Origin of the sequence: Salinicoccus albus DSM 19776, from assembly GCF_000385175.1 — a bacterium.
GTDB classification, from domain to species: Bacteria; Bacillota; Bacilli; order Staphylococcales; family Salinicoccaceae; genus Salinicoccus; species Salinicoccus albus.
This window is the reverse complement of sequence record NZ_ARQJ01000028.1, coordinates 57672-167901: the sequence shown is the minus strand read 5'-3', so window position 1 is coordinate 167901 and position 110230 is coordinate 57672. Positions and strand designations below refer to the sequence as shown.

108 protein-coding genes, 2 pseudogenes and 1 riboswitch are annotated in these 110230 nt (G+C 42.1%); of the genes and pseudogenes, 33 read left to right on the top strand and 77 right to left on the bottom strand.

The window, feature by feature from the left end:
- Positions 1–288 precede the first annotated feature (288 nt).
- The 17 genes and pseudogenes from G343_RS0108550 to G343_RS0108475 all read right to left on the bottom strand — a co-directional run bounded on the left by G343_RS0108550 (position 289) and on the right by G343_RS0108475 (position 18708).
- Positions 289–819 carry a helix-turn-helix domain-containing protein gene (locus G343_RS0108550; RefSeq protein WP_020007720.1) on the bottom strand — a complete coding sequence of 177 codons (531 nt, stop codon included), beginning with the start codon at positions 817–819 and terminating at the stop codon, positions 289–291.
- Between the two features lie 19 nt (positions 820–838).
- Positions 839–2323 carry an aldehyde dehydrogenase family protein gene (locus G343_RS0108545; RefSeq protein WP_020007719.1) on the bottom strand — a complete coding sequence of 495 codons (1485 nt, stop codon included), beginning with the start codon at positions 2321–2323 and terminating at the stop codon, positions 839–841.
- Between the two features lie 332 nt (positions 2324–2655).
- Entirely contained in the window at positions 2656–3240 is a 585-nt protein-coding gene (locus G343_RS0108540; protein WP_020007718.1) for a TetR/AcrR family transcriptional regulator, read from the bottom strand.
- Between the two features lie 12 nt (positions 3241–3252).
- Positions 3253–3678: a VOC family protein gene (locus tag G343_RS0108535; protein ID WP_020007717.1), complete on the bottom strand. Its 426-nt coding sequence runs from the start codon at positions 3676–3678 to the stop codon at positions 3253–3255.
- A 467-nt stretch (positions 3679–4145) separates the two neighbouring features.
- The gene (locus G343_RS0108530) at positions 4146–5744 is read right to left on the bottom strand and encodes an OPT/YSL family transporter (RefSeq protein WP_020007716.1); all 1599 of its coding nucleotides are present in this window, start codon (positions 5742–5744) and stop codon (positions 4146–4148) included.
- Between the two features lies 1 nt (position 5745).
- Positions 5746–6399: an aspartate/glutamate racemase family protein gene (locus tag G343_RS0108525; protein WP_020007715.1), complete on the bottom strand. Its 654-nt coding sequence runs from the start codon at positions 6397–6399 to the stop codon at positions 5746–5748.
- A 15-nt stretch (positions 6400–6414) separates the two neighbouring features.
- Positions 6415–7503 carry a M24 family metallopeptidase gene (locus tag G343_RS0108520; RefSeq protein ID WP_026366334.1) on the bottom strand — a complete coding sequence of 363 codons (1089 nt, stop codon included), beginning with the start codon at positions 7501–7503 and terminating at the stop codon, positions 6415–6417.
- A 13-nt stretch (positions 7504–7516) separates the two neighbouring features.
- Positions 7517–8071 carry an AroM family protein gene (locus tag G343_RS0108515; protein WP_020007713.1) on the bottom strand — a complete coding sequence of 185 codons (555 nt, stop codon included), beginning with the start codon at positions 8069–8071 and terminating at the stop codon, positions 7517–7519.
- 105 nt (positions 8072–8176) lie between these two features.
- On the bottom strand, positions 8177–9292 hold the full coding sequence (locus tag G343_RS14490) for an S-methyl thiohydantoin desulfurase domain-containing protein (RefSeq protein ID WP_020007712.1): 1116 nt from the start codon (positions 9290–9292) through the stop codon (positions 8177–8179).
- Positions 9293–9333: 41 nt separating this feature from the next.
- Positions 9334–10269, bottom strand: a complete 936-nt coding sequence (locus tag G343_RS0108505) for a DUF1177 domain-containing protein (RefSeq protein WP_020007711.1) — start codon at positions 10267–10269, stop codon at positions 9334–9336.
- A 272-nt stretch (positions 10270–10541) separates the two neighbouring features.
- On the bottom strand, positions 10542–11369 hold the full coding sequence (locus G343_RS0108500; RefSeq protein WP_169336671.1) for an IclR family transcriptional regulator: 828 nt from the start codon (positions 11367–11369) through the stop codon (positions 10542–10544).
- Positions 11320–12996 (bottom strand): hydantoinase B/oxoprolinase family protein, encoded by a 1677-nt coding sequence (locus tag G343_RS0108495; RefSeq protein WP_020007709.1) that lies wholly within the window; start codon positions 12994–12996, stop codon positions 11320–11322. Before G343_RS0108495 ends, G343_RS0108500 begins: the two co-directional genes overlap by 50 nt.
- 1 nt (position 12997) lies before the next feature.
- Positions 12998–15043: a hydantoinase/oxoprolinase family protein gene (locus tag G343_RS0108490; protein ID WP_020007708.1), complete on the bottom strand. Its 2046-nt coding sequence runs from the start codon at positions 15041–15043 to the stop codon at positions 12998–13000.
- Between the two features lie 138 nt (positions 15044–15181).
- A complete protein-coding gene (locus G343_RS15415) occupies positions 15182–15403 on the bottom strand; it encodes a hypothetical protein (protein ID WP_156823591.1) in 222 nt (73 codons plus the stop codon).
- 637 nt (positions 15404–16040) lie between these two features.
- Positions 16041–16470, bottom strand: a pseudogene (locus G343_RS15190) (transposase); the annotation flags it as partial.
- Between the two features lie 230 nt (positions 16471–16700).
- A complete protein-coding gene (locus G343_RS0108480) occupies positions 16701–17765 on the bottom strand; it encodes a zinc-dependent alcohol dehydrogenase (protein ID WP_020007707.1) in 1065 nt (354 codons plus the stop codon).
- The gene (locus G343_RS0108475) at positions 17743–18708 is read right to left on the bottom strand and encodes a 3-hydroxyacyl-CoA dehydrogenase NAD-binding domain-containing protein (RefSeq protein ID WP_020007706.1); all 966 of its coding nucleotides are present in this window, start codon (positions 18706–18708) and stop codon (positions 17743–17745) included. Before G343_RS0108475 ends, G343_RS0108480 begins: the two co-directional genes overlap by 23 nt.
- Before the next feature lie 99 nt (positions 18709–18807).
- On the opposite strand from G343_RS0108475, the gene G343_RS0108470 reads away from it, so the two are divergent.
- Positions 18808–19137 carry a DUF3870 domain-containing protein gene (locus G343_RS0108470; RefSeq protein WP_020007705.1) on the top strand — a complete coding sequence of 110 codons (330 nt, stop codon included), beginning with the start codon at positions 18808–18810 and terminating at the stop codon, positions 19135–19137.
- Positions 19138–19152: 15 nt separating this feature from the next.
- Here G343_RS0108470 and G343_RS0108465 read toward each other — a convergent pair whose 3' ends face one another.
- From G343_RS0108465 to G343_RS0108450, 4 genes are read right to left on the bottom strand one after another with little or no spacing between them, the layout of a single operon-like run.
- On the bottom strand, positions 19153–20346 hold the full coding sequence (locus G343_RS0108465) for a thiolase family protein (protein ID WP_026366331.1): 1194 nt from the start codon (positions 20344–20346) through the stop codon (positions 19153–19155).
- 17 nt (positions 20347–20363) lie between these two features.
- The gene (locus G343_RS0108460; RefSeq protein ID WP_020007703.1) at positions 20364–21002 is read right to left on the bottom strand and encodes a 3-oxoacid CoA-transferase subunit B; all 639 of its coding nucleotides are present in this window, start codon (positions 21000–21002) and stop codon (positions 20364–20366) included.
- Positions 20995–21681, bottom strand: coding sequence for a CoA transferase subunit A (locus tag G343_RS0108455; protein ID WP_020007702.1), 687 nt, complete (start codon positions 21679–21681; stop codon positions 20995–20997). Before G343_RS0108455 ends, G343_RS0108460 begins: the two co-directional genes overlap by 8 nt.
- Before the next feature lie 31 nt (positions 21682–21712).
- On the bottom strand, positions 21713–23002 hold the full coding sequence (locus tag G343_RS0108450) for an SLC13 family permease (RefSeq protein ID WP_020007701.1): 1290 nt from the start codon (positions 23000–23002) through the stop codon (positions 21713–21715).
- Between the two features lie 448 nt (positions 23003–23450).
- On the opposite strand from G343_RS0108450, the gene G343_RS15950 reads away from it, so the two are divergent.
- On the top strand, positions 23451–23573 hold the full coding sequence (locus G343_RS15950; RefSeq protein ID WP_425413868.1) for an IS3 family transposase: 123 nt from the start codon (positions 23451–23453) through the stop codon (positions 23571–23573).
- 184 nt (positions 23574–23757) lie between these two features.
- On the opposite strand, the gene G343_RS0108445 is transcribed toward G343_RS15950, so the two are convergent.
- The 4 genes from G343_RS0108445 to G343_RS0108430 form a co-directional block, all read right to left on the bottom strand.
- A complete protein-coding gene (locus G343_RS0108445; RefSeq protein ID WP_020007700.1) occupies positions 23758–24051 on the bottom strand; it encodes a hypothetical protein in 294 nt (97 codons plus the stop codon).
- A gap of 24 nt (positions 24052–24075) precedes the next feature.
- Positions 24076–24981, bottom strand: a complete 906-nt coding sequence (locus G343_RS0108440) for an acetamidase/formamidase family protein (RefSeq protein WP_020007699.1) — start codon at positions 24979–24981, stop codon at positions 24076–24078.
- 21 nt (positions 24982–25002) lie between these two features.
- Positions 25003–25713, bottom strand: coding sequence for a YwaF family protein (locus G343_RS14485; RefSeq protein WP_020007698.1), 711 nt, complete (start codon positions 25711–25713; stop codon positions 25003–25005).
- Positions 25714–26025: 312 nt separating this feature from the next.
- Positions 26026–26469 (bottom strand): hypothetical protein, encoded by a 444-nt coding sequence (locus G343_RS0108430; protein WP_020007697.1) that lies wholly within the window; start codon positions 26467–26469, stop codon positions 26026–26028.
- Positions 26470–26930: 461 nt separating this feature from the next.
- Here G343_RS0108430 and G343_RS0108425 point away from each other — a divergent pair, with 461 nt between their 5' ends.
- From G343_RS0108425 to G343_RS0108415, 3 genes are read left to right on the top strand one after another with little or no spacing between them, the layout of a single operon-like run.
- Complete coding sequence (locus tag G343_RS0108425; protein ID WP_020007696.1) at positions 26931–28496, top strand: BCCT family transporter; 1566 nt, start codon at positions 26931–26933, stop codon at positions 28494–28496.
- Positions 28497–28546: 50 nt separating this feature from the next.
- On the top strand, positions 28547–30076 hold the full coding sequence (hutH, locus tag G343_RS0108420) for a histidine ammonia-lyase (protein ID WP_020007695.1): 1530 nt from the start codon (positions 28547–28549) through the stop codon (positions 30074–30076).
- A 23-nt stretch (positions 30077–30099) separates the two neighbouring features.
- Positions 30100–30945 (top strand): hypothetical protein, encoded by an 846-nt coding sequence (locus G343_RS0108415; RefSeq protein ID WP_020007694.1) that lies wholly within the window; start codon positions 30100–30102, stop codon positions 30943–30945.
- Positions 30946–30979: 34 nt separating this feature from the next.
- Here the strand turns inward: G343_RS0108415 and G343_RS0108410 are convergent, their stop codons facing one another.
- Both G343_RS0108410 and G343_RS0108405 read right to left on the bottom strand, forming a co-directional pair.
- A complete protein-coding gene (locus tag G343_RS0108410; protein WP_020007693.1) occupies positions 30980–32467 on the bottom strand; it encodes a bifunctional ADP-dependent NAD(P)H-hydrate dehydratase/NAD(P)H-hydrate epimerase in 1488 nt (495 codons plus the stop codon).
- A 58-nt stretch (positions 32468–32525) separates the two neighbouring features.
- Positions 32526–32966 carry a QueT transporter family protein gene (locus G343_RS0108405; protein ID WP_020007692.1) on the bottom strand — a complete coding sequence of 147 codons (441 nt, stop codon included), beginning with the start codon at positions 32964–32966 and terminating at the stop codon, positions 32526–32528.
- Positions 32967–32988: 22 nt separating this feature from the next.
- Positions 32989–33032, bottom strand: a riboswitch (PreQ1 riboswitch).
- Between the two features lie 276 nt (positions 33033–33308).
- Between G343_RS0108405 and G343_RS0108400 the strand changes: the two genes are divergently transcribed.
- From G343_RS0108400 to G343_RS0108375, 6 genes are all read left to right on the top strand, one after another.
- Positions 33309–34895, top strand: coding sequence for a BCCT family transporter (locus G343_RS0108400; protein WP_020007691.1), 1587 nt, complete (start codon positions 33309–33311; stop codon positions 34893–34895).
- A gap of 230 nt (positions 34896–35125) precedes the next feature.
- Positions 35126–36310 (top strand): M20 family metallopeptidase, encoded by a 1185-nt coding sequence (locus G343_RS0108395; RefSeq protein ID WP_020007690.1) that lies wholly within the window; start codon positions 35126–35128, stop codon positions 36308–36310.
- 18 nt (positions 36311–36328) lie between these two features.
- Positions 36329–37114, top strand: coding sequence for a DUF3100 domain-containing protein (locus G343_RS0108390; RefSeq protein ID WP_020007689.1), 786 nt, complete (start codon positions 36329–36331; stop codon positions 37112–37114).
- A gap of 19 nt (positions 37115–37133) precedes the next feature.
- Positions 37134–37586 (top strand): hypothetical protein, encoded by a 453-nt coding sequence (locus G343_RS0108385; RefSeq protein WP_020007688.1) that lies wholly within the window; start codon positions 37134–37136, stop codon positions 37584–37586.
- Between the two features lie 260 nt (positions 37587–37846).
- Positions 37847–38974, top strand: coding sequence for a zinc-dependent alcohol dehydrogenase family protein (locus G343_RS0108380; RefSeq protein ID WP_020007687.1), 1128 nt, complete (start codon positions 37847–37849; stop codon positions 38972–38974).
- Positions 38975–39076: 102 nt separating this feature from the next.
- A complete protein-coding gene (locus tag G343_RS0108375; protein ID WP_020007686.1) occupies positions 39077–39307 on the top strand; it encodes an AbrB/MazE/SpoVT family DNA-binding domain-containing protein in 231 nt (76 codons plus the stop codon).
- A 175-nt stretch (positions 39308–39482) separates the two neighbouring features.
- Here the strand turns inward: G343_RS0108375 and G343_RS0108370 are convergent, their stop codons facing one another.
- The 12 genes from G343_RS0108370 to G343_RS0108315 all read right to left on the bottom strand — a co-directional run bounded on the left by G343_RS0108370 (position 39483) and on the right by G343_RS0108315 (position 51596).
- Positions 39483–42263 (bottom strand): TOTE conflict system archaeo-eukaryotic primase domain-containing protein, encoded by a 2781-nt coding sequence (locus G343_RS0108370; protein WP_020007685.1) that lies wholly within the window; start codon positions 42261–42263, stop codon positions 39483–39485.
- Positions 42264–42408: 145 nt separating this feature from the next.
- The gene (locus tag G343_RS0108365) at positions 42409–43059 is read right to left on the bottom strand and encodes an HAD-IA family hydrolase (protein WP_020007684.1); all 651 of its coding nucleotides are present in this window, start codon (positions 43057–43059) and stop codon (positions 42409–42411) included.
- 122 nt (positions 43060–43181) lie between these two features.
- Positions 43182–43535, bottom strand: a complete 354-nt coding sequence (locus tag G343_RS0108360) for a PTS glucitol/sorbitol transporter subunit IIA (protein WP_020007683.1) — start codon at positions 43533–43535, stop codon at positions 43182–43184.
- A gap of 22 nt (positions 43536–43557) precedes the next feature.
- On the bottom strand, positions 43558–44556 hold the full coding sequence (srlE, locus tag G343_RS0108355; RefSeq protein WP_020007682.1) for a PTS glucitol/sorbitol transporter subunit IIB: 999 nt from the start codon (positions 44554–44556) through the stop codon (positions 43558–43560).
- Positions 44557–44566: 10 nt separating this feature from the next.
- Positions 44567–45118: a PTS glucitol/sorbitol transporter subunit IIC gene (srlA, locus tag G343_RS0108350; RefSeq protein ID WP_020007681.1), complete on the bottom strand. Its 552-nt coding sequence runs from the start codon at positions 45116–45118 to the stop codon at positions 44567–44569.
- On the bottom strand, positions 45111–45575 hold the full coding sequence (locus G343_RS0108345) for a transcriptional regulator GutM (protein ID WP_020007680.1): 465 nt from the start codon (positions 45573–45575) through the stop codon (positions 45111–45113). Before G343_RS0108345 ends, srlA begins: the two co-directional genes overlap by 8 nt.
- Positions 45575–47458, bottom strand: a complete 1884-nt coding sequence (locus G343_RS0108340) for a BglG family transcription antiterminator (RefSeq protein WP_020007679.1) — start codon at positions 47456–47458, stop codon at positions 45575–45577. The genes G343_RS0108345 and G343_RS0108340 overlap by 1 nt, the downstream gene beginning before the upstream one ends.
- A 35-nt stretch (positions 47459–47493) precedes the next feature.
- Positions 47494–48288, bottom strand: a complete 795-nt coding sequence (locus G343_RS0108335; RefSeq protein WP_020007678.1) for an SDR family oxidoreductase — start codon at positions 48286–48288, stop codon at positions 47494–47496.
- A 289-nt stretch (positions 48289–48577) separates the two neighbouring features.
- Positions 48578–49273, bottom strand: a complete 696-nt coding sequence (locus G343_RS0108330) for an amino acid ABC transporter permease (RefSeq protein ID WP_020007677.1) — start codon at positions 49271–49273, stop codon at positions 48578–48580.
- Entirely contained in the window at positions 49273–49986 is a 714-nt protein-coding gene (locus tag G343_RS0108325) for an amino acid ABC transporter permease (protein ID WP_020007676.1), read from the bottom strand. Before G343_RS0108325 ends, G343_RS0108330 begins: the two co-directional genes overlap by 1 nt.
- A gap of 11 nt (positions 49987–49997) precedes the next feature.
- Complete coding sequence (locus G343_RS0108320) at positions 49998–50834, bottom strand: transporter substrate-binding domain-containing protein (protein ID WP_156823590.1); 837 nt, start codon at positions 50832–50834, stop codon at positions 49998–50000.
- 12 nt (positions 50835–50846) lie between these two features.
- On the bottom strand, positions 50847–51596 hold the full coding sequence (locus G343_RS0108315) for an amino acid ABC transporter ATP-binding protein (protein ID WP_020007674.1): 750 nt from the start codon (positions 51594–51596) through the stop codon (positions 50847–50849).
- A 181-nt stretch (positions 51597–51777) separates the two neighbouring features.
- Here G343_RS0108315 and G343_RS0108310 point away from each other — a divergent pair, with 181 nt between their 5' ends.
- The 4 genes from G343_RS0108310 to G343_RS0108290 all read left to right on the top strand — a co-directional run bounded on the left by G343_RS0108310 (position 51778) and on the right by G343_RS0108290 (position 56943).
- Entirely contained in the window at positions 51778–52938 is a 1161-nt protein-coding gene (locus G343_RS0108310) for an acyl-CoA dehydrogenase family protein (RefSeq protein ID WP_020007673.1), read from the top strand.
- A 90-nt stretch (positions 52939–53028) separates the two neighbouring features.
- Complete coding sequence (locus tag G343_RS0108305) at positions 53029–53925, top strand: DUF5996 family protein (protein ID WP_020007672.1); 897 nt, start codon at positions 53029–53031, stop codon at positions 53923–53925.
- A 125-nt stretch (positions 53926–54050) separates the two neighbouring features.
- Positions 54051–55241 (top strand): cation:proton antiporter, encoded by a 1191-nt coding sequence (locus G343_RS0108300; RefSeq protein WP_020007671.1) that lies wholly within the window; start codon positions 54051–54053, stop codon positions 55239–55241.
- Between the two features lie 322 nt (positions 55242–55563).
- Positions 55564–56943: a DHA2 family efflux MFS transporter permease subunit gene (locus G343_RS0108290; protein WP_020007669.1), complete on the top strand. Its 1380-nt coding sequence runs from the start codon at positions 55564–55566 to the stop codon at positions 56941–56943.
- Positions 56944–57775: 832 nt separating this feature from the next.
- Here the strand turns inward: G343_RS0108290 and G343_RS0108280 are convergent.
- Positions 57776–58069, bottom strand: a complete 294-nt coding sequence (locus G343_RS0108280) for a hypothetical protein (protein WP_020007667.1) — start codon at positions 58067–58069, stop codon at positions 57776–57778.
- 338 nt (positions 58070–58407) lie between these two features.
- Between G343_RS0108280 and G343_RS0108275 the strand changes: the two genes are divergently transcribed.
- Together G343_RS0108275 and G343_RS0108270 are read left to right on the top strand one after the other, a co-directional pair.
- Entirely contained in the window at positions 58408–59493 is a 1086-nt protein-coding gene (locus tag G343_RS0108275) for a hypothetical protein (RefSeq protein WP_020007666.1), read from the top strand.
- A gap of 252 nt (positions 59494–59745) precedes the next feature.
- Positions 59746–60837, top strand: a complete 1092-nt coding sequence (locus G343_RS0108270) for an MFS transporter (RefSeq protein ID WP_020007665.1) — start codon at positions 59746–59748, stop codon at positions 60835–60837.
- Between the two features lie 122 nt (positions 60838–60959).
- Here G343_RS0108270 and G343_RS0108265 read toward each other — a convergent pair whose 3' ends face one another.
- Positions 60960–62144: an NADH-dependent flavin oxidoreductase gene (locus G343_RS0108265; RefSeq protein WP_020007664.1), complete on the bottom strand. Its 1185-nt coding sequence runs from the start codon at positions 62142–62144 to the stop codon at positions 60960–60962.
- 168 nt (positions 62145–62312) lie between these two features.
- On the opposite strand from G343_RS0108265, the gene G343_RS0108260 reads away from it, so the two are divergent.
- Genes G343_RS0108260 through lplA form a run of 4 tightly spaced genes read left to right on the top strand, consistent with a single transcriptional unit; the run spans position 62313 to position 65418 of the window.
- Positions 62313–62660 carry a glycine cleavage system H family protein gene (locus G343_RS0108260; protein ID WP_020007663.1) on the top strand — a complete coding sequence of 116 codons (348 nt, stop codon included), beginning with the start codon at positions 62313–62315 and terminating at the stop codon, positions 62658–62660.
- Positions 62661–62672: 12 nt separating this feature from the next.
- Entirely contained in the window at positions 62673–63467 is a 795-nt protein-coding gene (locus tag G343_RS0108255; protein WP_020007662.1) for a protein-ADP-ribose hydrolase, read from the top strand.
- Between the two features lie 9 nt (positions 63468–63476).
- Positions 63477–64364 carry an SIR2 family NAD-dependent protein deacylase gene (locus G343_RS0108250; RefSeq protein WP_020007661.1) on the top strand — a complete coding sequence of 296 codons (888 nt, stop codon included), beginning with the start codon at positions 63477–63479 and terminating at the stop codon, positions 64362–64364.
- Positions 64365–64377: 13 nt separating this feature from the next.
- Entirely contained in the window at positions 64378–65418 is a 1041-nt protein-coding gene (lplA, locus tag G343_RS0108245; protein ID WP_020007660.1) for a lipoate--protein ligase, read from the top strand.
- A 242-nt stretch (positions 65419–65660) separates the two neighbouring features.
- Here lplA and G343_RS0108240 read toward each other — a convergent pair whose 3' ends face one another.
- The 3 genes from G343_RS0108240 to G343_RS0108230 all read right to left on the bottom strand — a co-directional run bounded on the left by G343_RS0108240 (position 65661) and on the right by G343_RS0108230 (position 69810).
- Positions 65661–66821 (bottom strand): aminotransferase class I/II-fold pyridoxal phosphate-dependent enzyme, encoded by a 1161-nt coding sequence (locus tag G343_RS0108240; RefSeq protein ID WP_020007659.1) that lies wholly within the window; start codon positions 66819–66821, stop codon positions 65661–65663.
- Between the two features lie 409 nt (positions 66822–67230).
- On the bottom strand, positions 67231–68079 hold the full coding sequence (locus G343_RS0108235; RefSeq protein ID WP_169336670.1) for a MurR/RpiR family transcriptional regulator: 849 nt from the start codon (positions 68077–68079) through the stop codon (positions 67231–67233).
- A gap of 201 nt (positions 68080–68280) precedes the next feature.
- Entirely contained in the window at positions 68281–69810 is a 1530-nt protein-coding gene (locus tag G343_RS0108230) for an AbgT family transporter (protein WP_020007657.1), read from the bottom strand.
- Between the two features lie 315 nt (positions 69811–70125).
- Here G343_RS0108230 and G343_RS0108225 point away from each other — a divergent pair, with 315 nt between their 5' ends.
- Positions 70126–71340, top strand: a complete 1215-nt coding sequence (locus tag G343_RS0108225) for a DUF819 family protein (protein WP_020007656.1) — start codon at positions 70126–70128, stop codon at positions 71338–71340.
- Positions 71341–71410: 70 nt separating this feature from the next.
- Here G343_RS0108225 and G343_RS0108220 read toward each other — a convergent pair whose 3' ends face one another.
- Positions 71411–71935, bottom strand: coding sequence for a GNAT family N-acetyltransferase (locus G343_RS0108220; protein ID WP_020007655.1), 525 nt, complete (start codon positions 71933–71935; stop codon positions 71411–71413).
- A 75-nt stretch (positions 71936–72010) separates the two neighbouring features.
- Positions 72011–72667, bottom strand: a complete 657-nt coding sequence (locus G343_RS0108215) for an MOSC domain-containing protein (protein ID WP_020007654.1) — start codon at positions 72665–72667, stop codon at positions 72011–72013.
- 264 nt (positions 72668–72931) lie between these two features.
- Here G343_RS0108215 and G343_RS0108210 point away from each other — a divergent pair, with 264 nt between their 5' ends.
- On the top strand, positions 72932–73189 hold the full coding sequence (locus G343_RS0108210) for a hypothetical protein (protein ID WP_020007653.1): 258 nt from the start codon (positions 72932–72934) through the stop codon (positions 73187–73189).
- A 56-nt stretch (positions 73190–73245) separates the two neighbouring features.
- Here G343_RS0108210 and G343_RS0108205 read toward each other — a convergent pair whose 3' ends face one another.
- From G343_RS0108205 to G343_RS0108155, 11 genes are all read right to left on the bottom strand, one after another.
- The gene (locus G343_RS0108205) at positions 73246–74685 is read right to left on the bottom strand and encodes a plasmid pRiA4b ORF-3 family protein (RefSeq protein WP_425413867.1); all 1440 of its coding nucleotides are present in this window, start codon (positions 74683–74685) and stop codon (positions 73246–73248) included.
- A gap of 14 nt (positions 74686–74699) precedes the next feature.
- Positions 74700–76211, bottom strand: a complete 1512-nt coding sequence (gene gntK / locus G343_RS0108200) for a gluconokinase (RefSeq protein WP_020007651.1) — start codon at positions 76209–76211, stop codon at positions 74700–74702.
- A 104-nt stretch (positions 76212–76315) separates the two neighbouring features.
- Complete coding sequence (locus G343_RS0108195; protein WP_020007650.1) at positions 76316–77806, bottom strand: sodium:solute symporter family protein; 1491 nt, start codon at positions 77804–77806, stop codon at positions 76316–76318.
- A 2-nt stretch (positions 77807–77808) separates the two neighbouring features.
- A complete protein-coding gene (locus G343_RS0108190) occupies positions 77809–78054 on the bottom strand; it encodes a hypothetical protein (protein ID WP_020007649.1) in 246 nt (81 codons plus the stop codon).
- A gap of 167 nt (positions 78055–78221) precedes the next feature.
- Positions 78222–79583: a GntT/GntP/DsdX family permease gene (locus tag G343_RS0108185; protein WP_020007648.1), complete on the bottom strand. Its 1362-nt coding sequence runs from the start codon at positions 79581–79583 to the stop codon at positions 78222–78224.
- A gap of 19 nt (positions 79584–79602) precedes the next feature.
- Positions 79603–80751: a galactonate dehydratase gene (gene dgoD, locus G343_RS0108180; protein ID WP_020007647.1), complete on the bottom strand. Its 1149-nt coding sequence runs from the start codon at positions 80749–80751 to the stop codon at positions 79603–79605.
- Positions 80741–81379, bottom strand: coding sequence for a bifunctional 4-hydroxy-2-oxoglutarate aldolase/2-dehydro-3-deoxy-phosphogluconate aldolase (locus tag G343_RS0108175; RefSeq protein WP_020007646.1), 639 nt, complete (start codon positions 81377–81379; stop codon positions 80741–80743). Before G343_RS0108175 ends, dgoD begins: the two co-directional genes overlap by 11 nt.
- 10 nt (positions 81380–81389) lie before the next feature.
- Positions 81390–82337 (bottom strand): sugar kinase, encoded by a 948-nt coding sequence (locus G343_RS0108170; RefSeq protein WP_020007645.1) that lies wholly within the window; start codon positions 82335–82337, stop codon positions 81390–81392.
- Entirely contained in the window at positions 82328–83095 is a 768-nt protein-coding gene (locus G343_RS0108165) for an IclR family transcriptional regulator (protein WP_020007644.1), read from the bottom strand. The genes G343_RS0108170 and G343_RS0108165 overlap by 10 nt, the downstream gene beginning before the upstream one ends.
- A 163-nt stretch (positions 83096–83258) precedes the next feature.
- Positions 83259–83882: an SDR family oxidoreductase gene (locus G343_RS0108160; RefSeq protein ID WP_020007643.1), complete on the bottom strand. Its 624-nt coding sequence runs from the start codon at positions 83880–83882 to the stop codon at positions 83259–83261.
- 120 nt (positions 83883–84002) lie between these two features.
- Positions 84003–84854: a fumarylacetoacetate hydrolase family protein gene (locus G343_RS0108155; protein ID WP_026366322.1), complete on the bottom strand. Its 852-nt coding sequence runs from the start codon at positions 84852–84854 to the stop codon at positions 84003–84005.
- 158 nt (positions 84855–85012) lie between these two features.
- On the opposite strand from G343_RS0108155, the gene G343_RS0108150 reads away from it, so the two are divergent.
- From G343_RS0108150 to G343_RS0108135, 4 genes are all read left to right on the top strand, one after another.
- The gene (locus tag G343_RS0108150) at positions 85013–85216 is read left to right on the top strand and encodes a helix-turn-helix transcriptional regulator (RefSeq protein ID WP_020007641.1); all 204 of its coding nucleotides are present in this window, start codon (positions 85013–85015) and stop codon (positions 85214–85216) included.
- A 2-nt stretch (positions 85217–85218) separates the two neighbouring features.
- A complete protein-coding gene (locus G343_RS0108145) occupies positions 85219–85902 on the top strand; it encodes a DUF3169 family protein (protein WP_020007640.1) in 684 nt (227 codons plus the stop codon).
- Between the two features lie 283 nt (positions 85903–86185).
- A complete protein-coding gene (locus G343_RS0108140) occupies positions 86186–86830 on the top strand; it encodes a DUF2975 domain-containing protein (RefSeq protein WP_020007639.1) in 645 nt (214 codons plus the stop codon).
- A gap of 14 nt (positions 86831–86844) precedes the next feature.
- Positions 86845–87057 (top strand): helix-turn-helix domain-containing protein, encoded by a 213-nt coding sequence (locus G343_RS0108135; RefSeq protein WP_020007638.1) that lies wholly within the window; start codon positions 86845–86847, stop codon positions 87055–87057.
- Positions 87058–87105: 48 nt separating this feature from the next.
- Here the strand turns inward: G343_RS0108135 and G343_RS0108130 are convergent, their stop codons facing one another.
- From G343_RS0108130 to G343_RS14480, 7 genes are all read right to left on the bottom strand, one after another.
- The gene (locus G343_RS0108130; protein ID WP_020007637.1) at positions 87106–87906 is read right to left on the bottom strand and encodes a hypothetical protein; all 801 of its coding nucleotides are present in this window, start codon (positions 87904–87906) and stop codon (positions 87106–87108) included.
- An 80-nt stretch (positions 87907–87986) separates the two neighbouring features.
- Positions 87987–88523 carry a hypothetical protein gene (locus tag G343_RS0108125; RefSeq protein WP_020007636.1) on the bottom strand — a complete coding sequence of 179 codons (537 nt, stop codon included), beginning with the start codon at positions 88521–88523 and terminating at the stop codon, positions 87987–87989.
- Between the two features lie 193 nt (positions 88524–88716).
- Positions 88717–89313 carry a class I SAM-dependent methyltransferase gene (locus G343_RS0108120; protein ID WP_020007635.1) on the bottom strand — a complete coding sequence of 199 codons (597 nt, stop codon included), beginning with the start codon at positions 89311–89313 and terminating at the stop codon, positions 88717–88719.
- A gap of 46 nt (positions 89314–89359) precedes the next feature.
- Positions 89360–89560, bottom strand: coding sequence for a hypothetical protein (locus G343_RS0108115; RefSeq protein ID WP_020007634.1), 201 nt, complete (start codon positions 89558–89560; stop codon positions 89360–89362).
- The gene (locus tag G343_RS0108110) at positions 89561–90268 is read right to left on the bottom strand and encodes an ABC transporter permease (protein WP_026366320.1); all 708 of its coding nucleotides are present in this window, start codon (positions 90266–90268) and stop codon (positions 89561–89563) included.
- Position 90269: 1 nt separating this feature from the next.
- The gene (locus G343_RS0108105; protein WP_020007632.1) at positions 90270–90983 is read right to left on the bottom strand and encodes an ATP-binding cassette domain-containing protein; all 714 of its coding nucleotides are present in this window, start codon (positions 90981–90983) and stop codon (positions 90270–90272) included.
- Entirely contained in the window at positions 90980–91639 is a 660-nt protein-coding gene (locus G343_RS14480; RefSeq protein ID WP_020007631.1) for a TetR/AcrR family transcriptional regulator, read from the bottom strand. Before G343_RS14480 ends, G343_RS0108105 begins: the two co-directional genes overlap by 4 nt.
- Positions 91640–92198: 559 nt before the next feature.
- On the opposite strand from G343_RS14480, the gene G343_RS0108095 reads away from it, so the two are divergent.
- Entirely contained in the window at positions 92199–92498 is a 300-nt protein-coding gene (locus G343_RS0108095; RefSeq protein ID WP_020007630.1) for a hypothetical protein, read from the top strand.
- A 337-nt stretch (positions 92499–92835) separates the two neighbouring features.
- On the opposite strand, the gene G343_RS14475 is transcribed toward G343_RS0108095, so the two are convergent.
- Positions 92836–93351 carry a hypothetical protein gene (locus G343_RS14475; protein ID WP_020007629.1) on the bottom strand — a complete coding sequence of 172 codons (516 nt, stop codon included), beginning with the start codon at positions 93349–93351 and terminating at the stop codon, positions 92836–92838.
- Between the two features lie 450 nt (positions 93352–93801).
- Here G343_RS14475 and G343_RS15750 point away from each other — a divergent pair, with 450 nt between their 5' ends.
- On the top strand, positions 93802–93975 hold the full coding sequence (locus G343_RS15750; protein ID WP_020007628.1) for a hypothetical protein: 174 nt from the start codon (positions 93802–93804) through the stop codon (positions 93973–93975).
- A 912-nt stretch (positions 93976–94887) separates the two neighbouring features.
- Here G343_RS15750 and G343_RS15410 read toward each other — a convergent pair.
- The 5 genes and pseudogenes from G343_RS15410 to G343_RS0108060 form a co-directional block, all read right to left on the bottom strand.
- Complete coding sequence (locus tag G343_RS15410; protein WP_020007626.1) at positions 94888–94980, bottom strand: type I toxin-antitoxin system Fst family toxin; 93 nt, start codon at positions 94978–94980, stop codon at positions 94888–94890.
- A gap of 104 nt (positions 94981–95084) precedes the next feature.
- Positions 95085–95350, bottom strand: a pseudogene (locus G343_RS15185) (helix-turn-helix domain-containing protein); the annotation flags it as partial.
- 289 nt (positions 95351–95639) lie between these two features.
- Complete coding sequence (locus tag G343_RS0108070; RefSeq protein WP_020007625.1) at positions 95640–96827, bottom strand: MFS transporter; 1188 nt, start codon at positions 96825–96827, stop codon at positions 95640–95642.
- A gap of 15 nt (positions 96828–96842) precedes the next feature.
- Positions 96843–97250 (bottom strand): MarR family winged helix-turn-helix transcriptional regulator, encoded by a 408-nt coding sequence (locus tag G343_RS0108065; protein WP_020007624.1) that lies wholly within the window; start codon positions 97248–97250, stop codon positions 96843–96845.
- Positions 97251–97414: 164 nt separating this feature from the next.
- Positions 97415–98398: a LacI family DNA-binding transcriptional regulator gene (locus G343_RS0108060; RefSeq protein WP_020007623.1), complete on the bottom strand. Its 984-nt coding sequence runs from the start codon at positions 98396–98398 to the stop codon at positions 97415–97417.
- Positions 98399–98495: 97 nt separating this feature from the next.
- Here G343_RS0108060 and eda point away from each other — a divergent pair, with 97 nt between their 5' ends.
- Both eda and G343_RS0108050 read left to right on the top strand, forming a co-directional pair.
- Complete coding sequence (gene eda, locus G343_RS0108055; RefSeq protein WP_020007622.1) at positions 98496–99134, top strand: bifunctional 4-hydroxy-2-oxoglutarate aldolase/2-dehydro-3-deoxy-phosphogluconate aldolase; 639 nt, start codon at positions 98496–98498, stop codon at positions 99132–99134.
- The gene (locus G343_RS0108050; RefSeq protein ID WP_020007621.1) at positions 99134–100141 is read left to right on the top strand and encodes a sugar kinase; all 1008 of its coding nucleotides are present in this window, start codon (positions 99134–99136) and stop codon (positions 100139–100141) included. Before eda ends, G343_RS0108050 begins: the two co-directional genes overlap by 1 nt.
- 82 nt (positions 100142–100223) lie before the next feature.
- Here the strand turns inward: G343_RS0108050 and G343_RS0108045 are convergent, their stop codons facing one another.
- On the bottom strand, positions 100224–101075 hold the full coding sequence (locus tag G343_RS0108045; RefSeq protein ID WP_020007620.1) for an SDR family oxidoreductase: 852 nt from the start codon (positions 101073–101075) through the stop codon (positions 100224–100226).
- Between the two features lie 95 nt (positions 101076–101170).
- Between G343_RS0108045 and G343_RS0108040 the strand changes: the two genes are divergently transcribed.
- A complete protein-coding gene (locus G343_RS0108040; protein WP_020007619.1) occupies positions 101171–102340 on the top strand; it encodes an ROK family transcriptional regulator in 1170 nt (389 codons plus the stop codon).
- Between the two features lie 46 nt (positions 102341–102386).
- Here G343_RS0108040 and uxuA read toward each other — a convergent pair whose 3' ends face one another.
- From uxuA to G343_RS0108010, 6 genes are all read right to left on the bottom strand, one after another.
- A complete protein-coding gene (gene uxuA, locus G343_RS0108035) occupies positions 102387–103418 on the bottom strand; it encodes a mannonate dehydratase (RefSeq protein ID WP_020007618.1) in 1032 nt (343 codons plus the stop codon).
- Positions 103419–103439: 21 nt separating this feature from the next.
- Positions 103440–104831: a glucuronate isomerase gene (gene uxaC / locus G343_RS0108030; RefSeq protein WP_020007617.1), complete on the bottom strand. Its 1392-nt coding sequence runs from the start codon at positions 104829–104831 to the stop codon at positions 103440–103442.
- 27 nt (positions 104832–104858) lie between these two features.
- The gene (locus G343_RS0108025; RefSeq protein ID WP_020007616.1) at positions 104859–106163 is read right to left on the bottom strand and encodes a TRAP transporter large permease; all 1305 of its coding nucleotides are present in this window, start codon (positions 106161–106163) and stop codon (positions 104859–104861) included.
- On the bottom strand, positions 106160–106657 hold the full coding sequence (locus tag G343_RS0108020; RefSeq protein WP_020007615.1) for a TRAP transporter small permease: 498 nt from the start codon (positions 106655–106657) through the stop codon (positions 106160–106162). Before G343_RS0108020 ends, G343_RS0108025 begins: the two co-directional genes overlap by 4 nt.
- The gene (locus G343_RS0108015) at positions 106644–107654 is read right to left on the bottom strand and encodes a TRAP transporter substrate-binding protein (RefSeq protein ID WP_020007614.1); all 1011 of its coding nucleotides are present in this window, start codon (positions 107652–107654) and stop codon (positions 106644–106646) included. Before G343_RS0108015 ends, G343_RS0108020 begins: the two co-directional genes overlap by 14 nt.
- A 162-nt stretch (positions 107655–107816) precedes the next feature.
- The gene (locus G343_RS0108010) at positions 107817–109007 is read right to left on the bottom strand and encodes an MFS transporter (RefSeq protein ID WP_020007613.1); all 1191 of its coding nucleotides are present in this window, start codon (positions 109005–109007) and stop codon (positions 107817–107819) included.
- Positions 109008–109397: 390 nt separating this feature from the next.
- Between G343_RS0108010 and G343_RS0108005 the strand changes: the two genes are divergently transcribed.
- Positions 109398–110018 (top strand): NAD(P)-dependent oxidoreductase, encoded by a 621-nt coding sequence (locus G343_RS0108005; RefSeq protein WP_020007612.1) that lies wholly within the window; start codon positions 109398–109400, stop codon positions 110016–110018.
- The last annotated feature ends 212 nt before the right edge of the window (positions 110019–110230 follow it).

The window sequence follows — 110230 nt, the reverse complement described above, 5'->3', positions numbered from 1 at the left end:
TGCAGGATTTACACCATAGGGTTACGGTTATCTTTAGGGACTTTGTTGTCTTAAGTCAACTCACCCTCCTACAATGCCTCATTATCCTGTTCCTATTCGTCAGGCCACGATTTCGCTATCGCTTCCTCTCCCCCACATCTCACGATGTGAAGCTTGCGAGTCGCTAGCTAGCTTCGTCGATAACTACGCGCTAAGAGGACTTTCACCCCAGATATATGACATGCCCGTCATACTTAAAAACTGCCCCACAGATGGCCATCTGTGGGGCAGGCCAGTTTAGCCGATATATCATTTTGATGATGACACCAGCAATATTGTCGTTAATCCATTCGAATCATTATACCAATGGTGTGCCATGGAAGAATCGATATGGATGGATTCTTCCGCATATAATGTTTCTTTCATACCGTCCAATTCAACTTCCAGCTGCCCTGACAACACATATACAAATTCCTGACCGCGATGTGTATAGGATATCTTTTGTGATTCGCCGGATTTCAACTCCACCAGGGCAGGGATGAAATCGGGGTCTTCCATTTTCCCTTTCAAGCTGGTGTATGAGAATGTTTCCATTTCTGAGGGCCTGTCCCTGACTTTTTTCTTCACGCTGGAATTCCCATTATCGAAGAAGAAGTTTACATTGACGTCCAGGGCTTCTGAGATTTTATTCATCGAAGTGAACGTCAATGTGCGCAGCCCTCTCTCGACCTGCGAAAGGAAACTGATGGACAAACCGCTTCGATCACTCAATTCCTGCAAAGTCATTTTCCTGCTTTTTCTGACTTTCTTCAATTCATTGCCGAATGCATCATCCTTCATATCGCACCTTCTCCAGCGTCTAATTCTGACTTGTATTCACAAATACACTTTTGACTTCTATATAGTTGGAGATGCCATACTCGCCGCCCATTTCTCTGCCGATACCTGATTTCTTGTATCCGCCGAACGGCATTGTCTCCAGTTCCAGCCCAAAATCATTCACCCAGACGGTACCTGCTTCCAGTTTGCCTGCAATGTAATGGCCTTTTCTAATATTCTCCGTCCACACACTTGCAGCCAGACCATACTCGCTGTCATTTGCCCTTTTGATGACTTCTTCCACATCATCGAATACAAATACAGACATGACAGGCCCAAAGATTTCTTCTCTGGCAATGGTCATATCGTCCTCAACTTCAGCGAAGATCGTCGGTTCCACGAAGTAACCATTATTCCCTTTTCTATTGCCGCCGGTAACCAGTCTGGCACCTTCTTCTTTACCTTTTTCGATATATCCAAGCACCCTGTTCAGCTGTCTTTCTGAAACTAACGGTCCCAACTCAGTCTCACTGTCCAAACCGGAACCGACAACGGCCTTTTCCGCTTTTTCCTTAAGTGCCTCGAGCACCTGATCATATATACTACGGTGCACGAAAATACGTGTCGTGGCACTGCAGTTCTGCCCCGAGTTATACATTGTGCCGTCAAAAATGCCGTCCAAGGCAGCATCAAGATCCGCATCATCGAGGACAACTGACGGAGATTTGCCGCCGAGTTCAAGCGTAACGCTTTTAATATCATCCGCCGCTTTTTTCATGATGGCGCTTCCCGTTTGAGTCGAACCGGTAAACGCCACTTTATCCACCTGCGGATGCGTCACTAGTGCCGTGCCGGCCACACCGCCGCCGGGCAGGATGTTCACGACACCATCCGGGAAGCCCGCCTCTTTGAACAATTTTGCAGCGTACAGCATGGACAGCGGCGTTTCAGCGGCCGGTTTGATCACGATGGTACAACCTGCAGCGAGCGCCGCGCCCATTTTCCATGCCGCCATCATCAGCGGATAGTTCCACGGGATGATCTGCCCGACCACACCGATGGGCTCATGCACAGTATAAGTCAGATGTTCCGTCGAGACATTAGGCGTTTTCCCGGCAATATTCGTCGCCCATCCGGCATAATAACGGAATTGATCGATCGTACCGCCTACATCATCTTCCAGCGCCTGGGCATAGGGCTTACCGTTATCGAGAGACTCGAGTTGAGCCAGTTCTTCCCTGTGTTCCTCCAGAATGTCCGCCAATTTATAGATGATGCGGGAGCGCTCAGCCGGTTCCATCTTCGTCCATTCACCGTCATCAAATGCATGTCTCGCAGCCTGCACTGCCTTATCCACATCGTCTTCCCCCGGGTCACTGACACGAGCGATCAACGCTTCAGTCGCCGGGTTCTTCGTCTCAAAAGTCTCACCACTCTGAGCTTTTACGTAGTCACCGTTAATATAGAATCCCATGTCTCCGTCTAAAAATTCCTGTACCCGCTGTTTCAAAACATCATTTGCCATGAATAACTACACCCCTTTTAATTATTGATCATAAATCCGGAAAGTGCCCTTCAGATAAAATTAAAATATTCTGTCAACTATCATTTTAGGGCCTGCATCCGCATAAATCAATTATTTTTCACTGGGAGTGAAATATAATCCTGACAAATTTTTGAATACTAACGCTTGATATTAAACTTATTTAAGGGGTTTTCAAATATCGTCCCCAACGGCTTCAATCAGAACGGCAATCATAACCCCCCATTTCGCATATGTGCCGCCCAATTGTTCGAACGGGCTATAATGACTATGCCCAGCTATGATTCACTGTGTGAGAATGGAGCGCTACAAACTCATAATTTCAACCCGTGCAGCAGCGAGGAAATGACTGTCATTGTTTCATCCAGAATATCTTCCTGCTTTTCACGGTCTGAAATCCACAGAACGGCTTCGTTCATAGCCCCTGAAAGGCAGTGTGTCAATGCATCTGCGGACACTGGAGCTAAAAGATTTTTTTCCTGCATCATTTCCAGCTGCTCCCGCAGTGCATCCATTGAATACCTTCCATCCATTTCCCTGAACGTATTCCATCCTAAGACAGCGGGTCCGTCTATGAGAAGTATCTGTTCGTTCTGCGATTTAAGAGCTGCCGCGAGAAATGCCCGGGATCCATTTAACAATTGATCCCATGCATCATCATGTTTGGCTGCTTCTCCTTCCACATTTTCCCTTATTTCCATTTGCACTTCTTCAAACACTGCAAGAAACAGGCCTTTTTTATTATTGAAATGATGATAGAGTGCCCCGCGCGTCATCCCCGCTTCTGCCACAATACCCTCAAGGGAAACATCTGCATATCCATAGGTGGAAAAATGCTTGCGGGCAATCGTTATCAAACCTTTTATCGTCTGTTCCGTACCTTCTCTGTTTTTTTTCATCAGTCATTCTCCTTAAGCATTCCATACATCCGTGTTATATTGTTCAAGAAATGATGCATCAGGCGGTATCACCTCGATCACATCAATCAATACACCCGCCGGATCCTTCGTCATGAAATGCCGCTGGCCAAAAGCTTCATCCCGCAGTTCCATTACAAGCTCCAGATGATTCTCCTCGATCAGATGAGCATAGGCAGAATTGACATCTTCTACTTCAATATTCAGAATAGTCCCTTGTACAAGTGCAGCATATGTTCCAGGAACCGTTTCATGCGTGAAGTCCAGTATGGCCAGTTCGTCATTTGACGCTTCCCTTTGCAGACTTACATACCAGCCTGCATCAAAAACAACGTTAAACCCGAAATTCTGTTGATAAAAATCACGTGTCGCTGCCACCCTGTCCGTCATCAGCACTGGATAAAAACTATTGAACTGCATTTTCATCACCCCTTTTTGTAATATTTACATTATAACATACATACAGTATGTATGTAAAGTTACAACTTGTCCCACAATAAAATCCTGATAGTAACTCTGACTTTGAAATCGTTGTTATGACTGTATACAAGTCGTCTTGTTGTTATCATAATGTTGTGTCGGTCACTTTCATGTTAACTCAATGATATTATAGATATATGCTCCCGATAAAATTTTCTGATCTGTAACACAGTATATAATGTTGTATTTTCTTGGATTACAGTAAAGAGGCATCAGTTGCAGCTGATGCCTCTTTATAATTCTTCCTAACTTTAACACTTAAAATCTACCCTAAGCCATAGTGTTAAGATTCATTCCTGACATGTTACAAAGAATATTCTTTCATTTTAAAGCGACTCTATAGTATTAGCTTTGTAACATTTAATAACATGTTCGACAATTAAATTCTAAGCAATTGGTTCTCTAACTTACCTCGCTCTAAATACTGAATTAAAGAAGCTATATAATGCATCTCCAGCTATAAATCCAGCAGCTGTAGTATACATTGCATACTGTGACTCTTCTCCTTTAATTTTAAGAATTGTTACTCTGATAGCTAAACCTGTAAGTACTGTCCACCCTGCGATTGGATCTACTAATAACAGACCAGTTGCGAATAGAATCCCCATCTGTCTTTTTGACCCGCCGATTAATTGTAATAAGGCTCCAGGAATTGCCCATAATATAATTGCCCAAGCGACTGAACTATCTACCCCTGCTTCGATTGTAGCTGCGAATACATAGTCAACAGGAGGCACTAAGTCCTGCGCGAAATATCCACCATGGAATAGTGCTACCATAATAATTGCTACACCAAAACCGATTAACGATACGAAGAATTGCATTCTTCTTCCTTCTAGTTCAAAAGCTATCGATTCTTTTGTTCTTAAGACAAAGCCTGCTTTAAAATCGTAACCCATATCTGCAAACGCTGGTCCTGTGGCAGCTGTATACCCAACAAGAAGCGCCAAAGCTGGTATTGGGAACCCAAGTAGTATGCCAATAACTAATGAAATAAGAGAAACTGCAAATGCTGGAAACCAGCCTGAGTGCATGGCAGCCACCCCGACTATGATTTCGGTGATTAATGCTGCAAATGCCGCATATAAGGCAAAAAGGATAATCATAGGTATAGACATATCTGTTAGTATTCCACCAATTGCTGCAAGTAAAAGGGCTCCCAGCACATATGCAATATAACCAAATATTAACGCTTTTCCTACATCTTTCTCACTTCTTGTAACATCTCTTTCTTGGGAAATATTCTCATTTAGCTGTAGTTTCTGTTTTTCCTTTCCTTTACTCCCTTTAACTAACAAATAAATAAATTGTCCAAAAGCCACAACTCCTGCACCTACCATGATACCATGTGGAATATATTGATCGCTCATATTTACTCCGAATAAAAATTCAGAATATCCACTGAGTAATAACCCAAAACCAAACATTGTCAATGCAATTATATTACCAATGAATGCCACTCCAAATGCTGACATTGGAATGCCTGCTATGGCACCTCCAACACCTCCTAAAATACCCAACCCCAGCAACCCTGCTTTTTTACCACCTTCATCTCCTGCTTTGATGGCTTCAGCAGCAGCAATCCCTGGCGGCCATGCTCCCGAGGCAGGAAATGCCTGAGATCCGAATAATCTGTACATCATAGCCCCATCAATAACTAATGCTATCCCAGCGCCAACTAACATTGGGGTTATGAGTTCAGGCATACCTAAAACAAAAGGTACGCCAATTGGGATAAACAGTGTGTTTCCTGCGCCAAAAGTAGCAGAAGATATTGCAGTTTGAATTAAATTCTGAGTATACACTGATCTAAATTTGTGAAGAAAGGCAAATGGTATTCGACCCAAAATCATAGCGAAAAGTGCACCAATGATTGATGTATTTGCTGTGATGCCCAGTGTTGTTATCAACTGCATCCCTATAATTGCACCCATTACAGTCAAAATGAGAATGAGAATAATAAATGTAGGATCCAAAAATATATTCTTTTGATTATTCCCTTTCATGTTACTCACCCCTTAATATAAATGATAAAGCGTTCCCCTCTGTTTCAACTGGATCTATTACTGTAACGCCCAGTTTATTTTTAAGAATGTCACCGAAACCAATAGTCACATAACCTGTACAAGCAAAGACTATCACCTCAGCTCCGTCCCTCATTAGCTCTTTTGCAGTTGCTAAAGAATTTTCTATTGCGTAACCTTTAAGTAAATCTGCTGTGTTGTTTACTGCAGAAGGCTTTCTCCAAGAAATTAAACTATCACCCAAAATTCTTGTCATTGCTTGCGGCACTTCATTTGCAATTGTTAATATTCCAATTTTTTGTGACACGGTTTTGGCCATATGCGCTGCAGAACTACCAGCACCAACAACTGGTACGGATACTTCATTTCTTACTAATTCTAAGCCTGGATCTGCTGCACAACTTATTGCAATACAGCTTACCTTGTGGTGGTTCTCAAATTCTTTTGCAAGCTCTATAATTTTAGGTATCGCTTTAGTCTCACTTTCTTCATCATAAATACCTTTTGGCTGTTGATGGATACATTTATTTATACATCTGATATTATAAGTTTCCTCAATTTTATTACCATGTGAGTTGGTTATCTCTTGGTCTTCTGTAGTAAACACTCTTATTATTCCTACCGACAAATTATCCATCCCTTTGCAGCTCTTTTAATTTTCTATTAAATTGGTACTAAGCTTCATCAAATTTTCAGATCCATCTTCAGTTACTACAATATTATCTTCAATCCTTACGCCAAATTTATCAGGCAGATATATGCCAGGCTCAATGGAAAAAACCATACCAGGTTCTAATACTGTTTTATTATCCTGCATAATATACGGTTTTTCGTGCGAATTGAGACCAAGACCATGTCCAGTCCGATGAGTGAAATACTCCCCATACCCATGAGTATTTATCACTTTCCTAGCTGCTTCGTCTACTTCATGTGCTGTTATCCCAGGCTTAACAAGATTAATTGCGCTTTCCTGTGCTTCCCTAACAATTTCATAAACTTTTTTCTCTTCTTTCCCTGTTTCACCTACCGCTATAGTTCTGCAAATATCTCCTACATAACCATTGACGGTAGACCCAAAATCAATCACTACCAGTTCGCTACCTTTAATCTTTTTGTTACTTGCTCTGCCATGTGGACTCGCTCCCCTGTATCCGGAAGCAACAATAGTTTCGAATGGAGTACCCGTAGACCCCCGCTTTTTCATTTCATATTCAAGTTGTGCTGCAATTTCAATTTCTTTAACTCCAGGTTTGACTATTGGAATTATTGCCTCAAAACTTTCTTCAAGTACTTGCACTGCGCTTCGTAAATCATCGTTTTCTTCTTTGGTTTTGCTAACTCTTAGCTTATTAACCATATCATCAGCGTTTTTTATTTCTTTTCCCAGAGATTCAAAAACTCGATACTCCATAACTCTGCAGTTACTGTATTCAACGCTCACCACAGATGATTTTTCAGATAACCTTTTTCTGAGTTTTTTTAACGCCTCCTCCGGCCCCGATTCATCTTTGTAAGAAAAGATATTTTCAGCAAATATTGTTTCAAATTTATCCAGCTCCACTTCCGGTACCAGTGCAAAGGTCTCTCCATTTTTCAAAATAAGAATAAAAGTCAATCTTTCACTTTGTTTAATTCTAATTCCGGTTAAGTAAAATAAGTTTGTACCTGGGACAATGCCCACAGCGTCTATACTTTTATTTTCCATTAAATTTTGTAATTCCTGCTTTGCTTTCTTATTAATTTAAAACAGCTCCTTATAGAATTTCGGACAATATTTTGGCCATTAGAGTATTGGATAATATAATCGGGATATTCACCTCGTCGAATACCGACTTTCTCATTTCCTCTGTATACCCCATACAATCCATTAATATGAAGTCGCTATCTTCATTTTCCAAATATTTAGCAGCCATTATTATCTCCTCTATATTTGAATAAGGGGAAGCACTAGCTATAAGAGGAAATATTTCATACTTACTCCACTTTTTTGTCATCATCTTCTTTTGACTTTCTTGAGGAATCATTAAACCCATTTTTTGAGATCGACCAAGCTTAGCTATCACAGGAGATACTAATTGTTCAGGTAAGAATAATTTTGAACTTTTTAATTTAATATTTTTGAAGGTGCCTGTACAAAGCAATAAAATATTTTCATAATCAAATGCCTCTGCCTCGGTTATAATTTTCTGGATTTTTTCTTCGGTAATTTCAGCATTTAATATAATTTGTTCTCCATTCGATAACCTGGTGACAAAAGTTTCATCAGACCCTGAATAGGTCAATATATTTTGCAACTCATCTTCATCCATATTATCGAGCCCCCTTTTTGTATCACCTCAATGTTCGTCAGATATTTTTCTAATATCGACCCTATATCTTCCCTTGGGGCCTCTCCAATAGTAATTGCTAATAAGTTACTCACTGTGCAGCACCTCTTTGCTGAAAACATCCTGGATGTATTTTAATATTTCTTTTTCAACGACTTTTTCTACTGCTCCATAATTACTCTCCAGACGCATTCCACTACCAAGAATGAGATTATCTCGGGAAGTGTAAATCACTGTAACCTCTTGCCCCTTCTTAATTTCTGCACTGGTAACCGGGCAGCCAGATTCGTTATCGAATGTCATCAGTAAATCTGGGAAAGTGGCGACTCTATCACCTTTCAAATTCTCACATGTTATATATTCATTCCATATAGTCAATTCAATTGATTCTTTACCGGATTGAATAATCGCCTTTCCTAAATCAAAACCATCAATGGTTTCGAAAACAAGTTCTTTGATTTCTCCACTTAAAATTATTTCACCATTCAAAGCAGTAGCCACATTTTCCATTTTTTCTTTATTATTTTTCCCTGATTGATGTGCAAGGCCAATCTTATATGCATGTGATAATGCGTTTATGGCCCCGTGTGAATTCAGATATGTTTTCTGTACCGGATTTCTTGCTACAGCTATAAGCCCTCCAGCAGAAATAGAAGCTTGTCTGACCATATGTGATGAAGTATTTAAATTTCCTTGTAAAATTTGTCTTAGACGAAAATCAGAATTTGGTTTTCCACCTACAGCAGATTGGATTGAATTATATTTCTCTACTTCATTTAATTGCATAGCTCCCATAACTCCTGTTGGATGGGCCCTTCCATTACATGAGGCATCGAGTACTGGAATACCTGTTACTGCAGATTGAAAAAAACCATTTACTGTAGCAATTCCTCCGTTCTCATTAGTTATCAATGCCATTGGAGAAATTTCTTTTGCTTTTTCAAGCAATTTTACCGCTTCAACATAATCCATTGGCTGTACAAATTGATTTTTAGCAGCTGGAGCTCCTACAGCGGAAACAGTGATAATTATGTCTTCTTCTCTCAGTTCATCAAGAGTAATTAAACTTGGTGTGCCAACTTCAAAGGCCAACTCAGCAATTTTCAATCCTTCATTTATGGCTCCGCCGCCACCACCACCCAATATACACCCACCAATTACCAAAGGTTCAATCATTTCTGAATTCAATTCTTTAATACTCATTAATATCTCCCCATTATAATATTAATTTTGAAAGGCAAACACTATTCAACCCCTAATGTTTGAAAGTGGGATAATGACCCATACAAACTTACTAGCTTTGAGAATTCTTCTGCATCGTAAAATGAAACCTTACTATAGCCAAATAATTTTGCTGCCTCTAAAGAGAATCTGGCAGCTTCCTCTATATCGTTCAACTGTGAGGCCCCGGTTCCGCTGCCTGGGACAGTAACTTCTGAAGTAATGGCAAGGCCAACCACAGGTTTTTCAGTAGCTGTGCATGGTTGTAATATACTGTTTATATGATAGATATCATTCCCATAGGGAGTAATATCTTGTGTTGTAATTGGCAAAACTGAAGCTGGTTTCCCAGTAACATTTTGTAATATATCGATTAGACTTTCGCTTACTCTAAGAATATAACCTTCTTTAACAGTCGGAGTAATGCATATACCCCTGAAATTTGTAATACGGTTCCCCTTTGTTGTATCAATGGTTATGATAGCATCCATCTCATTATCAATTTCATACTCGTTCATCACAGTCATATCTACTGAAGAACCCATAAAAGGAACAGGATCATGAGGAATAGTTGGTGCATTAGGATCTATATGAGTCGCTACAATTACATCGCCTTCTAAATTTTCCCCTTTGTTTTTCATATCAACAATCTTTAATGCCGCACTAAGTGATGCCAATGCTCCGTCACCATCAGAAACAAACCCTTTTTGCTTCGGCCTTGCTCCAACTCCACCCAATCTTCCAATGACACCCAAAGTAGGAGCATTTCCTCCAGTTGCTTTCCCATTTATCCCTGGAATTTTTATCTTGATGAAATCTGTTCCTCCTTGAGTTTCTCTAATTTCAGTGACAGAAATTTCATCATGTCCATAAGAATTATACAAAGCCTTAATCTTTTCACCATTTGCATCAGGTCTATCCAATGCATGAAAAACTTTTAATACTAAATCATGTAGCATAATTCTCCCCCTAATAAATAGTCCTATAATTTTAATATAATCTTCTAACTTCAATTGGTTCTTAATAGGAACCAATTGTTCTTATTATGATTAGATTATACAATGTAAATTTTCTCATTGCAATAGATTACTGAAAAATCATTATATTCTTTAAATTAACTAGGTTTTAAAAATTCTTAATATTTTCCAGACATTAAACTAAGTTGAGTTAAAGAAAATAAAAAAAGCACAACCTGCATTATAATCACAGGTTGTGCTTAATATTCTCTTATTTAGATATATTTATCTTCATCAAAGATGCTGATTAGATCTGTTATTTTTTGTGTGTATTCAATTAATAATGCAAGTATTCTATCTTTGTTCTCATTATTTATCCTATAAATTGGACCGGCAATAGTTAGTGATGCCAGAACTTCTCCTCGTGTGTTGAATATAGGGGTGCTAATCCCAAAAACATCATCAGAGTATTCTCCTTCAGTATATGACCAACCTTTATCTTTTACTTTCTCTAAATCTCTAATAATTTCCGAGGAATCTGTCATAGATTTTGCAGTCATTTTTTTAATACCTTGCCTTATAACCTCGTTTTGTTCCTCTCTACTCAGAAATGCCATTATTGCTTTCGCTGAAGCACCTAAATACAGTGGAGTTCTTGTACCTTTGGAAACAGCAAATCTAATATTATTTGAACTTTCGGCTATTTCGACAGTAACGCCTTCGAGCTTATCTTTCCATGTTAAAAAAACTGATTCATTAGTCTTATCACTTAATTCCTCCATCATAGGTAATAACAAATCTGACAATGTGTTTTTACTTCGATAAGTTGAAAGTATTGATGCTAGACCAGGGCCAAGTTCGTACTTTTTAGAATCAGTATTTTGGACTAAAATGTTTTTACTCTCGTAAGTTTTTAAAATTCTATATATTATTGTATGGTTTACGTCCATCTCTTTTGATAAATCTCTTAACCCCCATGTAGGATTTTCGTTAGTAAACATAGAAAGGACATCTATTGCAAAACTTAAAGATTTTAAAGTCATATAATTACCTCTATTTGTGTCCAAATTGTATTCTAGCTTCCTCCTCAGTATAGAAGCCATTTTTAATATCCCTCTCCACTTTATCATAATTTCTGTCCTTAGGGTTGCCGTATCCGCCACCAGAAGGAGTTACTAATTTAACAGTGTCTCCCTTCTTTAAATTCAATCTTGTTGTCACACCAAATGGGCCAACCACATCCCCATTTTCTCTATAAACTTCAATATAACTTGGCGCTCCTGCTTTACCGCCATTCATCCCCCATGGCGCAAATTTATGTCTCCCATAACTTGCAGAAAGATATTGATCATCACTCAAAATTTTATAAGACCTTACAACACCCTGGCCCCCTATAAATTCTCCGGCACCACCACTATCATTTCTGAAAGCATACTCACTGACCATAACACCATATTTTGCTTCAGCTACTTCAATAGGTACATTGTATGTTTCACCATTTCCCATACAAAACTGGCCTCTTTGACCATCACTTTCATTAGTAGCGCCCCAACCACCTACAGATGGTTCAACAATTAGAAAATCTTCGTGGGTATGAGGATGGACCCCCGACACTGTCACTGAGCAGACAGAAAGTGAATGCCCAGCAGGCAGTCTTTCTGGTATTGTAGGTGCCAAAGCTTTCCAGATTAATTCCGCTCCACCTAACCTTGCTTCAAAATTCATTGAGACAGGAGCGGGTCTTTCGGCAGACAAAATAGACTTTCTATCAGTGATTATCTTAAGGGGTTTAAATAAACCTTCTGTAATATTAAATTGGGGTTGTACTATTGCTAAATACATTACTCTTACACTGGCAAGAAGTCCGTAGTAAGTACAATTCACCGGATGAAAAACTTGTTCATGAGAACCTCTAAAATCACATATAAATTCAGCATCTGTGATAGTAACTTTTACTTTTATCTTATAAGGCCCCCCTTTTTCAGAGTCACCTTCTATAAAATCTTCTGCTTCATAAACACCTTTAGGCAGAGAAGAAATAACTTGTTGTGAATATTCTTCAGAACTTAAAATTAAATCTTCAATCACTTGAACCAGAGTTTCTTTTGAATGAAGATTGCATAATTCTTTAAATCGTTTTTCACCAGTTCTTAGTGCTGATACCTGGGCCCACATATCACCAATTGAAAATTGAGGCAATCTTATATTATCAGTGATAATTGTTTCTAAACTATTATTTAAAATGCCTTCATCAAAAAGCTTTACTCCTGATAGTTGAATTCCCTCCTGAAATATTTCAGTTGAATCACTCGTAAGAGATCCGGGATCTTTACCTCCGACATCAGTCCAATGCCCCTTATTAGCAGAAAAACCAACTAATTGGTTCTCATGAAAAATAGGCATCACCAACCCAACGTCTGAAAGGTGAGACCCTCCGCCAACATAAGGATCATTTATAATAATAATGTCGCCCTTTTTAAGGTCATCACCAAATTTATCCAACACAGACTTTACCATCGGACTGAGCATACCAATAAATGAGGTGACGCCATTTCCCTGACTGATTAAGTTTCCTTTAGCATCTGTCAATCCACAAGCATAATCAAGTACCTCGTAGATAATGGGACTCATTGATGTGCGTGCCAATGCTACAAACATTTCTTCGCCTATAGACATAAGTGTATCTTTTATTATTTCTTTAGCATAGGGGTTAGTGTTAGTCTGGGTCATATTATTTCACCTCTACTATTAAAATGATATTTCCGTATTCATCAATTCTTGCTTGTTGGTTGTCTAAAATTATTGTAGAAGTTGTCCTCTCTTCAATTACAGCGGGCCCTTCTATCATATGACCTTCTTCAAGTAATTCCCGATTGTATATATTAGTTTTACTCCAACCATTGTTTTTAAAATAAACATCTCTAACTTCTTTTATTGTATCTTTTAACTCTATGCCTTTGTTTTCTAATTGTTTCAATTTTGGTCTGTCAATTTTTCCAATTGATGTTAGGTGCATGTTTACAATCTCTACCCCTGTATTCTCTAATCTAAATGAGTAAGTAAATTCATGCATTTCATGAAAACTCGTTTTAATACTTTCTACAAATTCTTCATTCCATATATCATCTGAAATTCGCATTTTAACTGTGTGTTCCTGCCCCTCATACCTTAAGTCAATCGATCTTTCAAATTCTATTGGAAACTTATCAAGATTGTTATTGGAAAAATCATCTAAAGAAGTATGCTCCATTACATTCCACTGGTCGTTAATGTTTTTAAAGTCAAGTTTATCTAACTTTGCTAAATAAGTTTGAATATAATCTTTTCGGGTATCAGACATCAGCATTCCCCAGGCGGAAAAAACTGAAGCAGCATGCGGTATAACAACTTTCTTAATTTTTAACTCTCTTGCTAATTCAGCGGCATGCATCGGTCCTCCTCCGCCAAATGCTACCATGGTAAAATCTTGCGGGTTAAATCCTTTCCTGACTGAAATCAGCTTAAGAGCATTAAGCATATTTGAATTTGCAATATCAATTATTCCCAAAGCACCATCTTCTGTAGGAGTGTTAAAAGCATTAGCTACCTGATTATTAATTGCTTCCCGGAGCTTAACAATATCCACATTGTTATCAAAGTTTTTAGCAGACAATCTTCCAACATAAAGATTTGCATCTGTTGTAGTCGCTTTCTCCCCTCCCTGGCCGTATGATACAGGTCCAGGATTAGATCCGGCGGATTGTGGGCCAACTTTCAATGAACCGAGTTCATCAATCCATGCAATAGATCCACCTCCGTTTCCTATTTCTACAATATCAACTACTGGTACTTTAACGGGGTACCCCGCATACCGATCGTTTTTTTCAATATAATAATCTGTTGAAACTTTTACTTCTTTATTATTAATCAATGAACATTTGGCAGTAGTGCCACCAATATCAAAAGAAATGATGTTAGGTTCTCCTATGATTTCACCTAAAATAGCTGCACCATAAACCCCTGCTACAGGACCAGACTCAATTAAATTAACAGGAAATTCTCTTGAATCATCAAATGAAGTTATTCCTCCGTTAGATTGCATGATATATCTATTATTGTTCGAAATTTTTTCATTTAATTTCGAATCTAAATTATCAATATACCTTTCCATAACAGGCTTTACATAAGAATTCAAAACTGTTGTATTGGTGCGCTCATACTCTCTCCATTCATTAATTAATTCGTGAGAGGCAGTTACAGTGGTTTCCGGCCAATACTTTCTTACTAAATCTACCACTGCCCTCTCATGCAGAGGATTTTTATAAGCATGTAAAAGACAAACTGCTACTGCATCCACATTTTCCTTTTTAAAATAATCAATTGCATCCAAAACATCTTCTTCACTCAATCCTTCTAATATTTCCCCCTTATAATTCATTCTTTCATTTACTTCTAATCTCAAGTATCTTTCAACAAAAGGTGCAGGTTTCTTATATTTGAAATTGTAGAGGTCAGGTCTATTCCCCCGAGCAATTTCCAGTACATCTCGGGCACCTTTTGTAGTAATCAAGCCTACTTTTGCCCCCTTACGTTCAGTTAAGGTATTAATTACAATGGTAGATCCATGTATGAACATATCAATCATTTCGTAATTCAAACTTGATTTTTCCATTACGTTCATGACCCCGTTCTCAAAATTAGGGGGGGTAGTGTGTACCTTATCAAAATAAAATTCTCCATTGTTATCAATATAAAGCAAATCAGTAAACGTACCACCTATATCTGTTGTTACTCTCACATAAATCTCTCCTTTCGGTTCTTTTAAAGAACCATTGGTTCTTATATATTTTAATGATAATATTTTTTCAGAAAATTATCAATGCTTATATTGAGATCAATTATAATTAACTAGGGGCACTGAACATCCTACAGCCAATTACTGAAAGACGAGCCGGACATGCGGTTGATGGATACTGACGATGTGTTCGTCAATACGGGGGCTGTGCGCTTCAAACATTTCCCCTTGCTGGCGATGTGATTTCTGGATGACCAGAAGGTCGCAGTACTGTCTGTGGCTCAGGGATGTCAGTCCCGTATGGCTGGCGAGTGCTGTAACATGCTTCAGATTTGGTTGGTTCCAAAGTAAATGACTGGGCACTTTATTTCGACAAAAACGGGGATAAATCTCGTTAAATCAAAGAAAATTTTATTTTTCAGTAGACTCTAACTAGCATTTTGAAATGTTTTTTCTGTAAAATAAAAGTCATGGTCATTAGGACTACTCAGTCATCTCAACAGTTTGTATCATATCAGGATCAAGTTTATGCTCTTGAAGAGGTTACAGCATTTACCCAAACCAACCAAGCGATAGATTTAATACAAAAAGTCACCCAACAGAAATTTTGGAGTTTGCTGTTATCTCGTAAATGAAACGACACTTTTTATGAGCTTTGTCTTCAAAAACAAGCACGAAAAAGCTGCTCACTAAAAAAATATTTCTTTAGTGAGCAGCCAAATTATTCAATGCAAAAGGTTAAAAACTCGATGAATATTCATTTGTGGTTGACAAACTTTAGTATAAACTGATAAGGGCTATCCGCATTCGGAGACACGGTATGTTTAAACCTTACACATAGATATTATTCTCTACCATTTATCACTAGCTTTGCATAAATTTTATCGCAATATTCAAAATGATATTTTCTTTGACGACAGCCAAAAAAGCGAGCACCTAAACAAAGGTGGCTTCGTCCATTTAGAAATCATTTATAAATAAGCTTTTGCGACGCTATCATTTACGTGTTAGGCGCAACTTTTCCTTTGACTTTCCGCAGCCATATGCGGTCGGGCTTCCATAAAACCGCCCGTAAGTACCGACTGATCTGCAGAATGCTTCGCCGGCTGTCTGTCTCAATCTGGATGGGCACGTGCAGGCAAAATACAATCAGGGCAACAAACACTTGATTTTGAATCGCCCATTCGCTTTGTCCGTAAAATTTCTCGATGCGCAGATGCTTCTTGATCCATTTGAAAAACAGTCCCGATCGCCCAGCGGGACCGGTACATCTCCGAAATCTCTTTGGCATTCAAATCAAACCGATTGGCGATCAGTTGAAGTGTACTCCCTTTGAAATCCAGCACCTCCAGCCGTCAGAAGACGTTTCCTGCGCGGTTTTGTGGGGTGCCGATCCAGACCATCTGATTAGGCAGCACATTTGAACCTTCGGGATTATTGTGCCGCGTTGAGGTACTTATGCATAGTTTTGAGCCACACAGCGCATAAGATAGCGCCACTGAGTGCAGGGAAAGTGAGCCACGGATTGAACCAACCTCAGGCCTTAGGAACTGTAGTTGTCTTACTCAATATATTTTTTAAAATTACAAAAAAGCTGAAAACCTATCTCTCAAAAGTCATCAGCTTAACGTAAGTATGTTTACTTAGAATCCTGAGACCATCATTCAGGTTTCAAAATCACTTTCACAGCCTCTTTATTCAGTCCTGCCTGGAATCCTTCTACAGCATCTTCAAATTTAAACATGTGTGAAACCAATTTATTGTATGGATATTTTCCTGAAGCCGCCATCGAAATGGTTCGTTTCATTGTCTTTTCAGTTACCCCATAAACACCTTTTACTGTGATTTCTCCTCTTACTATTTCGTTAGAAGACAGTGTTGTATCTTCTGGTGCAATTCCAATGAGTAATAGTTCAGCCCCTTTCGAACACATACGGACACCATCCACTAAGGATTGATGAAAACCGCTCGTTTCGAAGACGTTGTCTACACCTTCTTCGTTTGTCAACACTCTGACGAGTTCTATAGGATCTTGTTCGTCGGCATAAACAACATCTGTTGCACCAAGTTCCAATGCTAATTCTAAACGCTTTTGGTCTTTTCTTAATCCAGTCACTATCAATTTATCTAAACCATAGTTTGAAAGTGAAGCAACCATCGAAAGTCCGATTGGACCCGGTCCAATCACTACTGCCGTGTTACCTGGTAAGATATCAGCCCTCTCCAAGCCTCTGACACCAATTCCCAGAGCTTCTAACATTCCAGCTACTTCATCAGTAATGTTATCCGGCAACTCCAGGACATTTTTATAATAAACAGCTGCGTATTCTGCCATCCCACCATCTTCTCTGAACCCATATCTTAAAGATTTTGCAGCTACTTTGTCCATGGCTCCCTGCCCATGATCACATAAATTTGTATTCCCTTTTTGGCAATTATTACATTCGCCGCATGGAATATATGGATTAATGACAACTCTTTTGTTCATTAAATACTCATGTCCAGAATTATTAACTTCGACGACTTCTCCAGTAAATTCATGCCCCAATATAACGGGGGTATCTACCCAACTATATGCATCCATACCTTCATACATATGAAGATCACTGCCACAAATACTCGCTGCAGAAACTTTTACAAGGACTTCATCTTGTTTTAGTTCTGGAGTATCTACATCTTCAATTTTGACACCAAAACCTCTGTCATTCTTTATAATTGCTTTCATTATTATTCATACTCTCCTTTTCAAGATACTTAATCATTTTTAGCAATGCATCATTTTTAGCTTGAATATGTTGTTGTTTCGTATCTTCGTCCCATTCATAGAACCCTTTATTCGCTTTTACTCCGATCTCGCCTTTTTCAACTTTTTGCAGCAAGAGCGGTGAAGCGACTGTTCTGTTCTCCAGGTCCTCATATAAATAAGCTGCAATATCAGAATGGATATCCAAACCATTAAAATCTCTTTGTTCCAGAGGCCCAGTAAAAATCATTCTTATCCCTAAACTCCACTTTATTACAGTATCAATGTCCTCTGCGCTGGCAACACCTTTTTCCAGTAAAGATATTGCTTCTCTAGCCATTGCATGTTGAATTCTGTTCGCAATAAACCCAGGAATATCTTTTCTAACTAATACTGCTTCTTTACCTAGTGTTTTAAACAATGTAATGATATAATCAGCGACTCCATGATCTGTTCTATCACTTTTAACTACTTCTATTAACGGAATAATAGCAGCTGGCATGAAAAAGTGAGCACCGATAAATCTTTCAGGTCGCTTCAAAACCGTCGATATTTCATTTATAGAAATACCTGAGGTATTTGTAGCGAATATTGTCGATATATCGCAGATTTTTTCGAGACGGTTGAATAAATTTCTTTTTAAATCCAATTTCTCCGGGATTGCTTCAAATATTAATTTACTTGAACTCGCATCATTAAGATTGGAAGAGAAATTTATTCTATTTAAAATTTCTTTTGCCTTTTCCTCTTTTAGGATACCTATATTAACTAAATGTATTAATTCCTCTTTAATCTTGTCAGGAGCTTCTTCTATAACCCTTTCATTCAAATCCACAAGTACTATTTCTTTATCATTTTGGGCAAAGAATTGGGCAATCCCAAGACCCATCTTTCCAGCGCCAATAACTGTGATTTGTCCCTCCATCAATACACCCCCTAGTCAGATTCGAATTGATATAGATTTTTACGTTTTTGTTTTCAGAATGTTATAGTATTATAGTTATCAGATATGGAGGTATATATTATGACATTAGAAAAACTTAACACTATCCTGGTTACAGCGTATGCTAAGGCCCCGCAAGGCAGTTCGATGTATGAAATATACAAGCATGCAGGTATAGTATTAGAAATTGATACAACTTCACATGAAATTGTAGATGCTGAATTCACTTTCATTACAAACCTGGCTCAAAATTTTTTCCAAAAGCTCATCATTGGTTACGATATTAGTGTCGATCTTACACCTTTAATCAAACGGATTGAACAACACTACCTTGCACCTTCCAGTGATTCTGTAATTGTTGCTCTAAAATCGGCTCAAAAGCGTTACATGGAAAAAACAAACAGCAAATAAGATTCTTTCCTAGATTTAAATCTGTAAGTTCTCAATGACTGTACTGATTCCCATCCCACCAGCAATACATAGCGTAACTAAACCGTATCTTTTCCCCGTTCTCTCAAGTGCATGCAATAATTTTGTTGTTAAAATTGCGCCTGTAGCCCCTATTGGGTGGCCAAAGGCGACTGCGCCGCCATTCGGGTTCACTTTATCAATATCCAGATTCAGCTCTTTGATCACCGCTAAAGATTGAGCAGAAAAAGCTTCATTTAGTTCAATGATATCAATATCATTAATGTTTAAATTCGCTTGTTTCAATGCCTTTTGGGTTGCAGGCACCGGTCCGACCCCCATGTAAGCTGGATCAACCCCCGCACTCGCTTGCGAAACAATGCGGGCTTTTGGCAATTTACCAAGTTCCTGTGCCTTTTCTTCTGACATTATAATCAATGCTGAAGCCCCGTCATTTCTACCACTGCTGTTACCAGCTGTTACAGTTCCATTCTCTTTAAACGCAGGATTCAATGTGGATAATTTCTCGAAAGTAGTGTCCCTCGGATATTCATCTACTTTGAATTCGATTGTTTCTTTCCGCTTCTTCACATTATAAGGTACAATTTCTTCTTCAAAATATCCATTGGCAATCGCATTTTTTGCTCTTTCCTGGCTACTTAAAGCAAATTCATCTTGTTCTTCCCTAGAAATATTATATCGTTCTGCCAGATTCTCAGCAGTCATCCCCATTGTTAGCTTTCCATAATCCTCGAATGGCTGGGAACCGGGCTGACTTTCTGTATTGGGGTCCAGCAAAAATTCATTTCCCGATTTGATGCCAAATCTTAAATTCCTCGCATAGTATGGGGCTGTACTCATTGATTCTGCACCACCAGCTAAAATGATATCTGAAAGGCCACATTGTATTTGTTGTGCTGCTGAATTCATCGCCTGCACACCAGAACCACATTGCCGATGTAAAGTATAGGAAGGGACACTTGCAGGAATCCCGGCTCTCAGTGCTGACACCCTGGCCAAGTTAGAAGCATCCGCACTCTGCTTTGCTTGTCCTAAAATTACTTCTTCGATTAAGTGCGGTGGTAAATCACTTTTCTTTATAACATCCTCTATTACATGAGTCGCTAAGTAATCTACAGTTTCATCTTGTAAAGTACCGCCAAGTTTTCCTATGGCTGTTCTTGTAGCTTGAGTAATCACAACATTTTTCATTGCCATATATATCCTCCTTATTTCTTCAGATCAAAAATAAATTCTGCATCTGTTTTTTCTTTAACTTTTTCTTCACTTGAGCCAGGCATGACTTCAATACATACTAATTTTTCATCTCTGACTTCAAATACAGCCAGATCAGTGATGATTACGTTTACACTTCTAATGGATGTTATAGGGTAAGTACATTCGGGGACGATTTTACTGCTTCCGTCTTTAGATGTGTGCATTATTGTAACAATGATTTTTTTCGCTCCGACTAAAAGATCCATCGCACCTCCGACACCAATAATATTCTTTCCGGGGATTGCCCAATTTGCTATCAGACCTTTTTGATCCACTTGCAGTCCACCTAGAATAGCGACGTCTACGTGCCCACCTCTAATCATTCCAAAAGAATCCGCACTATTAAAAAACGACGAACCAATTTCTTCCCCCACAGGTAATTTCCCCGCGTTCACCAGATTGGGATCAACCTTTTCTTCGCTAACATCACTGATGCCTAACATTCCATTCTCTGTATGAAGAATCACATCACTTTCCTGCAAAAATTTTGGAACTAATGTCGGAATACCGATCCCTAAATTGACAATGCTTTTATTTGCTAATTCTTGTGCTGTTCTTTTAGCAATCATTTCTTTTGTATTCTCACTCATGGTCTATAACCCCCTCTTTAGTTAAAATCTTCTGCGCTTTGACTACGCTATCTACAAATAGGTGAGGTGTCACTATTTCTTCAGAAGATAACTCCCCCGCTTCAACAATTTCATCGACTTCCGCAATTACAATATTTGCAGCAGTTGCCATAATCGGATTAAAATTCCGTGCCGTTTTGTAATAAACCAAATTTCCAAGTTCATCTGCTTTCCAAGCTCTTACGATAGCCACATCAGCAGTTAATGCGGGTTCAAAAATATATCTTTCACCTTTAATTTCTCTCTCTTCTTTGCCTTCGACAAGTTCAGTTCCTACACCTGTCTTAGTGTAATATCCACCCAGACCTGCACCTCCAGCCCGAATGGATTCTGAAAGTGTGCCTTGGGGCAGCAGTTGTAAATCAATCTCCCCTTTTTGGTATGCATCACCTACATCTCTGTTGCTGGTGAAATACGACCCGATTCCTTTATCTATCTTACCCTGGTTTAAAAGTATTCCTAATCCTCTATTTTTTTCTCCAAGGTTATTACTGATAATAGTTAATCCCTTAACATCTTTTTTGGTAAGCCCTTCAACCAATGTAAGTGGAGCCCCTACTAATCCAAAACCGCCCACCATAATTGTGTCGCTATCTTTAACTTGTTCTAATGACTCCTCAACTGACTCATAAATTTTCATCAAATCTTCCTTTCAGAATTTTATTCTCTCTTTATAGCTCATTAAAACCAAAGATTAACGGTGTGAGAATAATAATCAAAACGGTGAGTATAATTGTGATTGGCAACCCAATCTTCACATAATCTTTAAATCTGTATCCACCCACTAATACTTGTGACATTGCCGTACCACCAATTGGGGTAGCAATCGATGCGTTTGCCGCTAATGCGATTCCCATCATAAATACTAATGGACTGTATCCGATGTTTACCGCAATAACTATAAAAATGGGTGCCATCATTGCTGCTACAGCAGTATTGGACATGATATTTGTAAGAATGACAGTAATGATAACTGCTGCGGTAAATAGTAGCCATACGTTATCTCCTACTATACTTACAGTTGCTTCAGCAATCATATTACCGGCACCGCTATCATTCATTCCTGCAGCAATACCTTGGGCAAATGCCATCAATAAAATCGTGTTCCAGTCAATACTTTTCATCGTATCCTTAAATTCAATACACCCTGTCACTAGAACAATGACCGCAGCCATCAGTGCAATAATTTCAATCGGCAAAATGCCAGTTGCAAAGCCCAATATAGCAAAAATCATCGTACCAGCAGCTATGTACGTTTTACTGTTTGGTTTAAAATCTTCAAACGAAGAAATATCAGGTTTCTCAACAATATCAGGAAAATTATAAACTTTATCCTGGAGTTTATTCCCTACTGTTGCCATATAGATGACCAGGACAATCATCATAGGTATCGCTACCCAGGCAAAGTCAAACATTCCAAGAGTCTCCTGATCGTATTCAACCAAAATTGAATTGACCATTGGCTGAGCAGTAGAACCAACGAGTGTTATGGTGCCCCCGATTGAACCCGCCATACCCACAGGCATAAGGATATTCTTATTCGTTAATTTCCCACCAGATGACGCCACCATAGCCGCTACGAGCGGAATGAAGGTAGCCACTGTCGCTGTGTTACTTAAGAATGCCGATAACCCTCCGACAATAATCATCAACAAAATGATCAATGATTTTTCGTTATTTGCAAATCTCGTTTTTAAAATCGCTCTCCCAATAATGATAACGACACCTGTTCTAAACAATGCATGACCGACAATCATCATCCCAAATACAAGCATGACCAATGTGCTTGCAAAACCAGCATATACTTGTTCAAATTCCATTGCTCCAACCAAACCTAAAGTTAAAGATGAAATCATCGCTGTCAAAGCAATTGGTAAACGATCAATCAGAAATAAAATTAATGTAAGTACAATAATTATGAGTGTAATGTACTCAATCCCTATTGTTTCAAAAACCCCCATTGAGCCTCCTCCTTTTTCCAGTAAATTTCAAGCAATTAACTGTAATCGATTACAAAAGTGCACAAAAAAATACCTAGCTTCGGCCATAGGAAAATATGAGTCCATAAATAATGGGCTCTTTTCCAACGGGAAGCTAGGCACTCTTAAATTTAATGAAACTTTTGGTTTCACTTTTAAGAATCGACTTCTCATTAGTTACTATATTTTAATTATAATTATCAGAATAAGGGAAGGGCTTTCATTTGTCAATAGGTTTTTTAAGTTTATAAAAAAGATTGACTGTCCACAAAAACAAGCAATGAGCGCCATCTTTAAGAATGATAGGCATGGAATCCAACAATTCAAACATATCGAAAATCGGCAAACTCAAATATGGTCCTTTGTTACAAGGTTTTTAAATTATTAAATGTTACTCGAAGAAGCTTTTTTCTAGTCAACCACTTAAAAGATTCACTCAGTTCAATATCAACTGAAGATATCTTCCCACTATATCAAGTTTTATAATCGTTGCCGACACCAAAGTAAATTTAAGGGATTGACCCCGCTGGATTTCAGGGCATTGGCGGCATAGAAAAACTCCTGAGAAATTGAGGTTCTCAGGAGGGAAATATTTATATTATTTCCTTTGTAAACCTAACTGGGGTCAGATCGCCAAACATTTCCTGCTTCCTTCTGTTCAACACTTCCCAACTCTTGTCCATGATTTCTATAGATGCAAACAGTCTAGTGCTATTCACGCCGCAATCACCAAATCTTTAATATCCCTCAGCACCCATACCAGATACCACATAAACGAAGAGAAAGAAGATCCCGAATGCGATTGTCAAGGTGAGGGAGATGCCTGGGATGATATTATTCACTGTTTTGCCCCGAAGACCAATGATAGAAAATATAAACGCCAAAATCAGCGACAGAAGGCTGATATAAATTTCTATGACCGGTCCGCCTGCTATGATAGGCCCTCTGGTCATCACAATGGTGAAGGCACATATTGAAATGACAATACTCAACAGCGACAGCCAGCTGCTTATCCAAGGTATCTCCTTCATTATAGATTTTCTCCCCCTACTCTCTTATTTCAACTGTATACCGTAATGATCAAGCACGTGCTGGGGGACGAAGAAACGGGCAGTCTTTTTCGGATCAACGATCTGATTGATCTGGGTCTGGCCGGTGAGGCTCATCAGCATGGTGATTTCGGAAAGCGAAAGGTTTGTGTGCGGCTGAAGCAGGTCAATCATTTTATGGACGGACTGATCCACCGCAAGGTTCAGGTCTTTATCGGATACCATCATATAAACACCATCTTTGTCGGTGATGATCGGATGATACGTTTTTAGACTTTCTGCCTTCTCGAACGTCACCGTGACAGTGGACTCGACTTCAAGCCCGGAGACACTGATTTCCCCGTCAGCCATCGCGGCATGGACATCCCCGAGTCCGAATAGAGCCCCTTCATGATACACCGGAAGGTAGAGGGTGGCGCCCTCGGTCATTTTGACGGCATCCATATTCCCGCCATGTGTATCGGGTGTCCCGTTATTGATCGCCTCATTCGGCGGTGCCACGCCGATCACACCGATCATTTTATTGACCGGCAGGGTGAGACCATCGAAGTCCACAGTCCCTTTTTCATTATCAACATTGAAGATCCTTATATCCGTGTCTTTAAGCCTGTTGCCCATAACGCCCATACCAGGGCCGGTAACCATCACGCCTCGCTCACCCATTTCGATTTTTTCAACCGTCACTTTTAGCACATCCCCTGGGCTCACATCATTAATATAAACAGGGCCGGTCGCGGGATTGATCTGATGCCAATCGACTCCGCTGAACCCATTCTCTTCTGAAGTGATCTGTCCAGTAAAGCAATCATGGGCTTCGATTTCCACCGTATCCCCCAGATTCACCTCCAATTTTGGCGCATTACCCTTCGACATCGCATAGAAAAAGTTCTCTTTATCCATTTTGTGCTTCATGCATATAACCTCCATTGGTTTTCATTTTAAGTTAAGCATAAATTTCTCCCTCAGTTTGATGATGCATTGAATGATGAACCATACCACCAGAAATCCAAGAAATGTGCCTGCGAGATTAATGATAATATACACCATTTCATTCAAATCATGAAGAAAAGGCCGCTCAACGAGGTAGAAGTAGTTGCCGCCGGCAATCTGGTTAACGAAGTATGCCACAGAAAAATAAACAACAAATATGGCGTAAGCCTGGAGCAGGCCCTTGAAACTCGGCATGAATCCGACGGCATAATACATGGCGAACGGGAATAGAATGTTTATACTGTGGAGCAGAAAAAACGACCAGCCAGCCATATGTGTGATCGGATGGATGCCGACCGGATAGAAAAAGGCACCATAGGCAAACAGACCGATATAGAATATTACCTGGTTAAGCGACTCTTTCCGGGCGAAGAACTGGATGATGACAACCAATACGACGAGCCGGCAAATCTGCAGCGGCAGTGAGTAAGCCAATGAATACTCGCCGATTATCAAATACCAGCTGTTGACCGTTACCCTCTGGAGTACAGCCAGAATGAGGAAAAAGATGCGCACGCGGTTTTTATAGCGCGAAATTAAACCTTTCAGTTTATGGACAGCATAAAAAGCCAGACCCAGCAGTAAGAAGTATAAATAGTAGCTCACGTCCCCCGGAGAGATGGCGGGGACTTCGGGATCGATCAGAAACTCCATGGGCATCCCTCATTTTTAGTGGGCGCATTGTGCCAGCCATTGTCATGTTAACTCAATGATACTATAGATATGCATAATCGATAAGCTGTTATGTACATATGGAAACATTGGGTTCATGCATGGAAAGTAATTGATATAATCACGGGCAGAAGAAAACCCGAACTTCTTATCAATTTATCGCTCAAATCAACTGCTTGCAGGCAGCACATTATTAGTCAGAGACATACTTGGGTTTCAATCATCCTCTGATTATTATAGAATATTAATATTGATACTATTTTTGAAACGAACCACTAGTTTTATATTAAATCCTTAAATAATACCCTTCTCTCTTAATAATTGTGACTCATCTCCTGTAACCCACCCGAAAACAACAGGACTGCCATCTCTGAATCGGATCAGATAATTAGATTTAAATGGAATGGACACTTCCTCCCCATCCTTTAGGTAGATTGAATTCCATTGAGTATGAGCAACCACATGCATGTCATCAAGTGCAGTCGTTTGAACTTCATTACATTCCATCTTTATCATTCCAATAGAGCGGTAGTATTCATATCCTTTGTCCATAGCTTTTTTAAGTTCATCATTGTTTTCCCCTGCTTTTACACCAAACGGGTTGGCTGCTATAAACTCTTCAGAGTAGAAGCCAGCAATGATTTCTAAGTCTGCTTTGTCTTCTAAAGCAAGATTGAATTGATATTCATACATCTTGAAAAACGCTTCAACTTTTTCCTGCATATCTAAATATTCCATGCAAACACCTTCCTAATAGTATTTTGTGATAATCAATTTAATATAGTTCTATACAATGAGTTGATAATCTATCAACATGCTGAAAATCTGTTCAGGCTGAGTCGTATGCATACTTAACCATTCTTTTCTAATTCTAAAATACCCCAACTCCTCCATTTCAATTCATCTGATAATGTGAGCGAAGCAGCTTGGTATCTTACCTTTACCACCCGTATATTACATTGTTTTCATAGATAGAAACTATTGTTTTATAGTTTTTAGGTATTTGTAATTATACATACATCGTTTTATATTTTAAATATTAGAAATATACAGTATATTCTATTGGCTCTGCAGAATGCTTATGTTTTAATTCTTTCATTTCTAAAATATATAAGCGCTTTATATATTTAAATAATGCGGAAAAATCATACTGCACGAATAGGTCGAACAATACATTACAACATTGGGGATTGATTAAAATGAATAAAAAAACAATTCGTTGGGGTGTCTTTTTACCGATGGCGATATTGCTGATTGGAACGGTTATAATCGGTATTGTAATGCCAACAAGTTTTTACAACTTACAAACAGCCCTCGTAAACTTTAGTTTTAATAACTTTGGATGGTTATTCAGCCTGATTGTTTTTGTACTGATTTTCATCTGTTTGTTTCTAGGATTTTCAAAATATGGGAATATTAAATTTGGAGGCGAACATGCAAAACCTACAGTTAAGAAATGGGAATGGTTTGCAATATCTCTTACAGGCGGTATTGGAACAGGATTACTATTCTGGGGCACAGCTGAACCGCTCACTCACTTTATGAACCCTCCAGAAGTTCTGGGAATCGAACCTTCTTCTGAAGCAGCTGCTACTTTTTCGATGTCAGCAGTAATGATGCAATGGACACTCGCTCCTTATTCTCTATATGTTATTTGTGGGATTGCTGTAGCACATGCTCATTATAACCTTAAACTTCCATACAATGTAAGTTCTACACTCTATCCACTGATAGGAAAAAGAGCACTGGGGGCGACGGGAACAGTTGTCGACAATATATGTATGTTTGCCATCGCCGGCGCTATGTCAGCAATATTGGCAGAAGGTGTATTACAAATAAGCAGTGGCATCGCATACTATACACCAATAGACGATGGACCAGTGCTATGGTCTGTCTTGGCGCTGGCGATAACTATAACTTACATTGTCTCCAGTTATACGGGACTACAAAAAGGAATCAGGTTTCTTGCTGACAATAACGCCAAAATATTCATATTTCTTTTACTCTTCGTCTTTATAGCCGGACCAACAGCTTATATTTTAAATATAGGTGCTCAGGGCACAGGAAACTATCTAAGTAATATGGCCAATTTTCACTTGTGGCTGAGTCCGATGGAACAATCCAATTGGTCCAAAGAATGGCCTATTTTCGAATGGGCTTTGTGGGGAGCCAATGCTCCACTCATTGGGATGTTCCTTGCAAGATTATCCTACGGCAGGACACTCAGACAATTCGTCATATTAAATTTACTTCTTCCAGCCGGCTTCGGCGCTTTCTGGTTTTGGGTTTTTGGCGGGTCTGCAATGTTCTTTGATTGGAATAGCGGCGGCCAACTATGGAATATTATTAATGATCAGTCAGAAGGACTGCAATTGTCACTTTTCGCCTTTCTTGGAGAGCTTCCGTTTTCGACTTTCATTGGTTTAATCATTCTAGTAGCAATTTATCTATCATTTACAACACTGGCAGATTCATTAACAACAACCATGTCTTCATTGACAACGAACGGGAATACACTGAAAGATCCTGAACCACCGGCAAGGGTAAAAGTATTCTGGGGAGTCATTATGGGAATGATGGCCATTTTAACTGTTACTTCTGGTACCGGTGGAGAAATAACAGGCATTGATGCGGTTAAGCAAATGGCCACCATTGCAGGAGTACCAGCACTGTTCTTTATAATGATCCAAACATTATCTACTATTAAATCCATTTTAAATAGCGATGGAAATCATGAGGACGTATATAAAGAAGAAGACAATTAGTTGCTAATCAGTCAGCGAAATTCAGAAATATTTTGATCGGAGTGATGGTAATGATACCAAAAGAACCAGTAGTAATATCTCAAAAAGAGTTATCCATTGATGAATTAGTGTCTATAGCCAGGTTTGATACTCCTTTAATTATATCAAATGAATCCAAAGATATTATACAACGCTCCAGAGATGTAGTAGAAAGTTTTCTATTTGAGGAAAAGACCGTTTACGGAATTACTACAGGAGTAGGAGATAATAGTACAACCAAAGTGAAAGCGGAGAAATCAAAGCACTTACAAAACAATTTACTTTATAGCCATGCCAGTGGCGTCGGCAACCCATTAGAAAAAGAATTGGTTAAAGCTGTAATGGTGATGATGATAAAGAATTTATCTTCTGGATATTCAGGTATCAGGTTAGAAACAGTCGAAGCTTTGGTTAACCTTATCAATCTTGATATCGTACCCAAAGTTCCCAGGGAGGGATCACCAGGCTATTTAATTTATCAATCTCATATAGCTTTGGTGTTGATCGGTGAAGGAGAAGCTTATTTTCAGGGCGAACTTTTAGATGGTGAAACAGCTTTAAGAAAAGGGGGCCTGACCCCCCTCTCCCTGCATGAAAAAGAAGGGTTATCCTTAATTAACGGTACAGTTGATATGACTGCTATTGGTGCCATTGGTGTATATGACGCTATAAATATATTGAAGACGTCTGATGTTGTTTCTGCGATTAGTTTCGAGGCACTAAAGGGAACCCGTTATGCATTTGATAAAAAAGTTGGTAATGTAAAACCTCATCAAGGAGTTAAATCAACATTATCTAATTTAAATACATTAATCTCCGGCAGTGAGATTGCAGAAAAATATAAAGATTTTAGAACTCAGGATGCCTTAAGTATTAGGGCTGTTCCACAGGTTCACGGTGCTTGTAAAGATACGCTCAATTTTGTAAAACAGCTTGTAGAAACTGAAATGAATTCATCTACTGATAACCCATTAATTTTCCCCGCAGATAATGAATCTATCTCGTCTGCTAATTGTCATGGAGAATCTATAGCTATGAGTTTGGATTTTTTGACAATAGCTTTATCCGAAATAGCCAATATCTCCGAAAGAAGGATTTTTCGTTTATTATCTACGGAGCATAGCGAATTACCACCATTTTTGGTTGAGAACAGTGGGATCAATTCGGGATATATGATTCCGCAGTATGTTGCAGCGACTTTAGTTTCCGATAATAAACGCTATGCCCAGCCAGCTGTTGTAGATTCAATCCCAACCGCTGCAGGTCAAGAAGATCACATAAGTATGGGGACCTCTTCCGCTTTAAAATTGTTGAATGTAATTATTAACACTCAAAGAGTTTTGGGAATAGAATTAATGTGTGGCTGCCAAGGTCTAGACTTTTTAAAACCATTAAAAACAAGCAGCAGCCTGGACTATATTTACGAAACTGTTCGGGCGCATGTACCTAAACTAAGCGACGACAGGATTTTATATAATGACATTGAAAAAATGGAAAGAATGATAAAAAATGAGATGATTGTTAACCATACAGAAAGTAAAGTTGGGACTTTGAGTGTTTAATATCATACTAAAGGGTGAGGCATGTGGTACAAAAAATTGCTGTTGCGATACTTCACGGCGCTGGAACGCCCGAGGAAAATTTTGCGGAAGAAATGATCGAAAAGATCTCAGAAGGTTTCGGCCAGCAGGTGAATAAAGAAAATATCGTGTTTCAACCGATATTCTGGTCAGAAATATTCGAATCAGGACAGGAAAAACTATGGGAGAAAGTGCAGACTGGCGGAGATCTGAACTATGAATTTCTGCGCCGATTTGTCGTTGAGTTTCTGGCTGATACTGTCGCATATCAGCCCGCTCCGGCATTGAACGGTCAAAATTATGACAAAGTACACGCGCTTTTATCTCAGAACCTAAGCCTTCTCCGGGAAAAAGCCGGACCACATGCGCCTTTATGTGTGATCAGCGAAAGTCTTGGTTCAGTCGTGGCCACTAATTATTTTTATGATTTGCAGAAAAAACAGAGAAACATCGGTAAGCGTACAGAACGATACATCGAAGACACTCCATTGGAAAAAGGAGAAACACTGAACTTATTCTACACTTTAGGCAGCCCGCTTGCTTTATGGTCACTGCGGTTTAACAATTTTGGCGAACCCATTAATGTCCCAGCCCCTTCTGTACACCAACATTACCCAAACCTTGGCGGGGAATGGCTCAATTTTTATGATAAAAATGATATCCTTGCATACCCTCTAAAAGAGTTGAATTCCAACTACCAAAAAGCCGTAACTAAAGACATTGAAGTGAACGCCGGCGGACTGCTGACCAGCTGGAATCCCTTTTCCCATACTAAATACGATACGAATGATTATATTATCGATCGTATTGTTGATGGACTGCTCAGCACGTGGTCTGAAATCAATGAATAAGATAAAGGAAAGCGCTGCGGACGCAGCGCTTTCCTTATCCTTCAACAATTTTAAATGTATATTTAAGATGATCGGCAATATCGGAAGCGCTGATCGTATCGATGCCAGCACTTTGCCGGTGAACGTATTCAGCGGTAAACCCATGCATGAATACTGCACTTGAGACAGCATGCCCGATACTTTCATATCTGCAGGCAAATGCAGTGATCATACCTGTCAGTACGTCTCCGCTTCCGCCTTTGGCAAGCCCCGGGTTGCCGGTATCATTGATCCAGATTTTCCCGGATGGAGCTGCAGTCAATGTGAAAGCTCCCTTTAACACGACATAGATACCATATTCTCTGGCCACATCCTGTGCAATTTCAAAACGGTTCTGGTTGACCGAGGCCACTGTATCATCCATCAATTTTGCCATTTCTCCCGGATGCGGGGTGATAATCAAGGGAGATGTCCTTGCCTTAACCTTACCTTTCAAATGACTGAATCCGGTTAGTCCGTCGGCATCGACGACCAGTGTCCCATCAAAATTTTCAATGAGGTATTCCAAAGTTTTCTCAGTTTCCTCATGCACCCCCATTCCGGGCCCGAAAGCGATCACATCTTTCTGACTGGTAAAGTCCTCCAAATCCTCGTGCCGCTTATAAAACGTTGCCTCCGGCGTATGGCCGGCTACGATTGGAAAATTCTCAGGCGGCGTATTCACAGCTGTCAGACCGGCACCGCTTTTTACAGCAGCCATTGACGTTAAAACGGCTGCACCGGGCATATCCGTACTGCCAGCGATGATTCCGGCTTTACCGTGCGTGCCTTTATGAGAATCCGGCGCTCTGCGTTTCCAATTTTCCCGTGTATCATTGAAGGTCCATACGCTGACATCTGAACGTACCGCTGACTCAACAGCCTGCGCCGGAATGCCGATACCGGCCACCTCTGCCCTGCCGTAATATTCCCTGGCTGGATAACTATAATAACTTAACTTGGGCAGTTCAATGATGATCGTGCGATCTGCTTTTAATGCCCCTTTAGGCACCGTCCCTGTCTCTGCGGGTACACCGCTGGGCAGATCCACCGATACGACGGTCGCAGACGTATGATTCAATGTACTGAATATCTCATTATAGGGGGCCCTGATCTCCCCTTTTACCCCTGTACCGAGCATCGTATCGATGATGACATCCGCTTCAATATCTGAATCTTTATCATATTGTTCATAAGTATGCCCGCATTTTTTATACACGTTTTTATGATATCGAGCATCTCCGGAAATTCTCTCTTCATCCGGAATAACAAGCACCTTAACATCGAAACCGTTCTCTTTCAGCATACGAGCAATGACAAAACCATCCCCGCCATTATTCCCGCTGCCAATCAGCACACTTAATGTTTCATTGGGATAATGGTCCATTATGCGTCGGGCAGCCGCCTGCCCCGCATTTTCCATCAGCATCACACCGGAAAGACCGATTTCATTCATCGTGTACGCATCAATCTGTTTCATCTCATCGCCTGTAACAACTCTCACGACATCACCTCCAGCTGAATGATTAATCAGAAAACATGCAAATATCGCACGTTTCCTTTTATTTCACTTCCGGCAGCACTCTGTGGGCAATCTTAGTAAACAGCCACGCTCCAAGAGATGTCGTAATCAGTGTTGAAATTAATATGCTGATGAAGTTGAACCAGAATGGAATGCCGAGTACCAGCCATAACATCAGTCCAACAAAGATCCCGCATAACAGACTGTACTGAATGACGTTCAACCATATATTTTTGACGAAATAGCTGATTGTATAAGCGATTGCTGCAATACCGACTCCCACCGCTACATCGATTAAACCTAAACCTGAGAACATGTTGGCAATCGCAAGTCCCAAGATCATACCGGGAATGTACTGCCGGTTGAAGAATGGAATCACTGCCAGCATCTCGCTGATCCGCAGCTGAATTGCCATCGTCCCGATGGGGTTAATTACTGTCGTCGCAACGTAAACTGCAGCGAGCACTGCATTGTAAATCATTATTTTATTATTGATACTATCAAGCTCCTTAGTTTTTTATACAGGGAGTTTTCGAACCTGTACTGGTAGATCATTACCAGGAAGACTTCTTTCCCCAAAATTGGGTACGATAACTTGATTCTACAAGAAAAGCGCTCCCTTTTTCTACATATTCATTCACACAAAATTATTATACAATCCCGCAGTATCATTCCTGCCTTAATTTCATCTCCCCCCATTGACTGAAAGACCCGCATCTAATATTATTAAAGGTCTGTTTGTTTTTTGAGATAACGTATTCTATATCAATATAAAAATAAAAGATATCATAGGAACACTACTTTAAGAAAAAGAAGGGATCATTTGAAAAATCAAGAGAAACAAAATGTCGATTGGACCGTGTTCATCATCAGCGGCGGCATATTACTGTTATTTATCGTTGGCGGTGTCATCAACCAAGAATTTGTGAACAACATTGTGACTCAGCTGTTTGATTTCTCTGCCACATACTTCGGCGGCCTGTATCAAATCATAGCACTTGTCACTTTCCTGATAGCACTTGTATTAGGCTTTTCAAAATACGGGAAAATTCGGCTGGGTAAAATGAATACACCAGAGCTCAGCACTTTCAGGTGGATTTCAGTCATTATGTGTACTTTACTTGCCGGCGGCGGCATATTTTGGGCATCCGCAGAACCGATCAGCCACTTTTTGGAGGTTCCTCCGCATTTCAGTGGTGAAGGGATAGAAGCGGGAACGGCTGAAGCGGTCGTACCCGCACTGGCCACAAGTTTTGTTGACTGGGGCTTTCTGGCCTGGACGATTCTTGGCACTTTAGGCACGATTGTTTTAATGTATGCCCACTATCACAGAGGCGCACCGCTGAAACCAAGGTCCTTGCTTTACCCATTCTTTGGCAACAGACTGGCAAGAAAAAGTGTACTCGGTACACTGATCGATTCATTTGCCATTATCGCTGTCGCTGCCGGAACAATTGGACCCATCGGCTTTCTCGGTCTGCAGGCAGGGTATGGCTTTAATACATTGTTCGGCACAGACGATACATTCTTTGTTCAAGCAATTATTATTGCTGTAGTGGTTATTATTGCTGCAGTATCTGCTGCCACCGGCGTATATAAAGGGATTCAGCTGCTCAGCACATACAATATCATCTTGTCCATCGGCCTGGTATTGCTCGTATTAATTATTGGACCGGCCATGTTCATCTTCAATCATTTCATCGAGTCATTCGGGGTATATGTCCAAAACTTCTTCACGATGAATACACATCGGGGAGATGAAGAATGGCTCGGCGCATGGACAGTATTTTTCTTTGCATGGTTCATCGGCTATGCGCCAATGATGGGGATCATGGTCGCCCGGGTGTCCAGAGGCCGCACAATCCGTGAGATTGTCGTTGCAGTCGCAATTATCGCACCCATTGTAACTGCATTCTGGTTTACTGTTCTGGGCGGCACAAGCATATTTGAAGAACTGTTAAATCCTGGCGTCATCTCATCAGAACTCAACGCCAGCGGTGTGCAGGCTGCGATGATTGCAACTACAGAACAACTGCCGATGAGCACAGTGCTGGGCGCCTTATTCATGGTGGCTACTATTGTATTTGTACTCACTACTGTTGACTCTATGGCATTATCCATTTCAATGGCAATTACCGGTGAAGGCAACCCGTCCGCAACGATGCGCGTATTCTGGGCACTCGTTATGGGCGGCGTCGCGATTTTACTGTTAAACATCGGTGAAGGCAGCATTAGCACGCTGCAATCTTTCATCGTCGTCACAGCATTGCCCGTGGCATTCTTAATGATGACCACATTCTGGTCGGCACCTAAAGTTTGCAGAGTACTTGCTGAAGAACAGAATATTACAGTTAAAAGCACGGGAGAATCAAACAGTACCGAATCGCAGGAAGCAGTATATCCGGAATAATATTTAATCACTCCCCTGTTCTCAGGGAGCCATTACCTTAGTCTATTCGTTTGCTGAACTGAATATAAAATCCCTCCGTTTATATAAAAGGGAATCTTTAACACCTCAATCCAATTTCTGAGGTGTTTTTTATTGCTACAATACAAAATATATAGAATATTTTGACGACTATCATTTTACTATATATACTATGTTTAAAGAATTTCAAATCAATTAAGGGGATGATTGACATGGAGAAATTATTTTCTGATTTAGATGCCATTTACGATGAAATTGTTGAGATCAGGAGACATCTGCACAAGCACCCGGAACTGTCTTTCGAAGAGGTAGAAACACCCGCATACATCGCTGATTTTCACCAAAAACTTGGACATCAAGTACAGACCGGTGTCGGTGGTAACGGAGTGGTTGCTTATCTGAAAGGTGAACTGGATGGCCCTGTTGTTGCACTTCGTGCGGATTTTGACGCTTTGCCCATTCAGGAAGAAACAGGACTGGATTTCCAGTCAGTCAATGATGGTGTGATGCATGCCTGTGGCCATGATGGACATACCGCAACTTTACTCGGCGTTGCGAAAGCACTGAACCAAATGAAAAATAATTTGAAAGGCACAGTTGTTTTTATCCATCAGCATGCCGAAGAGCTGCCGCCGGGGGGCGCAAAATCAATGATTAAGGACGGCTGCCTGAAAGGGGTCGATGTAATTTTTGGCACCCATCTGCAGGCTCAGACGCCGCTTCATGAAATCAACTATCGGACGGACGCCTTACAGGCTTCGGCGGATGCTTTCGAAATCATCATTAAAGGCAAAGGTGGGCATGGGGCTATGCCGCAGCACACCAAAGACAGCATCCTGATTGCGTCCCAACTGGTCGATAACTTGCAGCAGATTGTCAGCCGCCGGGTCGATCCGCTTGACTCAGCAGTATTATCAGTCTGTTCATTTGAAGCCAAAGGACCGTATAACGTCATCGCAAATTCTGCAAAGTTAACCGGCACAGTACGCACGCTTAACGAAGAAACACGAAGCTTTATGGAAGATGAGATCAAACGTATCGTCGAGGGGACGACTCACCTATCCAACTCAGATTTTGAGTATACGTACGATAAAGGTTATCCCGTATTAGTTAACCATAAAGAAGAAACAGAATTTGTAATGAGAATGGCTGAGACAGTACCCGGAGTCGATGAAATTAAGGAAATAGACCCGATAATGGGCGGAGAGGACTATTCATATTACTTGCAAGAAGTGAAGGGTACCTATTTTTTCACCGGGGCAAGCCCCAAAAATTTAGTTGATCCTTATCCACACCATCACCCTGAATTCGATATTGATGAAGAAGCACTGCTGATTGCAGCGAAAATACTGGCAAAAGCAACTGTTGAATATATGGAAACTCATTCACAGAGATAATGAAAAGGGGGATGGAAAATGAGTAATGAACCGAAAGGATTATGGAAAGACTGGCGTCTCCATTTAGTTGTTTTAGGAATCGTGATACTTACCGAATTGATCGGCACACATGAAATCCCTATCGGGCCCGGTGTTATATTATTGCTGCCGATGCTATATGCAGTCGTCATTGGTCTGGGGACATATTTCACACCGCTGATCAGTAAGAAACAGTCAAAAAAAGCAGAAACCCTCGTTTTTATGTCAGTGAGCATCTTAGTTGCGAAGTTTGGTGTTGAGGCAGGCCCTGCGCTGCCTGAATTGTTCAGGGCAGGGCCTGCATTGATATTACAAGAAATCGGAAACCTGGCCACAATATTAGTGGCGCTCCCTGTCGCCGTTTTTCTTGGGTTAAAAAGAGAAACTATCGGTATGACTCACTCGATTGGCAGAGAACCTAACCTTGCTATCATTACAGAGAAGTATGGGATTTCATCCCCGGAAGGCAGGGGCATCATGGCAGTGTACATTTTCGGCACTATTTTCGGTGCAATATTTATGGGCCTTGCATCAGGGTTGTTAGCGTCCATCCTGCCAATTAGTCCCTTGTCATTTGCCATGGCCACTGGCGTTGGAAGCGGCAGCATGACAGCAGCCTCACTTGGACCACTTATTTCGTTATATCCGGAAATGAGTGAGACCATCACAGCATACTCAGGCGCCAGTAACCTGCTCACTTCAGTCACAGGATTGTATATGAGTCTATTCATCGCCTTGCCTCTGACCGAAAAATATTATTCATTGATGATCAGATTCAAATCATAAAACCAAGGGGATGGGAAATATGGCAGAGAAATTAACCGATTGGACAATGACACTTATAATTGTTGGGGCACTGACACTGCTTGGCAATCTGATAGGCTATGAAGTCATGCCCCTTACAGCATTACCGGGAATTATCGTTCTGATGTTAATAGTCCTGGCAGGAATGGTGATCCATGCATATGTGCCTTGGAAAATACCGAGCATTGCATACATTGGAATTCTCGGATTTTTGATCACAGTTCCTGCCTTCCCAGGCTCAGAAACAATATATGCCTGGACAGCCGAAGTGAATTTACTTGCAATCACGACCCCCATTTTAGCTTATGCAGGCATCTCCATCGGAAACTCCTGGGCAGATTTCGCAAAACTGGGATGGAAGACCTTAATTATAGGGATGCTGGTTTTAATAGGAACGTACCTTGGCTCAGCAGTAATAGCAGAAATAATCTTGAGAATACAGGGGATTGTATAGCGAGTTTTAAACATTCCAGGCAGTTATGCCGTCATTAAACGATACAGCGATTTTGTTTTTTCATTCCTCACAAAATCTAAATTCGGACGCAGGCACACTCACTTTGAGGAATTCAGGGAATTACTCATTCAAGGTTTGGGTAAAGAGGGATATAATGGAATTGATAAAATAGAACTGCCCCGTGGGATAAAAAATTTGAAAACGTACCAAAGTGAGAACTTCTAATTGGGTAATAAAGTAATCGTTGGAGGATTGATAAGATGAAAACACGTGTTGCCCTGTTGAATGAAATGGGATTGTCCACACCATACAAAGATAGTCAGCCACTTTCCATTGAAACGGTGGAACTCGATGAACCGAAAGAAAATGAAGTGATGATCAAGATTCGTGCTGCCGGTCTTTGTCATTCTGACTTATCAGTGATTAATGGCAGCCGCCCGAGACCCATGCCAATGGCGTTGGGACACGAAGCGGCTGGAGAAGTTGTTGAAATTGGACCGGGTGTTGAAGATTTTAAGGAAGGAGACCATGTCGTCTGTGTATTCATCCCGAGCTGCGGACACTGTATCCCGTGCCGGGAGGGTCGCCCGGCCTTGTGTGAAAACGGCGCAGCTTCAAACTCCAGAGGAGAGATGCTTGAAGGCGGCAGACGCTTCAAAGGCAATGATGAAACCATCAACCACCATCTGGGTGTTTCAGGTTTTGCGGACTATGCCGTCGTCTCCACGAATTCCATTGTTAAAGTGGATGACGAAATTCCATTTGAAAATGTTGCGATTTTTGGCTGTGCAGTCATTACAGGCATCGGCGCGGTGATCAATACAGCGGAAATCCGTTCCGGCAGTACAGTCGCTGTCGTCGGTCTCGGCGGCATTGGGCTGAGCGCTATTCTCGGCGCGAAACTCGCCGGTGCCAGCCAGATCATTGCGCTTGATATCAATCAGGATAAATTCGAATTAGCTGAAAAACTTGGAGCAACAGCAACATTCGATTCGTCAGCTGATGATGTTGAGGCGCAGGTCAAGGCATTGATCGATGGCGGTGTCGATTTCGCCTTCGAAACAGCAGGCGCCACCCCCGCTATGGATGTTGCTTATAAAATCACGAAACGCGGCGGCTCCACTGTGACTACAGGCCTGCCCGACCCGGATCATAAATTCTCTATCCCGCATGTGACATTAGCTGCAGAAGAACGCACGGTCAAAGGGTCTTATGTCGGCAGTTGTGTACCCTCAAGAGACATCCCGAAATTTGTGGATCTATATAAGCAGGGCCGCTTGGATGTTGATGCCCTGCTCTCCGGAACATTATCGCTGGAAGATATCAACGAAGGTTTTGACCGGCTGGACCGGGGAGAAGTTGCAAGATTGATTGTGACGATGGATTAGAACCGTAAAAGTTCAAGAGGACTGTATATCCCCCTGAGTATGTACTCAAATATTCCCAGGGGGAATTGTAATAATGCACGTAAAATACGAGGGGGGAAGCACATGACGATCATTGCACAAAACTGTGGAAACAGCATTGGTATACGTATACCAAAAAAGATCGCAGAAAAATTGGAAATTAAAAATGATACTGAATTAGAAGTCATTGAAGACGGTAAAAGCATTATATTAAAACCCGTTAGCACTGACCCAGCATTGGAAGAGTTAATGGCAGGTATAACGAAAGAAAACCAACATGAAGAAATTGACTGGGGACACAGCCGTAAGGGATGAACTTTGATAATACAGATTCCAGAAAAAGGAGTTAGTTTATTTGAATTTTACCCCACAATCAGGACATAGACCTGGTATTGTATGATCTCCGAAGCTATTCAATCAAGGAAAATTTTTAGCAGTTTGTCCGATTACTGCAACGGAAAATGTTGACCGTCATACCGGTTTACATTATTTATTTCCTGTATTGATTCACTATTTGGTCAACCAATTTTGAATTTCTAAATCTTATTGCAGTCGAACCAGCATTGACATATCCATAAAAATTGATGTTGCCATACCAGGCGATTTCATTATCCAATATGATGAATGATTGTGAAATTTTCTCTGCCTCATTCACTGTTATATTTCCACGCTGAAGAGCTTCTACATGTTCCTTTTGACGTTGATGAACTCTACCGTTTCTAGCAGTCGCCTGTTTTGTGATCACTTTCAAACTCTTACCTTCAGAAGCGTTTTCAAGCATTACTTTAACCAATCCTGCAGATAAAGCGGGAACACCTGCAACAATTGAATTACACTGCTTCAAATCCTTTTCCAGATCACTATAATAAGTGTTTGATTCATATAAACCCGCTTCTAACGCTTTAGTTTTACCGTCTTCAGCCATTTTATATCGCAGTTTCTTATACTCTCTGAAACGTTTTTGATACATATTCGCAAACATAGAGATACCTAAGTCTATATAGTCATAAACTCTCAACTCATCTTTATTGGCAACGTCTCTCTGTAATCTACCAAGATATTGTCGGAGTCTGCCTTTCCATGATATCGGAAGTGTTAAAAATATCGTGTCCAGTTGATGAAGATCAAAACCCTCCCCAATATATTTCCCGGTAGCCAATAATATATAGGGCTGATCAAATTCCTTCATGACCTCAATGTTTTTCTGATTAACTTTCTGCCCTTCCTTCCCAGTGACCACAAAAACCGATTGTTTAACATCATTTTCTATCAATAATTCTTTTAGAATCTGTACGTGCTCAATTCTCTCTGTAAGCACAATACAAGTTCGGCCTAGTGTCACGTTTTCAACTATATCCTCTAGAATTTGCTCATTTCTTTCTCTGTCATTCAATAGTGCTTCAATATGCTCTGTATAGGACAACTCTTTTGCAAATTCAGCGTAATTCGTAAACCTGGGATAGAAATATTGTGGAAGCATAACTGTATCTGCTTGAGTTTCCTGATGTTCATAAATCACATCACCGAGCCGCATACCGATTAACGGAGTATATCCATCCTTTCTTTCCGGAGTTGCACTCAGGCCATACAAGTATCTGCTAGCCACCTGTTTAATCACAAATTCAAAACTTTGAGCTGCGATATGATGGGCTTCATCGACAATAACCATACCATAGTCTCTAATAAACTCCCTAAAATCATCACGATTGGCTAAAGTCTGAAATAATGCAATATCAATTATTTTTGATTGATTTGTCTTTGTGCTATGTATCTCACCGATTTTGTCTTTTTTCTTTATGCGTCCCGTTGGAGTATATTCCACCATCGGTTCTGAATGAATATCCAAAAATTCATTCAACTGCTCTTTCCATTGCCTTGCCAATACTTTACTATTCACTATAATCAAAGTACTGAGTTGTCGTTCGGAAATAACATTTGCAGTTACGACAGTCTTACCGAAACCGGTAGAGGCACTTAAAATTCCTATTGAATGCTTCATCATAGTATTTACAGCTTTTTGCTGGTCATCTCTTAATTCACCTTTAAACCCAACGTCTATTTGCTCACCATCATTTAATTCATCATTCACTTCTGCATCTTCTGCCAGAGCAATCACTTCATCGTAAATCCCCCTGGGTAAATATAGGTGATGATCGTCTTCAGTTGCACCGGTAATATACCTTGGTGTGTTCCACGTGGTCGCCCTCATTTTTTGAAGTTTGATAAAATCCGGGTTGCCGAATGTAGCCAAATGTTCCAATTGAAGGCAGTCATTACGTGAAATACTTGTTTTATCCACCATGAGCTCTCCGCCCAGTTGAGCAACCAGTCCTTCTATTTTGTTGGAATTAATATTAGGAAAATCAGTAGTATTCTTCAGCTTATCAATTTGTGCTACAAGTTCATTTTTAGAGATTTTCTTAATTTGAGACAGATGTCTCCATTGGTCATTAACAACAGTAAAATTTTCATCTAAAAAGACTGTTTTTTTCTCTTTAACTTTTTCCCATCGTAACGGCAATGCGATCAAATTGCCAAAGCTGTTTTGTGGCAATGTATCCTGCATTGGGATCATACGATCAAAGGTGCTAAATTTTATATATTCACTTTCCAACATCGCCCCAGAAATCAGTGCACTTCCCATCTGTCTGGCCAGTCTGGCGCTGACAGGTACATCAAAGAAAAACCATAAATGTATACCTTCCCCTGATTGTGAGCGCTCTATTAAATACGAAATACCATGATTCTTCGCAGTTTGAGATAAAGCTCTCGCTTCCTTTTCAGCATTTTTCTTATCAAAATCCATAACCAGAAGATAACATGTATCATCCTTCAACATCGGGTATATACCTGCACCATACTTAAAATCCTTTTCCTTACCCATGATATGTTTTTTAATGGTTTCCAGTCGATATGGATAATAGGAAATCATATTTTTTTGCCATTTGGTACCTTTCGAAAATTTATCATCCACTTCTTCCCAATCAAAATCACCATGAGGACTAAAACCGGGCTTACCTTTCTTATTATAATATTTGGTCGCATATACGTCCGGACGGCCACGGAAATAATCATGAAAAAGCGCAAGTTTTTGTGCTTCTGAAAAGCCTTGCTGATCTTTTTCCTTTAAATTGTTAAGTTCATCTTCTGATATGATTTTAATCTTCCTGTCTTCCAGTCCGACTTTAAAGTAAACCTCATCATCACTGTATGCACGCAATTTCTCAATGATTTGTATTGACTTTCCATCACTCAGTTGAATCCAACTCATTTCCTGTCGCCCACCCTCTTAAAATTCTTTAGTTAAAGGGTATACAAGACATGCGGTGTTGTAAATAAAACCGAAGTTCCCGATAGTTTTTAACAGAATATCAAACCCGGTGTATAGTTGCTGGAAGTAGAAATTTAAAAAACAATCATATATTTTTATAGTATATTGTTTCAATAGCTATTACTAGTTCATCGAAGTTTATATCTTTAGAATGATAGTTCACACTGTTAAAATCTAAGTCTCTTGTCATTTCATTAGTCAAAACAATAACATTTACCCCTGAAAGTTCTGCAGCAATGGCACCATTCACAGTATCCTCCACTGCAAATATTTGAGATGGAGTTAAACCTAAGTCCTCAATTGCCAGCTGATAAAGGGCTGGATCAGGCTTGACACGATCAACGTGCTCTTTGCCTCTCACACTGACAAAATTTTCATAGATGCCTAAGTTTTTCAACACAGGTATAATGTCTGCAGCAACACTGCTCGTTGCCACTGACATTTGTATACCCTGTTTTGCACAATAATTAATCAATTTTATTATATGATCATTACACTCCAAGTTCTTACATGTTTTCTTATGTTCTGCATTAATAAATGCAGGCGCTCCTGAGCCGAGTCTTTCTATTATATAATTATCAACTTCCTGGGATTCTGTTCCAATAGAATTTTTATAAAATTCCATATCCATAAAATCATGGCCTGCAGAAATTAAATGTTTATTTATCGTATTAAACAAATTTAATTCACTGTCAATAATGGTGCCGTCAAAATCAAGTATAACACCTGCTCCCATCTATCTCCCCCCAAGTATACATATATATAATATTCAACGAATTCAGTTCGCATACATAACGGAGTATAACCTTACGTATAAAAACGCTCCACTGCCTTTATAATGGAGCAGTTCAAATTTTGTTATTTAATGGTGATTTCAGTTCCTTCATTTATCTGAGGTAACTTTTTATCCTCTAGGTAAAGCGTACCTGATTGTTCCGCGGTTTCGCTCCCATCAAATTTTAAAGTGATATGACCCAGATCATTTAAATTCTTTTTTACTGCCGAACCAACTTTTGTAATTTTAAATTCATCCTCATCGACCATTAATCTATTTTCTTCTGTAACATCTGAATTTACATTTTCTATATTTATGATATAACAAAAATCCACAAGCTCTTCTGGAGCATTATCTCCAAATAAGACTATCATTTTTTCCTCTTCGAACGCTTCTGCTTCAGTTCCTACTTTTTTTACTTTTGTTTGGTATATCATTAGATTCCTCTCCTTATATTTATTATTCATACAATCCGAAACTCGCCAGCCACGCCACAAAAACTCTTGGTACTCCATTTAAGAATCTGGAATAAAGTACTGAAGGGACACCCACTTCAATGGTTTCAGTTTCTGCTTCAGCTAATCCTAAGCCGACGGGTATAAAGTCTGCTGCATTTTGAGTGTTAATCGCAAATAGAGCTGGTAATGCCAGATTCGGAGGAATATTACCCTGACCGATTTCAACACCAATAAGAGAACCTAAAACTTGTCCAATTACTCCGCCCGGACCAAGTAAGGGACTGAGAAATGGTAAAGAACATATGAATCCTATTATCATCAGTCCCCAAACATTTCCTGCTAGTGGAGACATTATATTCGCAAATGCATCTCCAACTCCTGACCCTTGAATCATACCAATTAATAAAGCAACAAAGCCCATAAATGGAATAACTGTATGAAGCATAGTTTGTACCGCATCTCTCGAAGCTTGATAGAATGTATTAATAACTTTTCCTGCACCGAGACCAATTTTTGTCAGTAAACTTTTATTCTCTTGTTCAGAACGTGTTTCCATGATTTTCTTATCTTTAGTGTATACTGTCTCTGCTTCTCGATCTGCTTCATCAGTCCTGTTTGTACTTATATCACTCTCATCTACTGGACTGACCTGATTAACACCCACGTTTGACACATAGATATCTTCGGTAATATATTGTCGCAATGGTCCGCTTTGACCTGTAGACATAATATTGATGGTAGGTATCCCCTTCTTAGGATATATACCGCAGCGAAGCGTCCCCCCACAATCAATCACAGCCGCCATGATTTCATCTTCAGGCACCGAGGTCTCGAATCCATCAACAGCAGTAGCACCTGTAAGTTCACATATTCTATCCACTATTTCTGGTCTGTGTCCACCAGTGACATACATTACTTTATCTTTTTTTCCTTCTATGCCTAATGTAAGAGGACCGCCAAAACCGCCAGATCCCTTAACTATTTTTACTTTTCCAGCCATTTTATCCACCTCAATTATCTAGTTTGACTTTCTTGCTTAATTTAACACCCTGTTGTCTCTCAACATAACTTGTTGTCAAGTCAGTGATCCAACCACCTATAAAGTTCATCACAAGTCCAACTAACAGATATCTGACTGCTAGGTCAGTCATAGGCAGTCCCAACTGCTGAATTCCACTTGCTATACCTAAATATATGAATAATTCTGCGGGATTTATATGTGGGAATATTCCATTACTGGTATGGGCAAACTGAGCTGCTGAAGCAAAATAACTTGGTTTATATTTTTCTGGCATAAATCTTCCTAGAGAATGAACCATCGGGTTCGCGAGCATAAATGCACCTAGGAAAGGCAGCACCATATATCTTAATAGTGGATTAGAGGACGATTTCTGGGCAATCGTATTTATACGATTCTCTCCAATCAATTGAATAATTGTATTCATAGCTATAAGCAGCATAAGAACTAGAGGGACTATAGTCCCCATCCATTCTATAAATACATCTGCTCCTTCCTGAAACAAATTGATAAAGCCCTCTGCCAAACTCACTATGTTATCCATTTGCTTTTCCTCCTTTGTTATTCAACATGCTATTTACTCTATTTACAGCTTTCATCATGGGTGAAGGTATTTTTTCTACTTCTCCTCCACTTTGAATGATGTTGAATGTTCTTTTACCATCCAAAATCGCATTTTTTAACAGCCTGTTGAATTTTTCAAGGTCTTCTGTATCTAACTTGTCAACTCTCTTCCCGGCTAAGCCATTAAGTTTTTTAACTTTGCTGAAAACAGTTACCCCTTGCATATATCTGACTTTTTCAATCCTATTTCTTTGATCAATCTGCATAAGAACCAGTGTACCCGATTGAAATATCGATGGTTTTCTACCAATTACAACTTTTCCGTTTTGTCTTAATTCAGTATAATTTTTGGTGAAATTTCTGATCTGAATCATGCCCAGGAAATATTGAACAGCAAAACCGACTGCCAAAATAATAATCAACATGATTATAAACATTAAGATTTCCTCATTTCCTGATTTAGTAAATAAGCTAACTCTCTGAATCCTGTGTCCTGATTAACCTGCTTCATCAGATAGTTACTATTAGCTAAAGTCAAAATTTCTTCGTACAAGCGTATTAGTATTCCTTCATTCAAATTTTTTTCTGGTATTGCCATAAGAATGATTAATTTGACATCTTTATAGTCATCCAGAGGCCCTTTTATAATTGCCAATTTGACTTGAATCCCACTTTTTACATGAGATGTATGGGGAAACCCCAAAGTATTATTAATGTTTACTTGGAACTTCTCTTTCTGGATCACTTCTTCAGGGAATGCTGGTTGAACCCTCTCTTCTTCAACTAAGTCATTGGCAAGGTACTCAATAATATCAAAGTAGTTATTTTTGCTGTTAAAATGATAAACATCTTTTTCTGACAAGGTATCGAAAAGGATACTTTGGTTGAATAATTTGATATTGCTTACATCTTTATATATGAGGAATTGTTCAATTTTGAGTTGTAATTGCTGTTTATCCAAAATATCTTCTATATATATAACCTTATTGAACAGACGATTAGCTTTTTTTGTTGATATGATGAGATCGAATAATTGAATACTTTCTTCATCTATTTCATTCGGAGTTAGAACTGAAATCTGAACTTCCTCTTTTAAGATTTGTTCCAAGTTCTTTTTTATAACTTTTGAGGTGCTTAGCCCCTGATTTGTAACTATTGCTACAGATTTTATATCTTTAATTTTTTGATCCAGTTCATCTAAAAAAATACTAAAATAAATAGATAAAAAATCGAGCTCGTTGACAGGGATAGTAACTCCAACTTCTTCCTCAACGTTATTCGCAAGCACTTTTGACAATTCATATGCAAATGGGAATTTCTGTCTTACATTCCCAACAGATTCATTACTTATTTTCACATCAAACAAAAGCCTGTTGATTAAGTACTTTATATGAAGTCGTATATCTTTGCTGAACAGATTTTCATTAATTTTTATTGAGAATAAATCATTGATATCATGAATCGTTTTATCAATAATTTTCTGAATTAAGAAATCATCATCTTCTTCTAGAATTTCATCTATAACTGATGCTCTACGACCATAAAGTTGTAAAACAATCAATAAAATTTCATACCTTGGATTTTCAACCTCATATATCCTATCAATATAAGACAGTAACCATTCAAAGTTGTGATAATCATTAGATAGAAATACCTGATCATCTATATTTAAATGTTCATCAATATAGTTTCCATGGTTCAACCTGTCCAAAGTCACTTTTATAGATACTATCACTCTCGAATATGCTTCATCTTCCAGCTTATACTGCTCTTTAAGTTTCTTAAGATGCTCAAGGAGATGCTCAGGCAGAGCAGTTTCTTCATAGTGAATATAAAAGCATTCTGTAAGAACTTTCCTAATTTTATATTCACTGCCCTTTACCACAAGCCCAACATTCGGCCTCCCTTCAATCACAATATTATATTGTTCGACTGTTTTCTTAACTTCATTTAAAATATTGTTAATTACACTTTTGCTTAAGAATAATTGATCTGCCAGTTCATCTATAGTGCTTACAGAATTCTTGATTAACATTTGAAATGCCTGCTCTGCTCTTTTATCACCCACTTCTTCCTCTTCATCAATTTCATCACGAAGGATTTGTAGTTTGTCCCTTAAACCTTTTTCATCAAATATTAAAACATTGTAAAAGCCATGAACCTTGACGATACTCAATTTATCTGAAAAAGATTCATTAATTTGATTAATATAGTTTGATAACGTTCTCTCTGAAATATTTATATAATGCGACAATTCCTTAGTAGATATATTTTCGAAAAGGAGCATATCTATTATCTTTATATGATTTTTGTTTAACATAGAAACACTCTCCTTTTACGAATTCTACTATACAATTAACCTTTGGATTTACCTCCGGAAATATTAATCGTTGTACCTGTAATATAACTGGATTTTTCAGAACTTAGATAACATACAAGATCAGCAATTTCATCCAACTCGCCAATTCTTCCAATAGGTATCGATTTGGAATAATCACTATTCAATCCTTCAATAGTGGTATTTCTGGTATAAGCCAACGCTTCTTCATATTGAGACGTTCTTAACCCGGTTTCTTCCAATATCCCCGGCGCTATAGCTGTTACTCTTATATTATGCTTGCCCAGTTCCTTAGCCCAGCTTCTCGTAAATCCAATGAGTGCAGCTTTGGTAGCGGAATAGATACTCTGACCTTGTGAACCTTCCTGACCAGCTTCACTGGAAATATTGATGATTACACCTGAATTTTGTTTTATAAATTGTCTGGACACTTCTCTGCTGAATAACACAGGCCCTTTTAAATTAACATTGAGCATTAAGTCTAAATCATTAACATTAATTTCATATTCAGGTTTTTCATTCTTTTGATCAACCAGCATCCGTGGAAGATTAATACCGGCATTATTTACTAAGACATCGATCTTATTTTGTTCTGAGATAATTTTTTCAACAGATACCATTACTTCAGTTTCACTGGTAACATCTGTTTTCAGATAATTATAATCTGTATGATCAATCGGATTATCTTTCATATCTGCATTATAAACAATAGAACCATTTTCCAGCAGTGATTTCACAATCTGTCTGCCAATCCCAGAACTACCCCCAGTAACTACAACAACTTTATCTTCAATATCCAGCCAATTTCCCATGAGCAGGACCTCCTGTAATTAATCTAATACTTATGTGTATTTCAATGATAATATAAAGCGATTACAAAATTAATTTTCCTTTTTGTGCAGATTAAAGAAAACCAGGGGATTAATTCATAAAAAAAACACCTCATAAATATGTGAGGTGCAAACCAAAAATTTGAATTCAATTTATTATTTAGAGCATTTTGTTGTTAAAAAGTACGAAAATTATAAAAACCTGCCAGCTCAGAAAAGTTCTGACCCGGCGGGTTTCATTTTTAGCCGGGATCATATCCCAGATCATTTTCTATACATACCCGCGATTCAAATGATTTTCGACTTTTTTCGTCGCATAAGTAATGGCGCCGCCCAAAACCCAATAGATTAATGCGGCTGCGGTGAACGCTTCAAGATAACTGAATGTCATTGCGCCGACGAGGTTCGCCTGTGCGAAGATGTCTACGACGGTCACCAGGAATGCGAGTGATAAAGCTTTGATGATTAACAGTAATGTGTTCATCGTATCCGGCAATGCTTCGGCCATTACCTGAGGAATGATCACTTTACGCAATGTCTGCCACTGACTGTAACCCAATGATTGTGAAGCTTCTACCTGGTGTTTATCCAATGCGTGCAGTGCCCCTTTAATAATTTCAGACTGGAATGCTGCATAACATACACTGAAAGTGACAATCACTACAACCACAGGGTTCAAACTGTAAGGGTTAAGTTCAATACCGATATAGGAGAGCGCTTCTGCCACAACAAAAGGGAATGAGTAATATATCAAAAACAGCAGTACCACATTAGGCGTACCGCGTATAAATGACTTGATGACGATCAATATTTGATGAATCACTGGGATGTATTTACTCTCCAGCCAGGCAATGAACGACCCTAAGATCAAAGAAAATATTAGAATTAAAAATGCCATGAACAGAGTGAACGGGACGACTTTTATGATTTCAACAATACTTTCGAAAACTACGCTGATATCGAACATTAGCCGGCCCCCTCACTTGATGTATAGCCTTCGAACTTCAGTACTTTTCGGCGACGCTTATCGAACAGTTTCACGAGCTGTTCAAAAATTAATGAAATCACCCAGTAAATGACAGCCACTGTCAGGAAGACTTCGACCTGGTAGAGCCCATAAGTTTCTGAACCGATGATGTTGGCCAGACCCATAATATCCACAACGCCAATCGCAAAAATCAATGATGAATCATGGATGAGATGAATCATTGCATTCGTCATCCCGGGCAGTGCGATTGGTATGAGCTGCGGCATGGTAATCCGGCTGAACTTCTGCCAACCGGTATAACCGAGACTGTCCGCCGCTTCAAACTGTCCTTTATCGATAGCCAGATACGCAGGGCGCAGTATTTCAGACATGAACGCCCCGTTATAGAAAACCAGGCAGGCGATTGCGGCAACAATTGGCTCCACATTAGTAACTGCGATGCCGAATGCCTGAAGCAGCACCGGGATACCAAAGTAGAATATAAAAAGCTGCAGCAATATCGGTGCACTGCGGGTGAATGACAAATAGATATCCATTAAACGGTTGAAGACAGGAATCTTTTTCACTCTGATGATTGTCACACCAACGCTGAGTAACAACCCAGCAATGAAGGATACTGCGATGATAAGTGCAGTGACTGGAATGACCGAGAAAAATCTCGGCAGTATTTCGAGCATATATTCAAAATTCATGGTCGCCCTCCTTATTCCTCAACCTGATCTTCATACTTCATGACATCTTCACCGTAAAATTCTTCCGACAACTCGCTCATTAACCCCTCTGCTTTCATATCTTTGAGCACTTCGCTGATCTGGCGTGACAACTCTTCATTCTCCGGCGCATCATGAATTAAGAAATAGGTCGGATCAATCTGGATCGGCTCGGTGACATGCAGATCTAACTCAGCCGCATCAATGATATCCTGCTGACCAAGATTAGAGGGCAGGACCAGGGCATCATAAGCACCGGACTCCACTTCCTGGAGCCGGCTGGAAGTCGGCACGCCTGCACCGGAAGTGTCAAACTCAAGTGCATGATCAGGATTCGCTTCGTTATAATTGCTCAGCATGTTGAAAACGCCGCCTGACGGGCTTACAGGAACGATGGAACGTCCCTGCAGATCCTCAAGTGAGTTCACTGTATCTTCAAGTCCTGCCGTGGCATATATCCTCATCAAGCTTGGTCCATTACTTTCAGAGGGAACGATATACGACGCTTCACGTTCCGGCGATAAGATCAGCCCCTGGGCGATCATGTCATATTGCCCGGTATCCAAACCAATCTCAGCTGCTGCATCATCCGAGCCCTGAATGTTAAATTCATACTCTTCAAGCCGGCGGTCAGCTTCTTTTAATATTTCAACTTCATAACCAGTCATCTCGCCATCAGTGCCCGTGTAACTTAATGGCCGGGCAGACTGGGGCACTGCAACGTTTATCGTACGTGCGTCAGGATCCGAGTATTCAGCAAGACTGCTGCATGCCGATAGGAACAATACGAAAATACCTAACGAAATTATCCGAATGAACAGACGTGACACAGGAACACCTCACTATATTTCGAAATTTGGCGTGTAGAATTGACTTAAGAATTGGCGCGTGCGCGGATTTTGTGAGCGGTTGAATATATCTTCCGGTGTCCCCTGTTCTTCAACTTGACCGTTATCCATGAAAATCACTCTGTCTGAGATATCTTTGGCGAAACGCATTTCATGTGTCACGAGCAGGATCGTCATACCGGATTTGGCAACATCCCTGATGGTATGTAATACTTCACCGACCAGTTCCGGATCAAGTGCGGAAGTCGGTTCATCAAACAGGATGACCGACGGATGAACGGCCAGTGCCCTTGCGATACTAACGCGCTGCTGCTGCCCGCCGGAAAGCCGGGCCGGATACGAGTCAAGCTTATTTCTCAACCCCACTTTCTCCAATTGGTCCAGACTTTCATCGTAAGCTGCCTGTTTTGATTTTTTCTGCACTAACACCTGGGCTTCCATGACATTTTCGAGCACGGTTTTGTTTTTGAATAAGTTGTACTGCTGGAACACCATGGCCGTTTGACGCCGTAACCTGAGTTTGTCGCGCTGTGATATTTTACTGAAATCATATGTATCATTTTCAAAAGTCATTCTGCCTGCATAAGGTGCTTCAAGCAGGTTGATGCAGCGCAGCAAGCTCGTTTTACCCGTCCCGCTGGGACCGATCAGGCTGACCACCTCTCCGCTCTCAACACTCAAATCAATATTTTTTAAAATGTCATTGCCGCCTAATCTGAGTAAAAGATTCTCTATATTGAGCAACGCGATACACCCCGCCTTAATCATAAATTTCTTAAAATAAATTGTTATGAATATTATAGTCTTTATTTCATAGTTGTCAAATAGGAATTAAAAAAGTGTATACTTGAAAGGAATATAAAAAAATGAAATAATAGAGTGCAATCCATACGATAAAGATATGTTTTAGGATGGTGTATGATTAATGGGAATCGAGAAAGATAAGGATGTCGCTGCACGTATAAAATCAGTGGAAAATACAGCAAAATCCTTCAAGGAAACTGCAAGGGAACATGATGAGAACATCACATTTCCGACGGAGAATATTGATGCATTAAGGGAAATTGGATTTACCCGATTCTCAATTCCGAAAGAATATGGCGGGGACGGCATTTCACTTGAAGAGTTTCTCCGCCACCAGGAAACCATCGCCAGGTACGATGGTTCCACAGCGCTGGCAATCGGCTGGCATATGGGCATCATCATGGATCTGGGCGAAAAGAAATCTTGGGATGAAGCAGTTTATCAACGGGTCACTGACGAGGCGATTCATAATGGCGCACTGATCAATAACCTTGCCACTGAGCCGGCGACAGGAAGCCCGACACGCGGTGGCAAACCTGAAACAGCGGCGTACAAAGACGGTGATGATTATATAATCAACGGACGTAAAACATTTGGCACCTTATTACCGGCGCTTAAATACGCAGTCGTCAGCGCAACAATTGATGACTCCGGAGAAGTCGGGGATTTCCTCGTCGACACTGAACTTGAGGGCGTCAGCATTGATGAGACATGGAACTCCATTGCGATGCGGGCGACAGGCAGTCATGATTTAATATTGAAAGATGTGCGTGTCAGCGGGGAAGATCTCGTCGGTTACAGAACACCAGGCAAAAAATCACCCGCCGGCTGGCTGCTGCATGTCCCTGCCACATATATCGGTATTGCCCGGGCAGCCCAGGATACGGCAGTGAAATTTGCAAAAAGCTACTCCCCAAACAGCATTGAAGGGACCCTTTCAGAGCTGCCAAATGTCCAGGAGAAACTTGGTCGTATAGAAATGTACCTGCTTGAAGCGGAACACTTTATGTATTCAATTGCCCGCAAATGGGATGAAGCTTCAGATGAAGCACGTATGCAGATGGGCAGTGAGCTTGGCGCCGTAAAAACATCCGTGGTCAATAAGTCAGTGGAAATCGTCGATCTTGCGATGCGTGTTGTCGGTGCTAAAAGTTTGTCGGAAGATAATGAATTGCAGCGTTACTATCGTAATGTCCGTGCAGGGCTGCATAACCCGCCAATGGACGATATGGTGATCATCGGGCTGGCGAAAAGCTCGATCAATGCGATTGGTGATGAGTGAACCACACAAAGGGACTGTGACAAGCAGTCCTCTTTTATTTGAGCATATTTTTTCTTCTCAAGGGTAATATATCCATAAGAGGTGATAACAATGGGTTTCTACTCTGAACATAAGGAAGAAATTACCACGCTCCAGCTGATTGCCCAGATGCTGGGCAAGATTAAACTCGAATATGCGCCGCAGGAACCCCAATGGGCCCATGTGATACTCGATATTACCCCACGCGGTTTTACTACCGGGCTGTTGGAATATGATGGCGCCTGTTTCGAAATCGAGGCCGATCTGATCAAAGACCAGATCATCGTTAAAACCGAGGAGAACGACCGCATGGTCAAACTGGCTGGCGGAAAGCCCATCAGCCAATACTATTCAGAATTATTCAGTACGATCATTACTTCAGGTTTCGATATCTCCATCAACACCATGCCTCAGGAAATGGAATCAAAAACACCATTTGAAGACGATACCGCCAACCACTATTATGACAGCAATGCTGCCAAAGAAATTCTCCAATGGTTTCAGTTCGCATGGAACGCCGAAAAACAATTCATTGCCCCGATGCGTAAAAGAAAAGTCCACCCTGGCCTGTTCTGGGGCACCTTTGATGTGTCATGTATCCTTTTATATGACAAATTCGAACCATTCCCCAATGACAATATGGTCATTGAACGGGCTGCATTTGACGAACATATGATAGAGTTTGGTTTCTGGCTCGGTGACGACAAATTTGAGCACCCTGCCTTTTTCGCACTCCCTTACCCCTTCGTTGAAGACCATAAATTGGCAGTGGATGATTCATTCCCGCGCGGCAGTTACTTCGATTCAGACATGGCAGAATATCTGTACAAAATCAAAAATGATGTTAAGCAGAATGAAACCGGCAATGTAAAACAGTTTTTCGATGCATCGTTCAGAAAATCATATGATTATTTAGAGTGGGATGATATCAGCCACTGCATGGAACCGTTGAAGATGGAAGATCAGTAGAAATATGAAAGCATTCGTCCAGAACAATGCAATCTGGAGTAAGTAATGGTCCCCCTGATTAATCCGTCTTAATCCAGGGTATTTTATACAGCAGGCAAGTAAACGTTGAAAAGGGGATGGAAGCATTGTTGAGTTCACAGATCATCCTGCTCTTACTTATCGGTTATATCATCTTTACGATTGACCATAAAAAAGGAAATTTCCCCGTTCCTATGGTACTTGTGCTGATTGGCATCGGGCTGTCTTTCATCCCTTATTTCGATTCCATTGAAGTGACCGGCAGCATGATATTTCATATCTTCCTGCCAGGGCTGCTGTTCACTTCTGCTTACCAGTTTCCGCCAGCCGGCTTCAGGAAAAATGCAGGTATCATCATGTTCCTGGCGACTGTCGGCATCATGCTGACCGTGGGGCTGCTCGGTGCTGCCATTTACGCATTAAGCGGTCTGTTTATATCACTGTCGTTTATCGAATCACTGCTCATTGCAGCGATACTCACACCGACGGATCCGGCTTCTGTCGTGTCTATTATTAAGAAAGCTTCGGGCAATGAGAAGATTGCAGAAGTGGTTGAAGGGGAATCTATGATCAACGATGGCACCAGTATTGTCATTTACACGACTTTGGCTAGTATGATGACAGGCGGACACTCATTCAACGCTGCCTCATTCTTTGGTGAATTTCTGCTCGTCTCCCTCGGCGGCATCGCTCTAGGAGTTGCATTCGGCTGGCTGACGAGTAAAGTAATCCATTTTACCCACAATCGTACTTACCAGGTCATGCTAAGTATCATAGTGGCCTACGGCGGGTTTAATCTCACGGAATTTATCGGGGCATCCGGCGTGCTTGCAACTGTATTCGCCGGCATCGTACTGTCCTTTGAATATGGCAGAACAATCAAGGAAAAACACTTCAGGGATGCACTCGATGGTTTCTGGGAAATCGTCGAACCGAGTATCCTGTCCCTGCTGTTCCTTCTGATCGGTATCCAATCCGCGGATTCATTATTATTCGGTGCGTGGGGATTCGCTTTCGTCATATTTGCCCTGTCGCTGATCATTCGTTTCATCATCATCACAGGCAGCACTCAGATTTTCCCGAACTGGCGGCAGAATATCAGCTGGCGGGAATCCCTCATCATTTCGTGGTCCGGCTTAAAGGGCTCTATGTCCGTGTTCTTGATACTAAGTCTTTATTCACAGAATTCCGGAGGTGCTGATATGATCATCTCCCTGTCCTTCGCAGCGGTATTGATTTCGCTTGTCGTCCAAAGCCTAGGCGTCAAACCATTATCTGAGAAACTTATCAAACAATAGTCAAAAGAACGCCCTGGAACAGGTGATCACTGCATCCAGCGCGTTCATACATCTATATTAAATTAATAATTGCCATTATTTCTTTTGTGATCAATGTCTTCTTTGATAATATAACTCATAATAATCGAAAGTCCAATGATTAGTGCAATAATAATGCCATCCACCATCAAAAACCTCCTTGTTCCCTATCTTTCCCCCTTTTAATTTTGCTTACCCAAATAATATAAATGTAAAACATTCATATTATTTACGGGCTGCTTTGACCGGGCATGTGCAATATGTAACAATAGATGTACTTTCATCGGAGAGGCAGGTGTTGTGGATGAAACAAGATAGAATACAGAGTAAAGGGGTAGTTGCTGTAGTTCTTTCTGCAGCATTTTTACTGACCTTCAACCAATTCCTTCTGATTACAGCATTTCCGACAATCATGGAGGAATTTAATATTAATGCCACACAGGTTCAGTGGCTGACGACCGCTTTCATACTTACCACTATCATATTCATCCCGATGTCCGGCTATCTCTCGACAACATTTTCTTCCAAAACACTCGTTATTTTCGCGGTCACCTGTCTGCTGGCCGGCACGATCATCGGGGGCTGGTCGCCGAACTTCAGTGTCCTAATACTCTCGCGGGTCATTCAGGCCATCGGGGCAGGAATCATCCTGCCCCTGGTACAGTCGATACTGTTAATCGTCTTCCCTTATCATCGGAGAGGTTTTGCGATGGGACTGCTCGGCGCGGTTACAAATGTTGCCCCCGCTACTGCGCCTTCCCTTTCAGGCATTGTCATCGACTATCTCGATTGGCGGTCGCTGCACTGGGTGTTGCTGCCCTTTATCATCATTACATTCATACTTGCCATATTTCTCATGAAGAATGTCCTCGAGAAACAACAAACAAAGCTGGATCTGCATTCTGTAATTCTGTCCGCCATCGGCTTTTCATTTTTCATCTTTGGTCTCAGCAATATCAGTGTTTATGGCCTTCTGAGCCCGGTGACTATCATTCCGATTGTATTGGGAATCGCAGGCGTCCTATTCTTCATACGCAGACAGTTTGATATCCCGACACCAGTGCTCAATTTAAATCTGTTCAGGAACCGGACATTCAGCCTGGCAATCATCCTGATATTCATCAACATGATGCTTCTGCTATCCACAGAGACGATTCTGCCGATGTTCGCCCAGAATGCGCTGGGGACCAGCGCATTCCTTTCCGGATTCCTGCTTGTCCCGGGGACGGTCATCCTGTCCATTATTACCTTCATCTCAGGCAGTCTGTATGACCGGTATGGCGGCAAGCGGATTGCGATCATCGGCTTCGTATTGACAACAGTATCATTGATACTGCTTAATACGGTCGGCATCAACGATTCCCCCTACTGGATCATGGTGCATTTCTGCCTGTTCATGAGCGGGTTCGGACTCACCCTCATGCCGCTCGTCACAGTCAGCATGTCAGAAGTGGCCGACATCGACATCCCCCACGGCTCTGCCATCGTCAACACAGTCCGTCAGTTTGCCATGGCATTTGGGATCATCGTACTCACATCCATCATCAGCATTACAGTCGCCGCGATGGATGCGCCCCCTGAAGAGAGTATGTATACAGGCACCAGCTATGCGCTGGCCATTATGGCGGCACTGGCATTTGCCGGGTTCGGTCTGACGTTGCTGCTGAAGGAAAAACGGTATTGATATCGCCGATTGTAAAATTAAGCTAGACACATAGAAAGGGCCACTCGTGATACACTCAAAATGGTTTTCCGACTAAAGAAATCATAGGAGTGATCACGAATGACCGATTTCCACCAACACACCCCTGCCTCAAAGATTTCAAAGCAGATTGGCCGCGCCCGTCAGACGGAAACACATACCCAGGAAGTCTCTGGACTACCAAACTCCGTTGGGGCAGGATAATCCTTGAGGGTGCACTTATACGCCGTAAACGACGTTTCTGTGTTATTTTCCTTCGCCTGCGCTTGAAAAACAGTGGAGATCCATTTATACCGAGAAAACTTTTGGTGGGAAAAGCAACCCTGAATAAACTAAAAAGCCGGTAGACAGATACCGTGAGGTATCAAAGAAGCCTACCGACAGCTTTTGGGTTTTTAGGGATGCCGTTGGTTCACACCAAAAGGAAACTGGAATAGATATTTTTTACTAGGAATCTTTTGTTAAGTGCCAAAAACTTGAACTGCCGAATTAAGAAGTAATATTAACTATAAAGTTTGAAAGTGCTAGTATCACAAATAAAATTGTGAAAAAATTAATTTTTTTAAATTTCTCTTCGCCTTGTACTAGATACACAACTAACAAACCTAAAGATAAGCCTAAAAGTAGTGTAGAGATAATCAATTGCAACATTTAATCACCTTATTGTTTATTATATTGAAGACTAAAATTCTAATTTGTAGATCTGGTGACGTGGGTTCCTGTGTTCTAGATCAATGGATTCTGTGGTTAAGAAATACTTTTTCTAAAACTTTCTGCGTCTGTGTAGGCATAGACATCGTCATAGAACTCTGCATTAAATCCAATTATGAAACAGTGTGCGATTCAAGTAAGCATGATTATTGTATACCGGTTCCCCTGCGTTTTTATGATAGCGTTTCATTGCTTTTACGAGTGATTCCATGCCATATATGATGGCGTCTAACTGTTGTTCTGCATCGAGATCAAATGTTTTCAGGCTATTGATGGCGGTTTTATAGAGGGCGGTTAATTGGGCATCACTGAAGAAGGGTTTAAATTGTTTATAAACCCGATCCGGCACAATATGATTCTCGATTGTGGCTGTTTTGATGTTTTCGATGCGTTCCAAGCGTAATTGTTCCCGCCTGCGTTTATGTCTACGCTGAGTACTACTAAACAGAGTAGTTAATAGTTTTAAAGAATACACGGTCATGATTATCTGTATCTGCTGGTCGCCTTCCTCCCAGCCCTGTCATATTATAGCGGCCGGTCTGACAAAATAAGTATCATCCGCACGGTAAAATATGTTTACCTTGCCAGCCTGCAGTGTAATAATAATATGAATCGAAATTTTTCATCTTAATCTGCAGGAGGTGAACAGACATCACCATCAAAACACTGGGGATCATCACGGCCCCCGGCATATCTCAAACAAATGTATCACGTCTGATGGAAGAGCTGCCGGAGATGCTGAATTACTATGTCAGTGAAAAGGAAGACTGGGCACTGGAATTTTATGAAGATGCTTTGACCGGGGGCACAACTAATTCTGCGGAAGTACTTGAGGAATCTTGGAAAAGAAAAAAAGAACAGAACTGGGATTTTGTGATTGCAGTCACCGATCTTCCGCTCTTTCATAACAAAAAAACGATTGTCGCTGAAGTATTCAGGAAGGAAAATGCAGCACACTTCAGCCTGCCGGCGCTCGGATTTGCGCCCAGGTATAAGCGTATGCGTGAATCCATCCTGCAGCTGATGAATGAAATCTATTATGGCACTACAGAAAGCGACCGCCAAAAAGCTGAAAAACGGCTCCAGTCAAAAGGGGACCGGTACAGTGAATTAAAAAATAAAGACGCCGAAGAGCTGATCGGCAAACGGATATTCGAGCGCATCTCCCCCCTCGAGCGGGAAGTCCCCGAAGACAATCGCAGCACCGATGTCCGCTTCACTGCAAAATCACGAATCGGCGGGCTTGTCCGGCTGCTTTCGGGAATGGTGTATGCCAACCGGCCATGGGCGTTTTTCCCCGCCTTCACGAAAATTCTTATCATCGCATTCACCACCGGCTCCTACGCCATCATATTTCCAACAGTGTGGCAGATGAGCACCTATTACTCGGCCACTCGTGGAATCCTGGTTTCGATATTGACCATCCTGGCACTTGTGGCATGGGTGATAGTGTCCAATGGCTTATGGGAAAGAAAGAGGGCCTCCAACGGTAGTTTCCTCAGGAAATTATATAATTCAACAACATTCCTGACATTACTTGTGACAGTCATCATGTATTACTTTATCCTGTTCATCATGTTCTCAATTACTGTACTCGTCCTGGTGCCGCCTGGACAGGTTGAATACAATATATCCACTTCCCCCAATTTGGGACACTACCTGCTCGTATCATGGATCGGGACGAGCATCGCCACAATCATCGGTGCAATCGGTGCAGCCTTTGAAGACAAGGAAGTCATACTCAACAGTACCTACGGTCACCGGCAGCAGCGGCGCTATCGGATGATCCAACAACAGAGGGAGGATGAAGAAACATACTGAGATTCCACGGGGGAATATAATTAACATTGCTTATGAATGCCATCTGATTTGTCCGCATGAACATCAGATGGCATTATTTATTACCTTTTGAATTATGTTTCCTCCCGCTTATCACAGGGAATTCCAGTTAATCCGTAAAATTATTTAAATTAAAGGAGATGTATATATATCACAACCCAGACTCTAGGGATTATTACAGCACCCGGCATTTCGAAAAAGGTCAGGGAGAAGCTGAACCGGGAGCTTCCTGAAATGCTCGGTTACTATGTCAGCGAAAAATATGAATGGCAGCTCGAATTTTATGAAGATTCGCTGACAGGAGGGACGACGGATTCCAGGGAAGTGCTTAAAACCTCACGTTCAAGAAAACTTGAACAAGAATGGGATTTCGTGATTGCGCTGACTGACCTGCCGATCTTCAATAATGAGAAGGCAGTAGTTGCTGAAGTCTTCAAAAACGCAGATGCGGCATATATCAGTCTGCCGGGTCTCGGATTTGCGCCAAAATACAAACGTATCCGCGAAGCTTCCCTGCAGCTGATGAACGAAATGCACTATGGCTCTTCTGAAAGGGAACGACAGGAAGCAGAAGAATATATTCAGTCCCAGGAAGAGGATTATGAAGAATTGAGGAATAAAAATCCGAAAAAACTGCTCGGCAATCGGTTATTGGAGTTGTTTTCTCCGATAACAAGGGAACTCCCTGAAGATGATGCCGATATCGATGTCCGGTTCACCGTAAAATCGCAAGGCAGCAGCCAGATACGGATTGTTTCCGGAATGGTTTATGCCAACCGGCCATGGGAGCTCTTTCCCGCCTTCGCAAAGATTGTCATCATTGCCTTCACTACCGGATCCTATGCCCTTGTATTTCCTACATTATGGCAGCTTAGCACCACATATTCTGCAGGACGCGGCGTTCTGGTGGCCATTGCTTCAATTCTGGCGCTCGTCACGTGGATTATTCTTTCCCATGGTCTATGGGAAAGAAAAGAAGAACAAAATCACGAATACCTCAGGAAACTTTATAATGCCACAACATTTTTCACATTGCTGATGACTGTCGTCATGTATTATGGTATTCTGTTCATCATGTTTACACTGACGACACTCATCCTCATCCCGCCTGAACAGGTAACATCCAATATATCTTCAGAAGCCACTTTTGGCAACTACCTGTATGTGTCCTGGCTTGGTGCCAGCATTGCCACAATCATTGGTGCCATCGGCTCCGCGCTTGAAAACAAGGAAGTCATACTCAACAGCACCTACGGTTACCGGCAACAGAAACGCCATGAAGCAATACAGGAACAGAGGGAGAAAGCAGATGATCCGCAAGCGTAGAAAAAAGTGATGATTAAGACTGACCTAGCGAAATGAGACAAAGATAAAACACCTTCTTGGGCTGCCTTTCCTCCAAAATTAATTGGAGAAAGGCAGCCCAATTTTTCTAATGCTGTCCGGAACTATTCATACAATTTGCGCAATTCATCACGGGAAGCCTCTGAAAGCGATCCGCCGATATCCATCAGTTCTACGAGGTCTTTAAAGGCTCTTTCAGGGATTGCTAAATCAGCCAGCTCTTCGGGATGAAGACCTAAATCAATCTCCGCTTCCCGGCCCTCTTTTAATTTGGTCACAAAGTCAGGTTCGGTAACGAAAGGTGTAGACGCACCGACCATATCGGAAAATTGGAGAGCTTCCAGTGCTTTTTCCGGCGAGTTGATACCGCCAGTGGCCATTACAGGAATACGGCCGCCGATATGTTCGTACACTTTCTCGTTCATGATTTCACCTTTAAACTTGCCTTGACGGATCGTTTGCTTATAAATGTTCTTGCCCCAGCTCGCAGTGGCTAAATAGTGGATATTTGCTACCTCCATGATTCGATCCATGAAATACAAAAAATCTTCTGCACCGTAGCCAATTTTATTGCCGCGTGTTTCTTCCGGAGTGCCTCTAAACCCGAGAAGAAAGTCAGCAGGCGCTTCTTTATCTATGACTTCCTGAACGGCCGCCATTACTTCGATGCCGAAACGTGAACGATTGTCAATATTCTGCGGGCCGTATTCATCATCTCGCTGATTTGAAAAAGTAGAGAAGAACGCTTGGATTAATAAGCGCTGGGCACTGGAAATTTCAACGCCGTCAAACCCGGCTTTAATCGCACGGCGGGTTGCGTCAGCATATTGGGTGATGACATGCCTGATTTTACGTCGGCTCATCGGTAAGACAGTATGTTCAACAGGCGTTTTTAAACGCATTTCACTTGGACCATAAACGACACCGAAGTCTTTAAGTGATATTTTGGAAAAACGGCCAGCATGAGTTAATTGAATAATCGCTTTCGCACCATCTTTTTTCATTGCTTGGGCGAGTTTTTTAAGCCCTTCGATACTGTGGTCATCATCGATACTGAAACCATATTCAAACAATTGACCGTATTCTTCGATATAAGCAGCACCTGTAATTTGTAATGGTGCTGAAGCGGCACGCCGTTCTGCATATGCCAAGTCTTCCTGCGTCACATAACCTTCAGCGGTTGAAGAATTCGTGATCATCGGTGAAAGGACAAAACGATTATCTAATTCAATACCATTTGGCAGCGCTATTGACTCAAATAAAGGTCTGTATTGCTCCGTTGTTTTCATTTGCATAGTCTCCAATTCCTATCAGTAAATGTAATTGTTCATGTGACTTCAAAACTATCACCGGCTGAGAACGATGTCAATTTGATACAGGCTCTAAAATTGTTATAATGAATGAACTGATGATAATATGCATTATGACTAAATTTAAATAAGAAAGAGGGATTTCTAATGAAAAAACGTGGTGAATTTTTATTTATTGAAAAAAATGGCGATGATTACACGTTAAGCATGACACCAGAGTTGCAAGATGATATTGGTACTTCAGGATTCGTTGAATATACAGATGCTGATACAATTGAGGCCGGTGATCTCATTCTAAGTGTAGAAGCTTCAAAAACTGTGCTTGAATTGGATTCCCCGTTAGCCGGTAAAATTGTTAAACGAAATGAAGCATTAATCAATGAACCGGCGCTTTTAAATTCAGCGAAAGCAGAAGAAAATTGGATCATTACATTAACGGATGTTGATGAGGAAGCATTCAACCAACTAGAAGAAGTTAAAAGATATATTTCATAATAGGGGCAGGCTATGGATCAGGAAGCGAGATTAGATTATCTGACTGACTATTTATTGAACGAAAAGACAGGTGCGACGAGGACAGTGGTTCAGCCCAAAAGGAATACTGCACAGGAAAAATTAGCATTATTTCGGGGGCTGTGTAACGTCCGCCCCCCTGAACCGGTCACAGATGAATTTATAACGGTGCAAGATGCCTTCTTAACGCAGTGGAATACTGAAAGGCCATTAACTGCTTTGAATGATTTGGAAGCAGCAGCGCCGCAAATTTATGTGTGGCAAGGCGACATTACCAGTCTGGCGGCAGATGTGATTGTCAATGCAGCCAATAGTGATTTCCTGGGCTGTACGCAAGCCAATCATGAGTGTATTGACAATATTATACATACACGTGCCGGTGTCGAATTGCGGTTAGAATGTGATGCAGTGATCAAAGCACAAGGGCGGAGAGAGCCGATGGGTAAAGCAAAAATGACAAAAGCTTACAATTTGCCGGCGGACAATATCATTCATACAGTCGGGCCTTATATTGACGCGCGTGGCGTCTCGCCTCTAAAGGAAAAATTATTGGCTTCGTCTTATCGTTCTTGTCTGGCCCTGGCTGATGAGCATGGACAAAGTACCATCGCTTTTTGCTGCATTTCCACAGGTGAATTTAATTTCCCGAACAAACGTGCAGCTGAGATTGCCGTTCAGACTACCCGTGAATATTTAAATGATAGCGGATCAGCACTTAACGTTATCTTTAATGTGTTTAAGGATGAGGATTTATATATTTATCAAACATTATTAGGGATGAAAGAATAGGAGATCGTTATGGAACAGATAAAGACACATTGGCAGACACTACCGATGGGATCATCCCTGTCACAACCGGATTTACTTCATCAATTAATAGAAGAAGCTGAAGCAATTGTCATCGGGATCGGTGCAGGAATGTCTGCAGCGGCTGGATTTACATATGTAGGGAAACGGTTTACGGATGCTTTTCCTGATTTTATCGCGAAGTATCGTTTCTTCGATATGTTACAGGCCAGTCTCTTTGATTTTGAAGATGAACGGGAATATTGGGCTTTTAAAAGCCGCTTTAGTTTGTTGAATTTCTTTGATCAGCCAACCGGCCAGGCATATGTTGACCTGCGTCAGATAATATCGGATAAAAACTATCATATTATTACAACGAATGCTGATAATGCATTTTATGCGGCCGATTTCGATATGAATAAGGTGTTTCGTATTCAAGGAGAATACGGATTGTGGCAATGTTCAGAGTACTGTCACCAGCAGACTTATCAGGATGAAAGCTTAATCCGTCAAATGGCCATGGAACAATCAGATATGAAGATTCCGGCAAATTTAGTGCCATATTGTCCGAAATGTGGTGCCGTTATGGAAGTAAACAAACGGGATGAAGAAAAAGGAATGGTTGAGGATGATCATTTTCATGAGCAGAAAGCACGTTACGAACAATTCTTAGACGAGAATCAAACGAAGAAAATACTCTTTCTGGAAATTGGGGTTGGGCATACAACACCGCAATTCATCAAACATCCATTTCAACAAATGACGCAGGCAAATCCCAAATCATTATTTGTGACAATGAATCAGAAGGATTACTTCACGCCGCATACGATCCGCCCGCAAACAGTAAGAATTGATGAAGACATCGCCGACGTGTTACATTCAGCGGCATTACATGAATAACGGGGGTTGACAAATGTATCTAATTGAATCAAAGCGTAATGGAGAGTGGGTTTACGACCCAGGCACAGTAATGGCTATACAGGAATATGTGAAAGACCATATTTTCTTAGATGATGATGTTTTGTTCCCCTACATGATGGAACCAGCTGTTCAAATCGGAAAATTCCAGAACGCATACGAAGAGATCAACCAGCCTTATATGGATGCGAATGATATTAAAATGATCCGCCGAGAATCAGGCGGCGGTGCGATTTACCTTGATGATCGTAATATTAGTTTTTGTTTCTTATTTGATGGAAGTAATGACATTTATGGGAATTATGCGCGTTTGTATGCGCCGGCCATCAAAGCACTTGAGAAGTTAGGTGTGGACGATGTGGAATATAAAGGCCGTAATGATTTAGTCTTAGATGATAAGAAAATTTCCGGTGCAGCGATGACTTTACATAAAGGTCGAGTTTATGCTGGATATTCATTACTATTAGACCCTAATTATGAAGCAATTGTGTCCGTTTTGGACCCGAACCAAAAGAAGATAAAGGCACATGGGATCCAATCCATCCGCAGTCGAGTAGGATCAATCCGTCCGCATTTAGCGTCAGAATATCAAGAAATGACGGTCTGGGAGTTTACAGATTATATGCTCTGCCAATTACTTGGCATTAATGACGTCACCGAAGCGAAGCGTTATGAATTAACGCCAGACGATTGGGCAGGTATCGATAAAATTGTCGCTGAAAAATACCATAACTGGGATTGGAACTATGGCCGCTTTAACCAATTCGAATATTATTTGACCGAGCGTTTCCCAATCGGAACGATTAATGTTGGTTTAACGATCAAGCATGCTAAAATTGCTTCCATCCAGATTACTGGTGACTTCTTCGGAACAAAAGATATAACAGATGTAGAAGAATCTTTAGTTGGAGTACGTTTAAGAAAAGAAGACTTATTAAATGCATTAGAGCCGCTCGATCTGTCTGATTATTTCGGAAATCTAAGGCAAGAGGAATTCGTCAGCTTTATCTTAAGTGAAAAGGTACCAGCGCCATGAGACTCCTAGGATGTCTGAGCCCTGCGGTACGCCTGAGAGCGAAGAATTTTATATAAGTTATCGCATCTTTCCTGATAACCGGCCTTATCAGCATCTCCATATAACAAGAGGACTCCTTTGCAATGCCAGGAGTCCTCTTTTTTAATGTTCTATGGTTCCCAGTCTTCTTCTCTGAATATACTGAAAATCAATTTCCTCATTCATCATTTCATCGCTTTAGACCTTGTCACAGCTCTTTCTTTCTACCTGCTTTCCAGCATCCCTATATATTTCTCCAGCCTGTCCGCCGCTTCTTTCAGCTCTTCCATGCTGCAGGCGAATGATAATCTGATATGCCCCTCGCCGAACGCTGAGAATGACCGTCCTGGCACAACCGCGAGCTGCACGGTTTCAAGCAGATCGGTCGCGAATCTGAATGAATCCGTTTCGTATTTTTTGACAGAGGGGAATATATAGAAAGCGCCGGTCGGTTTACTGACGTCCAATCCCATATGCGTCAGACGATCATAAATATAATCCCTCCGTTCAATATACTTTTGATTCATTTCTTTCGGTATATTCAACTGATTGCGCAGGGCTTCAATCGCGGCATACTGACTCGGAATGCTTGCACAGATCGTGTTATAGAGATGCACTGCCGTGACTTCTTCCATGATTGACCGGTGACCGGCCACATGGCCAATCCGCCACCCCGTCATCCCGTGCGATTTACTCAGTCCGCTGATGACGAGGACTTTCTCTTTGATCTCCTGATATCCCGCCAGACTGATGTGCTCTCCTTCCAGAGTATTCTCTCCGTATATTTCATCTGTAATGATAAATATATCATGCTTTCTGAACACTTCCACAAGGGCATCCATCTGTGCTTTCGTATAGGTGACTCCGGTCGGATTCGTCGGATAGTTGAGCAGCACAGCCTTCGTCCGGTTTGTGATATTCGACTCGATGAGTTCGGGAGTGGCAATCAATCCTGTGTCCGTGGTGTCCACAAACCGGGTCACACCGCCGCTGAGTTCTATGATGGGTTCATACCCAAGATACGTCGGTGCCGGGACAATCACTTCATCCCCAGGATCGAGAATCGCCCGCAGCACGCCGTCAATCCCTTCACTCCCGCCAACCGTCACAAGTATTTCACCCTGCGGATCATAAGTCGCACCAAATCTGTCCTTATAATAATCAGCAATTGCCGTCCTCAGTTCCAGCAGCCCGGTGTTGTGAGAATACTTCATGGATTTCGTATTGATGGCATCGATGGCCGCTTCTCTGATCGGACGGGGTGTTTCAAAGTCAGGCTGGCCGAGCGTCAAATCCACCGCATCCGGAAATTCGGCTACCCGATTCGCAAACTGCCGTGTCCCCGGCACTTCAATATGTTGCATCCGTTGATTCGCTTCAGGCATACAATCGTCCTTTCTCCACAGTTTCAAACCAATTATATCAGAATATATAAACATTTCATTCAAACACATTGCGATTTTTCTGTTGCTGACAATCACTTCAGTTCTGATCTATTTGTATTGCAAGAATATATGTAGGGGATTAGATGAAATAAACTGCTCACGGAATTATGGACATCCGTAAGCAGTTTATCATCTTATGGCGCGGCAGTATTTTCTTTTTTCGGCGCTGGTTTGATATCCATATTCCGCGTTTCAATCAATGTGCCAATAATCAGGATCAGCGTTGTGACAGGGATACCGATTAATACCGGATCTACTACCCAGGTAAAGACGACGCCGCCTTCACCCCCGCTGAGCTGTTTGTGGACTAACGAGAATTATTGCACCAATGCCCCTGTCCCTTGAGAGTTCAAGTTCGCGTTATATTTTTTCTCGCGAGTAATCCGCCGACATCCCTCAATATCTTCTGGCTGTCCACGTCCACTTTCGAGCCGAATAATACTGTCACTGTCTCTACCAGAGAAACGGCCGGCACCATCGTATAATGTTCATCGGTGCGCTTGATCATCAGTGTCTCTTTGGCATACGGGATCATCGTATTATCTGCGCTGTCGGCAATCAGGATAATATCGATGTGATTCTGATGGCAATATCTCGCTACTTCATACGTCATTTCCGTATAGGGAGACAGGGCAATCAGGACAATCACCTCACCCTCTGCAGCATGATACAGACGATCAAACACAAAATGCGGCTCGTAGCTGAGCTGATTGACATGCGGATAAAACTGATTGAACGAGTTCTCAAAAAATAGAGCCACAGACCTTGAGGTCCGCAGGCCGAACACATGGATTTTCGAAGCATTGCGCATCAGTTCCACGGCGTTGATGATCCCATGCTCGAGGTCTTCAGTCATCGAGTGTTTCTGCAGCATATTCACTTTATCCCACGTGTCCCTCACCCGTTTACTGTCCGGGGCCTGCCTGCCGTCATCAAAGTTCCAGAACTTCGGCGTCTGGCTTTCAATCACTTCCCGGTGCAGCTCCCGTTTAAAAGTCCTCAGGTTCGAATAGCCAAGATTATTGATCGTCCGCATCACAGTCGTCGTCCCGACCCCTGATTTCTCAGCCAGAACCGCAATCGAGTCCAGACTGATCTCCCTGTAATTCTCCAGGATAAATTCACAAAATATCTTCTGCTTCTTCGGGAGATGGTCTTTATGATCAAGAATCTTTTTAGTGACTGTATCTTCAGCCATGATCATCATGCTCCTTTCTCTTTACACGGTAAAATAAATTTACAAATTATCCCCAAGAGTAATTTCCATCAGTTTATCATTATTCAGACCGTATTTTAAACCAAGGGAAAATACACCTAAAATTCCTGCAACCCAAAAAACTGCAGACTTGTCATCCTTATGACCTTGTCTGCAGTCAGAAACTTTCCATCCGCTCGTGTTTTATTGTTCCAGATATATTCCTGCGCCCGGACCTAACGGCAGATTGAAGAAATAGAAGATCGCAAGCAGAATGATCCAAGCCCCAAGGAATATTAGGGAATAAGGCAGCATCAGTGCCATGTAGCTGCCGATACTGGCATTTTTATCATACCGCTTCATAAACGACAGGATGATGATCATGTACGGGAACAATGGTGTGATGATGTTGATGGATGAATCGGCAATACGATAAGCGGCCTGTGTAAATGCAGGGCTGTAACCCAGCTGCATGAACATCGGGACAAAGATCGGCGCCTCGATCGCCCATTTGGCAGAACCGGATGTAATGAGGAAATTCATCAGTCCCGTAAATATAACATAACCGATGATTAAACCGAAGCCGGTGAACTCAATGTCCTGCAGGAATTCTGCACCGTTGACCGCCAGCCATGTTCCTAAGTTTGACCAGTTGAAGTATGCGATAAACTGTGCAATCGCAAATACCAGCACGATGTATCCAGCCATCTCCTTGATCGCTTCTGTCATATGGTCTGTCATATCCTTGCTGGTCTGGATTTTACCGACTGTGATACCGAATACCATACCGATGAGTATGAAGAATATCAGAATGATGGGTACGATGCCATCCAGGAAGGGTGACGAGGGGGTGATTCCGCCCTGGTCATTGGTGAGCGGGCTGTTCGGCATCAATAATGTGCCGGCCACTGCCGCCCAATAGAGCACCCCTGCCACGATCGCCAGGATGAAACCTTTCTTCGCATTCGGCAGCTCCTCCTCTCCGTCTTCTTCCACCGCTTCACCCTTGTATTGACCCAGTCTCGGTTCAACGATTCTGCTCGTTACCAGTCCGCCGATGATCGTCAGCATAAATGTTGAGACTATGTTGAAATACCAGTTGTCCAGCGGTGTCACTACGATATCCGGATTGATTAACGCTGCGGCCTCGGTTGAAATTCCGGAAAGCAGTGCATCTGTACCGGCGATGAATAGGTTCGCGGTGAATCCGGCACCGGCACCGGCAAAACCGGCAGCCAGTCCGGCAAAGGGATGTCTGCCAACTTTGTAGAACACAAGTGCCCCCAGGGGCGGGATGATGACAGCTGCTGCATCAGAAGCAATATTACCCAGAATACCTACAAACACAACCGTATATGTAAGCAGGAACGGCGGGGATTTTAATACTGTCTTCCGGATCGCATAATCCAGCAGGCCTACCTTCTCAGCCAGCCCGATCCCCAGCATCATCGCAAGTACAAGACCCAGCGGTGCAAAACCGGTAAAGTTTTCAAGCATGGATGTCAGTATGAATTGGAGCCCTTCCCCGGAGATGAGGCTCCTGATCGGCAGTTCCTCTCCTGTACCCGGGTGATTCACTGAAGCATCAAATATGTTGAATATGTAAGATATAATCATGATGAGTACCGCAAGACCGACGAACAATGCAAACGGGTCCGGCAGCTTATTACCCACGCGTTCAATAACGTCCAATATCCGTTGGAAAACGGTTCGTTTCTTAGTGTCCTCTGACATAGTGCACCTCTCTTATTGTGTCGTCCGATTTTCAAACCCCTGTATGAATGAGCTGAACCAATAATCCTCAGTGATTAACTCTGAATTATTATTGATAATACTTTATAATATATTCACTTCATTGTCTAATATTTTTCATGAAATATTCGTTAAGGATCTTCATTTTTTATCACCCATCACCTGTCCTGTAAACAGGACACTCAATAATATGGAAGCGCTTTAAAATAGTGTAACAAATCACTCTAAAATTTACTATCATTAGATGATATATTATGAAGAATGAGCTATAATCGATGACCAAAGGGGGGTTGTTTTATGGATGCACTTATATCACCGGATGAGCCGTGGCTTTTATGGGCGATTCTTGTCGGATGGGCGGCGGCTTCCATCTGGCTGGAACAGCGGTTTGAATGGGCATCGAAACTTTCCGGTGCCATCGTTGCACTTGTGGGAGCAATGGTGCTTGCAAATCTGGGCATCATTCCAACAGAATCACCCACATATGATATTGTATGGGCTTACGTTGTACCGCTTGCGATACCATTGTTGCTCTTCAATTCGAATATCGTCAAAATCTGGCGGGAAAGCGGGCGGCTGCTGCTCATATTTTTCATCAGCTCAATCGGTACTGTCGCAGGCACGATCATCGCTTTTTTCCTGCTGAGGGATTTGATTCCGGGAGTGGATCAGATCGCTGCGATGCTTGCAGGGTCATATACAGGCGGCGGCGTCAACTTTGCAGCGATGGCAAGCCGCTTTGAAGTCGCTGGAGAGACAGTCTCCTCTACCGTTGTTGCAGATAACCTGCTTATGGCTGTTTATTTCCTTGTACTGATCGCAATTCCCGCCATCGGATTTTTCAGACGAAACTACAATGCACCCCATCAGAATGAAGTTGAAACTCAGACAGATACTCAAGACAATCAGGCGGCAAGTTACTGGCAGCGCCAGAATATTTCATTAAGTGACATTGCCTTGGCAGTGGGGTCATCTTTTGTCATTGTGGCTGTATCATTCAAGCTTGCAGAAGTGTTCAGCAACTTGATTCCTGAAAATGCAAATCTTTTCCTGACAGTACTCAGAGGTATTATCGGCGATGACTACCTGATGCTCACCACGATTACATTACTGCTTGTTTCATTTGTACCCAAATTCTTTGAAAGTATCAATGGCGCTCAGGAAATCGGTACATTCCTGATCTACATTTTCTTTGTCGTTATCGGGGTGCCGGCGAACATCTGGCTGATACTCCAAAACGCACCGCTTATCCTGGTATTTGCCGCCATCATCGTATTCATCAATATGACTATATCATTTACTGCCGGCAGATTATTCAAATTCGATCTGGAAGAGGTCGTCCTTTCGACCAATGCCAATATCGGCGGCCCGACGACAGCCGCTGCGATGGCGATCTCAAGAGGCTGGACGAAACTCGTTGCCCCGATTCTTATTGTCGGTACACTCGGGTACATCATCGGCAACTATCTCGGCACGGGACTCGGTATCTGGTTCAGCAGCATGATGGGATAAAGTGCAAAAACAGGTACAGTTCTTACGCTGTACCTGTTTTTATATGACTCTTGTGCTGGTGGGGAAAGGTTCAATATTTAAAGTAACCCAGTTCTTTCCACACCGTTTTTTCCTCGGGTTTCACAATCATCGGTCTCCATCCCATCCGCAAAAACAGATGCACGGCCACTTGTCTTTGGCGATGTGTCTTCAAATAAGCATCTTCATGCCTCTCATTAATCATTCTCATACATTTCGCAATCAACGGCCTGCTAAGTCCGAACCCCTGATGTTCAGGCAGAATATCCACCCAGTGCACTCTTCCGATAAATCTCTCATTGATCGTTCCATGCCACGCTGTCGCAGTCGCTATAAGCGTCCCGTCCTCTTTTTCGATAAAGAACATGAATCTGTACAAATCTTTTTTCCACGAAAATTCCCTGGCGAAAGCCTTCAAAGCATCTCTTTCACCAGCAAACTCCCCGGTTTCCACCAGTATTTGTGCCCACTGCTTTTCATAGCCCTTCTGATAACTGACAAACTTAAAACCTTCAGGCAGTTTGAAATCCGGTATGTCTTCCAGATTATGATGCAAGTATATCGACTTCTTTCTCATATCAAGTCACCCTCTCTGACAGGATGAAAATACAGCAAGCTTAAGCACAGATATATTCTTTAAAGACCGTCTCGTTTATCTATTTGGTCCGTATATCCTTTTTCCGCTGTTTCCTTCATTACCAAGAAGCCGCTTATTGAGTGTTTGCTTCCAATTGTCCGCAAGCAGTTCAACGGCGGCCAGACTTTCAGCCAGACTCATGTTATCTTTTTGTTCATACATCACTTCATTGGCTGCTCTAATCGGCCATTCAGGATGTGGGCGTTCAATCAGTTCAAACGTATCTCCAACTCTAATCATACCTTCCCTGATCACTCGGAAATACCAGCCGGTCCTCCCTGTCTTTTGAATCCGTAACGCAAAATCCAGGATTTTATGTCTGCGGGCAGGTTTCCAGCAGGGGCGCCTCGGCTGCGAAACCTGGATCACCGCTTCACCCAGCTTGTATGTATCCCCGAGGCATACAGAGGACTCATCCATATTGAGAACAGACAGATTTTCTCCGTTACCTCCAGCAGTAATATCGACATCCAGTTCCCGCTGCCAAGCGTCATAATGCTTGGCTGCGTAAGCAAATACAGCCTTTTCAGGCCCGCCATGGTTTTTCTTATCCGCAACATCATCCCCTTGCAGCCCTGACTTACTCAGGAAGACCGGTGCTTCAGTCGTCTCTTTAAAAATACCGCTTTCCCACGGCCGGCCCAATTTATCCTCAGCATCCGGATTTCCCATTCGCTTGACTCCGCCAGTAAACAGCAGATTCACCCTTGGTATTCCGATAATATCTCCTCCATTCAAGGCAAACGTCGCTCACTTCTGTGCACCTGATACATTTTATTATATGTATACCCGTTTTCACCCAGGCCAATACCTCATACGATAAAGAGCCTATAAAATTTCCCTGATCTTTAAATTTTAATTTTACACCATTATATGAGATACTTATATAAAGAATTCAAATTATTTGTCTGTCAAAAATTGAAGGGAGTGATGTTTATGGGCAGGGTTATAAAACTTATTGGTATGGCAGGGCTGGCTGCAGGTGTTTTATATCTGACGAAAGATGAGAATCGGAAAACGGTTAAGAAAGGCATGGATAAAGCGATAGGCAAAATGAGTTCATTTACGGATGACCCTTATATCATTCAGCTGGGCAAACCGTCCGAATCCCGCGATTCAAACATGGTTGATGAGGGTGCGATGACGAGCGTGCAGTACTATAACGATTTAAGGGCAGAAAAAAACAATGCTTAATAGACGGAACTAACCACCTCCCTGTGATATTCATTTCAAACGCAGGGAGGTGGTTTTTATCCATCAATATTAAATTCGGTTATCGGGTGTCCTTTCCTGAATACTCTGGCCAGCTTGTTGTTGATGGCTGTCACCGGATAGCGTTCACGGTAGTTCATCGTTCTTGCTTTTTCAAATGTTCTGGCATATTCCGGATGCTGCTTGTTGTTAAGCACTGCCATCGTCTCTTTCAACCCTTCTGTACCGCCGACGTTTTCGATCGGAATCGTACTTGAATGATGCAGGACCGCCGGGACACTGCGATCGATATTGATCTTATCTTCCATGGTGATTTTGACAATGTAACCGTCGATGGATTCATAATGATAGTCAATGACCCCCACTCTGTCGAGGAGGGCATCCACCTGTGTGAAACTTGAAAGCAGATGGGCCTCCCCGTTATCTGTGTGCATTTCCTCGCTCATCTGGAGCATTGACTCATATATCTCAAAACCTTCTGCCTTAAACCTTGACGGGCTGCTGCTCCGCCAATCCATCGCTTCACGGATGATCAGGTGCAATTCAAAGAAGTTAATGCCGGCCGGCACCTGCACTTCCCGGAAGATCGGTTCATGGACATCTTTAATCTCCAGCCTGAGCAGATAGGCGTTATAGTCGCTCGGAGCGGCTGCCACATCTCCAGCCGGGCGTTTCCGCCGCTGCGGTATCGTTGTGAAATTGACCGATTTCAAGGCTTCAACTACTTTTTCATGCATGACATAATAATCCGCATGCACTTTGACAACCAGCCCCAGATTCTTCGCTTCTTCCCATCTGGATCTCGCTTCATAGATATGATCATTTCTGTCAACATTGTCCTGAATGATTTTGAGCTCTTGATCACCGATATGCTGGAGGACTGCTTCCAAAAATTGAGGCGAGGTGATCAGCGCCGTCACATGACGCAGATAATCATCTTTCTGATTGCCTTCAGTCTCACTGTTCAACCGTTTGAGCAGTGTCCTTAACTCTCTCCACGTCAGATTGTTGTACAGCCAATATATCGGGCCGGTATAAATCTGTTCCAACCGCTCAATATCCGGCGGGCCAAAATCATCATTATGTATATACATATCCACTGCCGGAATGACACCCGCCTCTTTTAGAGCAGCATCGAGGGCCTGGACAATATCCTGATGAATCACTCCGTAACCATCGCCTTCTTCCAGAATGTACTGATAATCTATGAGTGTGCCGAACTTAGAAACATCATAGGATAACCGATGCAGGTTGTCCCCGGTCTGAATATCAGCCAGACTGCGGGTCAAAGCCGCTTCAGCCATTGAGATATTCCGGGCTAACCCGCCCAGATTTTCTGCATCCTCCAGCCCAGCCATCTTATAGGCAGCAAGTGAATCCAGCGTGTCAAATGTCCTGTCATTCATTATATTCGCACGAACCAGATCATTCTCTCCGAGAAAATGATCATAGAAATGTTTCAAGTCCAAACTTCCCACCTCCATTATCTGCATCAGTCCCTGAGCGATTCGATACGGTCGTAAAACTGTGCCAGAGAACGCCCGAGCTCGATATAGACACTCATCACTTCCTGATATTTCAAATACGTATCCTGCGTCGGATAATACGTATCCTCTTCCCCGACGAAATGCTTCACTGCATCTAAATCCTCAATCTCACCCAGCGCATAAAGTCCAAGCACACATGCACCGAAAGCACTTGATTCGTAAGCCTTTGGCACCTCCACTTTCTCACCGTAGATGTCCGCCATCATCTGCTTCCATATTTCACTGCGGGCAAAACCGCCGCTGGCTTTGATCGTCCCCGCCTCATCCATATGTTTTCTGAGCGTCAGGAATACACTGTACAGGTTGAATAAAACCCCTTCCATCGCTGCGCGGATCATGTGCTTTCTCCCGTGGGACAAGGTCAGGCCGTAAAAAGATCCTACTGCTTTAGAATCCCAGACCGGCGCACGTTCCCCTGACAGATACGGATGGAAAATCAGACCGTTGCTCCCCGCCGGTGCCTCAGCGGCAAGCTTCGTAATGGTCTCATACGGATCCGCATCTTCTGCTTTACCGTCAGTGTCGAAAAACTCGTCACGCACCCATCTCAGGACCACTCCGCCATTATTCACCGGACCGCCGATAACATAGCGGTCTCCAGTCAAATAGTAGCAGAACGTGCGCATCCGGTCATCCGTCTTGGGTGTATCCACGACCGTCCGAATCGCACCGCTCGTACCGATGGATACTGCCACGTCTCCATTTTCAGTCGCATTCATGCCAAGGTTTGCCAGCACCCCGTCACTGGCACCGATAACAAGTTTCGTCTCTGCATCGATGCCGAGCTTTTCTGCTGCATCGGTTTTCATCCCGTCATAGACCTTCAGCGTATCCACAAGCTCCGGCAGATGTGCCCTGGAGAGATTCAGCATATCCAGCACTTCAGCATCCCACTCTGATTCCTGCAGATTCATCATACCCGTGCTGCTCGCAATTGATCTATCCACTTCATAGACACCCGTCAGCTTTTGCATTACATATGATTTTATCCCGGTCACTTTACCAATCTGAATGTAAAGTTCCCGTGATTTGTCTCTTAAGTGCAGAAGCTTCACAAAGGGATTCATCGGGTGAATCGGCGTGCCTGTGCGTCTGTAGATTGCCATGCCGTCCTGGCGATTCAGCTGTTCTGCATATTCCTGTCCTCTGCTGTCCGCCCAGGTGATGCAGTCCGTCAGTCGCTCTCCGTCCTCATCCAACAGAATGATGCTGTGCATCGCTGAAGAGAATGAAATGAATGCCACATCATTCCTGCATGCGTTACGCTCCGTCACTTGCGAGACAGCTGCGAACATACCTGCCGCTACCTCGTCCGGATCCAGCTCGGCAATCGCTGCATCCGGGGTATGCAATTTGTATTCCACAGACACTTTATCAACCAGTTTTCCATTTTTTTCGAATAATACTGCTTTGACCGCAGTTGTTCCAATATCCACGCCGATCATATATGTTTTCATAGTAAATTACCTCTCGCAAAATTCGTTACTTTCATTATAAAGCCTTTTCAGCCGATATACAAAAGGGCACGACTTATATCAAGTCATGCCCAGCTATTTATTATTCATGTACTGCGCACAGTCTGCGCTTCTGCTTCCGCTTCATCTTCAACAGTACCGAACACAAGACTGCCCCCAGTGTAGATCCCCAGGTTAATAATGAGACCCCAGACACCGCTGAATATGCCAAGCGGTGTCTGGCCCGCAAAAGTAAGTACTGCTGCTGTCAGCGCACCAATCAGCATCCCGAAAAAGACCGACTTCGCATGGCTTCTCTTCCAATAAAGGCCGAGAATGATCGCCGGGGCCACCTGAATCAGTATTTCCAATTTCAGGACGAATATTTGATACAGTGTCCCCGGCGGATTCCACGCAATCACCAGCAGCAGGCCGACAACCAGTGCACCAATCACTTTACCGACCATGATTTTTTTATTATCAGATGCTTCAGCATTGATGTATCGCCCGTAAATATCTTTTGAGATGATCGATGAAAATGTCAGCAGCACTGAATCAGCTGTCGATACGATGGCTGCAATAATACCGCCGAACAACAGCACCATCGCTATATAGAAGATCATATTCTGGTTGGCAATAGCACTGGCCAGCAGGCCGACAACCTGCTCGGATTCACCGACGGTCAGGTCCGGAAAAGCGGTATATGCTAGAATACCTATGATAAATACCACACCTGCGGTTAAAAATGGCATCCACGCCATCTGGGTCAATGAACGCTTCAATGTCCGCTCACTTTTAGCAGAGAAAATGCGTTGTATCGCATTTGGGTAAACCGCTGCACCGATCCCGACGAGGATGAGGAAGTTACTCCATGTGACCAGGCCGATACCTTCAGGCACCCCAAGGTTTTCAGGTGAATATGCTTGTATGTAGTCCCCCGCTGCAGGCAGCCCGCCAAAGTATATGATCGTGCCGATCAACAGCATGAACACACCCACAAGCAGTGCAACTCCCTGCATCGTATCCGTATAGGCGACAGACCGCATCCCTCCCAGCCAGCCATAGACAATCATGATGACGATAAAGAAAATGACGCCTGCCTGATAGGGGACAGTGCCGCCTGTCAGACCGGAAACTCCCTGGCCAATGGCAACCAGCTGTTCCAGCAGGAAGTTGCCCAGAGCGTAGAGCATGAGGACGGCGGCCAGTATGGAAACCGCTTTTGACTGATATCTCAGCTGAATCCAGTCCACCGGGGTCACAATCTTATGCTTCTTGCTCAACTTATACAATCTCGGTGCATAAATTAGATAGACAAGAATAATCATGATGAAGAAAGGAACAGTGACCAGATTTGCATAACCCACCCGGTATGCCTCGGCTGAATAGCCAATCACAGTGTTACCGCTGTATTGTGTCGCGAAAAACGTAAAGAACAATACAAGCGTGCCCAAGCCCCTGCCGCCAAGATAATATTCATCGAGACTGCTGTGGACATTCCTGTGCCGTAAAAACGTTCCAATGCCAATCGCCAGCATCAGTAACCCGTAAAATAACATGATTAAAATACCGGAAACACCTGAAAATGCAAGATCCATAACTATTCCTCCCCTTTCCTTACAGAGTCATCTTCATCAACATCCCAGTGATATTTAATCACATAAGTGATGTAAAGCGACAAAAACACAGACATGCCGATGATAACAAGTGCCCACAAAGGCACACCATAGATCATCATCGTTTCGCCGCCGGCTGGGAAATACCATGGAATCAACAGCACAAAGATGATGGCAAACCCAATCCATATTTTATAATTTTTAATCGGTTCTCTTTTCCGCTTTTCCACACAGACACCTCATTTTTAGTACCAAGTATTAAGACAAAACCAAATGATATTATCGATACATTAACATGTTCCTCATCAATATTCTAGGTTTTCTGAATATTTAGTTAATGAAAGCGTTTCCTATTTTGGATATGAAAAAATCCCCCATCACATGGGGGATGAAATTACTACATAAACAGACTGATTGCAAATACTATGACAAAACCGGTTCCACCGATGATTGTTTCCATAACAGTCCAGGACTTCAGGGTTTCTCCTGTTGTCATGCCGAAGAATCTGTTAACCAGCCAGAATCCTGAATCATTCACATGGGAAAGGACTGTCGCCCCGCTTGCAATCGCTATGGCAATCAGTCCGAGCTCAGGCTGTGAAACCGGATTGATTTCAATGATCGGTGCCATCAGACCTGCACCAGTAACCATAGCTACCGTTGCGGAGCCCTGGGCTACACGCACGAATGTAGTGATGACAAATGCAGCCACGACAAGCGGCAGCCCAGCGCCGACGACCATATTCCCCATCACATCACCTACACCGCTTTCTATCAGTACTTCTTTGAACACACCGCCTGCGCCGGTAATCAGTATGATGATTCCCGCTGGTTCAAGCGCCCGTGTTGCAACATCCTGCACTTCAACACGTGTATACCCTCTTCGTGTCCCCAGGAGCCAGAACGTCAGTACCACTGTTATGATCAGCGCAACAAAAGGGTGACCGACAAACTGTACGATCTCTGCAAACATATTAGTGGAGTCTTCTCCAACGATTGCGCCTGTTACTGTATTAAACAGAATCAAAACAAGCGGAATCAGAATCAAAGAGAAAATCAATATGAAGCTCGGCAAATCTTTACTTTCTTTGACTTCGTTCACATCTTCTTCTAATTTCTGATAGTCAGGGACATCGAGATGTATTTTTTTGCTGATAAAACTCCCAAATACCGGTCCAGCAAGAATCATTGCCGGGATGCCGGCAAGCGCACCAAACAGGATGACCCATCCCAGATCGGCTTCCAGCATGGCAGCTACTGTCATCGGTCCCGGTGTCGGCGGCACAAAACTATGGGTCACCGCAAGCCCGGCTAATAACGGAATACCGTAAAACAGTAATGATTTCTTCGTTTTAGTCGCCAGTGAATAGACAATTGAAATCAAAATCACCAGTGCTACATCAAGGAAGACAGGAATAGACACGAGAAATCCTGTAAATCCCAGCGCCCATGGTGCCCGATTTTCACCGAATTTATCGATAAGGGTGAGTGCCAGACGCTCTGCGCCTCCCGACACCCTCAACAGTTCTCCAAACATGGCTCCCAGACCAACAACAACTGCTATGAAACCAAGTGTGCTTCCCATCCCGGCTTCAATGACTTCAATAATCTCGGTCGGGCTCATGCCGCTTGCAAGCCCGATGAACAGCGAAGCGATAAGCAATGAAACAAACGCATGCAGCTTGACTTTCATAATTAGGAATAACAGTAATGCGATTCCTATTACCGTGGCGACAACCAGCCATAATTCCTGTGACATAATTTATACCCCTTTCATATTACCATTCTGCTATACTTCCATCCTCATGTTTCCATACCGGATTCTTCCAGTTATGGCCCGCTCTGCTCCTCTCTCTGACATAATCTTCATTAACATCAATCCCAAGCCCCGGCTGATCTGGAATCTGTACTTTACCATCCTTATATTCGAATACTGATGGATCCTCGATATAATCCAAAATGTCATTCCCTTTGTTGTAGTGAATACCCAGACTCTGTTCCTGAATGACTGCATTATGACAGGTTGCATCGACTTGCAGGCATGCAGCCAGGGCGATCGGTCCCAACGGACAATGCGGCGCAGCTGCAACGTCATATGCTTCCGCCATTGATATTATTTTTTTACATTCGGTAATTCCGCCTGCATGGGAAAGGTCCGGTTGAATAATATCAGCATAACCATCATGCAAAAGATTTTTGAACTGCCATCTGGAATACATTCGCTCACCTGTAGCAATCGGAATGGATGTATGCATGGCAATATCTTTTAAATGTTCATTGTTTTCCGGAAGCACCGGTTCTTCTATAAACATCGGCCTGAACTGTTCCAGTTCCCGTGCTAATATTTTGGCCATCGCTTTATGGGCGCGTCCATGGAAATCTATACCGACTCCGAAATCTTTGCCGCACTTTTCTCTAATAGATGACACTCTTGCCAACACTTCGTCTATTTTTCCATATGAATCTATATATTGAAGCTCTTCAGTGGCATTCATCTTCACCGCTGAAATCCCCTCGTTTTTTAGTTTGAGTGCAGCGTCCCCTACATCCTGCGGCCGATCTCCCCCCACCCAGGAATACACTTTTATGGATTCTCTTGCTTTTCCACCAAGCAGGTCATGGATAGGGGCATCATAGTATTTACCTTTTATATCCCAAAGGGCCTGGTCAATACCGGCAATAGCACTCATCAATATTGGACCGCCTCTATAGAAACCAGCTCTGTACAGTTCGTTCCATATGCCTTCAATCTCCATCGGGTTGTTCCCAATGATGGTATCCATCATTTCAATAACTGCAGTTTTAACCGTTGCTGCCTTGCCTTCGATAACTGGCTCTCCCCATCCGCTCACCCCTTGATCAGTTTTAACTTTCAAAAACAACCATCTTGGAGGTACAGTGAATAATTCATAATCTTTAATCTTCATTTTGCTTGATCGCCCCCTTAAAGCTTTGCACTCTCTCTTTGACCTCATCCAGCAGTGCATCATCTACTTCAGACCGCTTGGGGACTAACGCAGAGTTTATACCGACCGCCTGGGCTCCAAATCGTAAAAATTCATTAATATTGTCCGGTGTTACACCACCGGTAGGCAAGAGGACCAAGTCATTCATGGGTGCCAGCACATCCTTGATATAGCTGGGTTTGAGCTGGTTGGCCGGGAAAACTTTTATCATCTCTGCCCCGGATTCATATGCATGATAAATTTCCGTTGGTGAATAGCATCCCGGGATATACAGCATCCCGTTTTCTTTAGAAAATTGGAGAACCTGCGCATTATACACTGGAGACAACAGAAACTCTGCTCCAATATCCATACACTCTTTGGCTTCATCAACTGTAAGCACTGTACCCGCACCAAGCAGAACTTCATGACCATAGGCCGCCTTTATTCTTCTCAATGTTTCCTTTGCATCCGGAGAGTTCAATGCCACTTCAAGCACATTAAAATCATTACTGATTAATGTCTCTGCAATATCCAAAGCTTCCTTGGTATCATATCCTCTGAGAATGCCGATCATTTTGTGCGAAATAATCCTGTCCACTGTACTCATAAAATGCCCCCTATCTTTTCACTTTTTCATCATTATCCTTCTTCATTACCTCAGTCAGCATCGCTTCAGAGGGGAGCCCCTGGTAATCTCCAATAAATTGTGTAATATAGCCGCCAAGGAAGCATGCCCTTTCTACAAAAAAATCCGGCGATTCTTTTTTCAGAATGCCTGATAGGATGCCCGATGCAAACGCATCACCGGCTCCTACCGGATCTATTTCAATGAACTGTCTTGGGTTTTCTACATAATTTCTTTTATTGTTAAAATCATAGACAGCCCCGTCTTTTGCAAGCTTTAGAAAAACGTCCTTACAGCCAATCGCTTTAAATCTGTCTATTGCTTCCTCGTCACGCATTTCACCAATCAATATTTTCGCTTCATTTCGGCTGATGATTAAACAGTCCACGAAAGGCAGAAATTCCATAATTGTTTCCCTGGCTTCTTTTTCTGACCACATCTTCAATCGGATGTTCGGATCAAACACTATCCTTATCTGACCGTTTAATTTCTTCACAAGGTCAAAAAGCATCGTCTTAGTGGAGTCACTTAACGAAAGCGTGATTCCTGTCAGATAGAGTATCTTCGCATTCTTCACATATTCCAAATCAATATCTTCAAGTTCCAGCCGGCTTGCAGCTGAACCCGTCCGGTAGTATGTTACATCGACACTGCCATCAGGTATAATCTGTTTAAAAAATATACCTGTTTTGTAATTTTTATAAGATACTTTAGAAGTCTCCACATTTTCTGCTCTGACTTTTTGCAGGATGAACTCCCCCAATTCATCTTTGCCCAACGCGGTCACCCACGAGGTCTTATGTCCTAACCTGCTCAACCCAATCAGTGTATTTGTTTCCGCACCTGCAACATACGGTTTGAAATTTTCCGAATGACGAATATATCCAGCTGGTTCATTCACTAAAGAGACCATCGATTCACCTATTGCAATCACTTCCATATCTGTCCACCTCCGTCAAAGCCCTGAGTAATTGAAATTTCATTCGCTGCACTTGTAATTGTTTCAATCACTTCATTTTTTTTGTCTGCCATTCTTGGTTTAGATCCCGCACAGCTGATTGCAGCAATCACTTCTCCCTGATCATTAAGTATCGGCGACGCAACGCAGTAGACACCAACATCATTCTCCTCGTCGTCAATGGAATACCCCTGTCGTCTGTACTCATCTATTTTTCCCTTTAACTCTTCTGGATCTGTAATTGTATTGGGAGTATGGGCTTCCAATTGAATGTTATTGAATATTTCATTCCTGATATGTTCATTTTCAAAAGCAAGAAATACTTTGCCCAGCCCAGTACAATGCAAAGGCTTTCTCATACCGGGCTGCGCTGTGGTCCTTGCAGATCTTTCATTGTCCACCTTTGCCAGATAAATAATTTCTGCCTCTGAACGAATAGCGAGAAAAACTGTTTCACCCGTTTTCTCTCCTGCTTTTCTTAATACAGTACGACTAGCACTGTAAATATCATTTGTAATTCTTGCACGGTTGCCTGCAGTAATCAGTTTATGACCTAATTTATAAGTATTTGCTTCAGATTTAACCACATATTCTTTGCCCAACATCGTCGACAACAACTGTGACATACTGCTTTTCGGAATTTCCAAACGATTGGCCAGTTCCATCAAAGTAGAACCATTTTCATCGGAGGACAAATAATCTATAATATCAAGAATTCTTTCTGCCGATTTAACCGACATTTTTCCACCTCTCATAATTCATATATATGAACAAAGTTTTTGTATATGAATACAAAAACAATATATTACTATATGAAAACGGTGTCAATATAAAATATAAGAAAATTTAAAATACATAAAAAATCTGGACCCATCTGGGTCCAGATCACACTTTCTATATCGTTTAAAACAGTTCGCCAACAGGTGTCTGTCCGCCGAGCAGATAATACACTCGATCAGCAGGTTTCTGATTGACGATTTCCGCTAGCACACTTGCTACATCCGCCCGTGTGACTTCTCCAGGTTCCGGCTGGTTAACAAATAGTTCCACTTTATCCGTTGCCGGATCATTGGTTAACAGACCCGGGCGAAGGATAGTATAGCTGAGTCCGGACTGTTTTAAATGCTCGTCGGCGCGGTATTTCGCATGCATGTATGGTCTCATCTTCTCTCCTGCCTGACGCGCATTCTCAACACCCAGCCCACTGACCATGACAAAATGTTTCACACCATTTTCCCGAGCCAGGTCAATTGATTCCATCGCACCTTCCTGGTCAATCAGGATCGTCTTATCCGCACCGGTATGCGGGCCGGATCCGGCAGTGAACACCACCGTATCAATATTATCGAAGGCTCGGGAGATATCCTGCTCCAAGTCTCCAAACACCGCTTCCACACCTTCATCTTTAAAGGCTGCAGCCTGGTCTTCCTTCCGCACCATCGCCACCGGCGTATGTTCAGAATCTTTCAGCTTATCTACGACAATCCTGCCGATTTGTCCATTCGCTCCGATCACCAGTATTCTCACTCGTAATCTCCTCCTTATAAGGTTTTTTCAATATCAATCGTGCGCCAGATGATGAAGGTCTTCAAGTGAGATGCTCATATATAAATTAAATCCGATGCTGCTAGAACACCGGACATCTTGTCATTCCCTTACCATAGTTGTCACGAGTCTGCCAAGGTCTTCGATTTCGACTGACACTTCATCTCCCGGGGCAACCCATGGTTTTTCATCTCCTTTATAACCTTGCGCAACACCTTCCGGTGTGCCTGTCAGGATGACGTCCCCCGGATGCAGGGTCATATATTTAGAAATGTAACTGACCAGCGCCTCACTCTTGAAAATCATATCGTTTGTATTGGAGTCCTGTCTCAGTTCGCCGTTCACCCTGCAAGTAATTCTAAGTTTATTGGGATCAGCAATTTCATCTTTCGGTACTACATACGGCCCCAGCGGACAAAAACCGTCCAATGTTTTACCGAGCAGCCACTGGCCGCTCCTGAATTGGAACGTCCGTTCTGAAAGATCATTTGAACAGCTGTAACCGAAAACATAGTCAAGCGCTTCTTCTTCAGAAACATCTTTCGCTTCCTTACCCATAATAATCGCCAGTTCTGCTTCATAATCCACCTGTGTCGCTTCTTTGGGGATTTTCACCTTATCGTTACTGCCGGATAAGGAATTATTGAATTTGCTGAATAAAATCGGATACTCAGGTGCAGGCATATTCGATTCTTCTGCATGTTTCTGATAATTCAACCCTACACAGATAATTTTCCCGGCACCATCCACCGACGGACCAATTTTCAAATCGTTGAAATCCATGAATACCTCTGACTCTTCTTCAAGAGCAAAATCCAGGAACTCAGCCAAACCTTCATATCTTTCAATGGCATCGATCATCGTCGGATAGGCCCCTGATATGTCCAATACGCCTCTGTCTGAAAGTACTGCCGGTTTTAATTGTCCTTCTTTATAGAATGTTAATAGTCTCATCATCATATTCCTCCCAAAATTGTTACAGATTGCGATTCCAAGAAAGTATATCATAATATTCTGATTTCAAATAGTATGACAATAATACTATGTATTTTGACTATTTTATTTGTCATAATACCAATTATTATGTATACTAAAGATGCAGAGGTGATGAAATGAAAACAAGAATCAAGGAGTTAAGAGCGAGAGACGGCCTCAATCAAACTCAGCTTGCCAGACGTGCAAAAATTTCCCGTCAGACCGTCAGCCTGATTGAACGTGAAGATTATGTCCCTTCATTATTAATTGCCAAACGCATTTCCATCATTTTCAACGAGCCTATCGAGAATATTTTCATATTCACTGAAGAGGAGCTGTAAGTATGAGCAAAACAATTTTGAGTTATATCCTTTATGCTATTGCGGGATTTGTCACAGTAATCGTTATCGTAAACTTTGATCCGGGACAGGGATTAGAAGGTGTCGGACTCGGTATCAACCTTATCACACTGCTTGCAGCCGCTGCGTCAGCACTGTATGGCATCATCGGTTACTTTCAGCTGAGGAAAAGTGCTCAAGATCGAAACATCGAGGAAGATGCACTGGACGAATATATGTATAAAAAATACACCGATAATTCAACAGCATTGATGGTTACGGTGGTACTTAGTACAGTCGCAATGGGCAGCAGCATCATATACGAGACTTCTATATACCTGACAATCGCAAGTTTTGCAGTATTGGCTGCAGGCTTGGTATTCATGTCTATACTCCCGTCAATTTTGAAGACAATGTACCCGGAACGTGTAGATCTGCCGGACCCAAATGATTCGAACTTTGCAGAAAAACTGTATACTGCTTCAGATGAAGGAGAAAAACTGATCATGGCCGAAGGGTTATATAAAGCATTTATATCAATGAGCTCGCTTCTGTTTATAGCATTAGTTGTGCTTATGATCTATTCAATGGCCACAGGCAATAACCAGATGCTTGGCATGATAATGATTGCGGCAATATTGATTTACTCCAACGTGACATACGCATTAACCATCAGAAATAAAGGGTAACTGCTGAGAGATTTTTACAGGCAGGCACATTTTGTGTCTGTCTTTTTTATGGATACCTGAGGGGTTCTTTATGTAGATCCCTATCATGCGGAATGATTCTTTCTCATCATCGTTGCGGGCTCAAACAAGCGAAAGTCCATTTTTTGCAATAAAACGCAAATAAAATTAGCATAAATATTATCATTATGTATTAATTATTTAATGATTATCATTAAATAATTATTGTTTTTAGTTATTGAACATGTTATATTTAAGTCACCAAACAAAGGGAGGCTTGAATTTTATGTCTAACTCAGTTGTTGAAAAAAAGTTCAAAACTTTCGTGACTACTGCTTACGTATTCTCTTTTATCATCCTCGCCCTTTTCGCAATTGCACTGCTCGCCACAATTGTCGCTGGTGTCGTTTTATTCTTCATCCCCCAGGAAACGATCAATGGGTTATTAACCAGAATTCCTGCCGAAGTCAGCTATGAAGCCAACGGTGTTTCTTTACAGATTACAGATTCTTTTATAGAATCATTGACGCTTGAGAAACTGCCGATTTTCTACGTGTTGCTGGCATCGTTTATCAATGTGGGAGTTGCAACTTTTATCATATTCCTAGTCAACAGGTGGCTCCACAATTTGAAAAGCGGGGATGTATTTGCTCAGAAAAACAGCCGCTTCATTGAAAGCATCGGATTTGCGTTCGTTGCGCTCGGTTTCCTGAGCGGTCTGGGTGATCTGGCAATGCAACACTTGATGAACAGTGTGCTGGGCTCAGCCGAGGAGATTTTTGAAATGACAAATAAATTCATCTATTCCGGAAATTCATTGAACTACAGTATCGATTTAACGCTACTGTTCACCGGGCTCTTGATATGGATAATCGGAAGGGTGTTTAAATATGGTACATTCTTACAAAATGAATTTGATGCTACAGTATAAGCGGGTGAATACAGATGATTATTATTAGATTGGACCGGATGCTGGCTGACCGCAAAATGTCACTGGGCAGACTTGCGGAAGAGGTAGATATTTCCAACGTCAATCTTTCAAACTTGAAAACTGGCAAAGTGAAAGCCATCCGATTCTCCACATTGGATGCGATTTGCAAGGCTCTCGATTGCCAGCCGGGAGATATTCTGGAATATGCAGAAGATGACGAAGCATAATCGAGTAAGAACGGGGCTCTGATTTGTCTCAAAGCCCCGCTGTTTTAATCATACCAGGTTATTTTTTAAATAATCAGGGATATCCTTGCGTTTTATGGAAGCTAACTGTTTGAATGTGCTTCCTTTTTCCAATTGAGATCTGACAAACTCCCAACCGGCATAGTAAGCTTCTCTTCGATGACCAGAAGCTCCCGTTCCGAAAGTAAATTTCTCAATCGTCTCACTGCGTGAATCGGATAAATAAGGTAAAATCCCTTCCAGAATTTTTGTTCTATCCTCGCGGCATTTTTGTAACCACCCTTTTTCTACCCCTATTTCGATATAATCCTCATCGCTCTTCTTAGGTATGAGATGTTTAGTGACTTGTAATGCCAGCCCCTCCTGAAGAACAAGTTCAGCCACCGGCCGTTCCCAGCTCATGTCTAATGAAGCGGTCTCTGCATGTACAATATGAGTCAGTTCATGAACGATGATAATATCAGACCATTGGTGCTCAACTGGTAAACAGAGCATGGATCTATGTTCATCATACGGGGCTGTAAATGCATTATTATCAAATGTACCCACAAAGAAAACGATGACAGCCGGTATATCGGCTTCACTTCCCAATAACGTTTTTATCTCATCATAGAACTTCCCGATTCCCGTTTGATCCGGCTCCCATGATCGAATCCGTTCTATATTGGACTGATATTCCGGCCAAGTTTGGTTTAATTGGCTTCGTGCCTGCTGGTCGTAACCGGGCGGCAGGGCTGCAAAATTATAATGTTCTTTCCATAACCGCCATCTTTCTGTTTCGTCAGTGTGCGAATTATTAGCCCGGTCGAAAAAATTCAGGAATTTAGGCACAAGGTTTACAACTTCTAGATTTTAAACAGATAACTTTACGATCGAACATGACGCAGCATAAATTTCAAGGAATTTAACATTTATGCCAGCAGGAAACGGACCAATCCCAAAATGGCAAAACAGAATAAAACAATTCCAGAGCCTGTCCCCGTAATTGCGCTTTTGTCAACGACAAGTTTTTTGGCAGCCCACGGGGATATGACAGCAATCACGATCAAAAATACCGCCAATATATATAATGCGGGATCCCTAAAGACATTTACCAGAAAGAAAAAATGTGTGCCTACGAGAAAACCGATCCATGGCGCAACAAAATCCTTTTTTTTACGTCGGATCAAAAGGAATGCTCCGAGACCGCCGATAATAAATTCCGCCCAGAACACAATCAAGTAGGTCATATACGCGCCCGCTTCTGACAAAGCAGTCGCTTCTCCCCAATTGGTGATACTTAAGTAAACGCCAATCAGGCAGACCAGCAAGGCAGCTCCGGAAGCCGCTCCAAGATATTTACGCCAATTTTGTCTTGGATTCTCCTGTGCCCAGCCGAACCAGACCATGCTAAACATACCGAAAATCGCCATATACATTGTGTAATCCCTGATATATTCCAGCTCCATAGCGCCATCCCCTTTCACCTTGAAACCATCAATCCTTTTTCAACACCTTTACAGTCATTGTAAAATGTTTCTAGGATAAAAAATAGTGATATCTGTGACCAATCGCTATGACAAATGTAATGAAACAGCTTCAACAAACAGTCTAAGGCCAAATTCAGCAAACCGTTTCGATGAAGCTGCCCATCAGTCCCCATCATTTCACACTGGTGGATATGAACATTGATGCGTCCTGATTCATAAAAATACGCGCTCCATGATGAAAGGTCCTGATGTTATTCGATTTAAATCCAACGCCGGATAATATATTCTCCAGTGCTTTATGAGCGAAACCATTGTGCACTTTAGGATGATTGATCTTATCTGTTTTGTCGAAGTCAACAATGATAAGCCTGCCGCCGTTATTTAACACGTTGAACAATTCATGCAGAATCTTCTTTGTATCCGGAATATGAAGGAGGACCAGAGACATTAAAACAATGTCCGCCTTAAGTTCTGGCGTTTCCTGGGTGAAGTCTGAAGCAAGGACTTCTGAATTGGTGATTTCCCTCTGAGAAATTTTAGCCGCTGCACTCTTCAGCATTTGCTCTGAAGCGTCCACCAATAAAACAGAATCCACTAAATCCACCAGTTCCAGACTGACCAGTCCTGTGCCGGCGCCATAATCTATTAAGGAAGCTGATTTGCTATTTTGCAATTCCGTCCTAACTTCCTGAACAATGATCTGAGCTAAATCAATTCTATCTTTTGAATCATATCTGTTTGCTATCTGTTCAAATGTATTATCTTCCATAATTACCCTCCTACAGCTATCCTAAGGACAATGTTATCACTGAGAATTATATTACTATCATCACCACATTAAACACGAGAGTCAGTCCCCCGACTAAAATCAAAATAATCCCCGTATTTACCTGCCAATTTTTCTTGAACTTTCGCAAAACAAAGGCTCCAGCAAAGATCAGCATAACTGCAAAGACAATATTCAGTATATTGATCCCCTGGTTCATGGATATAAACAGTAACGTCAACTGGATCATTCAGGCCACCTCCAAATCCCGGACATGTTTAGCGGCTAATAATGTCGATACACTCAGCACGACAATACATAGAACCAGAGTGACAAGTAATATGACTGGGTTGGAGAGTACTTCCATAAATACATTATTTGTAGAAGCAAGGATGACAACGGTTGAAATAATCGTTAACGGAACAGACTGTCTGTAAAGTCCGATTGTCATCGCTGTAACACTTATTGCACTCATAGCAGCCATCGAAAGCAGAGTCAGGGACAGAGCATCTAAAACCACCGAAGATACAAATGTGTCATTGACCAGCGGCGATATGGATTCCGTCAGGAAGAACAGTGTAAAGACAACCGTATTTGAAATCATCATAGCGGCCGCAGTAAACAGCAACACCGCAATGATTTTGGATAAGAGTATCGCTGAACGTCTCACCGGATAACTGTAGATCAGTGTTAAACTGTTTGCGTCGAATGTATCGATAACCATTTTGGCAAACATTGCGCTAGCAAGCACACTGTACGTGGTCAAACTGACAAGGATTAACAACCCTGACACCGTGGAGTATTCCGCGAACATCAAGAGTTCAGGATCTTCATCTATTCGGGGAATATAAGCAAACAGGTATATAAATCCTATAAACAGTATTGTTGCGATAATCACGCTTAATGTATATGGTCTTAAATTGGTCTTCCTGTACTCCAGTCTGATTAATTTGAGCAATTTATCCATCCCCTTCGGTCATGTTAAAGAAAAATGTTTCTATCCCATCCGGATAATTGATCTTTAATGTCTGCATCGATACTTCCGTTAATAGTTCCCCCTTGTGCAGTATGCCGATTTCATCAGCAACATGTTCGATCTCATTCAAAATATGACTGGATATGATCAGAGTCATGTCAAATTGACCCCTCAGCTTTTTGAACAGTGCTCTCATTTCTTTTACCCCTTTAGGATCAAGCCCATTTAACGGTTCATCCAGCACAAGCAATTCAGGCAGATGGATAAAGGCGCGTGCGACAGCCAGACGCTGCCTCATGCCCAGTGAAAATTTTGCAACGGGAAGGTCGCCAGCCGTCTTGAGACCGACAATTGTCAAAGCTTCTTCAATGGTTAAATGGTCAGTATTCATGTACTCAAGGTGGATGGATAAGTTTTCATACGCACTCAAATGATTATAGAATACTGGTGTTTCAATTACTGAACCAATCAACGGCTTCACATGTCCATCATCAATATGAAGTGCATTTCCGTTAAAATATACTTCACCCAAAGAAGGTGCGTTTAAACCACTTAACATTTTTAGCAAGGTTGATTTACCGGCACCATTGGGGCCGAGCAGCCCGTATATATTTCCATCATCAACATTCATATTTATCCGTTTCAACACTTCATATGAATCGTATAATTTTGAAACATCAGCAGTTTTCACTTTCACATTTGCCCCCCCTGATCATGCTCTACATGAGTGTATGTCCGCAGAATGTGATCAATCATTTCATCTTCAACGATATCGGCACCCATGGTTTCCATCAAATGCTGCAGAAACTTCAATCTCTTTTCTAAATCATTGATACTGCCTTCAATTAAAATCGGGGCACACCAGAAATTAATCAGCAGGAAGAATACTGCTGCACATTCTTCCGGATAATGAACACTTAATGAGCCATCCGATTCCCCTTCCCGCATAATGTCTGCTATCAGCGGGGCACTGCGCTTTAATGATACTTGCAGCGCGCCCAGGATGAATGGTGCATTCTTGTTTTGCGAAAGCATCATATCCTCTAATTGATGCGACTCAATGTAACCCCAGTTTTTTCTTAAAACTCCGCGTAATTTCTCTTTTGCCGTCAGTGACTGGTTATCTTTTAAGTAAGAATGCATTGTTTTGACAATATCCTCACCATGAGAATGGAGAATCGCCTGTAATATATCTTCTTTCGATTCAAAGTGATGATAGATTGCCCCTTTGGACATCCCTGCCCCATTGATAATGTCCTGAATGCTGGTATTATCGTACCCTTTACTGATAAATAGTGTACTGGCAGTTGATGTAATTTTGAAAATCGTTTCTTGTGAATTATATTTAGTCATCATATCTCCCCTATTAAAAACCGACCGTTGGTATCTATTTGTAGTATACATTATTCTTATCAGATGTAAAATGAAAACTTAAATGTAATAAGAAATTATATGCAAATGACCCATCGTGCCGCCGATAAAAAAGGTAGTCAAAGGTTGAGTATAGTAATTTTAATTACGATCGAATTGAGTTAAATACGATGCTGTTCTTATTTCAAACGTGTGCATGTTTTCTAAATAAAAAAATGCCCTTTAGACGCGTTTTATGCCAGTTTTAGAAACGTTGTGGAATTCTAAATACTGATAAAAAACGGTTCGAATTTTTTCCAGGTTACGTTTAGGATAAACAATAGAGATTGATTTATGCCGAGAAAACTTTTTGATGCTGACCGACCCTAAGTTAAACTAAAAAGCCGGCAGGCGGACATGAGGTATCAAGTTCGCCTGCCGGCAGCTTTTTGGGTTTTTAGGGTCGCAGCGCATCAGGAACCAAAAGGAAATTGGAATAAAAATAGAAAAGCCATAGCAAATTCATGACTGAATGATGTTTGGTTAATGTAAATATCCGATTATGATTAGTATTATCAGTGATACAATAAAAATTGATATTGATATTGCAAAAAAAGTTAGAAAGTTGATGGAATCAACCTTCCAAATATTAAGGATTTGTAGAATCGATAATATTGAAGATATAGCTAAAGAAAATGATGAAATTCCAAAAATGAAGTATAAAGCTATAATTAATAATTCCATTGGTAAGCCTACTTTACAAGCATTTTTTGAGGTTTTGAAGCGCAGAATTTTTGTGACAAAAAATCTGGTTGCTTCTTCTCTTGATACCAGAAATAACAAAAGAAGCTTATGTTATTAATACAGCGGCTAATGACGGTGTACAGTGATTTAGAGTCCGGGAAACAACGTGGGAGATGACTAAATGCGCTGGTTAATGCTACTGGTTATTCGCAGCATTGATGTTAGTTTCAGATAAAATAATATTCTTTCGTATCAATATAAGAGAAAACTCTTTTTTATTTTTCTATTTCTAAAAATGAATAGATACCTAAAAAAATAAGTATAAAAACCACTGGTAATGAAACAATGATGTCACCATCTAAAGTAAAGAACAACGCCAATAAAAATAGTGAAGTTAAAAAGTAAATATAAGAAAATTTCCTACTTAATAATAATTTTTTCATAATTATCACCTGTTAGAAACAAAAAGTAGCTGCTCCAGTCATACCTGAAAAAGCACCCCCAAAGACTCCACCGCCTAATACAGTGACAGGGGTTGCGCCCATTGCACCAATGCCCATACCAGCAAGCGCTCCACTACCAGTAGATCCTACAGTCCCTAACGCACATTCCGCAACTCCAAAAGGTTGAATTTGTGAATGGTACTCGACTAATAAGTCATTTCCATCTTTCTTATAAACTAGATTAACAGGCGCTCCATTTTTGTCTACAGATTCAGCAGGCAAATCTGCAATAGTCCCTGTCACATTATCTTTAATACGAGCATTACCATTCTCATCAATATATCCTTCCCCATTTTCAATATTCAACTTCATAATACTATCATTTACTTTTTCAAAATAGACCATACTTTCATCTGAAGTCTCCGAATCAGATGCTTCTGCAAAGTTAAAAGAGCTCAAAACTGAAAATATTAATACAAAAGACAAAATCAGTTTTAAACCCATAGAATTTTCAAATGTTCTAATCATTTTCTTGCACCTTCAAAATAAATTTCTCCCTAACACTAACACAGTCATACAAAGAATAAAGGACGATCTTTACAATTTTATTCCTATTGTCTTTTAGTTTATTTAGGGTCTGTCAGCAACCAAAAGTTTTTTCGGCATAAATGGATCTTCACTATATTGTTACGTGTCAAAGAGAAATTTTTTCGCAGAGACATCATGTAAAACGTTTACATGTGATTTACGGATTTCTAGTGTTAAAACCGACCCGGAAACTATCCTTTCAATAGATGAAAAATGCTGAGGGAAGCTTATTTAACTTTCTAGGGATATGCGAAACTCATAACAACGAAAACTTTAAAGTCTTTAATTCTCGTAAGAGCATATGATTTTGAATCAGATACCGTTTCAAAGATACACGCAATAACGACGGCCAAAGACATCAAAACAGAAAAAGAGGTTTTAATCCAGGCGTTGGATCATTACCTGCTTTCAGGAATGATCAAGCATGACTCCGTTGAATTTAAAACATTGCAGAAGATGAATGAGATAGAAGCACAACTCGAAGAGTTGAACAGCATAATGAATCATGTGAATCCCGGGGTCAGCATCAACAATTTATTTTTGGCCTCTGAATTTGAGATTTGAAAACATCCGAAAACAATTATTGATAAAGACACTTTTGAAGGACACTATTTTTCTGAAGCTAAAAAAGAAAGTCAAAAAATGATCCGTATAAAAGACTACGAGAATCACATGAAACAATCGAAGCACGATGACAGAGACTCGACAGACTCTAGAAGAGAATTTCATAAAGAATAAAGTATCCAACCAAAAAGCCAAATCAGCCTTCCTGAGTGTTTTCTAAACTTTTATGAAGGTATAAAATTATTTTTAATAATATTCTCCCGTAAGGGTGCACTTATACGTCGTGAGCGATGTCTGCGTAAAACTTTCTCGCCTATGCTCGAAAAACAGTAGATGCCCATTCATGTTGAGAACATTTTTGATTATTTTTGGATTAAATCAAGAGGAAATTGGAATCAATAACAAAAGAGGCGCTTATATGTCTTATGCTGAAAAATTTTATGGACTCATTGAAGATTATCACTATTTGAAAAGAGAAATTCATCTTATCGAGTATGATATCGAAGATAGAGTCTCAGAATACTGTGCCGTCAACCCGAACGGATATGAAATATGTGAGAGGATTAGGATTAGATTGGGTTTTTGTAGAAAAATGAAAAAGAAAAGAATAAGTAATATAATTTTTTGAATTTTAATGTTGTATATATCAACAGATTTAACGGCGAAAAACAACTTTCTGGAAAAAAATACTAAAACACAGAGCGTTTTTAAGGCAAGTTAGAACTATCAGCATGCAGAAGGAGACGTAACCTGTCTTTAAACGGCTCTATATAGCTTGGTTTATTTACGGGTCAGCATGAACATGTTATAATATAATTAACAAATAGGATGTTGTACATGAAACACCGAACCCCCAATCTATGGCTGTAGATTGGGGGTTTTATTTGGTGTATTGGTCTAGTCATCTAGTCATTAATCACGATTATCCAACCAATAAGCGAACAATGTGAGTATCCCATCGACAGTAATTGGTGCAATAAGAAACTCAAATAGGGTGCTGTACATGATGTCACCTCCTTCCATGCTACCCGCACAGAAGTGAACTAGATGACTTCATCAATTTTATCATAATAAGTAATTTTAGGAGATATACGTATTTATAATAGAAACTAGTCTAGATTATTCTTAATTCTGTATATCGTTTGCCGTGTAATACCACCCTCCTTCGCAATTTTAGATATCTCAATCTCTTCCTTTAGCCGGAGACCACACGATGATACACAAGTCTTTTTTGTGGGTCTTTGGCTTTCGGTGAGTAAAGCGTCAGCCGACCTTTATACACGCCTTTGGCCTTTGCAATGGCTACACCTTGGGCTTGCCTTCTCTTAGATTCACTGCGCTTTTGTTCACCAATCATGGCCAATATTTGTATAATCTAATAATATTAAATTTTCAGAAATTAATAGGAAGATTTACACAGTTTAGAGGCAAAATAGCATTCCAATAATCGACCGTTTATTGAAATATTTTCTGGGTTAAATTTAACCCTGATTTATCACTGTTTTTTGTCTTATATTTATATAAAAATCCCCGAGTCAAAATGTGATTTTGACTCGGGGATTTTTGGCTTTAACCAGGACTTTTGTCCCAGCCCCTTTACGAAATTCGCCTAACCAAAAGTTCAGCTTTAAGGGTTCCCCACACATTGGAACCCTGTCTTTTTATCACTTATGGCTTGTCTTCATATTTCTTTCGGAACTTTCATGTCTGCCGTACACGAAATAGAAGATAATCATCGCCAGGAGTATGGACAATACCAGTCCTTGATATAAGCCGCCGTAACCAAGTGACGGCACAAGATAACCAAGTACAAACGGACCGAAACCGAGCCCGACTTCAAGCATAATGAAATATGTGGACGTTGCGAGTCCGACGTTTTCTTTTGCTGCCAGATTTACACTGACCGTTTGTGCGATGGACTGGAAGTTACCGAAACCGAGTCCGATCAATGCACCGGCAGCCAGCAGAACAAGACCTGTTGATGAATTGCCAAGTATATAGAAACCAACTGCTGTAACAATAAACGCCGGATACAGGACAATATTTGCCCCTTTCTGGTCGAGTATCTTTCCTGTGAAAGGACGCGTCAGCATCACGACTGCTGAATATACCAGGAAGAAGAAACCAGCTGCTGTGACCAGATCCACTTCAACGGCATACATATTCAGAAAAGACAGCACTGCTGAGTAAGCAAGTCCCATGAAGAGTACTGAGAATCCCATCGGCAGTGCATCTCCGTCAATCATCCTGAACCGTTCTTTAGGAGGCACATGCCCTTTCTCAATATTATTGGTTTTTACCATTGGCAGCATCAATGTAACGAGCAGCACCGCCAGCATTGCATAAAACTGCATCGCACCGAAGCTGATGTAATCAAGCATCAGGAATCCGAGAAATGGTCCGACGGCAGAGCCGATGACAAAGCTCAGACTGAAGTAACTGATGCCTTCCCCCCGTCTGTTTTCCGGTACGGATATGGTGGCCAGTGTATTCAATGCCGTACTGATGACGCCTGTCGTAAATCCGTTGAGGAACCTCACGGCAATGAGAAATATAAGCCCGCCATCTACGAAATAAAGCAGATACGTCGCGAAGAATAGAATTGACCCGATAACCATGATTTTACGGGCACCGATCCGGTTAACCTGGAATCCGGAGACCGCCCGGCCCACGATGAAAATGCTGGCCACCAGCCCAGCTGTGGACGCACTGGCTCCAAAATTTTCGATCGCATAATTACCGATGGTCACAAGGGAGAGATACATTGTAAACATAAGTATAAAATGATAAAGAAATAATATGATAAACTCTTTCGTCCAAATCCTGCCTGTCAAATGCTCACTTTTAGCCAAAAATTTCCGTCCTTTCTACACGTTCATTTTCTTAAACATTCTGATCAATGCTTCAACTTCCTTTTCAGATAAGTGCCTCAGCACGTCCTGCTGCATTTCTTGCATCTTGCCGCTCACTTCATTGAAAAGCCTTGAGCCTTCGTCCGTCATCGCCAGATGCTTCACCCGCCGGTCCTCCCCCTGCGTGGATTCGATGAGACCCAATTCCAGAAGATGCTTGATCACCTTGTTCGCCGTCGGTTTTTCAATCTGACGGCGTCTGCTTACATCCACTAAAGTCGTTGTGCCATGTTTCGCAATATCCTTAAGAATCAGCCACTGGGAACTGTACAGATCATATGTGGATAAAACATTATTCGCCTTGTTGATATAAGGCCGGTGCAGCGCGACATAAGCATCGAAAAATTCCTGTTCAATGTTCAAGTATTCACCTCATTAATTAGTTAGACTAACTAATTGTATAGTCATCAGCCGCTTTTTGTCAATCTTTGGAAACGCTTGCTTTGAAAATAAAAATACGAATGCTTTTACACTGCATACAAAACCCGCCAGTTTAAAATTTTCTTAAACTGGCGGGTGGTTTTCCACTATCTGTCAATTAATGCCCCTTCGTATTCACTAATCATCTGACGGGGTTCTGTTTGATTTTCAACTTGCTGCATCAGTGTCTCATAGGCATTTGATGCGATTTCCTCGATCGGCTGAGTAATCGTTGCAAATCTCGGCTGGTATACATCAGCAAGCGGCAGATTATCAATCGCGACGATGTGATGCCTGCCCCGGATATTTATCCCTGATTCACTGACATAATTCAAGAATGCCATCAGGGCAAAGTCGTTGGCGAGGATGATGCCGGTTTTATCCGTATCAACGAACTCCTGACTGATACGTTCTGTTAATAGATTATTGGTGTCCTTGATCACCTGGTGTTCGAGGTGATTATTCTTTTCAGCCAGTTTTAAAAATTGATCGCGCCGTTCAACTCTGGGCGTCAGCTGCAATTGATCCGCCACACCGATATAGCAGAAGCGTTCGGCCCCTCTGCTCTGCAAAAAGTCATATGCCGTTTTTACAGCTTCGCTATTATTTAGCTTGAAGACAGGCACATCCACATCTGCCATATAACGGTCAATGAAAACCAAAGGAAATCGTTGGTTGGCCATCCGTTTATAAAGTTCATCATTTTCTGTCGTCGGCATAATAATCAGACCGTCAACCTGTTTGGAGATCAAGTTGTTGATATACTTCTGCTCCTTGTCCGGATCATCGTCAGCATTACAGATGATCAGGCTGTAGCCGTTCATATCGCAGTAATCCTCGATTTTCCTCGTCAATGAAACCGCAAAATGATGAAGAATGTTCGAAACGATGATGCCAATCGTTTTCGTCGAACGATTCTTCAGATTCCTTGCCATAAAATTAGGCTGATAGTTCAATTCCCGGACCGCTTCTTTGACTTGTTCCTTTGTTTCCTCAGCCATGTAATTATAGCGTCCGTTCAGGTACTGGGAAACCGTGCTGATGGACACCCCCGAGCGGGTGGCTACATCTTTGATTGTGACTTTTTTCATGGTATAATACTCCTATGACTAAAACGTTTTAGTAAAACAGATCTTTAATCCTTGGAACGTTTTTTTATTTATCAAATATCTACTGGGGAGTGACTTTATGAGAAAGTTTAACATACTGAACAAAATACATGACAACTATTTAATCGCAGTCGTTCGCGGCACAGATTACGATGATACTGTTAAAATGATCGAACAAATCATTGCTGGCGGCATTAAAAATATAGAAATCACTTACACCACGCCGCAGGCGAGTGAATTGATCGAGCATTTCGCAGCGCTTTCCGACATTAATGTCGGCGCCGGCACTGTCATGTCCAGGGAAACAGCGGATGAGGCGATTCGCCGCGGGGCTGAATACGTGGTCAGCCCTCACTTCGATGCTGATATCTCCGAACTGTGCAATCTGAACCAGATTCCATACCTGCCGGGATGTGCGACAGCGACTGAAATCGTTGAAGCGATGAAGTCCGGCGTGGATGTGCTCAAGGTATTTCCGGGAGGCGGTCTCGGACCCTCATTCATCAAGGATATAAAAGGACCGATGCCGCATGCGAATCTGATGCCTTCCGGCGGCGTGAACAAGGAAAACATGGGCGAATGGGTTAAAAACGGTGCTTTTGCGATAGGCATCGGCAGTGCACTCGCCAAAGGTTATGACGGCTCTAATCCTGAAGTTATCAAAGAGAATACTGAAAGCTTTGCAGCAGCTTACGAAGCGGTGAAAGGAGATATATAATGCGTTTTATCACTTTTGGAGAAATCATGATGCGGCTCAGTACAGAAGCTTCATCCACTTTTAAAACTGCAGATCAGTTCAATATTAATATCGGCGGCAGCGAAATGAACGTGGCAATGAGCCTGGCCGCTTCCAGTGTTGATACCGCCATAATCACATCACTGCCGGACAACGGGTTTGGCAGACGGACGGAATCCCTGCTCAAAAGTAATGACGTCAAAACCAAACACATAAACTTTACTGACGGCAGAATGGGTACCTATTTCCTTGAGAAAGGATTCAATGTACGGTCCTCCTCGGTCATCTATGACCGCAGAAACTCCAGCTTCGAACAATCCGTACGCAGCGATTATGATTTTAAACGGGCCTTCCAAGACTATGACTGGTTCCATTTCAGCGGAATCACTCCGGCGCTGAACCCCGAACTGCAGGATGTGCTCATTGATGCGCTTGATGCCGCTAAAGCACTTGGGCTCACAATCAGTGCCGACCTCAACTTCAGGGGCAATCTGTGGAGCTTTGAAGCAGCAAGAAAAACAATGACAAAATTCGTTGAATACTGTGATGTGATATTCGGCTATGAACCGTTCGAATTGATAGAAAACGGCCTTGAAGTAAAGGATGGATTAGAGCGGAACCCGGATGCAGAAACACTCAAACCGATCTTAAATCAGATACATGAAACATACGGCATTTCCCATATCGCGTTCACACAGCGCACCACCGTCCATACAAACAAGAATATTATCAAAGGCATGATCTCAGTGGACGGACACATATCAGAAACCGATGCCTATGAGATCGACATCCTCGACAGGATTGGCACCGGCGACGCTTATACTGCAGGTGTCATTCACGGATTGATGAATGAGCTGACTCACGAAAATGTATTGCACAATGCCCTTGGCAACATGCTTTATAAACACACAATCACCGGTGATTTCCTGACAGAAGACATTTCAGGCATGGGAAGCGTGCTGGATGCGACAAGAGAAGTGAAGCGCTAGAGGGGCCATCCCCGCAACTCCAATACAAAAAGGCATGAAGATGTTATTAAACATCTTCATGCCTTTTATTATCCATTATAGCTTACACACCCGAGTAAGCTGAAAATCCACCATCTACTGGAATAACGATACCATTGACGAAGCCGGAGGCTTCATGGTCCGCCAGATACAGCAAGGTACCAAGGAGTTCTTCGGGTTCGCCAAATCTTCCCATCGGGGTCGCACTGATGATTTTATGGCTGCGTTCTGTCAGGTTGCCGTCTTTATCGAAGAGAAGATCCCTGTTCTGCTTTGTTGCCAGAAATCCGGGCGCCATAGCATTGACTCTGACACCAGTTTTGGACATGTATACACTCAGCCACTGGGTAAAGTTGCTGACTGCTGACTTTGCTCCGCTGTAGGCAGGGATTTTCGTCAGCGGAGTAAATGCGTTCATAGAAGATACATTGATGACTGCAGCATGTGATTTCGGCGCCATATCCCTGCCGAAAATCTGGGACGGGATCAATGTGCCCAGGAAATTGAGTTTGAAGACAAAATCAATGCCATCTGTATCGAGAGCGAAGAAGTCTTTCGCCTCCGGATCCTCCAGCCTCTCCAGATCCAGATACTCGTCGTCTGTAGAGGCTTTTGGACTGTTGCCGCCTGCACCGTTGACTAAAATGTCGCATGTACCCAATGCCCGGCCGATTTCCGTTCTTGCTGCCTCCACTGAACTTTTATCTGTCACATCACAACTCAACGCAACAGCTTCCCCGCCGTCATGCCTGATGCCTTCCGCAACTTCTTCACAATTTGCAAGTGTACGGCCAAGCACTGCAACTTTCGCCCCCGCCTCAGCGAGCGCTGTGCAAAAATATGAACCGAGCACACCGCCGCCGCCAGTTACGACAGCGACTTGGCCCGTAAGATCCGTTTTTATATATCCACTCATAGGTGATACCTCCCATTTAATTTAAACTGAAATTGCTGATTATATTATATTTTGTTAAAATTTGTTTAATACTTAAACTATAAAGAGGTGTCATAATGCTTACCGGTGATGCGAACTATATCAAATCCATGAACCGACGTCTCGTGCTCGAAGAAATCATCCGCAACAAATCAATTTCCAGAATCAGTATTTCCAAAAGAACCGGGCTGAATAAAGCGACGGTTTCCTCTCAGGTGAACGAACTCCTCAACCATTCATTGATCATTGAAAAACCGGTTGAAAATTATCAGCAGCCCGGCCGCCGGCCGATCAACCTGGAGATCAACCCGATGAGCACATACACAATCGGGATTGATATTGACCGCGACCATATCCGGATCATCATCATCAACCTTAAGGGCATGACTGTCTATAACAACACCTACGATTTTGATATCCGACGTACCGACCAGCTGATTGATATACTGCCAAGGCTGTTGCAGCCGGTCATCAAACAGTATGACCAGGTCTATCAGCCGAACAGGCTGGCAGGTATCGGTATCAGTTTCCACGGCATTGTGAACGAGGAACAGGAACTGCTGTACTCCCCGCCGGATGAAATCAATCTGAAACCACTGCTGACACTGCTCGAGGAGACATTCAATGTGCCGGTCTATGCTGATAACAACGCCAACATGGCCGTACTTGCCGAACAATCATTTACAGAATATCAGCCGAACCTTTACTGCGTGACCCTTTCAAGCGGCATCGGTCTTGGGATACTGCTCAATAATGAAATCTTCAAAGGTTTTTCCGGATATGCCGGCGAAGTCGGCCACATGATCATCAAACAGAACGGCATTCAGTGCAGATGCGGCAACAGCGGCTGTTTTGAACGGTACGCCTCAGATGAAATGCTGAAACAGCAGCTGACGGAACAGAATATCGACCTGTTCGACTATCCGGACTATTCAACATTGAAGGCGGATGAAAAAACAAATCAAATCTTCGATGACTACATTTCATATCTGGCAGTCGGCATGAACAACATCATTAATGTCTTCAACCCGAAAAAGCTGATCATCAACAGCAGCATTATTAATAACTACCCGGAACTCCTCGATGATTTGAAACCGAAGCTGATCTCCTCTTTTATCGATTATGACGAGATTCTCATTTCCCCGCTGGGCAGCCGTTCCAGTGCGCTGGGCGCAGCGATCGTCCCCCTTGAAAAGTTTTTGGATATTAACCATCTGGATCTGAACGATTATGATTACACCCATTAACCGTACCGCCCTGACTGCACCAGCAGCCAGGGCGTTTTTTTAGAACTTAACGCCTCAATGTATCCAGAATGCCATTCAGATACGTTGCCCCGAGGGCCCGGTCATATAAACCGTAGCCCGGGCGGCCGGTCTCGCCCCAGATCATGCGGCCGTGGTCCGGCCGGATTGGTGATGTTACCCCGTTTGCCGCCAGTTTTTCCAACAGGCCGACCATATCCAGTGAACCGTCATGGACCGAATGCGACGTTTCCTGGAACGATCGGTCACCGGTCCACTTCACGTTTCTTGCGTGAACGAAATGGATGCGGTCTTTCGCGGCATCAATGATCTCATACAGATCGTTGTCCGGATTGGACCCATAGGACCCCATGCAGAATGTAATGCCGTTATTTGGACTCGGCACCGCTTCAAACAGCCGTCTCAATGCATCAGCACCAGTGATGATGCGCGGCAGCCCGAAAATGCCCCAGGGCGGATCATCCGGGTGGATGGCCAAGCGGACACCCTCCGCTTCCGCTACAGGGATGATGCGTTCCAGGAAATACACCAGGTGTTCGAACAGCTGGGTTTCACTGATTTCGCGGTAAGCATCCATAATGGCCTTCAGATCATCGGTCTGGTAGGACAGATCCCAGCCCGGCAGCGTCAATTCGCCGCTTAACGGATCGATGTCTCTGGCCGCTGCCTCATCATACTTCAGCGCATTCGAACCGTCTTCCAGGGCGGCATCAAGTGCCGTCCGGGTCCAGTCAAAGACCGGCATGAAGTTGTAACACACCGTTTTGATGCCGGCCTTGGACAGGTTACGAATCGTTGCCTGGTAGTTTTCAATCAGCGCGTCGCGGTTGCCGCGTCCCAGTTTGATATCTTCATGCACCGGCACTGACTCGATGACATTCAATGTCATCCCGTGAGCAGCAATCTCATCCCTCAGGCTGACAATACGGTCATAGGGCCACACATCCCCGGCCGGTATATCGTAAATAGCTGAGACAATCCCTTTCATTTGCGGAATCTGACGAATGTGCTCAAGCGTCACCGGATCGTCAGCGCCGTACCATCTGAAACTCATTTCCATAAGCGTTTCTCCTTTTTTCTATTATTCTAATCCAAAGTAATCTTTGGCGTTGTAGTAGCAAATATCCTCGACGTATGCTTTCAACAGCGCTTCATCATACGGCACCATTCCCTGCTCTGCCCACCATCCGAGCAGTTCGCAGAGGATCCTCCGGAAATACTCGTGTCTTGCGAAACTCAACAGGCTTCTCGAATCTGTAAGCATACCGATGAATGTTTTGAACGCACCAGCATTGGCAAGTGTCTTCATCTGGTCCAGCATGCCGTCATAGTTATCATTGAACCACCATGCCGTGCCGAATTGAACCTTCCCGGGACTGCCGCCCTGGAAATTTCCGGCCATCGTTGCCATGATGATATTATCTCTCGGGTTTAATGTGTACAGCACTGTTTTCGGCAGTTCACCGGAAAAATCAATTTCATCCAGAAATCGGCTCAAGGGTTCTGCCACCAGTTTATCATTGATGGAGTCGAAACCGCTGTCCGGCCCGGCCAGCTCAAACATGCGTGAATTATTATTTCTCATCGGGCCGATATGCAGCTGCATCACCCAGCCATATTCATTGTATTTTTTGGCGAATTGGACAAGGGTATATGTTTTAAACTGCTCTGCTTCCGTTTCACTCACAGTTTCACCGGCCAGCACTCTGGCAAATATTTCAGAAACATCCGCCTTTGTGGCTTTTTGATAGAACATTTCATTAATGCCGTGATCTGACGCCCGGCACCCCATGTCATTGAAGAACGAAATTCTTTCATACATCGCTTCCAGATAACCATCATAGGAATCGATTGTGCGCCCGACGGCCGCTTCGAGTTTTTCAAGCCATTCCACATAGTCCCGCTGTTCAATACCAATTGCTTTATCAGGTCTGAAGGACGGAGAGACTTGAATATTGAAAGTGTCGTCCTCAGCAAGCAGTTTGTGATATTTCAGATCATCGACCGGATCATCTGTCGTCCCCAGGAATTTTACATTCTGATCTTGCAGGATGCTTCTCGGCTTCATGGCGTCACTGCTGAGCATTTCGTTTGTCCTGTCATAAATTTCATCAGCAGTATCAGGTGACAGGAACGCATTAATACCAAAGAATCGCTTAAGCTCAAGCTGTGTCCAGTGCAGCAGCTGGTTGCCGAAGAGCATTGGCATCGTCTCAGCAAACGCATCGAACTTCGCCTTTTCATCCGCTTGACCGGTAATCTTGTCCTCTTCAATACCGGCCGCTCTCATCGCACGCCACTTATAGTGATCACCGCCGAGCCAGACATCTGTAATGGAACGATAGTTTTTATCCTCATATATTTCTTGCGGGTCCAGATGGTTATGATAATCGATGATCGGCATCTCTTTAGCGACATCATGATATAACCACTTCGCCGTTGGGGTTGTAAGCAGGAAATCCTGATCAATCATTGTATCTTCTCCTTATATAAATTTAACTTAGCCGAGGCCGAGCAGATTCGGGAGGAACAAGCTCAGTTCCGGGATAAACGTGACAATAATCAACATTATGAACAAAGCGATAAAGAATGGTACAAGTATCGGAATCACTTTTTCAATTCTGATATCCGCCACACTGGCACCGACGAATAAAGCGGAACCGACCGGCGGTGTCATATTGCCGATACACAGGTTGAACGTGATGATAATGCCGAAATGAATCGGATCAATACCCATCGATGTTGCGATCGGTAAAAATATCGGCGTAAATATCAATACGGCAGGTGTAATATCCATGAATGTGCCGATGGCGAGCAATATGACATTCATCAGCAGCAGGATGACGACCGGGTTATCCGTCAGGGACAGGAGCCCTTCACTGATGGCACTCGGCAGACCTGTGTAGGACATGACGAGCGAGAACAGTCCTGAAGCCGTAATCAGCAGCAATATCATGCCTGTAATTTCAATTGTTTCTTTCATGATCGCCGGTATTTCTTTCAGCTTAAGATTTTTATAGATCGCTGCAAGCACCGTCGAATAGATGACGGCGATTGCAGCACCTTCAGTGGCAGTGAAGATTCCTGCAACGATACCGCCGATGACGATGACGATCAGCATCAGACTCGGCAGGGCATCCAGCGTGAGATAAACCTTGTCTTTCCAGGAGATTTTTTCCGACACCGAATACTTATACTTTTTGGCAAAGACAAATGCCACAACCATCGTCGTCACCCCCCACAGGATGCCCGGGATGTACCCGGCCATAAACAGCGCGGCGATTGAAGTGCCGCCACTGACGAGAGAGTATACGATCAGTATGGAAGTCGGCGGAATGAGCAGACCGGCCGGTGCAGACGCAATGTTTGTGGCTGCAGCGTATTTTCTGTCATATCCGCTGTTCTCCTGCATCGGCCCCATGATGCGTCCCATGGCTGCAGCAGAGGCCACACTGGAACCTGCGATAGAACCGAACAGCATGTTACCGACAACATTCGTATGCGCAAGTGAGCCGGGAATTCTTCCGACAAGCACTTTGGCAAAGTTAATCAGCTTGAATGCAATACCACCATTATTCATGATAATCCCTGCCAGAACAAATAAAGGGATCGCAAGCATCGTAAAACTGTTCATCTCAGTCACCAGACGCTGCGCACCGGTGAAAATCGTCGTATCCGCCGGCAGGATGAGCATCAAAGTGAACAAAGAACTCAACAGTATGGATATGGCGATTGGAAATCCAACAGTTAGAAATAAAAGCAGCAGACCAAAGATCATAATACCCGATAACACTGTCACACTCATAGACTGGTCACATCCTCATCTTCTTTATTTACCGAACGATTAATATGCATGATGTTATAGATGGTGTAGAAAAATATCACTGCACCGGAGACCGGCAGCGATGCATAGACAAAGCTCATTGAAATGCCTGTAGCCGGCGCAATCTGCGGGATGGTCAGCAGCGTGATTCTTATCCCGCCGTATATAAATACCACAGCGGCAGTCAATAGAATGGCAATTTGAGACAGATATGCCAGCACCACCTGTATCTTTTGCGACATCTGCTCACGAACGAACAGAATCGCAATATGCTTGTTTCTGCCGAACACATAGGCAGCGGCAAGCAGCGTGAACCAGATCAGCATGTATCTGATGAGCTCTTCACTTAAAGTACTCGGATCATTGAGTATATATCTGGCAATCACCTGCCAGGTCGAAAGCAGAGTCATCAGAATAATCACTGTGCCGGCAACGGAAAGAATTACTGTATCAACAATGCGTTTAGCCTTCTCCATCGGATTCATCCCCCCTGAACAGTTCGTAGATCGGACCCATCATTTCATCATTCTTCATCTCTTCGTGGAGCGGCTGTGCCGCTTCTTCGAATGAAGATTTATCCACTTCATGGAACTCCACATTCATTTCATTCTGTGCTTCATCCGCAGCTTCTTTGGTGGCTTCATCCCAGACGTCTTTGTGGAATTCATTCGCCACATCTGCCGCATCCTGAACGATCTTCTGATGTTCTTCAGACATGCCTTCCAGAAGCTGATTGTTGATGATCAGCATATCAGGTACAATCGCGTGCTCCGTGTAGAACCAATGATCAGAAACTTCACCATGGCCGCTGCTGACGAGGGAAGTCAGATTATTCTCAGCAGCATCAATGATACCGGACTGAAGTGCAGTGTATACTTCACCGTAGGCCATCGGCGTCGGGGTGCCGCCGAGTGCCTCAATCATGTCCACACTTGTGGCGCTCGGCTGCACGCGGACCTTCAGCCCTGCCATATCTTCAGTGGTTTCAATCTCCCGTTCTGCAGTATATATACTCCGCATACCTGCATCGAAATATGTCAATCCGACAAAACCGATATCTTCAGATGATTGATAAATCGTATCTGCAACTTCGGGATCATTCATCTTCTCCTCAAATTCTTCCTCACTGTCAAACATATACGGCACACCAAAGATCGAATACTCCGGACGGAAACTCTCCAGGGCAGCAGCGCTCACTTTAGTGATGTCCACAGCACCTGTCTGGGTCAGCTCAATTACTTCCCTTTCGTCACCAAGCTCACCATTCGGATAAAGGCTGATGGATATATCCCCATCCGACCGTCCTTCAACCGCTTCCTTGAATTTCTCTAAAGACTCATGCACCGGATGGGTCGTCGGGTGATTATGAGCCAGGGTCAGGTTATGCACATCATCTGACCCTGCCCGGTCATCCGTACAGGCACCCAGCAGCAGAATGGATACGCTTACAAAAAGCATAATATATTTTTTCATAAACAAATCTCCTGTATCTTTTAATAGTTTAATGATACAACTAATTAATTACAAAATCAATAAAACACCGAAAATAAAATTATTATTTGGTTTAACCATTAAATTTATTATTATCCTTTAATATCTTTGAATCACTTCATTAAGTTTAGATTAAAAGATTTTCTATGCACGTCTCCGTTTGAATCTGATTGCTGCAGCTAACAACATCAGACACAGCAGCAGGAAAGCGATATTGAGCAGTACTATGCCGGTCCAGCCGAAATTTGTCATGAACACCCCGCCAAGCGTACCGCCGATACTGGATCCCATATAATAGAAGAAAAGATATAAGGAGGACGCCTGCGCTTTATTAGCAAGCGCATTCTCCCCGACCAGCCCGCTGACGATCGAATGTGTGGCGAAAAACCCATAGGTGAACAGACTGAGGCCGATGACAATCAGTGCCAGATTTGGCGCAAAAGTGAATAAAACCCCGGCCAGACCAATGAACAGGCCGATGTAGGTCACTTTAACCTTTCCAAATTTAACGACCAGATTTCCAGTGATTGCTGAACTGAAGATACCGATGACGAAGATGATAAATACCCAGCTGACAATGGATTGGCTGAGATTGAAAGGATCATCCATCAGTACGAATGTCACATAACTGAAAATGGACAGATTCATTGCCATCAGGAGAAAGCCCATGATGAAAAAACAAACCAGAACCGGATTTTTCAAATGGGCAAGCAGCGAACGCGTCAATTGGATGAAATTGAAGTTTCTGGGCTCAAAATGCTTTGAAGGCTCCAGACTTTTCCAAAATATGATCGTCGCAATGATACTGATGATGCCGATGGTTAATATGGCGCCGTTCCAGCCGATATATTCAGCCGCCACCCCGCTGAACACACGGCCGAATACCGATCCGGAAGCATTGCCGCTGATATAAAGCCCCATTGCCACCGCCAGACTTCTCGGGTGGATCTCCTCGCTGATATAGGCCATGGCGATCGACGGCACACCGGCCAGAACAATACCCTGCAGGGCACGGAACACCATCAGCACATAAAAGTTTGGGCTGAAAGCTGTGAGAATGCATAGCAGGGAAGCCGCAAACATCGAAATCACCATGATGTTTTTACGACCGAACGATTCAGAAATCGATCCGAAGAACAGCATACAGATTGCCAAGGCAAACGTCGTCACTGTCATCGCCAGACTCGATAGCGTCGGACTGACATCAAAGACACGCACAAATTCCGGCATGAGGGGCTGGGCCGTATATAATATCGCAAACGTATTGAAGCCCGCCGCAAAAAATGCAAAGTTCGTTTTTCTGAATTTCGGTGTCCCTTGTTCTATATAATCCATCGTTCACTACTCCATATTGGTATTTATGACAATGTTACCACTCTTTTGTGTGCAATTTTTAATGAATAATTGCACTGCTGATTACTCATTATTAATCAATTGTTTCTTTTTCATACTATTTAACAAAATGTGACTCTCCTCGCCCTGTCGCAACAGGGGGGGCGCTGCTCATTTATTGGTTAAACAAGCGTAACACTAGGTGACGTTAACCACACCGAAAAACACCTGACCCCCAATCTACTGGTGATAGATTGGGGGTCAGGTGTTTTCATGGAGTTACTTTGCTCTCCTCTTAAGGATATCACTGATGGTTTAAATAATCAATTTCCCATTTTAATTGAGTAAATAACAATAGAATAATAGAATAGACAAGGAAGGAGTTTAATTTCTATGCATATTTTACTTTTAGGTGCTACCGGCAGAGTCGGCAGTCATATACTGACCCACGCGCTCAGGGACAAAAATTCTGTGACTGCGCTGGTGCGAAGTCCGGAGAAGATTCAAACAAAAGATGAAAATTTGACTGTAGTCGAGGGGAATGCCCGAAACAAAGCAGATATCATCCAGTCCATGCATGGTGCGGACGTTGTAGTCAGTGCATTAAGCACTGATAAAACAACGACTTTAACTGACAGCATACCGAAAATTATAAACGCCATGAAGCATGAGGATGTAAAACGCATTATAACGATCGGCACTGCAGGTATTCTGAACAGCAGAACCGAGCCGGGCGTACTGCGTTATCAATCAAATGAGTCCAAACGCAGCACGACCCGTGCAGCAGAAGAACATCACAGCGTTTATGAGCACCTTGCACAATCAGAGCTCGAATGGACCATTGTATGTCCGACATATCTGCCCGACGGAGAACATACAGGCCAATATCGGACAGAGCATGACGTCCTGCCGAAAAGCGGTACTAAAATTTCTGTACAGGATACAGCAGAATTCACGTACAGTCAGATAGAATCAAAAGCGTATATTAAATCGCGCGCAGGTATAGCGTACTGATTAGTTCGGAAGTTGCTGTAATACCCACACTTTGCGCTAAACTGCTTATTTAAAGAGTTTTCAACCATGGCATGTCGCTGGCTGTTAACTCTTTTTTAACTTTTTTAAGATTATCCAAAGCTGCATGTATAGATTAACCAGCTTCTGAACATACGGATCTAAAGTATCATTCATATTATACCTCTGCCATTTGTTATATCCGTTTGACCAGG

What these genes read in the sequence shown, in the direction of transcription:
- G343_RS0108550 (WP_020007720.1), bottom strand. Translation starts at nt 819, where the DNA reads ATGAAGGATGATGCATTCGGCAATGAATTGAAGAAAGTCAGAAAAAGC.
- G343_RS0108545 (WP_020007719.1), bottom strand. Translation starts at nt 2,323, where the DNA reads ATGGCAAATGATGTTTTGAAACAGCGGGTACAGGAATTTTTAGACGGA.
- G343_RS0108540 (WP_020007718.1), bottom strand. Translation starts at nt 3,240, where the DNA reads ATGAAAAAAAACAGAGAAGGTACGGAACAGACGATAAAAGGTTTGATA.
- G343_RS0108535 (WP_020007717.1), bottom strand. Translation starts at nt 3,678, where the DNA reads ATGCAGTTCAATAGTTTTTATCCAGTGCTGATGACGGACAGGGTGGCA.
- G343_RS0108530 (WP_020007716.1), bottom strand. Translation starts at nt 5,744, where the DNA reads ATGAAAGGGAATAATCAAAAGAATATATTTTTGGATCCTACATTTATT.
- G343_RS0108525 (WP_020007715.1), bottom strand. Translation starts at nt 6,399, where the DNA reads ATGGATAATTTGTCGGTAGGAATAATAAGAGTGTTTACTACAGAAGAC.
- G343_RS0108515 (WP_020007713.1), bottom strand. Translation starts at nt 8,071, where the DNA reads ATGGATGAAGATGAGTTGCAAAATATATTGACCTATTCAGGGTCTGAT.
- G343_RS14490 (WP_020007712.1), bottom strand. Translation starts at nt 9,292, where the DNA reads ATGAGTATTAAAGAATTGAATTCAGAAATGATTGAACCTTTGGTAATT.
- G343_RS0108505 (WP_020007711.1), bottom strand. Translation starts at nt 10,269, where the DNA reads ATGCTACATGATTTAGTATTAAAAGTTTTTCATGCATTGGATAGACCT.
- G343_RS0108500 (WP_169336671.1), bottom strand. Translation starts at nt 11,369, where the DNA reads ATGGCTTCTATACTGAGGAGGAAGCTAGAATACAATTTGGACACAAAT.
- G343_RS0108495 (WP_020007709.1), bottom strand. Translation starts at nt 12,996, where the DNA reads ATGACCCAGACTAACACTAACCCCTATGCTAAAGAAATAATAAAAGAT.
- G343_RS0108480 (WP_020007707.1), bottom strand. Translation starts at nt 17,765, where the DNA reads ATGAAAGCAATTATAAAGAATGACAGAGGTTTTGGTGTCAAAATTGAA.
- G343_RS0108475 (WP_020007706.1), bottom strand. Translation starts at nt 18,708, where the DNA reads ATGGAGGGACAAATCACAGTTATTGGCGCTGGAAAGATGGGTCTTGGG.
- G343_RS0108470 (WP_020007705.1), top strand. Translation starts at nt 18,808, where the DNA reads ATGACATTAGAAAAACTTAACACTATCCTGGTTACAGCGTATGCTAAG.
- G343_RS0108465 (WP_026366331.1), bottom strand. Translation starts at nt 20,346, where the DNA reads ATGAAAAATGTTGTGATTACTCAAGCTACAAGAACAGCCATAGGAAAA.
- G343_RS0108460 (WP_020007703.1), bottom strand. Translation starts at nt 21,002, where the DNA reads ATGAGTGAGAATACAAAAGAAATGATTGCTAAAAGAACAGCACAAGAA.
- G343_RS0108455 (WP_020007702.1), bottom strand. Translation starts at nt 21,681, where the DNA reads ATGAAAATTTATGAGTCAGTTGAGGAGTCATTAGAACAAGTTAAAGAT.
- G343_RS0108450 (WP_020007701.1), bottom strand. Translation starts at nt 23,002, where the DNA reads ATGGGGGTTTTTGAAACAATAGGGATTGAGTACATTACACTCATAATT.
- G343_RS0108445 (WP_020007700.1), bottom strand. Translation starts at nt 24,051, where the DNA reads ATGAAGGAGATACCTTGGATAAGCAGCTGGCTGTCGCTGTTGAGTATT.
- G343_RS0108440 (WP_020007699.1), bottom strand. Translation starts at nt 24,981, where the DNA reads ATGAAGCACAAAATGGATAAAGAGAACTTTTTCTATGCGATGTCGAAG.
- G343_RS14485 (WP_020007698.1), bottom strand. Translation starts at nt 25,713, where the DNA reads ATGGAGTTTCTGATCGATCCCGAAGTCCCCGCCATCTCTCCGGGGGAC.
- G343_RS0108430 (WP_020007697.1), bottom strand. Translation starts at nt 26,469, where the DNA reads ATGGAATATTTAGATATGCAGGAAAAAGTTGAAGCGTTTTTCAAGATG.
- G343_RS0108425 (WP_020007696.1), top strand. Translation starts at nt 26,931, where the DNA reads ATGAATAAAAAAACAATTCGTTGGGGTGTCTTTTTACCGATGGCGATA.
- hutH (WP_020007695.1), top strand. Translation starts at nt 28,547, where the DNA reads ATGATACCAAAAGAACCAGTAGTAATATCTCAAAAAGAGTTATCCATT.
- G343_RS0108405 (WP_020007692.1), bottom strand. Translation starts at nt 32,966, where the DNA reads ATGATTTACAATGCAGTGCTCGCTGCAGTTTACGTTGCGACGACAGTA.
- G343_RS0108395 (WP_020007690.1), top strand. Translation starts at nt 35,126, where the DNA reads ATGGAGAAATTATTTTCTGATTTAGATGCCATTTACGATGAAATTGTT.
- G343_RS0108390 (WP_020007689.1), top strand. Translation starts at nt 36,329, where the DNA reads ATGAGTAATGAACCGAAAGGATTATGGAAAGACTGGCGTCTCCATTTA.
- G343_RS0108385 (WP_020007688.1), top strand. Translation starts at nt 37,134, where the DNA reads ATGGCAGAGAAATTAACCGATTGGACAATGACACTTATAATTGTTGGG.
- G343_RS0108380 (WP_020007687.1), top strand. Translation starts at nt 37,847, where the DNA reads ATGAAAACACGTGTTGCCCTGTTGAATGAAATGGGATTGTCCACACCA.
- G343_RS0108375 (WP_020007686.1), top strand. Translation starts at nt 39,077, where the DNA reads ATGACGATCATTGCACAAAACTGTGGAAACAGCATTGGTATACGTATA.
- G343_RS0108370 (WP_020007685.1), bottom strand. Translation starts at nt 42,263, where the DNA reads ATGAGTTGGATTCAACTGAGTGATGGAAAGTCAATACAAATCATTGAG.
- G343_RS0108365 (WP_020007684.1), bottom strand. Translation starts at nt 43,059, where the DNA reads ATGGGAGCAGGTGTTATACTTGATTTTGACGGCACCATTATTGACAGT.
- G343_RS0108360 (WP_020007683.1), bottom strand. Translation starts at nt 43,535, where the DNA reads ATGATATACCAAACAAAAGTAAAAAAAGTAGGAACTGAAGCAGAAGCG.
- srlE (WP_020007682.1), bottom strand. Translation starts at nt 44,556, where the DNA reads ATGGCTGGAAAAGTAAAAATAGTTAAGGGATCTGGCGGTTTTGGCGGT.
- srlA (WP_020007681.1), bottom strand. Translation starts at nt 45,118, where the DNA reads ATGGATAACATAGTGAGTTTGGCAGAGGGCTTTATCAATTTGTTTCAG.
- G343_RS0108345 (WP_020007680.1), bottom strand. Translation starts at nt 45,575, where the DNA reads ATGTTTATAATCATGTTGATTATTATTTTGGCAGTCGGTTTTGCTGTT.
- G343_RS0108340 (WP_020007679.1), bottom strand. Translation starts at nt 47,458, where the DNA reads ATGTTAAACAAAAATCATATAAAGATAATAGATATGCTCCTTTTCGAA.
- G343_RS0108335 (WP_020007678.1), bottom strand. Translation starts at nt 48,288, where the DNA reads ATGGGAAATTGGCTGGATATTGAAGATAAAGTTGTTGTAGTTACTGGG.
- G343_RS0108330 (WP_020007677.1), bottom strand. Translation starts at nt 49,273, where the DNA reads ATGTTCGATATCAGCGTAGTTTTCGAAAGTATTGTTGAAATCATAAAA.
- G343_RS0108325 (WP_020007676.1), bottom strand. Translation starts at nt 49,986, where the DNA reads ATGAATTTTGAATATATGCTCGAAATACTGCCGAGATTTTTCTCGGTC.
- G343_RS0108310 (WP_020007673.1), top strand. Translation starts at nt 51,778, where the DNA reads ATGGGAATCGAGAAAGATAAGGATGTCGCTGCACGTATAAAATCAGTG.
- G343_RS0108305 (WP_020007672.1), top strand. Translation starts at nt 53,029, where the DNA reads ATGGGTTTCTACTCTGAACATAAGGAAGAAATTACCACGCTCCAGCTG.
- G343_RS0108290 (WP_020007669.1), top strand. Translation starts at nt 55,564, where the DNA reads ATGAAACAAGATAGAATACAGAGTAAAGGGGTAGTTGCTGTAGTTCTT.
- G343_RS0108275 (WP_020007666.1), top strand. Translation starts at nt 58,408, where the DNA reads ATGCTGAATTACTATGTCAGTGAAAAGGAAGACTGGGCACTGGAATTT.
- G343_RS0108270 (WP_020007665.1), top strand. Translation starts at nt 59,746, where the DNA reads ATGCTCGGTTACTATGTCAGCGAAAAATATGAATGGCAGCTCGAATTT.
- G343_RS0108265 (WP_020007664.1), bottom strand. Translation starts at nt 62,144, where the DNA reads ATGAAAACAACGGAGCAATACAGACCTTTATTTGAGTCAATAGCGCTG.
- G343_RS0108260 (WP_020007663.1), top strand. Translation starts at nt 62,313, where the DNA reads ATGAAAAAACGTGGTGAATTTTTATTTATTGAAAAAAATGGCGATGAT.
- G343_RS0108255 (WP_020007662.1), top strand. Translation starts at nt 62,673, where the DNA reads ATGGATCAGGAAGCGAGATTAGATTATCTGACTGACTATTTATTGAAC.
- G343_RS0108250 (WP_020007661.1), top strand. Translation starts at nt 63,477, where the DNA reads ATGGAACAGATAAAGACACATTGGCAGACACTACCGATGGGATCATCC.
- lplA (WP_020007660.1), top strand. Translation starts at nt 64,378, where the DNA reads ATGTATCTAATTGAATCAAAGCGTAATGGAGAGTGGGTTTACGACCCA.
- G343_RS0108240 (WP_020007659.1), bottom strand. Translation starts at nt 66,821, where the DNA reads ATGCCTGAAGCGAATCAACGGATGCAACATATTGAAGTGCCGGGGACA.
- G343_RS0108235 (WP_169336670.1), bottom strand. Translation starts at nt 68,079, where the DNA reads ATGGCTGAAGATACAGTCACTAAAAAGATTCTTGATCATAAAGACCAT.
- G343_RS0108230 (WP_020007657.1), bottom strand. Translation starts at nt 69,810, where the DNA reads ATGTCAGAGGACACTAAGAAACGAACCGTTTTCCAACGGATATTGGAC.
- G343_RS0108225 (WP_020007656.1), top strand. Translation starts at nt 70,126, where the DNA reads ATGGATGCACTTATATCACCGGATGAGCCGTGGCTTTTATGGGCGATT.
- G343_RS0108220 (WP_020007655.1), bottom strand. Translation starts at nt 71,935, where the DNA reads ATGAGAAAGAAGTCGATATACTTGCATCATAATCTGGAAGACATACCG.
- G343_RS0108215 (WP_020007654.1), bottom strand. Translation starts at nt 72,667, where the DNA reads ATGGGAAATCCGGATGCTGAGGATAAATTGGGCCGGCCGTGGGAAAGC.
- G343_RS0108210 (WP_020007653.1), top strand. Translation starts at nt 72,932, where the DNA reads ATGGGCAGGGTTATAAAACTTATTGGTATGGCAGGGCTGGCTGCAGGT.
- gntK (WP_020007651.1), bottom strand. Translation starts at nt 76,211, where the DNA reads ATGAAAACATATATGATCGGCGTGGATATTGGAACAACTGCGGTCAAA.
- G343_RS0108195 (WP_020007650.1), bottom strand. Translation starts at nt 77,806, where the DNA reads ATGGATCTTGCATTTTCAGGTGTTTCCGGTATTTTAATCATGTTATTT.
- G343_RS0108185 (WP_020007648.1), bottom strand. Translation starts at nt 79,583, where the DNA reads ATGTCACAGGAATTATGGCTGGTTGTCGCCACGGTAATAGGAATCGCA.
- dgoD (WP_020007647.1), bottom strand. Translation starts at nt 80,751, where the DNA reads ATGAAGATTAAAGATTATGAATTATTCACTGTACCTCCAAGATGGTTG.
- G343_RS0108175 (WP_020007646.1), bottom strand. Translation starts at nt 81,379, where the DNA reads ATGAGTACAGTGGACAGGATTATTTCGCACAAAATGATCGGCATTCTC.
- G343_RS0108170 (WP_020007645.1), bottom strand. Translation starts at nt 82,337, where the DNA reads ATGGAAGTGATTGCAATAGGTGAATCGATGGTCTCTTTAGTGAATGAA.
- G343_RS0108165 (WP_020007644.1), bottom strand. Translation starts at nt 83,095, where the DNA reads ATGTCGGTTAAATCGGCAGAAAGAATTCTTGATATTATAGATTATTTG.
- G343_RS0108155 (WP_026366322.1), bottom strand. Translation starts at nt 84,854, where the DNA reads ATGAGACTATTAACATTCTATAAAGAAGGACAATTAAAACCGGCAGTA.
- G343_RS0108150 (WP_020007641.1), top strand. Translation starts at nt 85,013, where the DNA reads ATGAAAACAAGAATCAAGGAGTTAAGAGCGAGAGACGGCCTCAATCAA.
- G343_RS0108145 (WP_020007640.1), top strand. Translation starts at nt 85,219, where the DNA reads ATGAGCAAAACAATTTTGAGTTATATCCTTTATGCTATTGCGGGATTT.
- G343_RS0108140 (WP_020007639.1), top strand. Translation starts at nt 86,186, where the DNA reads ATGTCTAACTCAGTTGTTGAAAAAAAGTTCAAAACTTTCGTGACTACT.
- G343_RS0108135 (WP_020007638.1), top strand. Translation starts at nt 86,845, where the DNA reads ATGATTATTATTAGATTGGACCGGATGCTGGCTGACCGCAAAATGTCA.
- G343_RS0108125 (WP_020007636.1), bottom strand. Translation starts at nt 88,523, where the DNA reads ATGGAGCTGGAATATATCAGGGATTACACAATGTATATGGCGATTTTC.
- G343_RS0108120 (WP_020007635.1), bottom strand. Translation starts at nt 89,313, where the DNA reads ATGGAAGATAATACATTTGAACAGATAGCAAACAGATATGATTCAAAA.
- G343_RS0108115 (WP_020007634.1), bottom strand. Translation starts at nt 89,560, where the DNA reads ATGATCCAGTTGACGTTACTGTTTATATCCATGAACCAGGGGATCAAT.
- G343_RS14480 (WP_020007631.1), bottom strand. Translation starts at nt 91,639, where the DNA reads ATGACTAAATATAATTCACAAGAAACGATTTTCAAAATTACATCAACT.
- G343_RS0108095 (WP_020007630.1), top strand. Translation starts at nt 92,199, where the DNA reads ATGATTAGTATTATCAGTGATACAATAAAAATTGATATTGATATTGCA.
- G343_RS14475 (WP_020007629.1), bottom strand. Translation starts at nt 93,351, where the DNA reads ATGATTAGAACATTTGAAAATTCTATGGGTTTAAAACTGATTTTGTCT.
- G343_RS15410 (WP_020007626.1), bottom strand. Translation starts at nt 94,980, where the DNA reads ATGTACAGCACCCTATTTGAGTTTCTTATTGCACCAATTACTGTCGAT.
- G343_RS0108060 (WP_020007623.1), bottom strand. Translation starts at nt 98,398, where the DNA reads ATGAAAAAAGTCACAATCAAAGATGTAGCCACCCGCTCGGGGGTGTCC.
- eda (WP_020007622.1), top strand. Translation starts at nt 98,496, where the DNA reads ATGAGAAAGTTTAACATACTGAACAAAATACATGACAACTATTTAATC.
- G343_RS0108050 (WP_020007621.1), top strand. Translation starts at nt 99,134, where the DNA reads ATGCGTTTTATCACTTTTGGAGAAATCATGATGCGGCTCAGTACAGAA.
- G343_RS0108045 (WP_020007620.1), bottom strand. Translation starts at nt 101,075, where the DNA reads ATGAGTGGATATATAAAAACGGATCTTACGGGCCAAGTCGCTGTCGTA.
- G343_RS0108040 (WP_020007619.1), top strand. Translation starts at nt 101,171, where the DNA reads ATGCTTACCGGTGATGCGAACTATATCAAATCCATGAACCGACGTCTC.
- uxuA (WP_020007618.1), bottom strand. Translation starts at nt 103,418, where the DNA reads ATGGAAATGAGTTTCAGATGGTACGGCGCTGACGATCCGGTGACGCTT.
- uxaC (WP_020007617.1), bottom strand. Translation starts at nt 104,831, where the DNA reads ATGATTGATCAGGATTTCCTGCTTACAACCCCAACGGCGAAGTGGTTA.
- G343_RS0108025 (WP_020007616.1), bottom strand. Translation starts at nt 106,163, where the DNA reads ATGAGTGTGACAGTGTTATCGGGTATTATGATCTTTGGTCTGCTGCTT.
- G343_RS0108020 (WP_020007615.1), bottom strand. Translation starts at nt 106,657, where the DNA reads ATGGAGAAGGCTAAACGCATTGTTGATACAGTAATTCTTTCCGTTGCC.
- G343_RS0108015 (WP_020007614.1), bottom strand. Translation starts at nt 107,654, where the DNA reads ATGAAAAAATATATTATGCTTTTTGTAAGCGTATCCATTCTGCTGCTG.
- G343_RS0108010 (WP_020007613.1), bottom strand. Translation starts at nt 109,007, where the DNA reads ATGGATTATATAGAACAAGGGACACCGAAATTCAGAAAAACGAACTTT.
- G343_RS0108005 (WP_020007612.1), top strand. Translation starts at nt 109,398, where the DNA reads ATGCATATTTTACTTTTAGGTGCTACCGGCAGAGTCGGCAGTCATATA.